The 115,343-nt window shown below is 68.1% G+C and carries 106 protein-coding genes (1 of these 106 cut by a window edge); 45 read left to right on the top strand and 61 right to left on the bottom strand.

Translation table 11 applies throughout. The annotated features are described in order from the left end of the window. Positions 1-80, top strand: partial view of a mycofactocin oligosaccharide methyltransferase MftM gene (mftM, locus tag IEV93_RS10015; protein ID WP_188489260.1) — the end only. 769 nt of this gene lie to the left of the window's left edge; the window shows 80 of its 849 coding nt (coding positions 770-849); its start codon lies beyond the left edge, outside the window; its stop codon occupies positions 78-80. Positions 81-89: 9 nt separating this feature from the next. Here mftM and IEV93_RS10010 read toward each other — a convergent pair whose 3' ends face one another. The 11 genes from IEV93_RS10010 to rpsL form a co-directional block, all read right to left on the bottom strand. After that, positions 90-722: a MadR family response regulator transcription factor gene (locus IEV93_RS10010; RefSeq protein ID WP_188489258.1), complete on the bottom strand. Its 633-nt coding sequence runs from the start codon at positions 720-722 to the stop codon at positions 90-92. After that, on the bottom strand, positions 719-2,062 hold the full coding sequence (locus IEV93_RS10005) for a MadS family sensor histidine kinase (RefSeq protein WP_308691012.1): 1,344 nt from the start codon (positions 2,060-2,062) through the stop codon (positions 719-721). Before IEV93_RS10005 ends, IEV93_RS10010 begins: the two co-directional genes overlap by 4 nt. Before the next feature lies 1 nt (position 2,063). Then, complete coding sequence (locus IEV93_RS10000) at positions 2,064-3,281, bottom strand: iron-containing alcohol dehydrogenase (RefSeq protein WP_188489256.1); 1,218 nt, start codon at positions 3,279-3,281, stop codon at positions 2,064-2,066. Positions 3,282-3,340: 59 nt separating this feature from the next. Beyond that, entirely contained in the window at positions 3,341-4,486 is a 1,146-nt protein-coding gene (gene nicT, locus IEV93_RS09995; RefSeq protein WP_188489253.1) for a Nickel transporter NicT, read from the bottom strand. Continuing rightward, the gene (locus tag IEV93_RS09990; RefSeq protein WP_188489251.1) at positions 4,483-6,012 is read right to left on the bottom strand and encodes a VWA domain-containing protein; all 1,530 of its coding nucleotides are present in this window, start codon (positions 6,010-6,012) and stop codon (positions 4,483-4,485) included. Before IEV93_RS09990 ends, nicT begins: the two co-directional genes overlap by 4 nt. A 4-nt stretch (positions 6,013-6,016) precedes the next feature. After that, positions 6,017-7,240 carry an AAA family ATPase gene (locus IEV93_RS09985; protein ID WP_229705149.1) on the bottom strand — a complete coding sequence of 408 codons (1,224 nt, stop codon included), beginning with the start codon at positions 7,238-7,240 and terminating at the stop codon, positions 6,017-6,019. Positions 7,241-7,387: 147 nt separating this feature from the next. After that, complete coding sequence (mdo, locus tag IEV93_RS09980; RefSeq protein ID WP_188489247.1) at positions 7,388-8,680, bottom strand: NDMA-dependent methanol dehydrogenase; 1,293 nt, start codon at positions 8,678-8,680, stop codon at positions 7,388-7,390. Positions 8,681-8,932: 252 nt separating this feature from the next. Continuing rightward, complete coding sequence (gene tuf / locus IEV93_RS09975; RefSeq protein WP_188489245.1) at positions 8,933-10,123, bottom strand: elongation factor Tu; 1,191 nt, start codon at positions 10,121-10,123, stop codon at positions 8,933-8,935. Positions 10,124-10,242: 119 nt separating this feature from the next. Next, complete coding sequence (gene fusA / locus IEV93_RS09970) at positions 10,243-12,348, bottom strand: elongation factor G (protein WP_188489243.1); 2,106 nt, start codon at positions 12,346-12,348, stop codon at positions 10,243-10,245. A gap of 88 nt (positions 12,349-12,436) precedes the next feature. Beyond that, the gene (rpsG, locus tag IEV93_RS09965) at positions 12,437-12,907 is read right to left on the bottom strand and encodes a 30S ribosomal protein S7 (RefSeq protein WP_188489241.1); all 471 of its coding nucleotides are present in this window, start codon (positions 12,905-12,907) and stop codon (positions 12,437-12,439) included. Further along, positions 12,907-13,281: a 30S ribosomal protein S12 gene (rpsL, locus tag IEV93_RS09960; protein WP_023956148.1), complete on the bottom strand. Its 375-nt coding sequence runs from the start codon at positions 13,279-13,281 to the stop codon at positions 12,907-12,909. The genes rpsG and rpsL overlap by 1 nt, the downstream gene beginning before the upstream one ends. Positions 13,282-13,700: 419 nt before the next feature. On the opposite strand from rpsL, the gene IEV93_RS09955 reads away from it, so the two are divergent. From IEV93_RS09955 to IEV93_RS09920, 8 genes are all read left to right on the top strand, one after another. After that, the gene (locus IEV93_RS09955; protein ID WP_188489239.1) at positions 13,701-14,828 is read left to right on the top strand and encodes a glycosyltransferase; all 1,128 of its coding nucleotides are present in this window, start codon (positions 13,701-13,703) and stop codon (positions 14,826-14,828) included. Positions 14,829-15,266: 438 nt separating this feature from the next. Beyond that, positions 15,267-15,713, top strand: coding sequence for a hypothetical protein (locus tag IEV93_RS22660; RefSeq protein WP_308691007.1), 447 nt, complete (start codon positions 15,267-15,269; stop codon positions 15,711-15,713). Between the two features lie 106 nt (positions 15,714-15,819). After that, positions 15,820-17,460 carry a sigma-54-dependent Fis family transcriptional regulator gene (locus IEV93_RS09945; protein WP_229705009.1) on the top strand — a complete coding sequence of 547 codons (1,641 nt, stop codon included), beginning with the start codon at positions 15,820-15,822 and terminating at the stop codon, positions 17,458-17,460. Positions 17,461-17,560: 100 nt separating this feature from the next. Next, on the top strand, positions 17,561-18,673 hold the full coding sequence (locus IEV93_RS09940; RefSeq protein WP_188489237.1) for an NDMA-dependent alcohol dehydrogenase: 1,113 nt from the start codon (positions 17,561-17,563) through the stop codon (positions 18,671-18,673). 113 nt (positions 18,674-18,786) lie between these two features. After that, positions 18,787-20,583, top strand: coding sequence for an N-acyl-D-amino-acid deacylase family protein (locus IEV93_RS09935; protein ID WP_188489235.1), 1,797 nt, complete (start codon positions 18,787-18,789; stop codon positions 20,581-20,583). Further along, a complete protein-coding gene (locus IEV93_RS09930; protein WP_188489233.1) occupies positions 20,573-21,016 on the top strand; it encodes a nuclear transport factor 2 family protein in 444 nt (147 codons plus the stop codon). Before IEV93_RS09935 ends, IEV93_RS09930 begins: the two co-directional genes overlap by 11 nt. A gap of 18 nt (positions 21,017-21,034) precedes the next feature. Further along, positions 21,035-21,406 carry a DUF427 domain-containing protein gene (locus IEV93_RS09925; RefSeq protein ID WP_188489231.1) on the top strand — a complete coding sequence of 124 codons (372 nt, stop codon included), beginning with the start codon at positions 21,035-21,037 and terminating at the stop codon, positions 21,404-21,406. A 133-nt stretch (positions 21,407-21,539) separates the two neighbouring features. After that, a complete protein-coding gene (locus IEV93_RS09920) occupies positions 21,540-22,481 on the top strand; it encodes a DMT family transporter (protein WP_188489228.1) in 942 nt (313 codons plus the stop codon). 9 nt (positions 22,482-22,490) lie between these two features. Here IEV93_RS09920 and IEV93_RS09915 read toward each other — a convergent pair whose 3' ends face one another. Then, positions 22,491-23,834: an outer membrane protein assembly factor BamB family protein gene (locus IEV93_RS09915; RefSeq protein ID WP_188489226.1), complete on the bottom strand. Its 1,344-nt coding sequence runs from the start codon at positions 23,832-23,834 to the stop codon at positions 22,491-22,493. Between the two features lie 142 nt (positions 23,835-23,976). Between IEV93_RS09915 and IEV93_RS09910 the strand changes: the two genes are divergently transcribed. Further along, positions 23,977-24,744 carry a phytanoyl-CoA dioxygenase family protein gene (locus IEV93_RS09910; protein ID WP_188489223.1) on the top strand — a complete coding sequence of 256 codons (768 nt, stop codon included), beginning with the start codon at positions 23,977-23,979 and terminating at the stop codon, positions 24,742-24,744. A 117-nt stretch (positions 24,745-24,861) separates the two neighbouring features. Here the strand turns inward: IEV93_RS09910 and IEV93_RS09905 are convergent, their stop codons facing one another. The 9 genes from IEV93_RS09905 to IEV93_RS09865 all read right to left on the bottom strand — a co-directional run bounded on the left by IEV93_RS09905 (position 24,862) and on the right by IEV93_RS09865 (position 35,883). Further along, positions 24,862-25,482, bottom strand: coding sequence for a TetR/AcrR family transcriptional regulator (locus tag IEV93_RS09905; protein WP_188490494.1), 621 nt, complete (start codon positions 25,480-25,482; stop codon positions 24,862-24,864). Then, positions 25,482-26,282: an enoyl-CoA hydratase family protein gene (locus IEV93_RS09900; protein WP_188489221.1), complete on the bottom strand. Its 801-nt coding sequence runs from the start codon at positions 26,280-26,282 to the stop codon at positions 25,482-25,484. Before IEV93_RS09900 ends, IEV93_RS09905 begins: the two co-directional genes overlap by 1 nt. A gap of 34 nt (positions 26,283-26,316) precedes the next feature. Then, positions 26,317-27,528 (bottom strand): acyl-CoA dehydrogenase family protein, encoded by a 1,212-nt coding sequence (locus IEV93_RS09895; protein ID WP_188489219.1) that lies wholly within the window; start codon positions 27,526-27,528, stop codon positions 26,317-26,319. Next, positions 27,525-29,564 (bottom strand): ATP-binding protein, encoded by a 2,040-nt coding sequence (locus IEV93_RS09890; RefSeq protein WP_188489217.1) that lies wholly within the window; start codon positions 29,562-29,564, stop codon positions 27,525-27,527. Before IEV93_RS09890 ends, IEV93_RS09895 begins: the two co-directional genes overlap by 4 nt. Before the next feature lie 8 nt (positions 29,565-29,572). Further along, positions 29,573-31,171 (bottom strand): acyl-CoA carboxylase subunit beta, encoded by a 1,599-nt coding sequence (locus tag IEV93_RS09885; protein ID WP_188489215.1) that lies wholly within the window; start codon positions 31,169-31,171, stop codon positions 29,573-29,575. Next, on the bottom strand, positions 31,168-32,328 hold the full coding sequence (locus IEV93_RS09880; RefSeq protein ID WP_188489213.1) for an acyl-CoA dehydrogenase family protein: 1,161 nt from the start codon (positions 32,326-32,328) through the stop codon (positions 31,168-31,170). Before IEV93_RS09880 ends, IEV93_RS09885 begins: the two co-directional genes overlap by 4 nt. Next, complete coding sequence (locus IEV93_RS09875; protein ID WP_188489211.1) at positions 32,329-34,059, bottom strand: acyclic terpene utilization AtuA family protein; 1,731 nt, start codon at positions 34,057-34,059, stop codon at positions 32,329-32,331. After that, the gene (locus tag IEV93_RS09870) at positions 34,056-34,859 is read right to left on the bottom strand and encodes a TIGR03084 family metal-binding protein (protein ID WP_188489209.1); all 804 of its coding nucleotides are present in this window, start codon (positions 34,857-34,859) and stop codon (positions 34,056-34,058) included. The genes IEV93_RS09875 and IEV93_RS09870 overlap by 4 nt, the downstream gene beginning before the upstream one ends. 91 nt (positions 34,860-34,950) lie before the next feature. Next, positions 34,951-35,883 (bottom strand): PaaI family thioesterase, encoded by a 933-nt coding sequence (locus tag IEV93_RS09865; protein WP_188489207.1) that lies wholly within the window; start codon positions 35,881-35,883, stop codon positions 34,951-34,953. A gap of 52 nt (positions 35,884-35,935) precedes the next feature. On the opposite strand from IEV93_RS09865, the gene IEV93_RS09860 reads away from it, so the two are divergent. The 3 genes from IEV93_RS09860 to IEV93_RS09850 all read left to right on the top strand — a co-directional run bounded on the left by IEV93_RS09860 (position 35,936) and on the right by IEV93_RS09850 (position 38,147). Then, a complete protein-coding gene (locus tag IEV93_RS09860; RefSeq protein WP_188489205.1) occupies positions 35,936-36,307 on the top strand; it encodes a hypothetical protein in 372 nt (123 codons plus the stop codon). A 65-nt stretch (positions 36,308-36,372) separates the two neighbouring features. Beyond that, entirely contained in the window at positions 36,373-36,984 is a 612-nt protein-coding gene (locus IEV93_RS09855) for an ABC transporter ATP-binding protein (RefSeq protein ID WP_188489203.1), read from the top strand. After that, positions 36,981-38,147, top strand: coding sequence for a DUF6297 family protein (locus IEV93_RS09850; protein ID WP_188489201.1), 1,167 nt, complete (start codon positions 36,981-36,983; stop codon positions 38,145-38,147). Before IEV93_RS09855 ends, IEV93_RS09850 begins: the two co-directional genes overlap by 4 nt. 50 nt (positions 38,148-38,197) lie before the next feature. On the opposite strand, the gene IEV93_RS09845 is transcribed toward IEV93_RS09850, so the two are convergent. The 10 genes from IEV93_RS09845 to IEV93_RS09800 all read right to left on the bottom strand — a co-directional run bounded on the left by IEV93_RS09845 (position 38,198) and on the right by IEV93_RS09800 (position 47,670). Further along, on the bottom strand, positions 38,198-39,061 hold the full coding sequence (locus IEV93_RS09845; protein WP_229705008.1) for a type IV toxin-antitoxin system AbiEi family antitoxin domain-containing protein: 864 nt from the start codon (positions 39,059-39,061) through the stop codon (positions 38,198-38,200). Between the two features lie 79 nt (positions 39,062-39,140). Continuing rightward, complete coding sequence (locus IEV93_RS09840; protein ID WP_229705007.1) at positions 39,141-40,025, bottom strand: SDR family NAD(P)-dependent oxidoreductase; 885 nt, start codon at positions 40,023-40,025, stop codon at positions 39,141-39,143. Then, positions 40,022-41,635, bottom strand: coding sequence for an AMP-binding protein (locus tag IEV93_RS09835; RefSeq protein ID WP_188489199.1), 1,614 nt, complete (start codon positions 41,633-41,635; stop codon positions 40,022-40,024). Before IEV93_RS09835 ends, IEV93_RS09840 begins: the two co-directional genes overlap by 4 nt. Before the next feature lie 20 nt (positions 41,636-41,655). Beyond that, entirely contained in the window at positions 41,656-42,915 is a 1,260-nt protein-coding gene (locus IEV93_RS09830) for a hypothetical protein (RefSeq protein WP_229705006.1), read from the bottom strand. 12 nt (positions 42,916-42,927) lie between these two features. After that, positions 42,928-43,479: a nuclear transport factor 2 family protein gene (locus tag IEV93_RS09825; protein WP_188489197.1), complete on the bottom strand. Its 552-nt coding sequence runs from the start codon at positions 43,477-43,479 to the stop codon at positions 42,928-42,930. 15 nt (positions 43,480-43,494) lie between these two features. Next, positions 43,495-43,686 (bottom strand): ferredoxin, encoded by a 192-nt coding sequence (locus IEV93_RS09820; RefSeq protein ID WP_188489195.1) that lies wholly within the window; start codon positions 43,684-43,686, stop codon positions 43,495-43,497. Next, positions 43,683-45,029 (bottom strand): cytochrome P450, encoded by a 1,347-nt coding sequence (locus IEV93_RS09815; protein ID WP_188489193.1) that lies wholly within the window; start codon positions 45,027-45,029, stop codon positions 43,683-43,685. The genes IEV93_RS09820 and IEV93_RS09815 overlap by 4 nt, the downstream gene beginning before the upstream one ends. Beyond that, positions 45,026-45,826, bottom strand: coding sequence for an SDR family oxidoreductase (locus IEV93_RS09810; protein WP_188489191.1), 801 nt, complete (start codon positions 45,824-45,826; stop codon positions 45,026-45,028). Before IEV93_RS09810 ends, IEV93_RS09815 begins: the two co-directional genes overlap by 4 nt. Further along, on the bottom strand, positions 45,827-47,038 hold the full coding sequence (locus IEV93_RS09805; protein ID WP_188490490.1) for a cytochrome P450: 1,212 nt from the start codon (positions 47,036-47,038) through the stop codon (positions 45,827-45,829). A 23-nt stretch (positions 47,039-47,061) separates the two neighbouring features. Then, on the bottom strand, positions 47,062-47,670 hold the full coding sequence (locus tag IEV93_RS09800) for a TetR/AcrR family transcriptional regulator (protein ID WP_188489189.1): 609 nt from the start codon (positions 47,668-47,670) through the stop codon (positions 47,062-47,064). A 64-nt stretch (positions 47,671-47,734) separates the two neighbouring features. Between IEV93_RS09800 and IEV93_RS09795 the strand changes: the two genes are divergently transcribed. Genes IEV93_RS09795 through IEV93_RS09770 form a run of 6 tightly spaced genes read left to right on the top strand, consistent with a single transcriptional unit; the run spans position 47,735 to position 53,178 of the window. Next, positions 47,735-49,225, top strand: coding sequence for an aldehyde dehydrogenase (locus tag IEV93_RS09795; protein WP_188489187.1), 1,491 nt, complete (start codon positions 47,735-47,737; stop codon positions 49,223-49,225). A 42-nt stretch (positions 49,226-49,267) separates the two neighbouring features. Then, positions 49,268-49,996 carry an SDR family oxidoreductase gene (locus IEV93_RS09790; RefSeq protein WP_188489185.1) on the top strand — a complete coding sequence of 243 codons (729 nt, stop codon included), beginning with the start codon at positions 49,268-49,270 and terminating at the stop codon, positions 49,994-49,996. Next, positions 49,993-50,898, top strand: a complete 906-nt coding sequence (locus IEV93_RS09785; protein ID WP_188489183.1) for an NAD(P)-dependent oxidoreductase — start codon at positions 49,993-49,995, stop codon at positions 50,896-50,898. The genes IEV93_RS09790 and IEV93_RS09785 overlap by 4 nt, the downstream gene beginning before the upstream one ends. Next, entirely contained in the window at positions 50,895-51,293 is a 399-nt protein-coding gene (locus IEV93_RS09780; protein ID WP_188489181.1) for a carboxymuconolactone decarboxylase family protein, read from the top strand. The genes IEV93_RS09785 and IEV93_RS09780 overlap by 4 nt, the downstream gene beginning before the upstream one ends. Continuing rightward, a complete protein-coding gene (locus tag IEV93_RS09775) occupies positions 51,290-51,928 on the top strand; it encodes a PaaI family thioesterase (RefSeq protein WP_188489179.1) in 639 nt (212 codons plus the stop codon). The genes IEV93_RS09780 and IEV93_RS09775 overlap by 4 nt, the downstream gene beginning before the upstream one ends. Then, positions 51,925-53,178 carry a cytochrome P450 gene (locus IEV93_RS09770; protein ID WP_188489177.1) on the top strand — a complete coding sequence of 418 codons (1,254 nt, stop codon included), beginning with the start codon at positions 51,925-51,927 and terminating at the stop codon, positions 53,176-53,178. The genes IEV93_RS09775 and IEV93_RS09770 overlap by 4 nt, the downstream gene beginning before the upstream one ends. 6 nt (positions 53,179-53,184) lie before the next feature. Here IEV93_RS09770 and IEV93_RS09765 read toward each other — a convergent pair whose 3' ends face one another. Then, positions 53,185-53,457, bottom strand: a complete 273-nt coding sequence (locus tag IEV93_RS09765) for a DUF2277 domain-containing protein (protein WP_188489175.1) — start codon at positions 53,455-53,457, stop codon at positions 53,185-53,187. A 32-nt stretch (positions 53,458-53,489) separates the two neighbouring features. Next, the gene (locus tag IEV93_RS09760; protein WP_188489173.1) at positions 53,490-54,461 is read right to left on the bottom strand and encodes an NADPH:quinone oxidoreductase family protein; all 972 of its coding nucleotides are present in this window, start codon (positions 54,459-54,461) and stop codon (positions 53,490-53,492) included. 61 nt (positions 54,462-54,522) lie between these two features. On the opposite strand from IEV93_RS09760, the gene IEV93_RS09755 reads away from it, so the two are divergent. The 3 genes from IEV93_RS09755 (at position 54,523) to fadD5 (ending at position 57,617) form a co-directional block, all read left to right on the top strand. After that, positions 54,523-55,155: a class I SAM-dependent methyltransferase gene (locus IEV93_RS09755; RefSeq protein WP_188489171.1), complete on the top strand. Its 633-nt coding sequence runs from the start codon at positions 54,523-54,525 to the stop codon at positions 55,153-55,155. 48 nt (positions 55,156-55,203) lie between these two features. Continuing rightward, on the top strand, positions 55,204-55,848 hold the full coding sequence (locus tag IEV93_RS09750; protein WP_229705005.1) for a putative endonuclease domain-containing protein: 645 nt from the start codon (positions 55,204-55,206) through the stop codon (positions 55,846-55,848). Between the two features lie 194 nt (positions 55,849-56,042). Then, positions 56,043-57,617 carry a fatty-acid--CoA ligase FadD5 gene (fadD5, locus tag IEV93_RS09745; protein ID WP_188489169.1) on the top strand — a complete coding sequence of 525 codons (1,575 nt, stop codon included), beginning with the start codon at positions 56,043-56,045 and terminating at the stop codon, positions 57,615-57,617. A gap of 10 nt (positions 57,618-57,627) precedes the next feature. Here fadD5 and IEV93_RS09740 read toward each other — a convergent pair whose 3' ends face one another. The 5 genes from IEV93_RS09740 to IEV93_RS09720 all read right to left on the bottom strand — a co-directional run bounded on the left by IEV93_RS09740 (position 57,628) and on the right by IEV93_RS09720 (position 63,403). Beyond that, a complete protein-coding gene (locus tag IEV93_RS09740) occupies positions 57,628-58,476 on the bottom strand; it encodes an LLM class F420-dependent oxidoreductase (protein ID WP_188489167.1) in 849 nt (282 codons plus the stop codon). A 53-nt stretch (positions 58,477-58,529) separates the two neighbouring features. Then, positions 58,530-59,645: a prenyltransferase/squalene oxidase repeat-containing protein gene (locus tag IEV93_RS09735; protein ID WP_229705004.1), complete on the bottom strand. Its 1,116-nt coding sequence runs from the start codon at positions 59,643-59,645 to the stop codon at positions 58,530-58,532. A gap of 5 nt (positions 59,646-59,650) precedes the next feature. Continuing rightward, entirely contained in the window at positions 59,651-60,364 is a 714-nt protein-coding gene (locus IEV93_RS09730; RefSeq protein WP_188489165.1) for a class I SAM-dependent methyltransferase, read from the bottom strand. Then, on the bottom strand, positions 60,351-61,640 hold the full coding sequence (locus tag IEV93_RS09725) for a glycosyltransferase family 4 protein (protein WP_188489163.1): 1,290 nt from the start codon (positions 61,638-61,640) through the stop codon (positions 60,351-60,353). Before IEV93_RS09725 ends, IEV93_RS09730 begins: the two co-directional genes overlap by 14 nt. Positions 61,641-61,717: 77 nt before the next feature. Then, the gene (locus tag IEV93_RS09720; RefSeq protein WP_188489161.1) at positions 61,718-63,403 is read right to left on the bottom strand and encodes an FAD-dependent oxidoreductase; all 1,686 of its coding nucleotides are present in this window, start codon (positions 63,401-63,403) and stop codon (positions 61,718-61,720) included. A gap of 185 nt (positions 63,404-63,588) precedes the next feature. Here IEV93_RS09720 and IEV93_RS09715 point away from each other — a divergent pair, with 185 nt between their 5' ends. Next, positions 63,589-64,359 carry an acyl-[acyl-carrier-protein] thioesterase gene (locus tag IEV93_RS09715; protein ID WP_188490489.1) on the top strand — a complete coding sequence of 257 codons (771 nt, stop codon included), beginning with the start codon at positions 63,589-63,591 and terminating at the stop codon, positions 64,357-64,359. A gap of 3 nt (positions 64,360-64,362) precedes the next feature. Here the strand turns inward: IEV93_RS09715 and IEV93_RS09710 are convergent, their stop codons facing one another. From IEV93_RS09710 to IEV93_RS09700, 3 genes are read right to left on the bottom strand one after another with little or no spacing between them, the layout of a single operon-like run. Beyond that, on the bottom strand, positions 64,363-64,923 hold the full coding sequence (locus IEV93_RS09710; protein ID WP_188489159.1) for a DUF3558 domain-containing protein: 561 nt from the start codon (positions 64,921-64,923) through the stop codon (positions 64,363-64,365). Next, complete coding sequence (locus tag IEV93_RS09705) at positions 64,920-65,501, bottom strand: DUF3558 domain-containing protein (protein ID WP_188489157.1); 582 nt, start codon at positions 65,499-65,501, stop codon at positions 64,920-64,922. Before IEV93_RS09705 ends, IEV93_RS09710 begins: the two co-directional genes overlap by 4 nt. A gap of 28 nt (positions 65,502-65,529) precedes the next feature. Then, the gene (locus IEV93_RS09700) at positions 65,530-65,922 is read right to left on the bottom strand and encodes an RNA-binding S4 domain-containing protein (RefSeq protein WP_188489155.1); all 393 of its coding nucleotides are present in this window, start codon (positions 65,920-65,922) and stop codon (positions 65,530-65,532) included. 98 nt (positions 65,923-66,020) lie between these two features. Here IEV93_RS09700 and IEV93_RS09695 point away from each other — a divergent pair, with 98 nt between their 5' ends. The 5 genes from IEV93_RS09695 to IEV93_RS09675 all read left to right on the top strand — a co-directional run bounded on the left by IEV93_RS09695 (position 66,021) and on the right by IEV93_RS09675 (position 71,712). Further along, entirely contained in the window at positions 66,021-66,659 is a 639-nt protein-coding gene (locus IEV93_RS09695; RefSeq protein ID WP_229705003.1) for a TetR/AcrR family transcriptional regulator, read from the top strand. Next, entirely contained in the window at positions 66,656-67,915 is a 1,260-nt protein-coding gene (locus IEV93_RS09690; RefSeq protein WP_229705002.1) for an MFS transporter, read from the top strand. Before IEV93_RS09695 ends, IEV93_RS09690 begins: the two co-directional genes overlap by 4 nt. Beyond that, positions 67,912-69,114, top strand: a complete 1,203-nt coding sequence (locus IEV93_RS09685) for an alanine racemase (RefSeq protein WP_188489153.1) — start codon at positions 67,912-67,914, stop codon at positions 69,112-69,114. The genes IEV93_RS09690 and IEV93_RS09685 overlap by 4 nt, the downstream gene beginning before the upstream one ends. Continuing rightward, a complete protein-coding gene (locus IEV93_RS09680) occupies positions 69,111-70,448 on the top strand; it encodes a D-arabinono-1,4-lactone oxidase (RefSeq protein ID WP_188489150.1) in 1,338 nt (445 codons plus the stop codon). Before IEV93_RS09685 ends, IEV93_RS09680 begins: the two co-directional genes overlap by 4 nt. 61 nt (positions 70,449-70,509) lie before the next feature. Then, on the top strand, positions 70,510-71,712 hold the full coding sequence (locus IEV93_RS09675) for an endonuclease/exonuclease/phosphatase family protein (protein WP_229705001.1): 1,203 nt from the start codon (positions 70,510-70,512) through the stop codon (positions 71,710-71,712). Positions 71,713-71,820: 108 nt separating this feature from the next. Here the strand turns inward: IEV93_RS09675 and IEV93_RS09670 are convergent, their stop codons facing one another. The 3 genes from IEV93_RS09670 to IEV93_RS09660 all read right to left on the bottom strand — a co-directional run bounded on the left by IEV93_RS09670 (position 71,821) and on the right by IEV93_RS09660 (position 74,914). After that, entirely contained in the window at positions 71,821-72,156 is a 336-nt protein-coding gene (locus IEV93_RS09670) for a hypothetical protein (protein ID WP_188489148.1), read from the bottom strand. A gap of 94 nt (positions 72,157-72,250) precedes the next feature. After that, positions 72,251-73,645 carry an amino acid permease gene (locus IEV93_RS09665; protein ID WP_188489146.1) on the bottom strand — a complete coding sequence of 465 codons (1,395 nt, stop codon included), beginning with the start codon at positions 73,643-73,645 and terminating at the stop codon, positions 72,251-72,253. A 30-nt stretch (positions 73,646-73,675) separates the two neighbouring features. Then, entirely contained in the window at positions 73,676-74,914 is a 1,239-nt protein-coding gene (locus tag IEV93_RS09660) for a citrate synthase (RefSeq protein WP_188489143.1), read from the bottom strand. A 68-nt stretch (positions 74,915-74,982) separates the two neighbouring features. Here IEV93_RS09660 and IEV93_RS09655 point away from each other — a divergent pair, with 68 nt between their 5' ends. The 5 genes from IEV93_RS09655 (at position 74,983) to IEV93_RS09635 (ending at position 79,713) form a co-directional block, all read left to right on the top strand. Further along, positions 74,983-76,128 carry a citrate/2-methylcitrate synthase gene (locus tag IEV93_RS09655; RefSeq protein WP_188489141.1) on the top strand — a complete coding sequence of 382 codons (1,146 nt, stop codon included), beginning with the start codon at positions 74,983-74,985 and terminating at the stop codon, positions 76,126-76,128. A gap of 22 nt (positions 76,129-76,150) precedes the next feature. Beyond that, a complete protein-coding gene (locus tag IEV93_RS09650) occupies positions 76,151-76,828 on the top strand; it encodes an HAD family hydrolase (RefSeq protein WP_188489139.1) in 678 nt (225 codons plus the stop codon). A 111-nt stretch (positions 76,829-76,939) separates the two neighbouring features. Further along, on the top strand, positions 76,940-78,430 hold the full coding sequence (locus IEV93_RS09645; RefSeq protein WP_188489137.1) for an HNH endonuclease signature motif containing protein: 1,491 nt from the start codon (positions 76,940-76,942) through the stop codon (positions 78,428-78,430). A gap of 22 nt (positions 78,431-78,452) precedes the next feature. After that, entirely contained in the window at positions 78,453-79,175 is a 723-nt protein-coding gene (locus IEV93_RS09640; RefSeq protein WP_229705000.1) for a uracil-DNA glycosylase, read from the top strand. Positions 79,176-79,209: 34 nt separating this feature from the next. Then, entirely contained in the window at positions 79,210-79,713 is a 504-nt protein-coding gene (locus tag IEV93_RS09635) for a MarR family winged helix-turn-helix transcriptional regulator (RefSeq protein ID WP_188489135.1), read from the top strand. A 13-nt stretch (positions 79,714-79,726) separates the two neighbouring features. Here the strand turns inward: IEV93_RS09635 and mmsB are convergent, their stop codons facing one another. The 3 genes from mmsB to IEV93_RS09620 are packed head-to-tail and all read right to left on the bottom strand — an operon-like array spanning position 79,727 to position 83,287. After that, positions 79,727-80,596, bottom strand: coding sequence for a 3-hydroxyisobutyrate dehydrogenase (gene mmsB / locus IEV93_RS09630; RefSeq protein ID WP_188489133.1), 870 nt, complete (start codon positions 80,594-80,596; stop codon positions 79,727-79,729). Then, positions 80,593-81,756, bottom strand: a complete 1,164-nt coding sequence (locus IEV93_RS09625) for an acyl-CoA dehydrogenase family protein (RefSeq protein ID WP_188489130.1) — start codon at positions 81,754-81,756, stop codon at positions 80,593-80,595. The genes mmsB and IEV93_RS09625 overlap by 4 nt, the downstream gene beginning before the upstream one ends. A gap of 10 nt (positions 81,757-81,766) precedes the next feature. After that, a complete protein-coding gene (locus tag IEV93_RS09620) occupies positions 81,767-83,287 on the bottom strand; it encodes a CoA-acylating methylmalonate-semialdehyde dehydrogenase (protein WP_188489128.1) in 1,521 nt (506 codons plus the stop codon). A gap of 96 nt (positions 83,288-83,383) precedes the next feature. On the opposite strand from IEV93_RS09620, the gene IEV93_RS09615 reads away from it, so the two are divergent. Further along, positions 83,384-85,066, top strand: a complete 1,683-nt coding sequence (locus IEV93_RS09615) for an AMP-binding protein (protein ID WP_188489127.1) — start codon at positions 83,384-83,386, stop codon at positions 85,064-85,066. A 6-nt stretch (positions 85,067-85,072) separates the two neighbouring features. Here IEV93_RS09615 and IEV93_RS09610 read toward each other — a convergent pair whose 3' ends face one another. Further along, a complete protein-coding gene (locus tag IEV93_RS09610) occupies positions 85,073-85,249 on the bottom strand; it encodes a DUF5302 domain-containing protein (RefSeq protein WP_188489124.1) in 177 nt (58 codons plus the stop codon). Positions 85,250-85,587: 338 nt separating this feature from the next. On the opposite strand from IEV93_RS09610, the gene IEV93_RS09605 reads away from it, so the two are divergent. The 3 genes from IEV93_RS09605 (at position 85,588) to IEV93_RS09595 (ending at position 89,731) form a co-directional block, all read left to right on the top strand. Beyond that, positions 85,588-86,298 carry a hypothetical protein gene (locus IEV93_RS09605; protein ID WP_188489122.1) on the top strand — a complete coding sequence of 237 codons (711 nt, stop codon included), beginning with the start codon at positions 85,588-85,590 and terminating at the stop codon, positions 86,296-86,298. A 129-nt stretch (positions 86,299-86,427) separates the two neighbouring features. Beyond that, positions 86,428-87,507, top strand: coding sequence for a DUF6777 domain-containing protein (locus IEV93_RS09600; protein ID WP_188489120.1), 1,080 nt, complete (start codon positions 86,428-86,430; stop codon positions 87,505-87,507). 853 nt (positions 87,508-88,360) lie between these two features. Next, a complete protein-coding gene (locus tag IEV93_RS09595) occupies positions 88,361-89,731 on the top strand; it encodes an FAD-binding oxidoreductase (protein ID WP_188489118.1) in 1,371 nt (456 codons plus the stop codon). 17 nt (positions 89,732-89,748) lie between these two features. Here IEV93_RS09595 and IEV93_RS09590 read toward each other — a convergent pair whose 3' ends face one another. The 4 genes from IEV93_RS09590 to IEV93_RS09575 all read right to left on the bottom strand — a co-directional run bounded on the left by IEV93_RS09590 (position 89,749) and on the right by IEV93_RS09575 (position 93,969). Next, positions 89,749-91,152, bottom strand: coding sequence for a dihydrolipoyl dehydrogenase family protein (locus IEV93_RS09590; RefSeq protein WP_188489116.1), 1,404 nt, complete (start codon positions 91,150-91,152; stop codon positions 89,749-89,751). Continuing rightward, on the bottom strand, positions 91,149-92,024 hold the full coding sequence (locus IEV93_RS09585) for a DMT family transporter (RefSeq protein ID WP_188489114.1): 876 nt from the start codon (positions 92,022-92,024) through the stop codon (positions 91,149-91,151). The genes IEV93_RS09590 and IEV93_RS09585 overlap by 4 nt, the downstream gene beginning before the upstream one ends. A gap of 10 nt (positions 92,025-92,034) precedes the next feature. Next, the gene (locus IEV93_RS09580) at positions 92,035-92,922 is read right to left on the bottom strand and encodes a DMT family transporter (RefSeq protein ID WP_188489112.1); all 888 of its coding nucleotides are present in this window, start codon (positions 92,920-92,922) and stop codon (positions 92,035-92,037) included. 84 nt (positions 92,923-93,006) lie between these two features. Further along, positions 93,007-93,969, bottom strand: coding sequence for an esterase/lipase family protein (locus tag IEV93_RS09575; RefSeq protein WP_188489110.1), 963 nt, complete (start codon positions 93,967-93,969; stop codon positions 93,007-93,009). 101 nt (positions 93,970-94,070) lie between these two features. On the opposite strand from IEV93_RS09575, the gene IEV93_RS09570 reads away from it, so the two are divergent. Beyond that, complete coding sequence (locus IEV93_RS09570; RefSeq protein WP_188489108.1) at positions 94,071-94,376, top strand: hypothetical protein; 306 nt, start codon at positions 94,071-94,073, stop codon at positions 94,374-94,376. Between the two features lie 8 nt (positions 94,377-94,384). Further along, the gene (locus IEV93_RS09565) at positions 94,385-94,870 is read left to right on the top strand and encodes a SixA phosphatase family protein (RefSeq protein ID WP_188489107.1); all 486 of its coding nucleotides are present in this window, start codon (positions 94,385-94,387) and stop codon (positions 94,868-94,870) included. A gap of 1 nt (position 94,871) precedes the next feature. On the opposite strand, the gene IEV93_RS09560 is transcribed toward IEV93_RS09565, so the two are convergent. Genes IEV93_RS09560 through map form a run of 4 tightly spaced genes read right to left on the bottom strand, consistent with a single transcriptional unit; the run spans position 94,872 to position 98,774 of the window. Beyond that, positions 94,872-95,804, bottom strand: a complete 933-nt coding sequence (locus IEV93_RS09560) for an NAD(P)/FAD-dependent oxidoreductase (protein WP_188489105.1) — start codon at positions 95,802-95,804, stop codon at positions 94,872-94,874. 10 nt (positions 95,805-95,814) lie between these two features. Further along, complete coding sequence (locus tag IEV93_RS09555) at positions 95,815-96,720, bottom strand: alpha/beta hydrolase family protein (protein WP_188489103.1); 906 nt, start codon at positions 96,718-96,720, stop codon at positions 95,815-95,817. A 1-nt stretch (position 96,721) separates the two neighbouring features. Then, the gene (locus tag IEV93_RS09550; RefSeq protein ID WP_188489101.1) at positions 96,722-97,981 is read right to left on the bottom strand and encodes an alpha/beta hydrolase; all 1,260 of its coding nucleotides are present in this window, start codon (positions 97,979-97,981) and stop codon (positions 96,722-96,724) included. Between the two features lie 10 nt (positions 97,982-97,991). After that, the gene (gene map / locus IEV93_RS09545; protein WP_188489099.1) at positions 97,992-98,774 is read right to left on the bottom strand and encodes a type I methionyl aminopeptidase; all 783 of its coding nucleotides are present in this window, start codon (positions 98,772-98,774) and stop codon (positions 97,992-97,994) included. Positions 98,775-98,874: 100 nt separating this feature from the next. Between map and IEV93_RS09540 the strand changes: the two genes are divergently transcribed. Continuing rightward, positions 98,875-99,147, top strand: coding sequence for a helix-turn-helix domain-containing protein (locus IEV93_RS09540; RefSeq protein WP_188489097.1), 273 nt, complete (start codon positions 98,875-98,877; stop codon positions 99,145-99,147). Next, a complete protein-coding gene (locus IEV93_RS09535) occupies positions 99,105-99,824 on the top strand; it encodes a type 1 glutamine amidotransferase (protein ID WP_188489095.1) in 720 nt (239 codons plus the stop codon). The genes IEV93_RS09540 and IEV93_RS09535 overlap by 43 nt, the downstream gene beginning before the upstream one ends. Before the next feature lie 34 nt (positions 99,825-99,858). Here the strand turns inward: IEV93_RS09535 and IEV93_RS09530 are convergent, their stop codons facing one another. Beyond that, complete coding sequence (locus tag IEV93_RS09530) at positions 99,859-100,728, bottom strand: undecaprenyl-diphosphate phosphatase (protein WP_188489093.1); 870 nt, start codon at positions 100,726-100,728, stop codon at positions 99,859-99,861. Beyond that, entirely contained in the window at positions 100,725-101,900 is a 1,176-nt protein-coding gene (locus IEV93_RS09525) for a DNA polymerase IV (protein ID WP_371873836.1), read from the bottom strand. The genes IEV93_RS09530 and IEV93_RS09525 overlap by 4 nt, the downstream gene beginning before the upstream one ends. 420 nt (positions 101,901-102,320) lie before the next feature. Between IEV93_RS09525 and IEV93_RS09520 the strand changes: the two genes are divergently transcribed. From IEV93_RS09520 to IEV93_RS09505, 4 genes are all read left to right on the top strand, one after another. Continuing rightward, on the top strand, positions 102,321-103,295 hold the full coding sequence (locus IEV93_RS09520; protein WP_188489089.1) for an alpha/beta hydrolase: 975 nt from the start codon (positions 102,321-102,323) through the stop codon (positions 103,293-103,295). A gap of 152 nt (positions 103,296-103,447) precedes the next feature. Beyond that, positions 103,448-103,819, top strand: coding sequence for a VOC family protein (locus tag IEV93_RS09515; protein WP_188490484.1), 372 nt, complete (start codon positions 103,448-103,450; stop codon positions 103,817-103,819). Between the two features lie 28 nt (positions 103,820-103,847). Beyond that, positions 103,848-105,191, top strand: coding sequence for a type I glutamate--ammonia ligase (locus tag IEV93_RS09510; protein ID WP_188489087.1), 1,344 nt, complete (start codon positions 103,848-103,850; stop codon positions 105,189-105,191). Next, the gene (locus tag IEV93_RS09505) at positions 105,184-106,302 is read left to right on the top strand and encodes an amidohydrolase family protein (RefSeq protein ID WP_229704998.1); all 1,119 of its coding nucleotides are present in this window, start codon (positions 105,184-105,186) and stop codon (positions 106,300-106,302) included. The genes IEV93_RS09510 and IEV93_RS09505 overlap by 8 nt, the downstream gene beginning before the upstream one ends. 54 nt (positions 106,303-106,356) lie before the next feature. Here the strand turns inward: IEV93_RS09505 and IEV93_RS09500 are convergent, their stop codons facing one another. The 3 genes from IEV93_RS09500 to rpoB form a co-directional block, all read right to left on the bottom strand. After that, positions 106,357-107,529: an NAD(P)/FAD-dependent oxidoreductase gene (locus IEV93_RS09500; protein WP_188489083.1), complete on the bottom strand. Its 1,173-nt coding sequence runs from the start codon at positions 107,527-107,529 to the stop codon at positions 106,357-106,359. A 228-nt stretch (positions 107,530-107,757) separates the two neighbouring features. Next, on the bottom strand, positions 107,758-111,714 hold the full coding sequence (locus tag IEV93_RS09495) for a DNA-directed RNA polymerase subunit beta' (RefSeq protein WP_188489081.1): 3,957 nt from the start codon (positions 111,712-111,714) through the stop codon (positions 107,758-107,760). A gap of 31 nt (positions 111,715-111,745) precedes the next feature. Further along, a complete protein-coding gene (rpoB, locus tag IEV93_RS09490; RefSeq protein ID WP_188489079.1) occupies positions 111,746-115,234 on the bottom strand; it encodes a DNA-directed RNA polymerase subunit beta in 3,489 nt (1,162 codons plus the stop codon). Positions 115,235-115,343: the final 109 nt, after the last annotated feature.

Genomic DNA, 115,343 nt, shown 5'->3' with positions numbered 1-115,343 from the left:
ACTGCGCCGGTCTCGAACTCGGCCATGAATTTCTCGTCACCGACCACCACGGCGGATGGCTCACGATCGACGTGGGGTGAGCCGGCGGATCAGATGAGGCCGGCCTTGCTGGCCTCGTAGACCGCCTCGGCGCGACGTCGCACGCCCAGCTTGCGCATGATGTTGCTGACGTGGAACTTGGCGGTGGTCGCGGAGATGAACAGTGACGAGCCGATCTGCGCGTTCGACAGCCCGGTCGCGAGGAGTTTCAGCACCTCCAGCTCACGGTCGCTGAGCCGATTGTCGGCCGTCGCGCCGCTGGTCATCGACCGCACCATTGCCGACGCGCTGCGGGAGTCGAAGGCCGACTCACCGCGGGAGACGGCACGGATCGCCCGAACAAGCTCGGTCGTGTCCACGTCCTTGACGACGTAACCGCGCGCACCGGCGTGCACCGCCTCGACCACGAGGCGCTCGTCGAGCGATGTCGTCAGCACCAGCAGACCCATCAGCGGGTGCGACCGGGACAGCTCCGCACAGAGCGCGAGTCCCTCGAAATCCGAACCGGCAGAAAGTTTCAGGTCGATCAGCACGACATCGGGGATGAGGTGCCCGGCGACGACGACCGCCTCCTCCTTCGTCGCGGCCTCGCCGACGATGGTCAGGTCGGGTTCGCGTTCCAGGACCGACCGCAACCCCTCCCGCAGGATGGCGTGGTCGTCGACCAGCGCGATGGTCGTCACGACGCGTCCTCACCGTCGTCGACCTCGGGCCGTGCGGCCGCCAGCGGGATGGTGGCGACGACTCGGACGCCACCGAGACGCGATCGCCGGACCCGGAACTCGCCACCGGCGTCGCCGACCCGATCGGCCATGTTGACCAGTCCACGATGCATACCGCCGAGGTCACCACGGCGCGCGACGCCGAGCACCGAACGCAGCGCGCCGGGCTCACCGCACCCGTCGTCGTCGACAGAGAGGCTCACCTGATGGGTCTCGTAGCGGAGTCGGACCCGGGCGCGGGTCGCCTCGGCGTGCACCGCGGTGTTGAACAGCGCCTCCCCCGCGACCCGCAGCAGGGTGTGGTCGAGGTCGCCGGGCAGCTCGACCGGGGCACCCCCGACATCGACGGTCACGGTCAGCTCACCGGGCATGTGCACCACGCCGAGCTGGGCCAACATGTCCGGCAGTGACGACTTGTGGTGGTCGGCGGAGTGTTCGAGAGCGTAGATGGCCGACCGCAACTGGTCGACGGCCCCGCGCGTCAGGTCCTTTGCGAGATCGAGTCGTTCGCGACGCTCGTCGGCGGGGATGTCGTTGCGGCACACCTCGATCTGCATACCCGCCGACAGCACGGCCTGCGTCACGCTGTCGTGCAGCTCACGGGCGATCCGGTGCCGCTCCTCATCGAGGACCCGATTGCGTTGCGCGGCCCCGAGTTCGCGTTGAGTGGCCTCGAGCTCGGCGTTGCGCGACTCGAGGTCGGCGGCGGTGCGTCGTGCGTGCTCGAGCACCGCCGAGTTCTGCAACGCGACCGCCGTCTGCGACGCCAGGATGCTGACGACCGCGGCGTCGGTGGCGTCGATCGGACGACGCGTCCAGGCGGCGAGCGCCCCGACGTGACCGCCGCGCAGGGCCAGTGGCACACAGACGAATCGGTTCTCGACGACCACCTCGTCCGCGATCCGGGCCCGACGGATGTCGTCCAGCAGGGCGACCACGTCGTCGGGCAGCGGTGGACCCTCGACATCCCCGACCAGATATGGCGTGCCGTCGGGACCGAGGACGAGACACCGCGGACCGGCGTCGACGAAGGTCCCGTCGGCGAGCGCGAACACCGCCCACTGTGCGTCGAGATGCACCCGGGCGGCCTCGACCACCTCACAGATGAGACGTTCGGGCCCGTCGGACGTACGCACCAGCGCGCCGGCGATCAGTCCGAGCGACGACAGTGTCCGCTCCAACCGCGCAGTCGCCCCGCGGTACTGCGGGTAGAACGTGGACTTGCCGGTCCGCAGACCAGTCAGCCGCGTGAGGTCGCTCTCCTCGGCCATCGCCGCGACGAGCTCGTGGACGTCGGCCATCTCAGAGGGCGACCCGGAAGAGCGACTCGGCGTCGGTCAGCGAGACCGGGCGCGGGTTCGTCGCCATGCACGCGTCGCGCAGGGCCGACGCGGCCAGGCGTGGGATGTCGGACTCGCGCACCCCGAGTTGACCCAGGTGGCGGGGCACGCCGACGCGACGGGCCAACGCCTCGACCGCGTCCGCGACGGCGAGCGCCGCCTCGTCGGCCGGGCCGCGCGCCTCGTCGAGTCCGAGACCCAGTGCGATGGTCACGAACGGTGCCGGATCCGCGGCCGCGTTGAAGCGGATGACGTGCGGCAGCAGGACCCCGTTGATCACGCCGTGCGGCAGGTCGAGCAGACCGCCGACCTGATGGCTCAGCGCATGCGCGGCGCCGAGGATCGCGTTGGTGAAGGCCAGTCCGGCGTCCAGGCTCGCCTGTGCCATCACCGAGCGTGCCCCGACGGCCAGCGGGTCGGTGATGCACGCCCCCAGCGACGCCATGACGGTGTTGATCGCGCGGAGTGCGTGATGGTCGGTGAGGGGGTTGTGTGCGCGGGAGACGAACGCCTCGATGCCGTGGGTCAATGCGTCGAGACCGGTTGCGGCACTCAGCCAATCCGGCATCGTGGTGAGCAACCGCGGGTCGATGACGGTGATGTCGGGCACCAGGGCGCGACCGAGGATGGTGACCTTGGTGTCGCGGGTGGTGTCGGTGACGATGCAGAACTGCGACACGTCGGCACCGGTGCCCGCGGTGGTCGGCACCATGACCAGCGGCGGGATCGGGCCGAGGACGCGGTCGACACCTTCATAGTCGAGGATCTGACCACCGACACCGGCGAGGATCGCGATGCCCTTGGCGGCGTCCATCACCGACCCACCACCCAGCGCGACCAGCACGTCACACCCGGCCGCCTGATACACCTCGTGGCCCGCGGCGATCTCATGGTCCTTGGGATTCGGCGTGAGGTCACTCCACACCGTGGGTTCGAGCCCGCAGGCCCGTAGATGTCCCTCGACCTCACGCATCCAGCCGGCCTCGATCAGACCCGGATCGGTCACCAGGAGCGGTCGCAGGCCCCCGAGTCGGATGGCGGCGTGCGCGGCCTCGACCGTCGAGTCGACACCGAAGACGATCTCCGGGGCGTGGAACTTGACCACCCGGCCCTGGCCGGCGAAGGCGCTCGAGACACCGGTCGCCGCCTGCGCATGCACAGCAGCCACCCCGGAACCCATGTGACCCAGCTTACAACCGCGCGCACGCAGTTCACCTGCCCGTTCGGGCAGGTGACGGGTCACGGAGTCGAGGGTGACCGGGCGCTCACCACCCCGGTCTCCAGGGCGTCGAAGCGGTCGTCGACCTTGGCGACCCTGTAGTAGATCAGCGCCCCGATCCACACCACGAAGAACGTCCCGACCACGAACTGACCGACGCGTTCGAGGTTGATCGCCGCGATGACGTCCCAGATTCCGCCGGCGAGGCCGAGCTCGTCGCCGAGCAACGACAGCAACTGCAGGGTGCCGATGACGAACGCCAGGAACACCGACAGCCCGGTCATGGTGATGTTGTAGTAGATCTTGCGGACCGGGGTGACGAACGCCCACCCGTAGGCCTTCGACATGAACACCCCGTCGATGGTGTCCATCGTGGTCATCCCCGCGGCGAAGAGCACCGGCAGCGCGATGATCGCCAGTGGCGGCAGTCCCCCTGCGATGGCCGTGGTGCCTGCGACCGCGAGCAGTCCGACCTGGGTGGCGGTGTCGAAGCCCAACCCGAACAGCAGTCCGAGCGGGTACATCTGCCACGAGTGGTTGATCAGCTTGTCGTAGCGGCCGCGGAACAGCCGGTTCATCAGGCCACGCTTGGCCAGCAGTTCGTCGAGGGAGTCGTCGGAGAACTCACCACGCTTGGCTCGCCGCCACACCTTCACGATGCCGTAGAGCACCATGATGTTCAGTCCGGCGATCAGGTAGAGGAACGTGCCCGAGACGAGGGTGCCGACGATCCCACCCGGCCCGGAGAACGCCTCCTGGAAGGCCGTGGCCTTCGCGGCGACGATCGCGATGGCGCCGACGAACACCAGCACCACCGTCGAGTGGCCCAGGGAGAAGAACAACCCGACGGCCAGGGGTCGCCTACCCTTCTGCAGCAGGAAACGAGTGGTGTCGTCGATCGCGGCGATGTGGTCGGCGTCGAAGGCATGTCGCATCCCGAGCGTGTAGGCCAACAGACCGGCGCCGGCGTAGACCAGCGTCCCGTCCGAACCGGTCAGGTCGTGGATGCGCGGGATCGAGTTGTAGTGGGCGAACAGGCCCCACCCGATCAGGTGCAGCATCACGAGGAACCCGACGATCATCGCCAGCCGCGGGATCTCGTCGCGGGTGAAGCGGCTCAACGGAACCGCGGGATCGTCCTTCTCGGCAAAGGTCGTCGTGGTCATCTTCCTACCTGTTCTTCCGCCAGCGCCTCGGCCGTGCTGGTGAGTCCGGTGAGGTCGCGTACGACGCGAACTCGTTGACAGTATTCGGCGTATTGCGGCAGATCGCAGGACCCGAGGCCCCACGAGTACCGCGGCTCGGGCGTGAGCCAGATCGTTTCGCGGGCACGACGGGTGATCTCGGCGAAGGCCTCGACGTTCGGATCGAGCCCGTTGCTGCGTCCGTCGGCCAGCACCAGCACCGTCGTCCGCCGGCTGACGGCGTTGCCGTGCTCCTCCAGGAACTGGCCGAATGCGGCGCCGTGGTCGGAGTTCGCGTCGACGTCGATGACGTCGCCCCCGAACACCAGACCGAGGGCCTTCTCCACCGAGTGGTCGCTGAACAGGTCGGTCACCTCGGCGAGCTCGGAGACGAACACGAACGTGCGCACCTGACTCACCAGGTCTTGGAGACCGTGCACCAGATGGAGGGTGAAGCGGGCGGTGGCGCGGACCGACAGACTCACGTCGGCCAGCAGCACGAGCCGGGGCTTGTCCTCGCTGCGCGCCACCGTGACCGGTCGGAACGGCACCCCGTCGTAACGCATGTTGTGCCGCATGGTGCGGGACGAGTCGACCCGACCGCGCGCGCCGGCCTTTCGACGATGGGTCAGGGCACCGTGCAGGCTCTGGGTGAGTCGACGCAGGACCTCCTCGAGTTCGGCCCGCTCGTGCTCGCCGACGTGGTCGACGGTGGCGACGGCCTTCTCCTCGTGTCCCTCGATGATCCGGTTGTCCAGTGCCAGCAGCGATTCGAGGTGCTTCTTCAGCGCTGCTGGCAGGTTCTCCAACACGCCGGCCAGTCGCCTGCGCAGATCCGCGGCGTCGTCGGTGACATCGGTCTGAGCGTCGTCGGCCACGTCGTCGAGCCATCCGAAGAGCGCATCCTGCGCGGCAATGGACAGGTCGGCGTCGACGCGTGTCCCGCTCGAGGTGGAGATGTCACCGGGGACCGACGCACCGCGCAGGTGGTCGGTCTCGATCTGGACCCGATTGCCCTCGCCCAGTACCGACACCGCGTCCTGGGAGAACACGATCTCGTCGGTCATCGAGGCCAGGTCTATCTTGTTGGCCTCCTGGTGCAGGTTGTACTGCGTCGCGAGGTCGTCGGGGTCGAAGTACTCGCGGATGTCCGACGGTGCCCCGTGTTCGTGCCCCTGCTGCGGCAGTTGGCCCGGCTCCTCCGACAGCGTGAACTGCTCGAGGGTGCCCTCGTCGGACAGGTCGTCGTGGCTGTGGGTGTGGCCGTGGTCATCCTGCTCCGGCTGCACCCGGACCAGTGCGAAGAAGAGATCGAAGACCTCGTCGAAGATCGCATCGCCCTCGATGTCCTTGACGAGCGCGTTGCGCAACGCCTCCTTCAGGATCGGACGGGCGGTCAGGATGCCCGGCAAGGCCGCCGCGTTCATCGCGTCGATCGTCTCCGGGGTGGAGATTCGCAGCCCGCGGAGACGGAGCAACCGGACGAACCGGTGCAGGCTCTGCTCCACGGTGTCAGTCCCGTCGCTTGGTGGTGGGCCCGGGCTTCTTCGAACCGAACCCTCGGGCGAACGACGAGTTCCGTCCTCCGGCAATCGATGCCTCCGTGCCAGGAGCGGGTGGTGCCATGGCGGGATCGGGCCCGGTCGTGGCGCCGTAGTAGTTGTCGCTGTGGCGACCGGGGGTGTCCTTGGCCGCGCGGATCTCCGAGCCCGACGGTCCGGAGTCCGCGTCGTCATCGTGAGTGTGGCTGTGTCCCGGACCGTGGCTGTGTCCGTGGCCATGATCGTGCCCGTGCTCATGGCTGTGCTCGTCGATGGTGGCGTTGGGATCGATGAGGCGGGCCATCACCGCCGTGGCCTTCGTGACGTCCTTGTCGTACTTCACCACGACCGAGACCGTGTCGTTGAGCAGTTTCGGGGTCAGCTCGATGGCGCCGAGGACGGCCAGTGTCCGGGCCCAGTCGACGGTCTCGGAGATGCTCGGCGACTTGCGCAGGTCGAGATCGCGCAGGCCGCGGACGACATCGACGAGTTGCGCGGCGAGGGACTGCGCGAGTCCGGTGTCCTTCGAGACGACGATCTCGAGTTCGCGTTCGGCCGTCGGATACCCCAGGAAGCTGTGCAGGCAGCGACGTTTCAGCGCCGCGGACAGGTCGCGGGTGTTGTTCGACGTCAGCACCACGTAGGGCCGGATCTTCGCGACGAACGTCCCGATCTCGGGCACCGACACCTGGTTCTCGCCGAGCAGCTCGAGCAGCACCGCCTCGAGGGCCTCGTCGGCGCGGTCCACCTCGTCGATCAGCAACACCACCGGTTCGGGTGATCGGATGGCCTCGAGCAGCGGTCGAGGAGCCAGGAACCGTTCGGAGAAGAAGACGCTCTCCTGCGCCGAGATACGGTCCACGGCCTCACCGAGCGTGTCGGCGTCGGCGACGAGCTGACCGATCTTCTCCTTGAGCACCTGGGTGTAGAGCAGCTGCTTGCCGTAATCCCATTCGTAGAGCGCCTTGGTCTCGTCCTGGCCCTCGTAGCACTGCAGGCGCAGCAGTCGTCGCCCCGTGACCTGCGCGAGCGCCTTGGCCAGCTCCGTCTTGCCGACGCCGGCCGGCCCCTCGAGCAGCACCGGCTTGTCCAATCGGGTCTGCAGGAAGACCGTGGTCGCGAGACGCTCGTCGATGATGTAGCCGGTCTCACCGAACCGTGCGGTGACGTCCTCGACGGAATCGAAGTCGTGCACCGACTCGAGATCGTCTGTGTGAGCGGTTTTCTCGTCGACGGGGGTGACGTTGTCAGGCGACACGAATCGGCCTTCCTCGGTGGTGTGTGCGTGGGGATGGAGCCGGCGCCCCGCCTGCTCGGGCGGGGCGCCGGAGTCGGAGACGGGTCAGCCGATCAGGTCATCGAGGTCGCCGACCATGCAGTGCTCGACCACCGGATAGACCGTGTCGAAGGTGCACTCCTTGAGGTTGCCCGGAGTGCAGGCGTCGCCGAGGACGTGGTTGGTGATGCGGGCGACGTCCTTGTCGTCACCGGAGATCACCTTGGCGTTCTCGTAGTACTTGGTCGGCCCGGTGCCGAGACGATTCTTGCTGTAGCTGTTGGAGTGGACGTCGACGAACCGCTCGACGATGCCGACGTCGCGCAGCAGCTGGATGGCCGACTCGAGCGCGGCGTGCGACGCCCGCTGATCGGACATGCCGTGGGTGTCGATGCCCATGGCGACGGCGATGTCGGCGAACTTCCGGTAGTCGGCGGTCATGTTGAACGCCCACACACGGGGCAGCGCGACAGCGTTGTTGAGGCCGTGGTGGGTGTCGTAGAAGGCGCTGATCGCGTGGCTGATCGAGTGGATGATGCCGAGGCCGCCGGAGTTGAACGCCTGGGCGGCGATGTACTGCGCGTACATCATTCCCTCGCGACCGGGCAGATCCTCACCGTTCCAGGTGGCCGCGCGCAGGTTGTCCACGGTCATCTTGATGGCGTGCAGGGCATTGCCCTTCGACGGCTCGAAGTTGAGACGGGAGACGTAGGGCTCGCTGGCGTGGGCGAGGACGTCGAACCCGCATTGCGCGGTGTAGTCGGTGGGACACGTGTAGTAGAGCACCGGGTCGTCGATGGCCAGCGTGGTCACGCTCGCGTCGTCGAACGCGACGTACTTGTGCGGGTTGTCCGGGTCGGTGGTGGTGTCGGTGATGACATACGCCCACGACGTCTCCGAACCCGTGCCGGCCGTGGTGGACACGGCGATGTGCGGCGGGTTCTTGGGGTTCTCGCTCTTGTTGAAGCCCTCGAACTCGTTGACGTTGCGGCCGTCGTGGGCGACGGCGATGCGGGCGCCCTTGCACGCGTCGTGGCTCGAGCCGCCGCCGATGGAGACGAAGCTGTCGCACTTGGCCTCGGAGTACATCGACACCGCGTCCATGACGTTGTAGTCCTTGGGGTTGGACTCGACCTTGTCGTAGACCACCACCTCGAGACCGTGGTACCGCATCGACTCGACGATGTTGTGCACGGTGTCGGTGCCGCGCAATCCTGACGTCATGACCAGGGTCTTCTTGAACCCGAGCTTGAGGGCCTCGGGACCGATCATCTCGTGGGCCCCGGGACCCATCATCGCGCGGGGGAAGGGATGGAACTCTTTGATGGGGAACGGCTTGAGTAGGTCGTCGACCTGCATGACTTGTCCTTTGCACGACGGGCCCGCGAGTAACGCGGTTGACTCGACCGACGTTAAGGACCGTGACCCGGGCGCTGGGACGTTCCGACGCCGAACTGTCGGCTCCGCTGCGAAGAACTGCCCGATCGGACAGCGACACCCCTGTCCTGCTCCGGCCGAGGTCCTGTCCGACCCGTCCGACGCGAGAACGCCCGACCCCTGGTGGGATCGGGCGTTCTCGTGGTGCGTTCCCGCGCTACGCGCGGGAGGGTGTCACTTGGTGATCTTGGTGACGCGACCGGCACCGACGGTGCGGCCACCCTCACGGATCGCGAAGCGCAGGCCCTCGTCCATGGCGACCGGCTGGATCAGCTTGACGCTCATCTCGGTGTTGTCACCGGGCATGACCATTTCGGTGCCCTCGGGCAGGGTCACGACGCCCGTCACGTCAGTCGTACGGAAGTAGAACTGGGGACGGTAGTTGTTGAAGAACGGGGTGTGGCGACCGCCCTCGTCCTTCGACAGGATGTACGCCTGGCCCTCGAACTCGGTGTGCGGGGTCGTGGTGCCGGGCTTGATGACGACCTGGCCGCGCTCGACGTCCTCACGCTTGAGTCCACGCAGCAGCAGGCCGGCGTTGTCGCCCGCCTCTGCCGAGTCGAGCAGCTTGTGGAACATCTCGATACCGGTGACGGTCGACTTGGTCGACTTCTCCTTGATGCCCACGATCTCGACATCCTCGTTCACGTTGACCGAACCGCGCTCGACACGGCCGGTGACGACGGTGCCACGACCGGTGATCGTGAAGACGTCCTCGACGGGCATGAGGAAGGGCTTCTCGGTCTCGCGGACCGGGTCCGGCACCGAGTCGTCGACGGCCTGCATGAGCTCGGCGATGGCCTCGCCCCACTTCTCGTCACCCTCGAGGGCCTTGAGCGCGGACACCTTGACGACCGGAGCATCCTCGTCGAAGTCCTGGGCGGCCAGCAGTTCGCGGACCTCCATCTCGACGAGCTCGATGATCTCCTCGTCGTCGACCATGTCGGCCTTGTTGAGCGCGACGAGGATGTACGGCACGCCGACCTGGCGGGCGAGCAGCACGTGCTCACGCGTCTGGGGCATCGGGCCGTCGGTGGCGGCGACGACGAGAATCGCACCGTCCATCTGGGCCGCACCGGTGATCATGTTCTTGATGTAGTCGGCGTGACCGGGGGCGTCGACGTGCGCGTAGTGACGCTTCTCGGTCTGGTACTCGACGTGGGAGATGTTGATCGTGATACCACGAGCCTTCTCCTCCGGCGCCTTGTCGATCTGGTCGAACGCGAACGCGGCGTTGAGGTCCGGGTACTTGTCGTGCAGAACCTTGGTGATGGCCGCGGTCAGCGTGGTCTTGCCGTGGTCGACGTGACCGATGGTGCCGATGTTGACGTGCGGCTTGTTCCGCTCGAACTTCGCCTTACCCACTTGATGTCCTCCTGGACTGTCGTTGCGCCTGAGACTTTCTCAGGGGCAAAAAGTTTTGTACTTGCTGTGTGCGTCGCGACGGTTGTCACGACGCGGTGGCGATTGCTCGCCCGTCGCGACTACTCGCCCGTCGCCTTCGCGATGATTTCCTTCGCCACGTTCGCCGGAACCTCAGCGTACGAGTCGAACACCATGGAGTAGTTCGCCCGGCCCTGAGTCCTCGACCGGAGGTCTCCGATGTAGCCGAACATCTCCGACAGCGGGACCTGCGCCTTGACGATACGGGCACCGCTGCGCTCCTCCATGGCCTGGATCTGGCCACGGCGTGAGTTGAGGTCACCGATCACATCGCCCATGTAGTCCTCGGGCGTGATGACCTCGACGGCCATCAACGGTTCGAGGATGACGGGGCCGGCCATGCGGGCGGCCTCCTTCAGTGCCTGCGAACCGGCGATCTTGAACGCCATCTCCGAGGAGTCGACGTCGTGGTACTGGCCATCGAGAAGCGAGAACTTCAGGTTGACCAACGGGTAACCGGCGAGCACTCCGTACTGCATGGCGTCCTGCGCACCGGCATCCACCGACGGGATGTACTCGCGCGGGACACGACCACCGGAGACGGCGTTGACGAACTCGTAGGTCGCGCCGTCCTCGGCGTCGACCAGCGGCTCGAGCTTGACGACGACCTTCGCGAACTGGCCCGATCCACCCGTCTGCTTCTTGTGGGTGAAGTCGTGCTTCTCGACGGTCTTGCGAATCGTCTCGCGGTAGGCCACCTGCGGCTTGCCGACGTTGGCCTCGACCTTGAATTCGCGCTTCATGCGGTCGACCAGGATGTCGAGGTGGAGCTCGCCCATGCCGCCGATGACGGTCTGGCCGGTGTCCTCGTCCAGCTTCACCGAGAAGGTCGGATCCTCTTCGGCGAGCTTCTGGATCGCGGTGCCCAGCTTCTCCTGGTCGGACTTGGTCTTGGGCTCGATCGAGACCTGGATGACCGGGTCCGGGAAGGTCATCGACTCGAGGATCACCTGGTTCTGCGGATCGCAGAGGGTGTCACCCGTGGTGGTGTCCTTGAGGCCGATGACCGCGTAGATGTGACCCGCGGATGCGGTCGCGATCGCGTTCTCCTTGTTGGAGTGCATCTGGAACAGCTTGCCCAGACGCTCCTTCTTGCCCTTGGTCGAGTTGATGACCTGGGCACCGGAGTCGACCTTGCCCGAGTACACCCGGACGTAGGTCAGCTTGCCGAAGAAGGGGTGCGTCGCGATCTTGAACGCGAGCGCCGAGAACGGCTCGTCCGAGGACGGCCGACGCTCGATCAGCTTCTCCTCGTCACCGACGGCGTGGCCGGTGACCGACTCGACGTCCAGCGGGGAGGGGAGGTAGTCGATGACGGCGTCGAGCATGGGCTGAACGCCCTTGTTCTTGAACGCCGAACCGCACAGCACCGGGTAGATCTCGGAGTTCACCGTCATCTTGCGGATGGCGGCCTTGATCTCGTCGATCGTCAGCGGCTCGCCGCCGAAGTGCTTCTCCAGCAGAGCCTCGTCGGACTCGGCGACGGTCTCGAGGAGCTCCTCGCGGTACTGCTCAGCGCTCTCGAGCAGATCCTCGGGGATGTCGATGGTCTCGTAGGACTCACCGAGCTTGGTCTCGCCGCGCCAGACCTTGGCCTTCATCTCGACCAGGTCGACGATGCCCTCGAAGCCACCCTCGGAGCCGATCGGCAGCTGGATGACCAACGGCTTGGCGCCGAGACGGTCCTTGATGGTCTGCACGGTGTAGTAGAAGTCCGCACCGAGCTTGTCCATCTTGTTGACGAAGCAGATACGCGGCACGTCGTACTTGTCGGCCTGTCGCCAGACCTGCTCCGACTGCGGCTCGACACCCTCTTTGCCGTCGAACACCGCGACTGCGCCGTCGAGCACGCGCAGCGACCGCTCGACCTCGACGGTGAAGTCGACGTGACCGGGGGTGTCGATGATGTTGATCTGGTTGTCGTTCCAGAAGCAGGTGGTGGCAGCAGAGGTGATCGTGATGCCACGCTCCTGCTCCTGCTCCATCCAGTCCATGGTGGCTGCGCCGTCATGGACCTCACCGATCTTGTACGAGATACCGGTGTAGAAGAGGATGCGCTCGGTGGTGGTGGTCTTGCCGGCATCGATGTGGGCCATGATGCCGATGTTGCGGACCTTGTTGAGGTCGGTCAGCACGTCCTGTGCCACTTATCTGCCTCGCTTTTTCGCGTAGAGATCTTGGGATTGGTGGACGGTCCGACGGTGACCCGGGTGGATCACCGTCTGACCGCAGCTGTCACCAGCGGTAGTGCGCGAACGCCCGGTTGGCCTCAGCCATCTTGTGGGTGTCCTCACGGCGCTTGACTGCGGCACCGAGACCGTTGCTGGCGTCGAGCAGTTCGTTGGCCAACCGCTCGACCATCGTCTTCTCGCGACGCTGCCGGCTGAACGTGACCAGCCAGCGGAGGGCGAGGGTGTTGGCGCGGTTGGGCTTGACCTCGATGGGCACCTGGTAGGTGGCACCACCGACGCGGCGGCTCTTGACCTCGAGGGCGGGCTTGACGTTGTCGAGCGCGCGCTTGAGCGTGATGACCGGATCGGTACCGGTCTTCTCGCGAGCCTGCTCGAGCGCCTGGTAGACGATGCGCTCGGCGGTCGACTTCTTGCCGTCGAGGAGGATCTTGTTCACCAGCTGGGTGACCAGCGGCGAGCTGTAGACCGGGTCGTTGACGAGGGGGCGCTTCGGGGCGGGTCCTTTACGTGGCATCAGCCCTTCTCCTTCTTCGCGCCGTACTTGCTGCGTCCCTGCTTGCGGGCCTTGACGCCCTGGGTGTCGAGCGAGCCGCGGATGACCTTGTAACGCACACCCGGGAGGTCCTTCACACGACCACCGCGGACGAGCACCATCGAGTGCTCCTGCAGGTTGTGGCCTTCACCGGGGATGTAGGCGGTCACCTCGACCGAGCTGGTGAGGCGCACGCGGGCGACCTTACGCAGAGCGGAGTTCGGCTTCTTGGGGGTTGTCGTGTACACGCGAGTGCACACACCGCGGCGCTGAGGGCTGCCCTTGAGCGCTGCCGTCTTCTGCTTGGCAGGCTTGTCGTGGCGGCCCTTGCGGACCAGCTGGTTGATAGTTGGCACTGAAAGTCAATCCTCTGTGTTGGCGTTCGTGATGTGTCTCTGTGGTTGGTGCTCCGGACAGACATTCGGATCGATGAGATCCGAGGTCTCCACAGATCGCCCCATCAGGCCCGAAAGCGCTGATCAGTCGTTGTTTTGCTCCCCCACAACCGGGCGTGTCGGACACGCTCGCGAGTGGGTTGGCACCTCAGCTCGTCGCATACGCTCGCAGTCAGGGATCCCGACGGCGATTGTGGGCATACGAACTCGCCCGGCAGTTGCCAGGCACCAGCGGTCAACTGTACCGACAGCGCCAGGTGAGGTCAAAAATCCCACGAGGCATCGGCCGGTGTTCAGATGAGCGCCATGTAGAGGTCATCGATTCCCCGCCGTCCGGCGGTCCTGCGCATCGACTAGTTAGTGCCACTAAAGTCGTCCTCGTGGACCTCCTCTTCTCCTCGCTCGCGGCCTACGGCCACACGTTTCCGCTGATCCCGCTGGCGCGCGCCGCCCAGCGGGCAGGTCACCGCGTCCACTGGGCGACCGGCGGCACCATGCACCGCGTGCTGGATGAGCTCGGCTTCGCGACCGAGACGGCGGGCACGTCGATCGCCGACGCCTTCGAGCAGGTGGTCGCGAGCAGCGGGTCGGTGTCGTCCACCGCAGAACTCAAGGCGAACACCGAGGGACACCGGGACCTGGTCGACCGGGCGTTCGGCGAGATCATCCCCCGGTCGTTCGCGACCGACCTCGCGCCGATCCTCGATCGGGTGCGCCCGGACGCGGTGATCGCCGAGGCGGGCAACTTCGGCGCGGTCGATGCGGCGGCCGCGGCCGGGATCCCGGTCGTCGTCCACGGCATCGGGCGCGGCTTCGGGTTCGACCGCGACGTCGCCGACGCACCTTTGCTCGACATCTTCCCGGCGTCGATCCAGGACCCGGCCGTGGTGCGCCGGGTCGGCCGCATCCCACTGCGCCCGACCGCCTTCGCCCCCGACGGTCCGCTCCCTGCCGTCGTCACCGACGACTCCGATCTGCGTCCCCTCGTCTACGTGACACTCGGTACCGAGTTCGGCGACGCCGCGATCCTCGCCGCCGCGGTCACCTCGATCGCGTCGTTGGGTGTGCGGGTGTTGTTGGCGCTCGGGCCGTCGGTGTCGCGCGAGGCGTTGGGCGTCGTCCCCGACGCGGTGCACGTCGCCGACTGGGTCCCGCAGGCGGCCGTACTCCCCCACGCCTCGGCGATCGTCCACCACGGCGGCGCGGGCACGACCCTGGCCGCCCTGGCCGCCGGCCTGCCGCAACTCGTCCTCCCCCAGGGTGCCGACCAGTTCCGCAACGCCGACGCCGTCGTCTCCGGCGGTCTCGGTCGACAGTTAATCGGTGCCCAGACCACGCCACTCGGCATCCGCTCGGCGGTCGAAGAACTACTCGACCCGGCCGCGCTGATCACCCGCGCCTGCGCGGTCATGGTCGACGAGATCGAGGCCATGCCGTCACCGGATGCGGTCGTGGCCGATCTGCCCGCCCTGGTCGGTCGACGCTCGGACGCCGCCTCCTCCGCCTAGCGACCGCCAGGCCGCGTCTCCGCGTCGAACTCACGAACCCGCGTCGTGCCCGGCGCGGATTTGGCTGCTTGGCGCGGATTCACGCACCCATGGCACCGAATCGGCTCCCGCTGCGTCCGAGTGCAGTGAATTCCTTCCCCACCGATCGTCACGGCCTCGTTCACCGCAGCAACGCAGTCCGATGCGGGTACACCGACGCACAGCTCGCCAGGGCCGTGGCCGCGGGCGAACTCGTCCGCGTCACGCGCGGCGTCTTCACCCGCCGCACGGAACGGACACCCGAGCAGACCCACCGCCTGATGGGCATCGCCACCGGGTCACCGGACGGTTCGGTCGTGGTGAGTCATCAGAGCGCGGCGACGCTGCACCGACTCGAGATGCTCCGACCGCAGCATCGGTTTTGCGGGGGCCCTCGCCGTTCTGGACTCAGCGTTGCGAATGGGCGCCGATCGGAGCGTGATGGCGGCGATGCTGCTGATCCCGCGCCGCGGCGTCGGCCAGGCCCGGCGTGCGTTGCACCACGCCGACGGCAACGCCGAGAACCCCGGTGAATCCTGGAGCCGAGCGCAGATGATCGACGCCGGTCTGCCGCCGGCGCGTCTACAACACGAATTTCACTCGGCGACAGGTGAACTGGTCGCACGAACCGATTTCGACTGGGCGGGACTCCTCGTCGGCGAATTCGACGGGATGGTCAGGTACCAGAAGCATCTACGGCCCGGAGAGACACCGTTCGACGCGATGCGTCGCGAGAAGGAACGCGAGGACGCGTTGCGGCGAGCCGGGATCATGGTCATCCGCTGGACCTGGAACGACCTGGAGCGTGGTCGCGTCGTGCCCCTGATCCGCGATTGGCTCCTCAGGTTGCGACTCCTTGCCGTCTGAACCCGCGCCGAACCCAAGAACCCGCGTCATGCCCGACGCGGATTCGTGAGTTGAGCGAGGACTCGTACCCGGGCGCGGATGTCCGAATGAGGTGTAGAACAAATGTGTGGCCCACGACACAGTTGTCGCGACACCGAGCCCGGGCGACTCACCCGCGTTGCGCGACGAGATCGCCCGATCCTGGGAGCGGTCGCGGAGCAGCGGACTGCGCCCGGACGACTCGCTCGAGCGGTTCTCGGTGTCCGACGTGGACCGCCGCAGTCGTCTCCTGGCCGCCGCCGAGCCCGTCCTCGACCGCATGGAGTCGATGCTCGCGCGGACCCGCTACTGCGTCCTGCTCTCCGACCGCGACGCACGCCTGGTCGACCTGCGGTTCGGCTCACACCAGGTACGCGACGCGGTCACCGCCACCGGCACGGTCCTGGGACGGCCCTTCAGCGAGCAGACCTCCGGGACCAACTCGATCGCGACGGTCCACGAACTGCGCGTCCCCGTGTCCGTCCGCGGCGACGAGCACTACATCGAGGCGATGAAGGGGTTCAGCTGTCACGGCCACCCGTTGATCCATCCGGTCACCCGACGTATCGAGGGCGTCCTCGACATCACCTATCTCGTCGACGAGGACAACCCGCTGCTGCGGCCACTGCTCGCGCAGTCGGCCTCCGACATCCAGAGCCGGCTGCTCGAGGAGACCCGCTCGAGTGAGCAGTTGCTGTTCGCCGCGTTCCAACGCAGCAACGCGTCGCGTCGAGGCGCGCCGGTGATCGCGTTGGCCGACGAGATCCTGCTCGAGAACTCCAGCGCCTCGGCGCTCGTAGGCTCCGACGACCACGCCGCGTTGCGAGCGCAGATCGAGGGGTCGTCCCTCCGCGCCGGCGTCATCGAATCGATGACGTTGCGCGCCGGACGCGCGGTGCGCATCCGCTGGGAGCGGCCGCCGGCCGGAGCAGGGGTCGTGCTGGAGATCGATCCGCTGGACGCCCCGACGGTCATCGACACCGCGAACCGTCCACCCACCGCGCGGACGGCGGCCGTGATCGGCGAGCCCGGCACGGGACGGTCCACCGCACTGTCGGAGTGGGCCGCTCGGTTCGACGCCGACACCGACCGGTTCGACGCCGCCGAGCTCGCCGTGGACGACGCACACGCCTGGATGACCCGGGTGTCGACACGGCTGCGTGACGGAGACGCGGTCGTACTCGTCGAGAACGTGCACCTTCTCCCCGATCTGCAGGCGTGCGCATTGCGCGAGGCGATCGCCTCCGCGACGGCACGGGTCGGGCTCTCGTCGAACCCCGTCGACGCCGCCGGCCCCGAGCACCGGCGACTCGTGTCCGGCTGTCGCGATCGCACCGAGTTGGTCCCGCTGCGGTTGCGTCGCCACGAGATCCCGTCGATCGCACGCTCGATGCTCGCCCGACACGGTCTGGACCTGCACTTCTCTCCCGCCGCGATCACCGCGCTCGTGCACCACGACTGGCCCGGCAACCTCGCCGACCTCGCCGACGAGATCAGCGATGTCGTCACTCGCCGCTCGGCGGGGGCGATCACCGACACCGACCTGCTCCGGCCGGGACGGGCGACACCGACGGACTGCACCCGCAATCCGCTCGACACCGCGTTGCACGACGCCATCAGCAACGAGCTGCGCCGCCACGGAGGCAACAAGCGGGCCACCGCCGATCACCTCGGCATCAGCCGGACCACCCTCTACAAGCGCATGCGGGAGCTCCACATCCCCGGCTGAGACGAGAACGTCCAGAATCTGAACACCCCTCATCGGTGATCGCCGTCACAGTGGAGGTACGGCCCGTATGCGGTCGCACCGACCAAGGAGGACTTCACCGATGAAGACCAAGGCAGCAGTTCTGATGGACGTGCACAAGCCGTTCGAGATCATGGAACTCGACCTCGATGCGCCCGGACCAGGCGAGGTGTTGATCAAGTACGTCGCGTCGGGTCTGTGCCATTCGGATCTGCACCTCACCGACGGCGATCTGCCGCCGCGTTTCCCGATGGTCGGCGGACATGAGGGCGCGGGGATCATCGAGGAGGTCGGCGTCGGTGTCACCAAGGTGAAGCCGGGCGATCACGTCGTCTGCAGCTTCATCCCCAACTGCGGCACGTGCCGCTACTGCTCGACCGGTCGCCAGTCGCTGTGCGACGTCGGCGCGACGATCCTCGACGGCTGCATGCCCGACGGGACCTACCGGTTCCACGGCGGCGGCAACGACTTCGGCGGCATGTGCATGCTTGGCACCTTCTCCGAGCGGGCGGTCATCTCGCAGTACTCGGTGGTCAAGGTCGACGAGTGGCTCCCCCTGGACAAGGCGGTCCTCGTGGGGTGCGGCGTCCCCACCGGTTGGGGTTCGGCGGTGTACGCGGGCAACGTGCGCGCCGGCGACACCGTCGTCATCTACGGCATCGGCGGTATCGGCATCAACTCGGTGCAGGGCGCCATCCACGCGGGCGCCAAGTACGTCGTCGTGGTGGATCCCGTGTCGATGAAGCGTGACGCCGCACTGAAGTTCGGCGCCACCCATGGATTCGCCGACGCCGCCGAGGCGCAGGAGAAGATCACCGAGCTCACCTGGGGGCAGGGCGCCGACTGCGCCATCGTGACCGTCGGCACCGTCGACGAGGCGGTCGTGTCGTCGGCGATCGGGGCCGTCGGCAAGGGCGGCACGGTCATCCTGACCGGACTGTCGAGCCCCGAGGCCTTCACGATCCACTGGCCGGGCATCGACATCACGCTGAACGAGAAGACCATCAAGGGCAGCCTGTTCGGGTCGGCCAACCCGCAGTACGACATCGTCCGGCTGCTTCGTCTGTACGACGCCGGTCAGCTCAAGCTCGACGAGTTGGTGACCACGACCTACACGCTCGAGCAGGTCAACGAGGGATACCAGGACCTCCGCGACGGCAAGAACATCCGCGGCGTCATCCTGCACGACAACTGACGCAACCGCGGGGACGCGTGCCCCGGATCGCCACCCTGGGCGGTCCGGGGCACGACCGTTTGTGGACACCTGTCCAGACAGCATTCTTGACACCGGTGCGGATCGGCGGTTCCATGACTGGTGTGACCTACGACACGATCATTCGCAACGGCCGGTGGTTCGACGGAACCGGTGGTCCCTCGGGCATCCGGGACATTGGGATCCGCGACGGCCGGATCGCGTCGGTGAGCACCGGCCCCCTCGACAACTCGGGGTGCGACCGCGTGATCGACGCCGCGGGCAAGTGGGTGCTGCCCGGGATGGTCGACATCCACACCCACTACGACGTGGAGATACTCGCCGGACCGTCGCTGTCGGAATCGTTGCGCCACGGGGTCACCACGATCATGGTGGGGTCGTGTTCGTTGTCGACGATCCACGTCGACGGGACCGACGCGGGCGATCTGTTCGGTCGGGTCGAGGCGATCCCGCGTGAACACGTCATCGACGCGATCGATCGGCACAAGACCTGGTCGAACTGCGAGGACTACATCACCGCGCTCGAGGACCGCCCGCTCGGACCGAACGTCGCGGCCTTCATCGGCCACTCGGACATGCGCGCCGCGACGATGGGCCTCGACCGCGCGACCCGCAAGGGTCAGCGACCCGACGCCCACGAGCAGACCCAGATGGAACGCTGGCTCACCGAGGCACTCGACGCCGGATTCGTCGGCATGTCGTCGCAGCAGTTGTTGTTCGACAAGCTCGACGGCGACATCTGCCGGTCCCGCACCCTGCCCTCGACCTACGCCGGGCCGCGCGAGCTGCGTCGCCTGAAGTCGTTGCTCCGCAACCGCGATCGCGTCCTGCAGTCGGGACCGGACCTGAAGAACCCGCTGAACGTCGCCTCCCAGCTGGCGCAGTCGTTGGGGATCGGTCGGCGTCCACTCAAGACCAGCCTGCTCTCCGCCGCCGACATCAAGGCCAACCCGCAGGCGATCCGGATCATCGGGCCGCTCGCCCGACTCATCAACCGGCTCGGTGGCAACTTCCGCTGGCAGCATCTGCCGGTCCCGTTCGAGGTCTACGCCGACGGCATCGACCTCGTGATCTTCGAGGAATTCGGTTCGGGCGCCGCCGCATTGCACCTCAGCGACGAGATGGCACGCAACGAGTTGCTCCGCGACGAGGGCTACCGACGCCGGTTCCGGAAGGACTACGAGAGCAGGTTCGGGACACGCGTGTGGCATCGCGACTTCTTCGACGCCGAGATCGTCGCGTGCCCGGACCCCGCGGTCATCGGCAAGTCGTTCGGGCAGGTCGGTGTCGATCGTGGTGGAGTCCATCCCGTCGACGCGTTCCTCGACCTCGCCCTCGAACACGGGAAGGCGTTGCGGTGGCGCACCACGATCTCCAACCACCGTCCCGACCTGCTCAAGAAGATGGCCGCCGAGCCGGGCATCCAGATGGGGTTCTCCGACGCCGGGGCGCACCTGCGCAACATGGCGTTCTACAACTTCGGGCTGCGGTTGCTGCGGCATGTGCGTGACGCCGAACTCGCCGGCACCCCGTTCCTGTCGATGGAGCAGGCGGTACACCGACTCAGCGGGGAACTCGCCGACTGGTACCGGATCGACGCAGGCCACCTGCGGGTCGGCGACCGCGCGGATCTGTTCATCCTCGATCCGGAGCGGCTCGACGAGTCGCTGGACGGCTATCACGAGGAGGTGGTCGCGCAGTACGGCGACCTGTCGCGCATGGTCAACCGCAACGACCCCACCGTCGAGGCCGTGTTCGTGGGCGGCGAACCGGTGTTCGTCGACGGCGAGCCGACCGATGTCCTCGGCCACCGTCGGACAGGCCGCTTCCTGCGCGCCGACGCCGCGCCGGCGGCATCCACCTCGACGAAATCGGTGAGCAATGTCGGTTGACGACACGGTCCTTGGCCTGTGGGACGCACTGTCGCAACGGGATTGGGACGCCGTGAAGACCTTCCTGGCGGACGACTGCATCTACATCGACATGCCTGTCGGACCCACCCTGGCCGCCCGGGGACCCGACGACATCGTCAAGCGCCTCAAGGTTGGACTCGAGGCGTTGGCGAAGTACGAGAACCACCCTGGTCTGCTGGTGGGCAACGGTTCCGACGTGATGTTCGAGCATTCCGAGTCATGGGCGTGGACCACCGGCGAGACCGCGGAGTTGCCGTTCGTGTCGGTGCACCGGGTCGTCGACGGGAAGGTGACGCTGTGGAAGGACTACTGGGACTTCAACGCCATCCTCGGCAGCGCGCCGGCGTCCTGGATGGACGATTTCGCAGGGGCGGACGTCTCGTGGGTCTTCGACGCCACCGACCACATCTAGAAAGCCTATGGTCGAGTCATGGCACGCACAGAGCTCACCCCGGGACCTGATCACCCCATCACCGTGACCCCCACCGGACACCGTGTGACGGTGTCGGTCGACGGTGTCACGGTCGCCGAGACCGATGCTGCGTTGACGCTGCAGGAGTCGTCGTATCCCGCGGTTCAGTACATCCCGATCGGCGACGTCGACCCCGCCTCGCTGCAGTCCTCGGACACCACGACCCACTGCCCGTACAAGGGCGACGCGTCGTATTACGACCTGTCCGTCCTCGGGACCACGCAGTCCGACACCGTCTGGGTCTACACCGAGCCCTACGGCGCCGTCGCCGACATCAAGGACCACGTCGCCTTCTACCCCGATCGCGTCGAGATCACCGTCGCCGATTGACCGTCGTCACCTCGGCCCGACCGCGCGACATCGGTGGCGGGAAGGTTCGCCGGGTCCGTGGCGTTGGTGAGGACTGTCGCGGTCCGTTCCGGGGCGTGACCACATCCGTCGACCCAGCCTTCGGGGGACCTCCATGAGTCAGACGGTCATCGTGACCGGCACCGACCGGTCGTCGAGCCCTGCCGGTCGGCGGGACGCCACCTGGTTGATCGCCGTGTCCGCGGCGCTGTGGGGACTCGATGGCCTGTTGCGCAAGCCGCTCGCCTCCGACCTCGCCGCAGGCACGATCGTGCTGTCGGAGCACATCATCCCGATGATCGTGCTCGCCCCCTTCCTGCCGTCCGCGATTCGCGCCTTCATGGGGCTCGGTCTGCGCGACCGGGCCGCGGTGGTGGTCATCGGCGTCGGGTCGTCGGCTGTGGCGACCGCACTGTTCACCCGGGCGTTCACGATCGCCGGGAGCAGCGGCGACTTCATCACCCCGCTCGTCCTGCAGAAATTGCAGCCCGTCCTCGCCATCGCCCTGGCGGTGATGCTCCTCGGCGAACGCCTGCGTCCCCGCTTCGCGCTGTACGTGGTCCCCGCCCTCGCCGGCGCCTGGCTCCTCGCGTTCGCCGACCCGCTGCACCTGAGTGTGTCCGAACTCGAGCCGGCACTGCTCGCGCTCGGCGCCGCCGCTCTCTGGGGGGTCGGCACCGTTCTCGGGCGACTGGTGTCGCCGTCACTGACACCGCGCGACCTGACCACCCTGCGGCTGGGGTTCGGCACGATCGGCGCATTCGGCGTCGTCGGGGTGACCGGCGCGGCGGTACTGCCGACGTGGGGTGACGCGGTGGGTCTCGTCCTGCTGGCCCTCATCCCGGGGTTGCTCGCCCTGACGCTGTACTACCGCGCCCTGCAGTCGACCCCGGCGTCCCGGGCAACGCTGGGCGAACTCGCCTTCCCGGCGACCGCAGCCGTGGTCGGAGTGCTGGTGTTGGGCACGAGCCTGACCTGGTCGCAGTGGACGGGCCTGGCGGTGGTCGCCCTGACGGTCACCGCGATGGGCATCCGCGAGGCCCGCGCCCACCACTGAGCACCCAGGTCAGCGCCACAGGGAGACCGCCTTCGCCGTGGTACGCAGGATGTCGCCGCCGGCGTCTTCCACGGTGACACCGCGCGAGTCGATTCCTGTCGGCAGTCGGATCGTCCACAGGATCTGACCGGTGGTCGCATCCGACGAGTGCATGCCGACATAGTCGGCGAACACGAAGTATCGGCCGTCGGTCAGGCCGCCGGTCATCCAGTAGGCGTCTCGCCACGGTGTTGTCCATTGCCTGCGACCGGAGCGGGAATCGAAACCGACGATCGTCTGGTCGTCAGGTGAGGACACGATCATCGTGGTGCCGACAAACGCAGACACCCCTCCGGAATTCAGAACCGGATCGCGCCAGAGGAACGCCCCGGACTCCGGGTCGTAGACACCGCCGTCAAGCACCGCCGGTGCGAACGGCGCAGACGTCGGAGGTGGGTAGACCATCCACGCCGTGCTCCCCAGCCGCGCAATCGGGACCCCGTTCCGGTCGAGGAGGGACAACCTCTGATGCGCCAAGTCGTCGGCGTGGAACAGTCCTTCACCCGCCGCTCGGACGTCTCCATCGAAGACGAAGCGCTTCCGTCCACTGTCGAGATCGTAGGCGGTGGTGCGATATTGAACCGGGCCGTAGATCGATTCGACGATCGTGAAGGTGTCCGATGCCGGGAGCGTCTCCGCGACATACGAATCATGTCCGGTGACGTCGTACTCTCGACGAAAAGCCGAGTCCGGGTCGTCGACGGTTCCTGCGGTCATAACCACGGATCGGCGATCGATGCCGGTTCGTCGGCCGGTGACATATGCGACGCCGCCTATGACGTCTGCATAGGTCATCAGAAAGTCGGTCGTCGTCTCGCTGCGCACGTGGCCGGTCGCGACATCGATGAACATGACCCTGTCGATGTCCCAGCATGCGATCGTGCCGCGTCTGTAGCTGTCGGAGCACTGTTCGACGTGACCGATACCTCGGCGCCACAGGGGTTTGCCCGTCTGGCGGTCGACCCCGACCAGGGTGGCGGAGTCCACCACGATGCCCCGTCCGTCCTCGGTGTCGTAACGGCCGTACAGCGGGTGCCCCACCGCGGCGACGATCACCTGGTCGCCGGCCCCGACGGCTCCCGTGGTGATCCCTGCACTTTTCATCCCGGAGGGGAAGTTCAGCGGCCGGTCGACGGAATTACCGGCGAGTCGCTCCGTGTTCAGTACCCACTGGAGCTCTGGTCGGACCGCCAGATCCTGCGGGCGCGTCGGAAGCCGATCCTCGGTCGCCGCGACGCCCGCATCATGGTCTGCACCCACCTTCCAGGTGATGGCGGCAGAGGCGATCGCCGCCGCGGCGACCAGAACGATCACAAGCCCACGTTTGCTGTTCACAGATAGGGACGGCACGGGAGGCAACCTATCCCGGGACCATCTGGAAAGTTCGCACAAGGAGCAAACCGCGCGGCGAAAACGGGTTGCCCGGCCCGCGTTCTCGTCCGCACAATTGTCGGCGATGACCCTCACGAGCACAGAGATCGAGACCTTCGTCCGCGATGGATTCGTGGCCGTCCGGGGCGCGGTGGACCGCCCGACGATCGACGAGTGCCGCAGGCAACTGTGGGATCTCGTCTCCGAGGACCCGACCGATCCGAACACCTGGACCGAACCGGTGCGACGGATGGACAGCCCGATCACCCCGGCCTTCACGAGAGCCGCACAGGCGGCCGCGCTCACCGAGGCATACGACCAGCTCGTCGGCCCGGGCCGCTGGCAGCGACGAGTCGAGCTCGGGAATGTCGCGATCCGCTTCCCCGCCGACACCGAGTCGAACGACACCGGATGGCACATCGACGCGAGCTACCTGCCCCCGGACGCGAGTCGCCACTTCGTCAACGTGTCGTCACGGGACCGCGGGTTGCTGATGTTGTTCCTGATCTCCGATGTCTGCGCGGACGACGCGCCGACGCGTCTCAAAGTCGGCTCACACCAGGATGTGCCGCGGTTCCTGGCGCCGTACGGCGACGGCGGGGTCGACATGTTCGAACTGTGCGGCGTGATGGACGCGGCCGGCGCGCTCGACTCACCCGACCGCGGAGAAGCAGTCGCGACCGGCGCGGCGGGTGACGTGTTCCTCTGCCATCCGTTCCTCGTCCACGCCGCCCAGTCGCACCACGGGACGCAGCCACGATTCCTGTCGCAACCAGGTCTGATGCTCACCGATCAGTTCGATCTCGGCAATCCGTGGAGTCCTGTGGAACGCGCCATCGTCGCCTCACTGTGACCGCGACCGCCCACTCGCCGTCCGCAATCGCCCAGTCGGCGTCCGTAACCGCCCACTCGACGTCCCCAGGTGCCCAACTGGCGTCCGTACGTGCGCAACTGGCGGAACTTCACCGGGTCAGTTCAGGGCTGCGGCAAGCACTTCCGACCAGGTCGCGACGACCTGTTTGCGGCGGGCGGAGTCGTCGGAGAGCGTGTCGGCCAGTCCGAGTCCACGCGCCATGTCGAGCGTGGCCTGAACGAGCCGGTGCACGCCCGGATCGTCGGTGTCGCCGGCGATCGCCTGAACGGTCATCCGGTGCGCCGCGCGGGCGAACTTCCGCTCCAGCGGACGGATCAGGTCGCGCAGACCCGGATCCGACGCCGCGGCACTCCACACCTGCAGCGCAGCCTTGAACTGGGTGCCGGTGTAGATGTCGACGGCACGGGTGACCGCGGCCTCCACGCGACCGGGTCCCTCGGGCAGCGTCTCGTACATCACCGACGCGCGGCCGGTCAGTTCGTCGAACGTCTGCTCCAGCGTCGCCGTGATCAGACTCTCGCGGGTGGGGAAATGATGTTGAGCCGCACCACGCGACACCCCCGCACGCTCGGCCACCACCGACACCGTCGACGCCGACCAACCCTCGGTGGCCAGCACGTCGATCGTCGCCGAGATCAACCGCTCCCGTGTGGCGCGCGACCGGTCCTGCTGCGGTTTGCGGACAGGGGTGGCCGGCCGTCCGGAGTCGCGGAACATCACGTCGCCGCCGGTTCGGTCACGGCCCACCGCGGCGGGCGCTTCTCCAGGAACGCAGTCATGCCCTCGCGCGCCTCGTCGGAGGCGAACAGCGCCGCCGACTCGCGGGTCCGGTCCTCGGCGAACCGCTCGAACTCGGCCCGGATCTGCGCGGTGGCGACTTTCTTGGACTCCCGCAGGCCCTGCGGCGAGCCCTTGCCGATCGCGTCCAAGAAGCTGCCCGTGGTCGACGCCAACGACTCGGCGTCGGCCGCGGCGACGGTGATCAGTCCCATCGCCTCGGCCTCGACGGCGCCGAAGCGCTCGCCCGTGACGAAGTAGCGCCCGACCGACCGTGAGGTCATCCGGGACAGCAGCGTCAAGGAGATCACCGACGGCGCCAGACCCAGACGGGCCTCGGTCAGGGCGAAGGTGCTCGCCGGTCCGGCGACGACGATGTCGCAGGCCCCGAGCAGCCCGATGCCGCCGGCCCGGACGTGGCCGTCGACGCGGGCGACCACGGGCCGCGACAGCTCGAGGATCGTCCGCATCACCGTGACCATCGCCTTCGCGCCCGCGGCCGAGGCCTCCTCGGGCGACATGCCCGAGCCCAACGCACCGGCGAGATCGGCACCGGCGCAGAACGTGTTGCCGGTGTGGGTGAGCACGACCGATCGCACCGCGGGGTCGTCACCAGCCGTGGCGAGATGCTCGAGCAGCTGCGCGACGAGGTCGGCCGAGAGCGCGTTGCGATTCGACGGCGAGTCGAGCGTGATCGTCGCGACGCCGGCCGAGGACTCGAGCGTGACCAGGGTTGTCATGGGTGACACCTTGCCACCCGGAAGCCCGGGTCCATCAGTACGACTTGGGCAGACCCAGGCTGGTCTGCGCCACGAAGTTGAGCACCATCTCGCGGCTCACCGGCGCGACCCGGGCCACGCGGCACAGGTTGAGCAGCGGGGCGATCCCGTACTCGCTGGACAGACCGTTGCCACCCATCGACTGCACGGCCTGGTCGACGATCTTCACACACGCCTCGGCGGCGGCGTACTTGCTCATGTTGGCCGGTTCGGCGGCACCCCAGTCGTCGCCCGCGTCGTACATGGTGGCGGCCTTCTGCATCATCAGCTTGGCCATCTCCATCTCGATCTTGCCCTGCGCCAACGGATGTGCGATCGCCTGGTGTGCGCCGATGGGCGTCTTCCAGACGGTGCGGTTCTTGACGTAGTCGACGGCCTTGTCGAGAGCGAAGCGCGCCATGCCGAGGGCCGACGCAGCGGCCATGATCCGCTCCGGGTTCAGCCCGGCGAACAACTGTCCCAACGCCGCGTCGGCCGATCCGACCAGCGCCGTCGACGGCAGGCGCACGTCGTCGAGGAACAGCTGGAACTGCTTCTCCGGGTTGATCAACTCCATGTCGATCTGCTTGTACTCGAAGTTCGGCGTGTCGGTGGGCACGATGAACAGCGCCGGCTTGAGCTTGCCGGTCTTCGCGTCCTCGGTGCGCGCGACGATCAGTACCGCCTGCGCCTGGTCGACACCGGAGATCCAGACCTTGCGGCCGGTCAGCAGCCAGTCGTCGCCGTCCCGCCGGGCAGTGGTGGTGATCTGGTGCGAGTTCGAGCCGGCCTCGGGCTCGGTGATACCGAAGGCCATGGTGACGCTGCCGTCGGACAGACCGGGCAGCCACTGCTGCTTCTGGTCGTCGGTGCCGAAACGGGCGATGATGTTGCCGCAGATGGCCGGTGAGACCACCATCATCAGCAACCCGACACCGTTCGCGGCCAGCTCCTCCATCACGATCGCGAGCTCATAGATACCGGCGCCACCGCCGCCGTACTCCTCGGGGAGGTTCACGCCGAGGAAGCCGAGCTTGCCGGCCTCGGCCCACAGTTCGTCGGTCTTCTTGCCGGTGCGGGCGCACTCCATGAAGTACTGCTGGCCGTACCGCTTGCCCAGTGCGGCGACCGAGGCACGCAGCGCGGCGCGCTCCTCGGTCTCCACAAAAGGATTCACCGGCGTGGGGTCGGCGGTTGCCTCGGTCGGGCGCTCGGTCGTTGCGGTCATGTCGTCTCCTCGGTCGTGCTGTCACTGCTGATGACGGCGAGCACATCGCCCACCGCGAGTTGTTGTCCGGCCACGACGGCCAGTTCGGCCACCACCCCGTCGGCGGGTGCGTGCACCGTGTGTTCCATTTTCATCGCCTCCAGCCACAACAGCGGCTGGCCCTGCGTCACCGCATCGCCGATCTCGACCGCGATGCGGATCACCGACCCCGGCATGGGCGCGAGCAACGACCCGGGCTTGCCGACGGCGGACGGATCGATGAAGCGCGGCACGTCGCGCAGGGTCACCGACGTCGTGTCGGAGTCGACGTAGGTCACCGCCCGGCTCTGTGCGTCGACGTGGCGGGCGACGGCGAACCGTCTGCGGACGCCGTCCACCTCGAGGGTCACCGACGTCGACGACGCGTCCACCAGCGACACCGACGGATCGTCGGGCAGCTCGACGGAGTCACGACCGGCCCGGTAACGCACCGAGATCGCGGTGTCGGCATCGGCGACCGGATCGGACCCGTCCGGCACGAACCGCGAGGTCTGGTACTGCGAGTGCAGGTTCCGCCATCCCGACGGGATCCCGCGCTGCACCGATGCGCGCTCGCGGTTGGTCGCGGCACCGGATGCCGCCGCGGCGACCGCGGCGAGTCGGACCTCGGATGCGTCGGCGAGCGGCCGCGACAGCACCGGCAACCCGATCTCGTCGATGAACCCGGTGTCGGTGTCACCGGAGCGGAACACGCTGTGCCGCAAAATGGTGACGAGCAGGTCGCGGTTGGTGCCGGGTCCGTGGACCGTCGCCCGCGCCAGCGCGCCGGCGAGCATGGCCGCGGCGCGGGTGCGGTCCGGTGCCCAGCTGATGACCTTGGCGAGCATCGGGTCGTAGAACACCGAGATCTCGCTGCCCGCCTCGATCCCGGAGTCGACGCGGATCCCCGGTCGGTCGAGTCGGTCGAACGTCACGTCGGCGGGTAGGTCGATGTCGAAGACCGTGCCCGACTGCGGGGACCAGTTGGCGGCCGGGTCCTCGGCGTAGAGCCGGGCCTCGATGGAGTGGCCGGTGATCGGCGGCGGGGTCTCACCGAGCGGTTCGCCGTCGGCGACCCGGATCTGCCACTCGACGAGGTCGAGCCCCGTGGTGGCCTCGGTGACCGGATGTTCCACCTGCAGACGGGTGTTCATCTCCAGGAAGTAGAAGCGACCGGAGCCGTCGGCGAGGAACTCCACCGTGCCCGCGCCGACGTAGCCGATGGCCGACGTCGCCGTGCGCGCCGCGTCGAAAAGGCGGTCGCGGAAGTCACCACCGATGCGCTCGACGAGCGGTGCGGGTGCCTCCTCGATGATCTTCTGGTGCCGTCGCTGAATGGAGCATTCCCGCTCCCCCACCGTCCACACACGGCCGTGCCGATCGGCGAGCACCTGCACCTCGATGTGGTGTCCGCGTTCGACATACGGCTCGCAGAACACCGTCGGGTCACCGAAGGCGGACTCGGCCTCGCGGGCCGCGGCCGTGACCTCGCCCGCGAGGTCGGCGATGTCGCGGACGATGCGCATGCCGCGTCCGCCACCACCGGCCGAAGCCTTGATGAGCACCGGCAGGTCGGAGGCGGTCAGGGTGGCCGGGTCGAGGTCGCCGAGAATCGGCACGCCCGAGCCGGACATGATCGCCTTGGCGTTGACCTTCGACCCCATCGAGGTGATCGACGACGGCGGCGGACCGATCCACGCGATGCCGGCGTCGATCACCGACTGCGCGAAAGCGGCGTTCTCGGAGAGGAATCCGTATCCGGGGTGGATCGCGTCGGCGCCGGCTGACTTCGCGGCGGCGATGATGGCGTCGGCGTCGAGGTAGGTCGCAGCCGACGTCTCGCCGGGGAGCCGGACCGCGCGGTCGGCCGCCGCGACGTGGGGGGCGTGCGCGTCGGGGTCGGAGAAGACCGCGACGGTGGACAGACCCATCCGCTCACAGGTCGCGAACACGCGTCGGGCGATCTCGCCGCGGTTGGCGACGAGGACCGAGGTGATCGACGAATCGTTGTTGCTCACAGTGTTGTTCACATCCGGAAGACGCCGAAGTTGGAGGTTCCCTCGACCGGCGCGGTGTCGATCGCCGAGAGGGTGATGCCCAGGACGGTGCGGGTGTCGCGGGGGTCGATGACCCCGTCGTCGTAGAGCATGCCGGACAGGAACGCAGGCAGCGACTGTTCCTCGATCTGCGCCTCGATCACGGCGCGCATCCCGCGGTCGGCCTCTTCGTCGACGGTCCCACCGCGGGCCTCGGTGGCCGCGCGTGAGACCAGCGAGATGACACCGGACAGTTGCGCCGCACCCATGACGGCCGACTTCGCGCTGGGCCACGCGAACAGGAACCGCGGGTTGAACGCACGACCGCACATCCCGTAGTGGCCGGCGCCGTAGCTGGCGCCGATCAGCAGGGAGATGTGCGGGACAGTCGAGTTCGACACGGCGTTGATCATCATCGACCCGTGCTTGATGATGCCGTTCTGCTCGTACTCCTTGCCGACCATGTAGCCGGTGGTGTTGTGCAGGAACAACAACGGGGTGTTGCTGCGGTTGGCGAGCTGGATGAACTGCGTGGCCTTCTGCGACTCGGCGGAGAACAGGACGCCCTGAGCGTTGGCCAGGATGCCCACCGGGTAGCCGTGGACGCGGGCCCAGCCGGTGCACAGCGACGACCCGTACTCGGCCTTGAACTCGTCGAAGTCGCTGTCGTCGACGATCCGGGCGATGACCTCGCGTGGGTCGAACGGGATCTTCAGGTCGCCGGGGACGATGCCGATGAGTTCGTCGGTGTCGTACCGGGGTTCGATCGGCGCGGCCAGCGGGCCGGGACCGACCTTGCGGTGGTTGAGGCGGGCGACGATACGACGCCCGATGCGGATTGCGTCCTGCTCGTCACGCGCGTAGTAGTCGGCCAGACCGGACTGCCGGGCGTGCATCAACGCGCCACCCAACGACTCGTCGTCGCTCTCCTCGCCGGTGGCCATCTTGACCAGCGGCGGGCCGCCGAGGAACACCTTGGACTGGTTCTCGATCATCACGGTGTGATCGGACATGCCGGGGACGTAGGCGCCGCCCGCGGTCGAGTTACCGAAGACCAGAGCGATGGTGGGGATCCCGGCGGCGGAGAGCTGGGTGATGTCGCGGAACATCCGACCACCCGGGATGAAGACGTCCTTTTGCGTGGGCAGGTCGGCGCCACCGGACTCCACCAGTGAGATGCACGGGAGACGGTTCTCCATCGCGATCTCGTTGGCGCGGAACCCCTTGCGCAGGGTCCACGGGTTGGACGTTCCGCCACGCACGGTGGGGTCGTTGGCGACGATCATGCACTCGACGCCCTCGACCACGCCGATACCGATGATCATCGACGCACCGACCTGGAAGTCCGAGCCGTACGCGGCGAGCGGACACAGTTCGAGGAAGGCGCTGTCGGCGTCGATCAGCAACTCGATGCGCTCACGGGCCAGGAGCTTGCCGCGCTCATGGTGACGGGCGACCTTCTTCTCGCCGCCGCCGGCGAGCGCCTTGGTGAACTCGGCGTCGAGCCCGGCCAACTTCTCCTGCATCGTCTGCGCCGCGTCGACGAACTCCGGCGCGGATCGGTCGATCACCGATCGCAGCGCCGTCACGCCTGATACCCCAGGCGTTTTGCCGCCAGACCGGTGAGGATCTCGGTGGTGCCGCCGCCGATGCCCAGGATGCGCATGTCGCGGTACTGGCGTTCGATCTCCGACTCGGCCATGTAGCCCAGCCCGCCGAACAGCTGCACGGCCTTGTTCGCGACCCACTCACCTGCCTCGACGGAGGTGTTCTTGGCGAAGCAGACCTCGGCGATGAGGTCGTCGGAGCTGGAGACCTTCCGGTCGACGACGGCACGGGTGTACGTCCGTGCGACATCGATGCGGCGAGCCATCTCGGTCACGCTGTCCTGCACGGACTGCCGGGCGATGAGCGGCTTGCCGAAGGTCTCCCGGGTGCGCACCCACTCGAGGGTGAGGTCGAGGCAGCGTTGCGCGCTGGCGTAGGCCTGGGTGGCGAGACCGGCGCGCTCGGTGACGAAGCCGGCCGCGATCTGTGCGAAGCCGGTGTTCTCGGCGCCGACGAGGTTGCCGACCGGCACGCGAGCGTCGACGAAGCTCAGTTCCGCGGTGTCCGAACAGCGCCAGCCCATCTTGTCGAGTTTACGACTGACCGAGAAGCCCGGGGTGTCGGTGTCCACGACGAGCAGGGACACCCCACCGGCACCCGGTCCGCCGGTCCGTACGGCGGTGACGATGAAGTCGGCCCGGACCGCGGAGGTGATGTAGGTCTTGGCCCCGTTGACGACGTAGTGGGCGCCGTCGCGGACCGCCGACGTCGTGAGGTGGCCGACGTCGCTGCCGCCGCCGGGCTCGGTGATCGCCAGGCTGCCGATCTTCTCGCCCGCGAGCGTGGGACGCACCCACCGGTCGATCTGGTCGGCGTCGCCCGCGGCCACGAGGTGTGGCAGGGCGATGCCGTGGGTGAACAGCGATGCGTAGATTCCACCGGCGGCACCACGTTCGTGCAGCACCTCGCCTGCGATGGTGGCGTCGATCAGGTCGCCGCCGGATCCCCCCACCGCCTCGGGGAATCCGAGTCCGAGCAGGCCCAGCTTGGAGGCCTCTCGATGCAGTTCGCGCGGGATGAGTCCTTCACGCTCCCACTCCGCCTGATGCGGCAGGATGTGCCGCTCGACGAATCCACTGACCGTGCTGCGCAGTTCGCGCCGCTCCGGGGTGTTCCACGCGGGTGTGGCAAGACTCATTCAGATGACCTCGAATCGATCGGGGATGTCGACCACGCGGGCGCGTAGCCATTCGCCGAGACCCTTGCCCTGCGGGTCGAAGCGGACGTTGTCGGCCACGCCGCGGCCGAGGATGGCCTCGATCACGAAGTTGACCGCCAGCAGATTGGGGAAACGATGACGCGTGACGGTGAGGTCGGCGGTCTCGGGCAGCAGCTGCGCGAGCAGGTCGACGGTGAGGATCTCGTCGAGCCATTCGAAATGCTCCGGATCCCGAACCCACACACCGATGTTGGCGCTGCCGCCCTTGTCGCCGCTGCGTGCACCGGCGATCAGGCCGAGCGGTGCCGGGCTGGTGGGGCCCCAGTCGCGCGCCGGGCGCGGTGCCTCGTCGAGAAGGGGCGCGAGCGGTCCGCGGACCGGGCTCGGAGGGATCTGGGTGACCGTGCCGTCGGGCAGGGTCACGCGGTGCTCGACGGTGTCGGCGGCGACGTACCCCGGCTCGAACACCCCGTACGGACTGCCCTTGCCCGGAGGTGCCGTCATGCTGAATCCGGGGTAGCTGGCCAGCGCCAACTCCACGGCGGCCGAGGAGAACTCACGACCGACGGTGTCGGCGTCGCGGCTCTTGCCGACGCAGCGCAACAGTGCCGAGGACTGGGCCTCGGTGGCCCCGTCGGCGCGGTCGGTGCGTGAGAGCTCCCAGGTGAGTTGTTCGGGCTTGGTCGCCAGCGAGGACTCGAACTGCTCGGTGACCAGGCGGGCCTTCTCCTCGACGTCGAGGCCGGTGAGGATCATCGTGACCTCGTTGCGGAACCCGGCGAGGGTGTTGAGCGAGACCTTGACCGACTCCGGCGGGATCTCACCGCGCACACCACTGATCAGCACGCGGTCGGTGCCCTGCTGCGACAACTCGACGGTGTCGAGGCGCGTGGTGACGTCGGGTCCGAGGTAGCGGGGACCGGTGATCTCGTAGAGCAGTTGCGCGGTGACCGTGCCCACCGTGACGGCGCCGCCGGTCGCGCGGTGCTTGGTGATGACCGAGCTGCCGTCGGCCGCGATCTCCGCGATGGGGAACCCCGGGCGGGACAGGTCACCGATCTCGGTGAAGAACGCATAGTTGCCGCCGGTGGCCTGGGTGCCGCACTCGATGACGTGGCCGGCGACCACGGCTCCGGCGAGCTGGTCGAGATCCTCGGGCTGCCAGTCGAAGTGGTGTGCGGCGGGGCCGACGGCGAGTGAGGCGTCGGTGATCCGGCCGGTGACGACGACGTCCGCGCCGGCGTCGAGGGCGGCCTTGATGCCGAACGCGCCGAGGTAGGCGTTCGCGGTCAGCGGCTCGCCGAGTCCGAGCTCGGGTGCGCGGGAGATGAGGTCGTCACCGTCGACGTAGGCGATGGAGACCTCGACGCCGAGCTCGGCGGCCAGCTCGGTGAGCTTGTCCGCCAATCCCTTCGGGTTCAGGCCACCGGCATTGGTGACGATGCGGACCTTGCGCTCGACTGCGATGGTCAGGCATTCGCGCATCTGGCGGACGAAGGTCGACGCGTATCCCCGTGCGGGGTCGCGGAGTCGGTCGCGGCCCAGGATGAGCATGGTCAGCTCGGCGAGGTAGTCGCCGGTGAGATAGTCCAGATCGCCTCCCTCGAGCATCTCGCGCATGGCGGAGAAGCGGTCGCCGTAGAAGCCGGAGGCGTTGCCGACGCGGACGCAGGGAGCGGTGCCGGGTACGACGGGGACAGCGGTGGTCATGCGGTACTCATCTCGGTCGATCGGGGCGCGCGGCCCGGTCCGGGCGGTCCGGCGAAACACTGTGCGATGCGGATCCATTGCGCGGCGTCGTCGCCGCGCACGGACAGGTCGAGGTCGGCGGGCGCGCGACGTTGCGTCACCAGTCGGCAGAAGTCGACGGCCGGTCCGCTCACGCGGTCGGTGGCGTCGTCGGGTCCCCAGGTCCACAGCGATCCGTCGGGTGCGGTCAGTTCGACGCGGAACTCGGCGGTCGGTGGGGTGGCACCGTTGACGATGTAGGCGAAGTCGCGGGTGCGGACACCGATGTGTGCGACGGCGCGGATGCGGGAGGTCGGCTCGACGGTGACGCCGAGGGTGTCGGCGACGTCGAGTCCGTGGGCCCAGAGCTCCATGATGCGGGCGGTGGCCATCGACGCCGCCGACATCGGCGGGCCGAACCAACTCAGTTTGGTCCCGGACGGGACGGCAACGAGTGCGGTCGCCAGCTCGGCACGGTTGGTTCGCCACGTGGCGAGGATGTCGCCCGGAGCGTCGGCGGCGGCGAGCTCGGCGGCGGTGTCGACGAAGCCTGCGGGGTCGGCGGCGCCCGTGGTGAGGACGTCGGCGAACGCGTCGGGGTCGGCCGCGGACAGGGTGGCGACCCGGTCGGTCCAGGACAGGTGCCCGATCTGGTGGGCGATGGTCCAGCCGACCGCGGGCGTGAGTGTGCGCCAGGTGTCGTCGTCGAGGTCGGCGACCAGGGCGTCGAGCGACTCCCCCTCGGCAACCATGTCGGCAACCAGGGACTCCACAGCGGTCATGGCACACAGCGTCACAGGTGTGCCAATAAAAAGCAAGCACGCATGCTTGTTTTGACAGCACACCCACAGGTTCTCTTCGATGCCGCTCGAATCAGCCGAAGGTGAGGTCTGCGGTGGCGCGGGCGAGCAACGTGCCGTCGGCCTGGGCGAGCACAGCCGAGACCGACCCGAGCCGCCGACCGACGCGTTCGGTGCGGGTGGTGACGACGAGCTCCCCCGCGTCCACCGGCGGCGACCGGAAGAAGTTCACCGCGAAGTCGATCATGGTGTAGTTCTGGCCCGCGGCGGTGTGCTGTTGACCGGCGAGCGAGCACGCCTGAGCGGTGATCGCGGCGATCACGCCGCCGTGCATCGTGCCCAGCGGGTTGGCCATCCACGACTGCGGCGAACACACGACCGTCGGCCCGTCGGCCCCGGCGTGCGCCGTCAACGACAGCAGCTCGGCCAGCGGCCCACTCGAGAGTCGTTCCCCGACGATCGCGTCCACGATCTGGCGTCCCGTCAGGGCGGGGTCGATGCGGGGCGGCAGATCGGTGTCGGTGCCCATGGTGTCCGGGACGGTCGCACGCTCCCCGGCACCGGTGTCGGAGGCGTCGCGGCCGCGGGCGAGCAACTCCGGGTCGAACGTGCGCGCGGTTCGGGCGTTGCGGACCAACACCGAGGCGTACAGCTCGTCGGCCAGACCGGTCACGTCGACGGTGGTCAGACCGAACATGTCGTGACGGTCGCGCAACGTGGCCGTCGCGGTGAGCAGTCCCTGTGCGGGCACGCGGTCGCCGGTGGTCGCGAAGGCCAGGCGCGCCTGGACGACGCCGAACTCGGGCCCGGTACGGACGACGAACGGGCCGCCACCGACGGTGTCGACGAGAACCGCGTAGGCGCTGAGCTCGATGCGACCCCGGTGATCGGTGACCGCAGGCCCCATCCGCTGCTGCAGCGTCGCGGTCGGCTCGCTCGCGGCGGGTCCACCGACCCCGAAGGCGGTCAAGGCGTTGCCGTCAATCACCCGGCTGGTCGATGTCATGGCTAAACTCCTATCGCAAACAGGCGGTCAACAGCGATCCGGGAGGTGGCGAATGAGGGCGAGAACACAGTCGGTCGCACATCTGCCTGCGACCTCGACGATCGCGACCGCCGTGCTGACCGCGGCCTGGTGGCTCACGCTGATCGGCCTCACCGAGCCGGCGGCACCCCACGCCGGAGCGGCTGTGATCTCGGCCGCGCTCGGCGTCGCCGTCGTCTCCGTGGCCGCACACCCACACGTCCGTGCCGCCCTCACGCGGTGGGTCCGCGATCGCGTGTCCCCTACGCGGCAGGGTCTCCCGCCCGACGTCGCCCACAGATGGCGCGTCGTCGCATGTTCGGTGTCCGAACCACGGGCCTTTGACGTCGCACTGCTCCAGATGTCGCTTCCGCGCGCACCGGGCGGGGATCCGACCACCGCCTGAACTCGGCTTTCGCTGCGGCAGGCGGTTCTTCGTGACCCCGCCCGCCACACACCGGAAGTCCACTCATGCTCTCCATCGATCATCTCTGCCTGTCCACTGACGACAGCGACCTCATCACCGACCTGACGTTGCAGCTCCCTCCCGGCGAGTGCCTCGCCGTGGTCGGCCCGAACGGCTCGGGAAAGTCCACCCTGCTGCGAGCCATCGCCGGATTGCGCCGACCCGATTCCGGGGAGATCCGAGTCGGCGGGATCATCGCCGACGACAGCGATCCTGCGTTCCGCGCGGCCGTCTCGGTCGAACTCGGCGATGACGCCACCTTCGCCGAACTGACCGTCCTCGAACACCTACGTCTCATCACCGCCGCGCACGATGTCGACACCGAGATCGCCGCGGTCGCTCTCGACGGTTCCGGGATCGGCGATCTGGCCGACCGATTCCCACATACGTTGTCGACCGGGCAACGCCAGCGGTTCTCGATGTGCGCCGCGTGGATTCGGCCCGCCGACCTGGTCGTCATCGACGAACCCGAGGCCGGCCTCGATGTGGCCGGACGTGACTGGGTCGCGCAACGGATCCGCCGTTCGACCGCAGATGCCAGGTCCGTGGTGTTCGCGACCCACAGCCCCGAACTCGTGTCGCGAGGCGCCGATCAGACGGTGACGGTGGGGCGATGAGGGTCGACACCGACAACCTTCCCGGAGTGGTCATGACGGTTGCCGTGGTCGGCGGGCTGGGGTGGTATCTCCTGCAGCCCGAGCGCGTGTCCGGTGTCGTGGGCGTCGAACCGGGGCTGGGTTCGACGACCCCGGTTCTCGTCGGGTGGACCGTCGCGTCGTGCACGCTGATCGTCGGCACCGCGCTGTGGTGGTGGGGGCCGATTCGGCTCTCGCGTGCGCAGGCGGTGTGGCACCTGTCCGGCCCCGCCGATCGCGGGCCGGTGCTGCGTGCGCAGCGGTTACGCGCCTCGATGTCCGCGCTCATGGGTTGCCTCGCCGTCGCGGTGGTGGCGTCGATCCTGGACTGGTCGAGCGCACCGGCGCTGCTCGGTGCGGGCCTCGTGTCCGCCGCAGCGCTGATGACCGCGGCCAGTTGGCGTCAACATCGTTCCAGCGATGCTCTTTTCGAGCACACCGACCGTAGGGCCCGCCGGTCGGTGGAGCGACTGCATCGTGATGTCGTCGCTCCGGACGACGGCTTCATCGGGGCTGCACGCCTGGCGGTGGTGACGATGGATCTCGGATGGCTGAGCACAGCTCGTGTGGTGCGGTGGGAGCTCGGAAACACCCGGTCCCGCAGTCGCGTCCTCCCGCTGGGGCGTGCCCGCGCCTGTCTGAGCGCCGATCTCACCCGCCTACGACGCCGCCCCGGCGATCTCATCGTGTTCGCGGTGGTCGTCGCCGTCGGACTCGCGATGTCACAGACGCTCTACCTGACCTCGATCGCGCCCGCGGTGGCTGCCGTGCTGGCTTATCGAGCGGGGTGTGCCATGGCCGGCGGGTTACGCCGGCTCACCGAGGAGCCCGCACTGCGTCGCGCGCTCGGCGGCTCGCGCGTCGAGATCACCGCGGTGCACAGCGTCGTCCCCGTCGTCGCGGTCCTGCTGTGGTGCGGTGTCGCGTCGCTCACCTGGCACCTGTCCGCGGTCGCGCTGGTGGTGGTCACCATCGGGTCGGCCGTCGCGGTCGTACGCCGCGCAACCCGACCCGATCTGCCCTTCGACGCACCCGTCTACGTCACCGGCCAGGGTGGGGCCGTCCAACCGCTGTTGCTGCTCGCGATGGCCCGCGGTCCCGCGGCCGTGGTGCTCACCGGATTGGTCGCGACGCTCATCGGATGAGGCTGGCGCATTGATCGGTAGCAGTTTGTGTCGGTAGGCGACACGAACTGCTACCGATTGCGGGCGAGCGCGGAGCGGATCTGCGACACCACGTACTGCGGACGCTGGGTGAGATCGGCCCACGTGAATCGCAGGATGGTCCAGCCGTTGGCGACGAGGATGTTCTGTCGAGTCCGATCGTGTTGGAACGCAAGCGCGTCCGAGTGGAATGCCATTCCGTCGATCTCCACCAGCACCCTGTCCGTGTCGAAGACGATGTCGACGGGGAAGCCGCAGACCTCCCGGTTTGCGACCCACCCGCCGATCGCGGCGCGTCGCAGCAACCCTACGAGGAGTCGCTCCGCCTCTGAACGCGCTCCCGAGTGTGCTCGGCGCAGCATGTCACCGGTGACCTTCGAACCACGACGACCCGGATACCGAGCGTGGGCGGCGAGCAGCTGCTCGAGAGACACCCGCCCGCGCAGCAACGCCGAGTCGAGGACGCCCATCCCGGTGACCGCGGCGGTGTCGAGCACGGTGAGCGGGACACCGGTCATCAGCAGATCCGAGCGTTCGACGACATCCACGACGTCCAGATCACGGTGGACGACCGTCACAGCCGTGACCGCACCCCCGTGACGGCCGCGCCGGGCGGTCACCGTGACCACCGTCGGGGGTTCGTCGACGAGCCGATGCCACCACGCGGCCGACGTACCGGACAGCGCAGCGTGCGAACCCACCGACCAGCAGGCAGCTCGCAGACGTGCGCGCGTCGAGACCTCGCGATCGGCCACGAAGTAGACCCCTCGACCCACCCGCCGCCACTCCCCTGCCGCGACCCTGCGCTGCACCGCTGACCGGTTCAACCCCACCGACTCGGCCTGACCGAGGGTGATGACGCCGTCATGGGACGCGAGCAGTTCTCGAAGGATCACGGCTATCGGACGCAGTCCGTCCAGCCGCGGTTCCGATGCGTCTTCGGTAGCAGTTTGTGTCGGTCAGCGACACGAACTGCTACGGATTGCGCCTGACAGCGAAAGCCGCGTCGATGTCGTCGAGGGTGTACGGCGGGGTGTCGACGTGGTCGCGGTAGGCGATCAGGGACAGCTCGGGATCGGCGTAGCGACCGATGAAGTTGCCTGCCGCGCTGAACACCGACCCGGTGATGTCGGCGGCGAGGTCGGAGACGAGATAGGCGTAGATCGCAGCGACGTGGTCGACCGATCCCGGATCGGCTGCGGCGGCGTGCATCCCGGGGTCGAGCACACCACGATCACGCAGACCGTCGATGTGGGCCTGATACTCGTCGCCGGTCGACAGCCGGGTCTTCGCCCCGGGCATCACCACGTTCACGCGGACCCCGCTCGGCCGCAACTCGGCGGCGACGGCCAGGGCGAGGGCGTTGACACCACCCTTGGCCGCCGGATATCCGGTCCCGCCGAAGACGCCCAGCGACGCAGCCGAACCCGTCAGGACGATCGCCCCCGACCCCTGCGCCACGAACACCTCTGCGGCCGCGCGTGCCACCTCGAACGCACTCGTCAGGTGAGCGTCGATCTGGGCCGCGAACTCCTCGGAGTCGATGGTCAGGATGGTCGATCCGCCGGGTTCGGCGACCCCGGCGCAGTTGATGGCGGCGTCGAGCCGCCCGAAGTCCTCGCGCGCGGCATCGACCATGGCGTAGGCGATCCCGGGGGTGGCCAACGACCCGAGCACCCCGGCAGCCCGACCTCCCGCGGCGACGACCTCGGCAACCGCGGCGTCGAGCACGTCGGCATCCCGACCGTTCAGCACGACGGCGGCGCCCTCGGCCGCCAGTCGGTGCGCCACCGCGAGACCGATCCCGCGGCTCGAACCGCCGATCAGAGCGACCTTCCCGGACAGCGGGAGTCCGCTCACAGGTGGGACCGCGCCGCGTCCCGCACGTGGGCCGGATCCGAGGACGCCGCAATCGACTTGGCCCAGCCGTAGTCCGGCTTGCCGCTGGGGGTGCGCGTGACCGCATCGACCACCCAGTAGGTGCGCGGCACCTTGTACCCGGCCAACCGGGTCCGCAGGTGGGCCTCGATCGCTTCGAAATCCGGTACCCCGGTCACCGCGACCACGGCCGCGACCCCCTGCCCGAACCGCTCGTCGGCAACGGCGATGACGATGGCGTCGACCACGGCGGGATGCGACTTCAGCTCGCCCTCGACCTCTTCGACGAAGACCTTCTCACCGCCGGTGTTCACCACCTGCGAGCCCCGGCCGAGCAGGGTGATCGCACCGTCGGGTTCGCGCCGGGCGCGGTCGCCGCTCACGACCATCCGGACGCCCTCGTGCTCGCGGAAGATGGTCGCCGACTTCGCCTCGTCCTTGTAGTAGCCGATGGGCAGGTAGCCGGTCTTCGCGAACCACCCCTCCCCCGGCCCGGTCAGTGGCGCACCGTCGTCGTCGATCACCGTCGCCCCGCGACCGGCCGGGACCCGGGGACCGCCGGCGTGGTCGGCGGTGGCGAACGAGGTGTCGGCGGCCGAGTACACCCGGATACCGCCGAATCCCGTCTCCGACGACCCGATCGAGTCGCTGATCGCCACCGTCGGGGCGAGTCCGAGCAGGCGGGCCTTGAGGGCCGGGGAGAACAGTGCCGCACCCGAACTCACGGCCAGCAGGCTGGACACGTCGACCGCCCGACCGGCCGCGACGCGTCCTTCGAGTTCGTCGATCAGCGGACGGCCCATCGCATCCCCGGTGATCACCATGATCGCCGGACGGCAGGTCTCGACGACCTCCCAGACACGGCCGGCGTCGAACCGGGGCTCGAATATGACGGTGTTGCCGGAGAACAGCGCACCCAGCGTCGGCATGAGCCCGGACACGTGGATCAGCGGCGGCAACATGAGAAACCGCATGGGGTCGGCACTCTCACCCGCACGGGCCGATTGTGCGTACTCGTCGGCCATCAGTTCCCCGGAGTAGAAATCGATGCCGCCTCCGAGGACCCGCCACATGTCGGCCTGTCGCCACATCACACCCTTGGGCGCCCCGGTCGTACCGCCGGTGTACATCAGGAAGAGGTCGTCGTCGGCGCGTGCCTCGAAGTCCCGCTCGGACGAACACCCCGCCAAGGTCTCCTCGAACCGCTCGTCGACGACGATCACCGGGTGCTCGGTCGCGGCGCGCGCGGCGTCGGCGTATCGGGGCTGGGTCAGCACGGCGACGACATCGGCGTCGTCGTACACGTAGACCAGTTCGTCGCGCACGTATCGGTAGTTCACGTTGACCGGCACGGCCCGGAGCTTGAACGCCGCGAGGAACCCCGCCAGGGTGTCGACGGCGTTGTGCATGTGGATGGCCACATGAGATCCGCCGCGGACCCCATGGTCGATCAGCAGGTGCGCCACGCGATTCGACCGGTCCTCGAGTTCGGTGTAGGTGAACTCGGTGCCGGACTCACCGTCGACGACCGCCACCCGATCGGGCACGGCGTCGACGGCGTGCTCGAACAGGTCGGCCAGGTTCTGTGCCACGACAACGCTCCTCGGGGAGATCAGACGGGTGAGATGGACAGCGGTATCACCGAGTTGGGGATACCACGATCAGCGAAGGAGAAGGTGGAGCCGCCGCTGAAGCGGACGATCGCGACCTCCTTGCGTTCTCGCTGCTCGGCACCCCATGCGATGTCGACGGTCAGGAAACCGTCGGCGACGCGGGCGCCGGAGATCACCCAGTGCGGGTTCACCGCGGTCGCGATCGCCTGGATGGGGAGCACGTTGTCGGGATCGAGGTAGGACACCCAGCTCTCGTCGGCGACCGCGTCACTGCCCTGCGGGATCCGTACCGACACCACCGCGTCCGATCCCTCACCCTCGGAGATGACCTCGAGACCGACGTACTGCTCCGGCCCGAGCGCGGGGTGCAGCGACAGCACCCGGGCCAGACCCGCGGCGTCGTCGGCGATCCCGAGCGCGGCGGTGATCCGCTCGGCGGTCAGACCCGCGATGCCGGTCATCGCCTTGATCACCAGCTGCGCGGCGTGCTCGGGTGTCGTGCGACGCAGCGCGGCGCCGCGGAACCCCATCACCAGCAACTGATGTTGGATCGCCACCTCCTCGGCGGTCCGCACCAGGGTGCTGCGCGCCCAGTCGCGGAACTGTAGATCGTCGAGCAGGTCACCGGAGTAGTCGTTCCACCCCTTCTCGGAGTGATCGATCGGCGACAGGGCGATGTCGGCGGCAGCCGTGGCGAACATCGAGTGGGTGTAGTCGGGCAACTCGAGTTCGTCGCGATCGGGCTCGATGGTCACCAGCCATTCGCAGTGCGGGGTGCGGTTCTCCGGGCGGCGGGGCGGCCGGTGGACCGGCCGGATCCGGGCACGGCGGTTGGTCGCGATGGCGGTCGCGTCGAACGTCGGGTCCTCGATGTCGTGACACATGGCGGTCACGTAGTCCTCACCCATCGGCTCCACGTCCATCAGGGCGCCACAGTGGTCGAGCACGAAGCTCCCGTGGTACTCGTCGGTCACCGAATAGCGGAAGTCCATGAATTGCGGTGGGGCCCCGATGTCGAGCTGCAGGCACTTGAACATGTCCACCACACCGTCCCCGTCGACGCCCATCGCACGGCGCATCCGGGCGGTGTAGACCGGGCTCGCGGCCATCCACTCCTCGATGGCGACCTGGGCCATCACGTCACGACCGAAGTCGCCGATGATGTGCGCCATCGCGCTGCGATCGATCAGCTGACCCGCCAGCAACAGCTCGGGCACGAGCACCGACAGCTCTTCCTGCGACAGTTCGGAATACGACACGTCAGGCAGTCCTCACCACATCGGTACGGGGGTCTTGCCGAGCGGGTACCAGCCCGGCAGCCGCTCGGTGGCGTTGGCGACGCGGTTCATGCGCGCGCTCATGCCGTCGGTGAGAACACCGTCGGTGATCATCTCCATGAACAGGGCGACGACGTTGCCGTAGTCGAAGAAGTCGCGCTGCCAGCGGAACTGGAAGTCGCCGCCGTACTTGAACCAGCTGCCCTGGATGCCCTCGAGGGCGTAGCGGGTGCCGTCGGCGCGGGTGGCGTCGAACACCTGTTTCCACAGGCCGAGCATGTCGCCGGTCTTCTCGTCGATCACCCACGACTGGTACGGGTAGGTCCATCCGTCGAGTCCGTCCATCTCGTAACCGATGGCGAAGTCACGGATCTCGTCCCGACCGACGGCCATGAAGTCGTCCTTGGGACCGTAGTTCCATCCGTAGGTGGCGTCGGGTGTGTAGAACTCTGCGAGGTTGCGCCAGTCGCCGGCCTTCTCGCCGTCGACGTTGGCCTGGAGCCAGCGCTCCACCATCTCGTCGAGTTCTGATCGATCAAAAGCCATGGGAGAAAGACCTTTCTAATCTTCGATGATGCGCAGAGCCTGCGTGGGGCAGTACTGGACGGCGCGCTCGACGTCGTCCCGATCGCTGTCGGCGGGACGGTCCTGTCGCAGCTCGACGTGGTCGCGGAACGCCTCGAACACCTCGGGCGCCTCCATCTCGCAGACCCCGTGTCCTTGACAGAGGTCCAGATCGATCTCGATCCTCACTGCGTCCGCCTCCGATACGTGACCCGGCACGGCTGCTGGAGCTGCACCACCATCTTCGAGTGATCGTTGCGATAGGACTCCGAGGGCTGCGCCATCTCGAACTCGTAGTTCTGTAACAGCACCGAGAAGATCGCCTTGAGCTGCATGATGGCGAATTGCGCACCCACACAACGGTGCCGACCGGCACCGAACGGGATCCAGGTCCACCGGTTGGCGATGTCTTCCTGACGAGGCTTCTGGTAGCGCTCGGGGTCGAAGTCGTCCGGTGACGGGAAGTCCTCGGGCAGACGGTTGGAGATGGCGGGCGACACCGCGATCGACTGCCCGGCCGCGATCTCGACACCCTCGATGTGGATGTCGTTCTGCACCACCCGCATGAGGATGATCAGCGGGGGGTGCAGGCGCAGCGCCTCTTTCAGCGCGGCCTCCACCTTCGGCATCTGCCGGGTGTGGGCGAACGTGTACTCGGGTCGCTCGCCTGCGGGGGTGTCACCGTAGATCTCGTCGAGCTCGGAGACCACCTGCGCCATGTAGTCGGGATGACGGAGTAGCTCGATCAGCGTCCACGCGGCGGTGCCCGAGGTGGTGTGGTGGCCCGCGAACATCATCGAGATGAACATGCCGGTGATGGTGTTGGAGTCGAAACCCACCGACACCAGCACGTCCATCAGGTCGCGATCTTCCTTGCTCTCGGGAGGGTTCGCGATCCGATCGTTCATCACCCCCTGGATGAACTCCTGCAGCTCTTTTCGTGACTCGTCGCGTTTGCGGAAGCTCTCGATGTCGGCGTTGTAGTCGACGTAGGCGATGGGGTCGGTGCCCTTCTCCAGGTCGTGGAAGAGGTGGGCGATGTGACCGTTCAACTGCTCGCGGAACTTCCGCCCGATGAGGCAGGCCGAGGAGGTGTAGAGCGTCAGTTCGGCGAAGAACTCCAACAGGTCGATCTCGCCCTCGTCGCCCCAGTCGGCGATGATGCGCTCGACCTCGTTGGGGATGGTGATGGCGTGCTGCTTCATGTGCTGCGCCTTGAGCGCCGAGTTGTGGATGGCCTGCGACCGCTCCTCGGGACTCGCGTCGAACACGACACCCTCACCGAAGATCGGCGTCATGAACGGGTAGGCCGCGGCCTGATCGAGGTCCTCCTCCGGCGCCCGGAAGAACTCCTCGTTCGCGGTGGCCCCGGTGACCAGGACCACCTCGCGGTCGGCAAGCTGGAAGGTGCCGACGTCGCCGCACTCCTCGCGGATCCGCCAGAACAGGCCGATCGGGTCGGACGCCAGTTCGTCGAGATGGCCGTGTTCGCCCTCGCCGCCGGATACGCGTGCGGGTTTGGTCAGGGTCATTCGGTGTCTCCTTGTTGGGGCTTCTCGGCAATCGGCGCCTCGGCCTCGACCTCGACCAGGCGCATGTGCGAGCCGCGCGGCATCGTCACGATGGTGGTGATGGCGGTCGCGAGATGGACCGGCTTGAGGAAGAACCCGTGGCGGGCGAACCCGAAGGTCACCCAGTCGTTCAGCATGGCCGCGGCGGTCTCGGCGTCGAAGTTCGTGCCCATCCCCGTCATGGTCTGGCCGGGGCGGACGAGGCTAGCGCGCACGCCGGTGCCCTCGAGCTCCTGACGGGCCACCAGGGCCAGCGCCTCGACACCGGCCTTGGCCGCCGCGTATGCGCCCATGTGGGGCCGCGGGTCGGCGGCGACGTCGGAGCTGATGAACACGAAATCCCCGCGGCGCCGGTCGATCATCTCGGGGACGACACGGCGATAGAGACGCTGTGCACCCAGCAGATGGATGGTGACCTGGTTCGCGAACTCCTCGTCGGACATCTCGAACGTACGGCCCGGCCAGAGATCGCCTGCGCCGGACACGACGACCTCGAGCGCTCCCAGTTCCGCCTCGGCCTTGGTGATGCACTCGTCGATCGAGGCGGCGTCGGTGATGTCGAGCGGCACCGCGATCGCCTCCCCACCTGCAGCGATGATCTTCTCGACGAACTCCTGCGATTTCTCGACGCGACGGGCGCCGAGGGCGACAGGATGCCCTGCGGCAGCGAGCATCACGCCGGTGGCGGCACCGATACCGGACGATCCTCCCGCGATGAGGACCGGCCGTCGTTCGGGGTGTCCCGGATAGCGCGGCATCTAACGGGCCGTCACGGTCATCGGGAGGTTCGCGAACCCACGGACGTTGACCGAGTGAACACGTACCGCGCGATCGAGGTCCAGCTCTATCGCCGAGGCCGACCGCACGATCTCCGCGAGCGCGACGTTGGCCTCCAACCGTGCGAGGTGGGCACCGAGGCAGAAGTGCGTTCCCAGACCGAAACTCGTCAGAGCCTGCGAGCTGTCCCGGCCGATCTGATACGAGTCAGGGTCGTCGAACACCTCGTCGTCGCGGTTGGCCGACCCCAGCAGCAGCAGCACGCGTTGCCCCGCCGGGATCGTGTACCCGCCGTACTCCACATCCTCCAGAACACGGCGGAGCACGATCTGCGTCGAGTTGTCGTACCGCAGTGTCTCCTCGGTCCACGCCGGGGTCACCTCGGGATCGGCGAACACCTTCGCGAACTCGTCGGGGTTGACGTATCCCCAGTAGATCGCGTTCGCGAGGAGCTTGGTGGTGGTCTCGTTGCCGGCGACGATCATCAGGATCAGGAATCCGATGATCTCGTCGGAGGTCAGCCGCGTCGGCTCACCGGTCGCCTCGTCGACGATCTCGGCGTCGATCAGGACCGAGACCATGTCGGTCCCCGGGTTCTTGCGACGATCCTCGATCAGGTCCGAGTAGTACTGCGCCAGCGCGAAGTACGCATCCACCGCCGCCGGCGGGACGTCGTAGACCCCTTCGTCGCGATGGATCAGGTCGTCGGACAGCTGCCGCAGCCGCGCCCGGTCGGCCTGGGGTACCACCAGCAGTTCCGACACCACGTCCATGGGCAGCAACCCGGCGAAGTCCGAGACGTAGTCGAACTCCCCCTTCTCGAGGCACTCGTCCCAGTGCTGGTGGGTCAGGGCGGTGATGCGCTCGGTGAGCTGGTTGACCCGGTTCGGGGTGAATCCCTTCGACACCAGCTTGCGGATGCGCATGTGCTTCGGATCGTCCAGCGCCAGAAAGGACATCGACAGGTGCGCGTCCGGTCCGTAGGCCGCGGGGTCCATCGAGACACCCCAGCTGTTCGACAGTCGCGGTGTGTCCCGGAACGCCGCCCGGACGTCGGCGTGCTTGGAAAACGCCCAGAAGTTCTTCTCCGCGTTGTAGTACACCGGGGCCTCGTCACGCAGACGGGCGTAGGTGGGATAGGGGTCCTCGTGGAAGGCGTAGTCGTACGGGTCGAACGGGACCCGGCTCTCCATCCCGGCGGTGTCGGTGCCCACGGTCACGACAGATCCTCCAGCAGTAGCTTCGCGGCGTCACCCAGCCGGTCGGCCATGTCGGAGTACGACCCGTAGCCCATACCAGCACGCACCAGCGCGCCGGAGTAGAGCATCTCGAGCAGTTCGATCCGGCGGTCGTCGGAGTCCATCGGCACGCCCAGGGCAGTCGCCAGACGTTCCCGGATGAAGCCGCCGACCCGCAGACGCAGGTGCTCGACGTCGGGGTCGGTGCCGAGCAGGGCAACCGTCACCGCGCCGGCGAGCTGATCCTCACCGGCGACCACGAGCGCGACGTGGCGCAGCACGTCCGCCGCACGCGCCGCAGGGGGCGACGACGGGTCCGGCTCGGGCACCGAGTTCACCAGCATGCGCCAGAACAGCTCGGCCACGATGTGGTTCTTCGAGCTGAAGTAGGTGTAGGCGGTCGCAGGTGCGACGCCGGCGCGTTTGGCCACCGAGCGGATCGTCATCCCCTCGAAACCGTCCTCGCCCAACACCTCCCGCGCCGCCTCGGTGAGCTTGGCGACGGTCTCGGCCTGCTGATTCGTCAGCCGCCGACGCGTGGACTCATGGAACGTGGGACCGGATTCACCGAATGCGGGGGTGGACATGACGGTCACGCTACATTAGCTTTGAACGCGAGTCCAGACACGTGTCCAGATCGGAGTTCGATTCATGGTCCAGCCCGAGGTCGAGGTACGGAAGCTCCATCCGACGGTGAGTTCGGACCTCCTGATCGACGGGGAGCTGCGGCCCGGATCCGGCGGTACCTTCGAGATCGTCAACCCGGCGACCGAGCAGGTCATCGGCCTGGCCGCCGACGGCACGGCCGACGACATGGACGCTGCCATCGCCGCCGCGCGAACGGCTTTCGACACCACCTCGTGGTCACGCGACCACGCGTTCCGGGCGCGGTGCCTGCGTCAGCTGCGAGATGCGTTGCAGGGCCACATCGAGGAACTGCGCGAGATCACCATCGCCGAGGTCGGGGCACCCGCGTTCCTCACCACGGGGCCGCAACTGGAGGGGCCGATCGCCGACCTCGGGTACTGCGCCGATCTCGCCGAGAACTTCGCGTGGGAGACCGATCTCGGTCGCGCCGAACCCATGGGCATCCCGAACCAGCGGATCATCAAGCGGGAGGCCGTCGGGGTCGTCGGCGCGATCACCCCGTGGAACTTCCCGCACCAGATCAACTTCGCGAAGATCGGACCCGCACTGGCGGCCGGGTGCACAGTCGTGTTGAAGCCCGCCCCCGACACCCCGTGGTGCGCGGCACTGGTGGGCACGGTCATCGCCACCGAGACCGACATCCCTGCCGGCGTCATCAACATCGTCACCTCCAGCGACCACGCCGTCGGCGCACTCCTGTCGTCGGACCCCCGTGTCGACATCGTCTCGTTCACCGGTTCCACCGCCACCGGCAAGGCCGTGATGACCGCCGCCGCAGCCAGTCTCAAGAAGGTCTTCCTGGAACTGGGCGGCAAGTCGGCGTTCATCGTCCTCGACGACGCCGACCTGAAGGCGGCGTGCTCGATGGCCGGTTTCAGCGTCGTGACCCATGCCGGGCAGGGCTGCGCCATCACCACCCGGTTGCTGGTCCCCCGCGAGCGCTACGACGACGCCATCCGCTACACCCGGAAATCCATGGCGGGCCTCGAGGCGGGCGACCCGACCGACCCGGGCACCATCTGCGGACCGGTGATCTCGGCGGTGCAGCGCGATCGCGTGGAGTCCTACATCGCACTGGCGAAGGAGGAGGGCGGCACCGTCGAGATCGGCGGTGGCCGACCGGAGAAGCATCCGAAGGGCTTCTTCGTCGAACCCACCCTCATCTCCGGTCTCGACAACTCCGCGCGCGCGGCGCAGGAGGAGATCTTCGGCCCCGTGCTCGTGATCATCCCGCACGACGGCGACGACGACGCGATCGTCATCGCCAACGACTCCCCCTACGGCCTGTCCGGCGCGGTGTGGGGCACCGACCCCGACCGGATCGCCCACGTCGTGGACGGCGTCCGCACCGGGACCATGAGCGTCAACGGCGGCATCTGGTACGGGGCGGACGTCCCCTTCGGCGGCTACAAGCAGTCCGGCATCGGACGTGAGATGGGCGCGCTCGGCTTCGAGGAATACCTCGAGACCAAAGCTGTCGCCACCCCGGCCTGACCGGCCGCCCACCGTGAACACCCCTGCAGAGAAGAGTAATTCATGAGGTTCGAAGGAAAGACCGCCATCGTCACCGGAGCCGCGGGCGGCATCGGCGAGGGCTACGCACGCGCACTGGCCGCCGAGGGGGCCAAGGTCGTCATCGCCGATCTGTCCGACGAGGCGGGTGAGAAGGTCGCCGCCGACCTCGGTGGGCTCTACGTGCACACCGACGTCGCCGACGAGGAGTCCGCGAAAGCCCTGGCGCAGGCCACTCTCGACGAGTACGGCCAGATCGACTACCTGGTCAACAACGCCGCGATCTACGGCGGCATGCAACTCGACTTCCTCATCACCGTCCCGTGGGACTACTACAAGAAGTTCATGAGCGTGAACCTCGACGGGGCACTCAACGTGACCCGCGCCGTCTACGGCCACATGAAGCCGGGGAGCGCCATCGTCAACCAGTCCTCCACCGCGGCATGGCTCTACAGCGGCTTCTACGGTCTGGCCAAGGTCGGGATCAACGGCCTCACCCAGCAGCTCGCGACCGAGCTCGGCGGTTCCGGTATCCGCGTGAACGCGATCGCGCCCGGTCCCATCGACACCGAGGCCACCCGCTCCACCACACCGGGCAAGATGGTCGCCGACATCGTCAAGAAGCTGCCGCTCTCGCGGATGGGCACCCCGAAGGATCTCGAGGGCACCTGCCTGTTCCTGCTCTCCGACGAGGCCTCGTGGATCACCGGGCAGATCTTCAACGTCGATGGCGGACAGATCATCCGGTCATGACCACCGCGAGCACCGACACCTTTCCGATCGGGTTCATCGGCCTGGGGAACATGGGTGCGCCCATCGCCCAGCGGTTCGTCGCATGGCCGGGCGGCCTCGTGGTCTGCGATGCCCGACCCGAGGCGACGGAGAAGGTGGTCGCCGCGGGCGCCACCGCCGTGGCGACGGCCGCCGAGGTCGCAGCGACCGCGCGCGTCATCTCGATCACCGTGCTCGACGATGCGCAGGTCCGGTCGGTGATCACCGGTCCCGGCGGCATTCTCGAGACCGCCTCGGCCGGAACCGTGATCGCCGTGCACTCCACCATCGCGCCGGGTACGGCGATCGACCTCGCCGAGATCTGCGCCGCACAGGATGTCGCCCTCGTCGACGCACCGGTCTCCGGCGGCGCCCCCGGCGCGGAGCAGGGCCGGCTCGCCATCATGGTCGGCGGTCCCCGTGCCGCTTACGAGAAGGTCAAGCCGGTGTTCGCGCTCGCGTCGGACATGACCATCCACGCCGGTGACGTCGGCGCGGGTACGCGGATGAAGCTGGCGCGCAACCTTCTCCACTTCATCTCGTTCACCGCGACCACCGAGGCCGCCCGGCTCGCCGAGGCCGCGGGCATCGACATCGTCAAGCTCGGCAAGGTCGTGCGCCACACCGACGCGATCACCGGCGGCGCCGGCGCGATCATGCTGCGCGACACCACCGCACCCATCGACACCGACGACTTCTGGCACTCGGTGTTCACCCACGTGCGCGGCCTCGGCGAGAAGGACGTCGCTCTCGCGCTGGATCTCGCCGAGGAACTCGACGTCGATCTCCCCCTCGGCCGCATCGCGCTGAGGAGACTCGGCGATGGACTCGGTGTCGGACCGGGCGAGATCGCGACCCACCACCAGAACGGAGTCACCCGATGACCGCACCGAACGAACAGCCCCCGTCCGAGCAGCCCCAGTCCGAGCAGCGACGTAAGGGCCTGGCCAAGATGGCCGAGGTGTACGGCTTCGACCTGTCCGACGGGCCCGGCGACTACTTCGCCCACACCGCCGATCACCTGTTCGGCGATGTGTGGACCCGGGAGGGACTCACGGTCCGCGACCGGCGTCTGCTGCTGCTCGGCGCACTCGCCGCGTCCGGCCTCGACGACGTCGCCGAGATCCAGGCCGGTGCCGCGTTGGGCAACGGCGAGCTGGAACCCGATCAGCTCCGCGAGATCGCGTTGTTCCTCTGCTACTACATCGGGTGGCCGCTCGGCACGAAGCTCAACTTCACCTTCGGCAAGGTCATCGGCAACTTCGAGAAGAATCGTTGAGGCAGTTCGTCTTCGAGGACATCACGTCCGAGGAGGTCGCCCGTCGGACGGGTCTCTACACACCGCTGACCAACTCGGTACGCGAACTCCTCGACGCCACAATCCGCACCGAGGTCGATCCCGACACCATCCGCGCGGCCGGTGAGCTGATCGATCGGGCCACCGCGATGCTGCGGTCGACGCAGAGCGACGGCCCGCACGGGGTGCGATACACCGCCGACGGCACCGGGATGCCCTGGGGCAACCCCGCCATCGGGATCCGCAACGCGATCGCACCGCCGATGGTGGTGACGCATGAGGGCGACCATCGCCGCGTCGCCGACGTCGTCCTGGGCGCGGCCTACGAGGGGCCACCCGGACTCGTCCACGGCGGCATCTGCGCGTTGCTGCTCGATCACATCCTGGGTGAGGCCGCGAGCGCCATGACCGGGACCCTGACACTGCGCTACCAGCGCGCCACACCGCTCGGCGCCGTACACCTCGAAGCCGACGTGGTCGCGACCGCAGGCCGGAAGCTGACCGTGCGGGGATCGATGTCGGACTCCGACGGCATCACGGTGACCGCCGAGGGCATCTTCATCGTGCCCAGAAGAGTCGCGCCCACAGGACCAGACGACCGGGAAGGACCCCGATGACCACCGAACTCCCCACCCGCTGTCCGTTCGGGGCCGGCTGGGATCTGACCGATCCCGCGCTGCTCGAGAACGGGATGCCGCACCACGAGTTCGCCCGGATGCGCGAGACCAAGCGCATCTTCTGGATCGATCAGGATCCCGAGGTCGGTCCGTTCCGCGACAACGGCTACTGGGTCGCCACCCGGCACGAGGACATCCGGGCCATCTCGAAGAACTCGACCGACTGGTCGAGCAACACCCAGGGCGCGGTGATGCGACTCCCGGACATGATGACCCCTGAACTGCTCGAGTACACCAAGGCGATGCTGATCAACCACGATCCGCCCGAGCACACCCGGATGCGCAAGGTCGTGTCGCGGCTGTTCACCCCGCGCGCGGTCAACTCGCTGCACGACATCCTCGATGCGCGTGCGAGAGAGATCGTCTCCGCCGCGATCGCCAAAGGTCCCGGCAACTTCGTCGACGACGTCGCGGTGGATCTGCCACTGTCGGCGATCGCCGACCTCATCGGGGTACCGGCCGCGGACCGGGAGAAGTTGTTCACCTGGACCAACGCCGTGATGAACACCGACGACCCCGACTACGGCGACATCGACGCCGCCGAGGCCAACGCCGCGCTGCTCGGATACGCCTACGCGATGGCCGAGGACCGCCGGAAGAACCCGGCCGAGGACATCATCACCACCCTGGTCAACGCCGACGTCGACGGCGAGGCGCTCGACGAGGCCGAGTTCGGCTTCTTCGTCATCCTGATCGCCGTGGCCGGCAACGAGACCACCCGTAACGCGATCACCCACGGCATGAACGCATTTCTCGACCACCCCGAGCAGTGGGAGCTGTTCAAACGGATGCGCCCCGCCACCGCCGCCGACGAGGTGATCCGGTGGGCGACCCCGGTGCACTGCTTCCAGCGGACCGCGATCAACGACGTGGTCCTCGGTGACGTCACCGTCCGCGCGGGCGAGCGGGTGGGGATGTTCTACAGCTCCGCCAATTTCGACGACGAGGTGTTCGAGAACCCGAGGACGTTCGACATCACGCGGAACCCCAACCCGCACCTGGCGTTCGGTGGCAGCGGGGCGCACTACTGCGTCGGGGCCAACCTGGCCCGAATGGAGGTCGACATCATGTTCAACGCCATCGCCGACCTCGCGCCCGACATCACCAAGCTCGCCGACCCCACCCGACTGCGGTCCGGCTGGATCAACGGGGTGAAGGATCTCGAGGTCAGCTACGGCGCCGCGCGCTGAGTCCCGTCAGCGCGCCCGAGCAGCGATCCGGGCCTGCACCTCGGGTCGGCGCAGTGGAGGGACGGTGCGCGGCGGCTGCCGTCGCGCCGGCAGCGCCTCGAGCAGCGTGGTGGTCGCCGCGGTCACGGCCGCCACCGCGGCCTCGAACGCCTCGACGTTGGCGGGCGACGTCTTCGCCACACCGCTGACCTTGCGTACGTACTGACGCGACGCCGCCTCGATCTCGACCGACGTGGCCGGCGGCTCGAGGCCCCGCAGCTCGGTGATGTTGCGACACATGACGACTCCTCGCAGTGGTCGAGACCCGGGGGTCAGTCGGCGATGTGGATGACCGCCTTGCCCAGGATCTTGCCGTTCTCCAGATCCGACAGTGCCTGCGGCAGATCAGCGAGCGGATAGGTGACGTTGACCGGCGGGCGCATACCCGCGGAGATCATCGCCGTCAGCTCGGTGTGCAGCTCGCCGGGTACCGCCGGATGCGTCCGAATGTACTCACCCCAGGCCGCCCCGACCACGGAGATGTTGCGGAACAGGACGCGGTTGAGCTTCACGGACGGGATGCCGCCCGCCGCGAACCCGATGACGACGAACCGGCCGTCGGGCGCCACCTGACGCAGCGCCTCGTCGAACACCTCCCCGCCGACCGGGTCGATCAGCACGTCCACGCCCAGGCCGCCGGTCAGCTCCTTGAGCCGGTCACCCCAGCCGTCGGTGAGGGCGACGACCTCGTCGGCCCCGACCTCCCGCAGCATGTCGTCGGCACCCGTGCGGTGCACGATCGCGATGACCCGCGCGCCCAGGGCCTTCGCGACCGCGATGGTCGCGACACCGACGCCGCCGGCACTACCGAGGACACCGACCGTCTCCCCCGCACGCAGGTTCGCACGGAGCTGCAGCGCGAAGATCGCGGTCTGGAAGTTGATGCCCATCGCGGCGCCCTCGTCGAAGCTCAGTCCGTCGGGGATTGGAAGCAGCTGCTCGGGCGCGGCGACGACCTTCTCGGCGAAACCACCGACCACCGACATGACCAGAACCCGATCACCGGCGGAGTAGCCGGATCCCTCCGGTGCCGACGTGACGACACCCGCGACCTCGGTGCCGGGTGTGAACGGCGTCGGCAGACGCAGTTGGTACTTCCCCTGGCTCATCAGCAGGTCGGGGAAACACACCCCGCAGGACTTGACGTCCACGGCGACCTGCCCCTGCGCGGGGGTGGGGTCGTCGACATCGGTCAGGGTCAGCCCGCTGGGCCCGGTCTCTTCGGTGAGAATCTGCGCCTTCATGACCGTCACACTAACGGCAGTCCTCGTCGAGGTCAGGCGACCCGCCTTATAGGATCGCCCGATGGACCAGACCCAGCTCGACGCGGCCCACGACGCCCCCGGATTCATGCCCGAAGACGAGGCGCTCGCGCTGAATCAGGTTGCCGGACAGTATCTGTCGAAGTCCGATTCGGTCGGCATCGGTGTCGAGATCGGGACGTACTGCGGAAAGTCCACCGTGTACCTCGGGGCCGCCGCCCAACCACTCGGCGCCACCGTCGTCACCGTCGACCACCACCGCGGGTCCGAGGAGCACCAGCCGGGCTGGGAGTACCACGACACCGCCCTCGTCGACCCGCACACCGGCACCCTCGACACCTCGGCCCGGTTCCGTCGGACCATCTACGACGCGGGCCTCGAGGACACGGTCATCGGCATGCTGGCCCGCTCGACGGATGCGGCCAAGGTGTGGGGCCGGCCTGCGGATTTCGTGTTCATCGACGGCGGACACAGCAGCGAGGCGGCCGACAACGACCTGGGCGGCTGGGCGCCCTGGGTGCGCGTCGGTGGGGCGCTGCTGATCCACGACGTGTTCCCTGATCCCGCCGACGGCGGTCGGCCGCCGTTCGAGATCTACCAGAAAGCCCTCGCCTCGGGCGACTTCACCGAGGTCGCGGCACACGGGTCGCTCCGGGTTCTGGAACGCACCCGCTGAGACCACCTCCTCCGACTCGGGGCCACGGAGTCGCAGATCCGCCGCGCGGTGCGTGTCGGGGACCTCGTCCGACTCCGCCCGGGTTGGTACGCCCGGTCCGACGCGGACCCGACCGTGGTCACGGCCGTACGTGCCGGCGGGGTGCTCGGCTGCGTCTCGGCGCAGCGTGCCCACGGCGCCTGGATCGCCCCGGGTAACGGCGGCGTCCATGTGCGGGGCAGCAGGACTCTGCGCACGTCGATGGCGCATGGCTGCCGCGGTGACGGAACGCCGCCGCCCACCCGCACAGCCGTCGACCCGGTCGACGTCGCGCTCGGGTGCGCCCTGCGCTGCATAACCGACGAACACTGGATCGCGGCCTGCGATTCGGTGCTGGAGTCCGGTCTCGCGCACGGCGCCGACATCGCATCCTGCCTCGGCCCTCGCGGGAAGAAGTTGCTGTCGAAGTGCGACGGCAACTCTCAGTCGGGAACGGAATCGCTGGTGCGAGTGCGACTTCGTGCGCTGAACTTCGCCGTCGTGGTGCAGCCGCGCATCGCCGGGGTCGGAAAGGTCGATCTGCGCGTCGGGAAGCTGCTCATCGAGTGCGACAGCAAGATGCACCACACCAGCCTGGAGGACTACCAGAACGACCGGCACCGCGACCGAGCCGCCCTGGGTGCGGGGATGGCTGAAGATCCGACTCACCTATGACGACGTGGTCTACGGATGGCAGGAGTCGCTGGAAGCGATCCGGGGCGTGACCCTGCCCGAGCGGCACCGCATCCGCGACGGAGATCGTCCGTCCTGAGCGCCACCTCCGGCATAGTGCCGGAGGCGGCCGCGTGAGCGGCAGATCTTCGTCGAACCAGACATCGACCCACCGGTTCCGCAGTAGCGTCGGCGGCATGGATGATCCGTTCCCCCGGCACCTCGAACCCCTGGTCTCCCAACGACACACCTGGGTCAACCAGGTGCGGATGCATGCGATCATGAGACCGGACGAGCCGGCGCTGCGTTTCCTGGGAACCGCCACGACATGGCGTGAACTGGACCGACGGATAAGTCGCCTGGCCGCGGCGTTGGACGCGCGCGGGGTGTCCATGGGCGACCGCGTCCTGGTGCTCACCCTCAACCGTCCGGAGTTCTTCGAGACGGTCCTCGCACTCAACGCACTCGGCGCCATCGCGGTGCCGGTGAACTTCCGGATGGCCCCGCCCGAGGTGGCCCACCTCGTCACCGACACCGGCGCCCGCGCGATCGTCCACGAATCCGTCTTCGATCCCGTCGTCGCCGCGGTCGGCGAGCTGCCGGGCGGTGCGACCGAGCTGCGTGTCCGCATCGGCGGTGCCGACGGGGACGCGCTCGACTACGACGCACTCGTCGCCGAGGATCGCGACCTCCCGCCCATCGATGTGCCGGAGACCTCGCCGGCGGTGATCATGTACACCTCGGGCACCACCGGTGCGCCCAAGGGCGCGGTGCTCACCCACATCAACCTGCAGGCGCAGGCCTATCACAACCTCGTGGCACCGGGAGTCGTCGATCACGAGGCCGTCGCCGCGGTAGCGGTGCCCGTCTTCCACATCGCCGCGCTGGGCGTCATCTCCTCGTGCCTGCTCGACGGTGTGTGCACGATCATCCTGCCGATCGGTCAGTTCGACCCGGCGGCGACGCTCGATGTCATCGAGTCCGAGCGGATCACCACGATGTTCATGGTGCCCGCACAGTGGCAGCTCGTGATCGCCGAACAGCGTTCCCGTCCGCGCGATCTCGCCCTGCGGTTCCTGTGGTGGGGTGCCGCTCCCGCCTCACAGACGCTGCTGGCGGCGATGGCCGACACCTTCCCGGAGGCCACCATCTGCGCGGTCTTCGGCCAGACGGAGATGTCACCGGTCACCTGCACGCTCACCGGCGAGGACACCCACCGCAAGATCGGTTCGGTCGGACGGGTGATCCGGACCATGGCCGCCCGGATCGTCGATCCCGACATGAACGACGTCGCACCGGGCGAGGTCGGCGAGATCGTTTACCGCGGACCGAATCTCATGAGCGGCTACTGGAACCGACCGGACGCGACCGCGGATGCCTTCGCGGGCGGCTGGTTCCACTCGGGCGACCTCGTCCGCGCCGACGACGAGGGCTTCGTCTACGTCGTCGACCGGGCCAAGGACATGATCATCTCCGGTGGCGAGAACATCTACTGCGTCGAGGTCGAGAACGCGGTGGCCGCGCACCCGTCGGTACGCGAGGTCGCCGTGATCGGCCGTCCGGACGAGAAATGGGGTGAGGTGGTCGTCGCCGTCGTGGCCACCACCGCCGACGCCGAGGCGCCCACCGTGGCGCAGCTCCGAAAGTTTCTCGACGGGCGGCTGGCGCGCTACAAGCACCCCACCGAGGTCGTGATCGTCGACGAGCTCCCGCGCAATGCGGCCGGCAAGGTGTCCAAACCCCATGTGCGAAAGGCGACAGCTACCCCGTGATCGATGAGCGCTACGCCAGCCCGAGCTGACCCGCCCGCTTCGCCAGGTAACCGCGGGCCTTGTCGATGTCGTCGTCCGGGACGCCGTAGAGCACCAGGGTGACGCCGAGACCCTCCCAGCGCGCGAGCTTCTCGGGGTCGGGCCTGCCGTCGAGTGCGACGATCTGCGGTGCGCCCTCACGACCGTGCTCGGCCCAAATCTTCTGCAGCAGACGAATCGAGTCGTCGATCTCGGTGTCGGCAGGGGTGGTGAGCCAGCCGTCGGCGTTCTTGGCGATCCAGGTGAAGTTCTTCTCGGTGGCGCCCGCGCCGACGATCACCGGGACACCGGGCTGCTGGGTGGTCTTGGGCCACGCCCACGACGGACCGAAGTTCACGAACTCGCCGTCGTAGGACGCCTCCTCCTCCGACCACAGGGCCCGCATCGACTCCAGGTACTCCCGCAGCATGGTCCGGCGTCGCTTCGGCGGGACCTTGTGGTCACCGAGTTCGTCGAGGTTCCAGCCGAACCCGACGCCGAGGGTCACCCGCCCGTCGGACAGATGGTCCAGCGTCGCGATCTGCTTCGCCAGCGTCAACGGATCGGACTGCACCGGCAACGCAACGGCGGTGCCGAGTCGGATCCGCGTGGTGACCGCGGCTGCGGCGCTCAGCGACACCCACGGGTCGAGGGTGCGCATGTAGCGGTCATCCGGCAGCGAGGAATCCCCGGTCTGCGGGTGCGCCGCGTCGCGACGGGTGGGGATGTGACTGTGCTCGGGGACGAAGTACGCGGCGAATCCCGCCTCCTCCACCAGCGGCGCCAGCACCGCGGGACGCAGTCCCCGATCGCTCGTGAACTGCACGATTCCGTAATCCATCGCCTGCCGACCTCCGCTGCCACACCAGGCAAGACGCCTGACTGGACACCAGTCTAGGCATTTGTGCAGTCGCAGGAAAGACCCGGTACCTCCGATGCAGGCACGGTGACGTCGACCAGCGGGTCCGCGTCTCGGAAGATGCCGTTCGCGTCGCTGGTCCGGCTGAGTGCATCCGCGGCCAGGACGACCGCGGCGGAGGTCCAGCAGCTCTTCTCCACCGGCCACCGCTTGCCGTCGGAGAAGACGAGCCCGGTCCAGTAGGACCCGTCCGGGTCACGGAGATGCTGCATGTCGGCGAACAGCCGCGTGGCGTCGGCGTCGTCGCCCAGGCAGTTCATGGCCAGCACGAGCTCACACGTCTCGGCACCGGTGACCCAGGGGCGGTGATCGACGCACCGGATACCCAGATCGGCGACGACGAACTCGTCCCACCGTCGGGCGATCAGTTCCTGGCCCGCGCGGCCGCGTACCGCCCCGCCGAGCACCGGGTAGTACCAGTCCATCGAGTGGTCCGACGGTGGGGCGAACCGGTCGGTGTGGGCGCGCAGCGCATGACCGAGCCGCAGTTGCGCATGCCGCCAGGCGGGTGCGGGCTGCTTCATCTCGTCGGCGATCGCGACGGCGCAACCGAGCGCCTGATGGATGCTGGCACTTCCGGTCAGCATCGCCGCGTCGAAGACGCCGCCGTCGGACGGGTCGTACGCCACGCCCGAGGTGGGTAGCGGATACTTACCGCCCCAACGGATCTGACCACCCGGAGCCTGGAATCGCACCACCAGCTCGACGGCCGACCACACGGTCGGCCACATGCGTCGGAGAAAACGGGTGTCGCCGGTGATCAGGTAGTGGTGCCAGACCCCCACCGCGAGATAGGCACAGAAGTTCGCGTCGGTGTTGGCGTCGGCGACGGTACCCACGACGGTGCGGATCGCCCACGAACCGTCGGGACGCTGTGTGCGACGGGACCATTCGTAGGCCGCCTCGGCCTCCGGGAAACGCCCGGTGACCGACAACGCCATCGCCGATTCGACGTGATCCCACGGATCGGTCTGACCGCCGGGGAACCAGGGCATCGCGCCCGTGGGTTCCTGCATCGCCGCGATCGCGGCACCGGTCTTGTCGCACTGGTCCTCGGTCAGCACGCCCGGGACATGCGGCAACCGCCTCACGCGTCTCAGGCGGGCTTGCGCAGGTAGAGCACCACGGACTTGCCCACCAACGGGTTCAGCGCCCGCTCGGTGAGCCGCGTGGCGGCGGGAGCACTCATCATGTCCCACACCAGCAGCTTGTGGTACGCCTTGACCAGCGGGTTGTCGTTGTTCTCCACGCCCACAGCACATTTGATCCACCAGTACGGTGCGTGCAGTGCATGGCGGTGATCGGTCCCGACCACCTCGAGACCCGCCGCGGAGACCTTCGCCGCGAGTTCGCTGGCCTTGTAGATCCGCACGTGCCCACCCTCGTTGGCGTGGTACTGGTCGGAGAACGCCCAGCAGACCCGCTCCGGCCAGTACCGCGGCACGGTCACCGCGGCGTGACCGCCGGGCGCGAGCACGCGGGCCATCTCGGCGATGGCCTCGGTGTCGGACGGGATGTGCTCGAGGATCTCCGACATCAGCACGACGTCGAATGCGTTGTCCGCGTACGGGAGATGCAGTGCGTCGCCGACCTCGGTGCGCGCCTTGGCCGATGCGGGCACCTGTTCCTCGGCCATCATGGCGTCGAACATCTCCGAGACCTCGGCCATGTCCGAGTCGGACTGGTCGAAGGCGATGACATCGGCTCCGCGACGGAACATCTCGTAGGAATGCCGTCCCTGACCCGCGCCGATGTCTATCGCCTTGGTCCCGGCGTTCACCCCGAGACGGTCGAAATCAACGGTCAGCACGGATATCTCCTTCGTGGTTCGAGCTCTTCGAGTTCGAGCTCTGCTCATTCAACACGTGTTCGTAGTGGGCCGCCGTCTTCACCGCGACCGCCGACCAGCTGAAGCGCGACTCGACGCGAGCCCGCCCACCGGCCCCCAGCCGGGCCCGCAGGTCGGCATCGTCGAGCACGCGACCGATGGCGGCGGCGAGTGCGTCAGAGTCCATCGGCGGCACCAGCAGCGCGGCCTCGCCGTCGGGGCCCGCGACCTCGGGAATCGCGCCCGCGGTCGTCGCGACGAGCGCGTTGCCACAGCTCATCGCCTCGATGACCGGCAGCGAGAAACCCTCGTACAGCGACGGGACGCACGACACCTCGGCCGACGCGATCAGCTCACCGAGCTCGTCGTCGGACAGCCCGGAGACGACCTCGACACGGTCGGCGATCGCGAGCTCGTCGATGAGTTTCGCGCTGGGGCCCTCGGGATTGAGCTTCGACACGAGGACGAGGTGCACGGGCCGTTCCGCGCTGAGCTTCGCGATCGCCTCGAGCAGATACGACACCCCCTTGAGCGGGGCGTCGGCGCTGGCCACGCACACGACGCGGCCGGACACCCGCTCGGCCGACGGCCGGAACACCTCGGTGTCGACGCCGAGCGGGATGGTCTCGATGCGGCCGGCGGGGATGTCGAACGCCTTGCGGATGTCGACCTCGCTGCTGCGTGAGACGGTCAGGATCTCCGGGATCCGCCGCGCGACCTTGCCCTGCATGCGGGAGAAACCGTGCCAGCGGATCGCGGTCAGCTTGCGCCAGCCCTTGGCCGCCTTCACCGCGAGCGTGCGGTCGCGGGTGATCGGGTGGTGGATCGTCGTGATCACCGGCATGCCGCGCCGCTGGATTGCCAGCAGGCCGTAGCCCAGGCTCTGGTTGTCGTGGACGACGTCGAAGTCATCGGCGCGATCCTTGAGGATCCGCGCCATCCGCAGACTGAAGGTCAGCGGTTCCGGGAACCCCGCGGTCCACATGGTCAGCACCTCGAGCACGTCGATCCAGTCGCGGATCTCGCGCGGGCGCGGGGTGCGGAAGGGGTTCGGCTCGCCGTACAGATCGAGGCTGGGCACCTTCGTCAGACGCACACCGGCATCGAGCGACTCCTGGTCCAGATCCGGGTACGGCTGCCCGGAGAACACCTCGACATCGTGGCCGAGCAACGCGAGTTCGCGGGCGAGATGGCGCACGTAGACGCCCTGCCCACCGCAGTGGGGTTTGCTCCGGTACGACAGCAGCGCGATCCGCACCCGATACCTCTTCTGTGGTTGGTCGGCTCCGGCGTGGAGACGATGACGTCGGTGAACTCGCGCTACCGCTACCGAACTCAGCCGGCTGCGGCGCCCTCGAGTTCGTGGATGCGGACGAGCTTGACCCGCCGGCGCCCGGCTTCCTTGCCCGCGGACTTCTCGGTGGCGTCGATGCTCTTCCAGCCCGAGGCGTCGATGCGGTTGGCACCGCGGCCGGCGATCAGATCGGCGACCTTCTCCCGCGACGAGGTCGGCTCGGCCAGACTCCCGGCGATGAAGTCCGCGAGCACCGCGTGGGCGGTCTCCTGACCGTCGAGCCGGTTCATCCCGATACCGCCGGTGGCGCCGCGCTTGATCCATCCGGTCACGTAGACGCCGGAGACGGTGTCCCCGTCCGGCGCGGTCAGCACCCGGCCGTCGGCGTTGGGCACGACGCCGTGACTCTCGTCGAACGGCAGGTCGGTGACGGGCACGCCGCGATAGCCGATGGCGCGCATGACGATCGAGGTCTCGATGTCGAAGGTCTCCTCGGTGGGCGCGACGGCGACGCGCTCGCCGGGGACGAGTTCGTTGCGGACGCAGGTCAGCTTCGACACCGCCCCGGCCTCACCCTCGGACCCGTCGGTGCTGAGCTCCAGCGGCGACACCAGGAAGCGGAAGACCACGCGCTTGGGGGCGCCGGTGTCTCCGCGTTCGGCGAACTCGCGGGCGATGCGGATCTTGGTCGCGATCGTCGAGTCCAGCGAGTCGCTCTCCAGGGCCTCCTCGCTGGCTGCGTCGAGGGTGAGTTCCGCGTCGTCGATGATGACGTCGACGTCGGGCAGATCGCCCATCGCCAGGAACTCGGCGTTGGTGTAGGCCGCCTGCGCGATGCCGCGGCGCCCCAGCAGGACGACCTCGGTGACCTGACTCGACCGCAGACGCTCGATCGCGTGATCGGCGATGTCGGTGCGGGCGAGGGCGTCGGGATCGCTCAGCAGGATCCGCGCGCAGTCGAGGGCGACGTTGCCGTTGCCGACGATCACCGCGCGCGACGACGACAGGTCGAAGTCGAGGTCGGCGTAGTCGGGATGGCCGTTGTACCAGGCGACGAACTCCGTCGCCGGGATCGAGCCGGGGAGGTCCTCGCCGGGGATGCCCAGGCGCTTGTCGGTCGAGGCGCCGACGGCGTAGACGACGGCCGAGTAGTGCTCGAGCAGCTCGTCGTGGGTGACGTGGGTGCCGACCTCGACGTTGAGGAAGTACTCGAAGGTCTTCTTGTTGGCCGTCGCCGCGAACTGCTTCTCCACACCCTTCGTCGACGGGTGATCCGGCGCGACGCCCGCGCGGACGAGCCCGTACGGGGTGGGCAGGCGGTCGAACATGTCGACGCGGACCGCGGAGTGGCGCACGAGTTCCTCGGCCGCATAGAACGCGGCCGGACCGGCGCCGACGATCGCGACGTGCAGCGTCTTGCCCTGCGGCAGTGGCGGCTGCTTGCGCGGCGGCACCAGACCACCGGAGACGTCGTGGTCGTTGTAGTAGTCGGCGTTGATCTGGAGGTACCGCTCACCCTTGTCGTCGAGCTGGTCGTCGGGGAAGATCGCCTCGACCGGGCACTCGTCGATGCACGCACCGCAGTCGATACAGGTGTCGGGATCGATGTAGAGCATCTCCGCGGTGCGGAACTCGGGCTCGTCGGGCGTGGGGTGAATGCAGTTCACCGGGCAGACGCTGATGCAACTCGCGTCGTTACAGCACGGCTGGGTGATCACGTGCGCCATAAGGCAGTTACCTCGGAGGACTCGAACGATCCACTGGGTGGAACGTGTTCTATTTATGTGCGTTTTCTTCACTCTAACCACGCCCGGGAAGAGTTCCCAAGTCCCGTGAGCGTCATCGTGAAGCCTATGCTGCCGGGGTCGAAAGGATTCACTTGCCCGAGGACCCCTACCCGTTCGATCCCCCGATGCAACCGCGGCTGTCGAAGGCGCAGTTCTTCGAGACGAGCTATCGGGTGCGCACCGACGACGTCGACCAGGAGATGCGGGTGCGCCTCGACGGCACCGCGCGGTACCTGCAGGACATCGCCAACGACAACATCGAGGCGACCGACTTCCACGACTCCGATCCGTTCTGGATCGTCCGTCGCACGGTCATCGACGTGATCGAACCGATCAGCTGGCCGGCGACGGTGACGCTGCAGCGGTGGTGCGGTGCGCTGTCCACGCGGTGGACGAACATGCGGGTGCGGGTCACGGCCGAGCACGAGACGAACCGGTTCAACCCGCAGATGCGGCCGCCGGGTCTGATCGAGACCGAGGCCTTCTGGATCAACGTCAACGACAAGGGCATGCCGTCGCGCATCACCGACGAGGCCTTCGGGATGCTCGCCGCGATGACCGACGAGCACCGGCTGCGGTGGAAGACGATGAACCCCGAGCCCGCGCCGGAGCCCGGCGAGACCGATCGCGTCCACGTGCTTCGCAGCACCGACTTCGATCCGTTCAAGCACCTCAACAACGCCGCCTACTGGGAGGCGGTCGAGGACGAACTCCTCGACCACACCGACCTGACGGCCGGTCCGCACCGGGCGATCATCGAATACCTGCGTCCGATCACCCCTGGCGCGCAGATGACGATCCGTCGGCGCCGCGACGGCGACCGGTTGTCGATGTGGATGATCGTCGACGATCAGACCGCCGCGACGATCACGATCACGAAGGCCGAGTCCGACTGAGAACTACTGCCCGCCGCTCAGCACCAGCTCCATGAGCTTGGTCGGGGCGGCGCAGGGGTCGCCGGACGCGCCGGTCGCGCGGGGTTCGACCCACCAGGTGTAGACGCCCCGCGCGGGTGAGTTCGCGGTGACGCCGCAGGCCGCGGGCCGCCGCGGGTCGCGCTGGGTGAACGCCGCGGTGCTGGAGATGCGGACGTTCTCGGTCGTGTAGCCGAGCTTGCGCGCGACGTCCTTCTCCGCACGTTGGTTTCCGGACTCGAACCAGTTGAAGGTCACGCCCGTGGTCACGGCGCCGGAGACGACCCACCGGCAGATCGCGCCGTTGAAACTGGACTGCGCGGCCTCGCCCCCGACCGCCTTCGCGATCTGGTCGGTGGTCAGCAGGCTGCACTCGAGCAGCAGCTTGTCGAATTGATCGGTGTCGACATTGCCGTCGGACGACCCGGACTGTGCGCCCCCGCCGAGCGGGACGGCCTCGCCGTCGACCGATCGGCTGCAGCTGCTGAGGACGAGCGCGAGCACCGCCACGAGGACGGCCAGCGCGACCGAAACCCGGCGGATCACTTCGCACGCTCGATCGTCGTGGTGGACAGCTTCTTGGCGGCGTCACACACCTGCTCGATGGAGCGATCGGACTCGCCGGACGCGGTGACTCCGTAGCTCACCGACCACTCGAAGAAGTCGGACCCGAAGGCGATGCCGATCTCGCAGATCCCCGGCGAGGACGCGATAAAGCCGGTGTGGCCGTCGATGGTGAGGTCGGTGGTCGATTCCCGCGACAGCTGCTCGGTGGCCCGCTCACGTCCGATCGGGCTCCCCCGGTACCAGTTGAAGGAGAACTGCGGACCGAGCTGGTCGGCGCTGGTGACCCACTCGCAACCCGACGAGTTGTTGGTGACGTTGGTCAGCCCCTGGGTGTCGACGATCTGGGAGACCTCGGCGGTGCTGATGCCACCGCACTCGCCGAAGAACGGTCCCGAGCCGGCCGCGGAGGCGGTGGTCGGGGTGCCTGAACCGCTGTCGTCGCCGGAGTCGGAGCAGCCGGCGAGCAGGAGGACGAGGACGGCGAGCAGCGCGATGACACCCGCCGCGGTGCGCGGCGTCGGAGTCGGTGCGTGTCTGCCGGGTGCGAGTCCGTCCACAGGCGCAAGTGTAGGGCGCGGTGACGGGTCAGAGGTCCCGTCCGCCGGGGATGTCGCGTCCGTGCAGGCGGTCGGTCTCACGCCGTTCACGTTTGGTGGGTCGGCCGGCGCCCCGGTCGCGGACCGGGATCGAGGCGATGACCTCGCGCGGGGGCGGTGGTGGACTCCGATCGATCATGGCCTCGGCGGCGACGGGTGGTCCGACCCGCTTGGAGAGCACCCGCGCGACCTCGACGATCCGCTCACGACCGGCGACGCGCAGCCGTACCTCGTCACCGACCGCGACGTGTTGCGCGGGTTTGGCCGGGGTCCCGTTCACCCGGACGTGCCCGGCCCGGCAGGCCGACGCCGCCGCCGAGCGGGTCTTGGTCAGACGCACCGCCCAGATCCAGCTGTCGACGCGGGTGCTGGGTTCCGACATCGGACCAGGATAGTTTCCCCGACGAGATCGCCGATCACTCGCGGACTGCGGCGGGGTGGGCTACCGTCAGGCCAGCGAGTGGGTCATCTGACCCACTTTTGATCCGTGAGGGGCCCACCATCACCCGCATACCCGTCGACGAACGCCGCAGCCGCCTGGTGGCCGCTGCGTTCCGCGTCGTCGCACAGGACGGTGTCGAGGCGGCCACGACCCGAAAGATCTGCGCCGCGGCCGGGGTCTCGCTGGCGAGCTTCCACTACGTCTTCGAGTCGCGGGACGCCCTGCTCGAGGCCCTCGTGGTCGCGGGCCTGACGAGCGAGGACACCGCGGTGCACGCGGTCCTGGGCGCGCCCACACCCGACGGTGCCGGGCCAGCGGACATCGAGGGCGTGCTGCGCGGTGGCCTGCTCGGTTACCTCGACAGCGTCGTGGCCGACCCCGCGCGCGAACAGGCGCTGCTGGCGCTCGCGCACTACGCGCGGCGCACCCCGGGACTGGACTCGTTCGCGGCGCAGATGTACACGCGCTACTACGACCTCGCTGCGCAGGCGCTCGGCGCGGCGGCGGAGGTGACGGGGGTTCGCTGGCGGACCGCACCCCGGACACTGGCCCCACTCGTGGTGGCCTCGACCGACGGACTGACCCTGGCCTACCTCACGACCGGCGACCTCGTCGTCGCACGCCAGATCGTCGACGCCTGCGTCGCGATGCTGCTCACCCACATCGAGGCGGCGTGACCGCGGCACCGACCGTCCGGGCGCGGGTGAGCACCCGCTGGATCGCCCTGTTCGCCCTCGCCTGGCTGGGCATCTGGATGGCGCAGTTGACGCCGTTCCAGCTGAGCCTGCCGAGCCAGATCAACGACCGCCTCGGCATCGGCGACACCGTCAGCGACGACAACTGGCGACACAGCGTGACGACGTTCGGTGTGGTCTCTGGGATCTCGGCCGTCTTCGCGCTGGTCGCGTTCCCGCTCACCGGCTCGCTGTCGGACCGGACGACCGGGCGCTTCGGCCGGCGGCGGCCCTGGATCCTCGGCGGCGTCGTGGTGTTCGCCGTGGCCCTGGTCGTGCTGGGTACCCGGACCGGACTGGTCGGCATCACCATCTGGTGGTGTGTGGCGATCACCGGCTTCAGTGCCGCGTCGGCGGCGCTCACCGCGCTGATCGGCGACCGCGTACCGGTGACGCAGCGGGGTGTGGTGTCGAGTTGGGTGTCGGCACCGCAGGCCATCGGGGTCATCCTCGGGATCGGACTGATCGCCGCCCTCGGGTTGTCCACCGGCTCCGGCTATCTGGTGATCGCGGGACTGCTCGTCGTCTGCGTGGTGCCGTTCGTGGCGACCGTGGACGACCCGCCGCACACCGCCCGCCGGCACGGACGTCTCACCGCCGCCGCGGTGGTCGGTGAGCTGTGGATCTCGCCGCGGGCGCATCCCGACTTCGGGTGGACGCTGGGTGGGCGGGTGCTGGTGAACCTCGGCAACGCGCTCGGCACCTCGCTGCTCCTCTACTACCTGCAGTTCGGGCTGCGGGTGTCGGACGCGAACGCGGATCTGTTGCTGCTCACCGGCATCTACATGGTCTTCGTGATCACCGCGGCCATCGGATCAGGGCTCGCCAGCGACCGCCTCGGGCGACGCAAACCGTTCGTCCTGGCCGCGGGCGCACTGCAGGGCGTGGCCGCGCTCGTCATCGCGGTGGCCGCATCTGTGCCCACCACCATGGTCGCGGCCGCCCTGCTCGGCGCCGGCTTCGGCAGCTTCCTCGGCGTCGATCAGGCCCTGGCCACCCAGGTACTCCCCGACCCCGAACACACCGGAAAGGATCTCGGCATCATGAACATCGCCATGGCCGTCCCGCAGGCTCTCGGCCCCCTGCTCGGCGCGGCCACCGTCGCCGTCACGGGCGGCTTCACCGCCCTGTTCACCGTCTCCGCACTCCTCGGCATCGCCGGTGGACTGTCGGTCCTGCGCGTGCGGTCGGTCCGATGAGCTGGGCATCGATCGACCGCGCCACCGCTGACCTCGACGGTCCGGTCGTCGTCCTGGACCGGTCCGCGCTGGAGGCCAACATCGCCGACCTGCGCCGCCGCGCGGCCGGGGTCCCGATCCGGGTGGCGTCCAAGTCGATCCGGGTGCGCTCGGTGATCGACGACATCCTCCGGCGCGACGGCTTCGCGGGCGTGTTGGCCTACGACATCGACGAGGCGATCTGGCTCGCGACCGCGTCGGGAATCACCGACGTCCTGATGGGCTACCCCACCGCGCGCCGCGCCTCGATCGCCGCAGTGGCGGCCGACGACGTCGCGGCCGCCCGGGTGACCCTGCTGGTCGATTCCGTCGACCACCTCGACCTGATCGACGCGGCCGCCCCACCAGGGCGACGCAACCCGGTGCGCGTCGCCATCGACCTCGACGCGTCGTTGCGCGCACCCGGCCTCGGGCATGTCGGCGTCCTGCGCTCGCCCGTCCACACCGTCGCGGAGGCGACCGCGCTGGCCCGGGCGATCGTCGATCGGCCGGGGGTCGACCTCGTGGGCGTCATGTCGTACGAGGCGCAGGTGGCCGGGGTCGGCGACGCGATCGGCGGCGGATGGCGCAGCGGAGCACCGCTGCGCAACAGGATGATCCGGATGATGCAGTCCGCGTCGATGACAGAACTGCGCCGTCGACGTGGCGCCGCGATTGCCGCGATCCGACAGATCGCCGACCTCGAGTTCGTCAACGGCGGCGGCACCGGCTCACTCGAGGCCACCGCCGCCGACAACTCGGTCACCGACATCGCCGCGGGCAGTGGGTTCTTCGGTGGGCACCTGTTCGACAACTACTCGCGCTTCCATCCCTCCCCGGCGCTGGCGTTCGGCCTACAGGTGGTGCGCCGACCCACCCCCGGCGTCGTGACGTGCCACGGCGGCGGATGGATCGCGTCCGGCCCGCCTGCGCCCGACCGGCTGCCGCGGCCGGTGTGGCCCGAAGGCCTGGCCTACGAGCCGCGCGAGGCCGCGGGCGAGGTCCAGACACCGCTGCGCGGGGCAGCCGCAGATCAGTTGGCGATCGGCGACCGGGTCTGGTTCCGGCACACCAAATCCGGTGAGACGAGCGAGCACGCAGCCGAGATCGTCATCGTCGACGACGGCACCGTCGTCGACTCCGTACCGACCTACCGAGGTGAGGGAAAGTGTTTTCTGTGAGCAGTGTTCGAGGCACCGACCGCCGCGCCGGCGACAGCCGCCGGTGGGAGAACTGGGGTCGCACCCAGTCCGTCGTGCCGCGGGAGGTCATCGCGGTCGGAGACGCCGACGACGTGGTCGCCGCGGTCCGACGGGCACGGTCGCAGGCGGTCACGGTCAAGGCGGTCGGCTCGGGTCACAGCTTCACCGGTATCGCGGTGGCGCCGGACATTCAGATCGACACCAGCGCCATGACCGGTCTCGTGCACGCGGATCCGGCACTTCGACGGGTGACCGTCCGCGCCGGCACCCGACTGCACGAGATGCCCGCGATCCTCGAACCGTTGGGACTCGCGATGCCCAACCTCGGCGACATCGACCGGCAGAGCATCTCCGGCGCGACCTCCACCGGAACCCACGGCACCGGTCGGAATTTCGGCGGACTGGCGACGCAGATCGTCGGGGTGCGGATGGTGACGGGAACCGGCGAGGTGCTCACGGTCACCGACTCCGACCGCGCCACCCTCGAGGCCACCGCGCTGGGACTCGGCGCGCTGGGAATCCTCACCGAGATCACCCTCGCGTGCGTGCCCGCGTTCGCGATCGAGGCCACCGAACGCGCGATGTCGGTGGACGACGCGATCGCCGGGTTCCTGGATGCCGTCGCAACCCACGACCACCACGAGTTCTACTGGTTCCCGCACACTGACGTCGCGTTGAGCAAGACCAACCGCAGACTGCCCGCCGACACGCCCACCACCGGCCCCGGCCGACTGCGCCGGGTGATCGACGACGAGATCCTCAGCAACGGCATCTTCGGCGCGATGTGCGCGGCGGGTGCCCGATTCCCCTCGGTGACAGCACCGTTGGCGCGCGTCGCCGGCGCTGCCCTGTCGTCGCGACAGATGGTCGAGGCGTCACACGAGGCGTTCGTGTCCGCGCGACGCGTCCGGTTCCGCGAGATGGAGTACGCGATCCCGCTGGCCGAGGTCCCCGACGCGATCGGCGAGATCCGCAGGCTGATCGCCGACCGCGGGCATCGCGTGTCGTTCCCCATCGAGGTGCGCGCCGCCGCGGCCGACGAGCTGATGTTGTCGACGGCGTCCGGACAGACCACCGGCTACATCGCCGTACACCGCTATCACGGCGACCGACCCGACAGCTATTTCACCGACATCGAGGAGATCTTGTTCCGCAGGGGTGGTCGGCCGCACTGGGCCAAGATGCACACCCGCACCGCCGACAATCTGCGGACGGTGTACCCGCGTTTCGACGAGTTCCTCGCGTTGCGTGACGTTCTCGACCCCGACCGCGTGTTCGCGAACGACTACCTGACCACCGTGCTGGGGCGGTGATCACCACGGAGTTCACCACCGTGTGGCCCGTCGTTCGCCGAGGGCCCCTACTCTGCCGGGAATGCGTCTGCGACACCTGTCCGTCCTGCTCGTCGCGCTCGGTTGCGCACTGTCGTCGATGAGCGTTCCCGGTGCGTCCGCGGCACCCGGGTTCGGCTCGTCGGGCGGGAACCCGACGGTCCGCGTCGCGACGTTCAACGCGAGCCTGAACCGGCCGAGCGCCGGGGCGTTGCTCACCGACCTGCGCTCCGGAGTCGATCCCCAGGCGCGGACCATCGCGCAGATCGTGCAGATCAACCGCCCGGACATCCTGCTGCTCAACGAGTTCGACTACTACCCCGATCAAGCGGCGGCGAAGCTCTTCGAGCAGAACTACCTGGCACGATCGCAGCGTGGGGCCGCGCCGATCGACTATCCGTACATGTTCACCGCCCCGGTCAACACCGGCGTCCCGACCGGTCGGGACCTCAACGGCGACGGCCGGTCCGACGGTCCCGACGACGCCTACGGCTTCGGTGCGTTCCCGGGTCAGTACGGGATGGTGGTGCTGTCGAAGTACCCGATCGACACCGCGCGGGTACGCACCTTCCAGAACTTCCTCTGGAAGGACCAGCCGGGCAACCTCATCCCCCGCGACTACTACGGCGGAAGCGCCGACATCCTGCGACTGTCGAGCAAGTCGCACTGGGACCTGCCGATCACCATCGGACGTCGCACCGTGCACCTGCTCGCGTCACATCCGACGCCGCCGAGTTTCGACGGCCCGGAGGACCGCAACGGTCGACGGAACCACGACGAGATCCGACTCTCGGCCGACTACATCGCGGGCGGATCGCGCGCCGACTACATCTACGACGACTCCGGACGACGCGGCGGACTCGCGCCCGGGTCGTCGTTCGTGATGCTCGGCGATCAGAACAGCGACCCCGCCGACGGCGGTCCGCCCGGACCCGGGGTCGGGGCGATCAACCAGGTGCTTGCACTGCCCCGCGTGCGCGACACCCTGCCGACATCCAGGGGCGCGGTCGCCGACAGCGCGACGGCGGGGCAGACCGGCCATCGGACACCGTCGAAGTACTTCACCGCCGACTTCTCCAAGCCGGTGCCCGGCAACCTGCGGGTGGACTACGTCCTACCGTCGCGGGATCTACCGGTCACCGGGGCCCAGGTCTTCTGGCCCGCTCCCGGCGAACCCGGTCATGAGCTCCTGCCGCCGACCACCAGCAGCGATCACCGACTGGTCTGGGTGGATCTGCGCCCCTGACCCGCGCGTTGGGCCGACATGCCCCCGTGTTGGGCCGTTGTGCTCCCGTGTTGGGCCGTTGTGCTCCCGTGTTGGGCCGTTGTTCCCCTGCTTCGGGGGACCTTGTCGTCACCGATCGGCGAATGCCGCGACGAACGCACGGGGCTCATCCACAGTGACGTCGATGAAATCCACCAGGGCGCCGCGTACCTCGACATCGATCAGACCAATTCGAATGGTCGTGTCAGCGTGGCCGAGCACGGCCGCCCGTTCGTCGGCGTCGACTTTCAGTCCCGACAATCCGGTTCTCGCGGTGCGGGACGGCGTCACCGACTCGATTCGCTCGATCGGAATCGTGATGCCCTCGAAGATACTGTTGCGCAACAGCAGATCGTCACCGCAGATCTCGTGCGGCATCGTGCGGAACGACGCGAGAATACCGAGAATCCAGCACAGCGCGTACACGTGTACGGCGGCCGCCAGGATCGGCCGTCAGGCCTCAGGCTCCGACGCCATCGAGCGAGGGAATTCCACACCCGCCCCTCGACCGCGAGGTACTTCACTTGCCGGCGTGCACCGCGCGGCGCCGGTTCGTGAGCACGAAGTATCCGATCGTCACACCGGCGAACCACACGGCTCCGACCACGACGGCGATGCGACCGGACTCGCTGAAGAACAGCAGCACGATCACCATCGCGAAGAAGGCGAGGGCGATCGCGGTGGTGAACGGTGCACCGGGAAGGCGGTAGTCCGACGCGGGCAACGCCCCGGCGGCCACACGTCTGCGATAGATGAAATGACTGACCAGGATCGAGCTCCACACGAAGATGATCCCGACCGTGGACACCGAGGTGATGTAGGCGAACGCGTGCGCGGGGTCGATGATGTTGACGATCACGCCGAGCACCATGACGCCCGCCGACAGCACGATCCCGGCGACCGGCACGTGGCGCGACGACAGCGTCGTGAGTTTCTTCGGGGCGTCACCGCGTTGGGACAGGCTGCGAAGCATGCGGCCGGTGGAGTAGATGCCGGAGTTGCACGACGACAGGGCCGCGGTCAGCAGGATGAAGTTGACGATGCCCGCCGCGCCCGGGATGCCGATGTAGGCGAACACCTCGACGAACGGGCTGTTGCCCTCGGAGTAGTTACGCCACCCGCGCACCGACAGGATGACGATCAGTGCGCCCACGTAGAACAGTCCGATGCGGAACGGCAGGGTGTTGATGGCCTTGCGCAGGGTCACCTTGGGGTCGGCCGCCTCGCCGGCGGTCACGCCCACCAGTTCGACACCCACGTAGGCGAACACGACGATCTGCAGGCTCAGGAGCGCGGAGTTGAAGCCCGTCGCGAAGAAGCCGCCGTCGCCGTAGAGGTTGGTCAGCGAGGGGCCGGCGTCGGGGCCGATACCGGCGATGGGGAGCAACACCAGGGTGCCGATGAGGATCATGCCGATGATGGCGACGACCTTGATCATCGAGAACCAGAACTCGGCCTCGCCGAACACCTTGACCGAGATCAGGTTCGCGGTGAAGAGCACCAGCAGCACCACCAGCGCGGTGACCCAGACCGGGATCGACGGGAACCAGTAGTTGATGTACTTGCCCGCGACGGTGATCTCGGCCATGCACGTGGTGGTCCACACCGCCCAGTAGGTCCACCCGTTGGTGAACCCGAGGTACTTGCCGAGGAACTCGTCGGCGTACTCGGAGATCGATCCCGCGACCGGTCGGTAGATCAGCAGCTCGCCGAGCGCTCGCATCACGACGAAGATGGCGAGTCCGGCGACCAGGTACGCCAGGATCAGGGCGGGTCCGGCCTGCTCGATGGCACCGCCCGCACCGTAGAAGAGTCCGGTGCCGATCGCACCGCCGATCGCGATCATCTGCACTGTTCGTGCCGACAGCCCGCGCTGGTATCCGTCCTCGACGACGTCGGTGGTCTCAGAAGTCATTGCGCGAGACTAACGCCGTGGTGACTCGGGTCACCTCGCGGGTCGTACGCCGGTGTAAACACCCTCGGGTCGGTACCGCAGCCGCGGCTCGCGGTACTCCTCGATCGCGTGCGCGACCCACCCGGCGATGCGGGCGACGGCGAAGATCGTCGCGCAGGCATCGGGGATCATGCGATAGCGCAGCGCGAACGCGGCCAACGCGAGGTCGGAGTTCACGAAGCCCGCACCGGAGCCGCTGACCCCGGTGCGCACGGCCTCGACCGCGGCGAGCACGTCCCGGCGCCCGCCGTCTCGGACGAGCCCGTCTATCAACGCCTCGGCCCTCGGATCACGATGTCGGTAGACGATGTGGCCGCATCCGGGTGGTCTGTGCCCGTCTCGGAGATACTCCGACACGGCGTGATCGGGTCCCGCCGGGTCGGCGAGGACCGACGACAGGAAGTCGTAGGCCACCGTGGTCGCGCCCCCGTGCAGCGGGCCGTCGAATGCGCCCAGGCCGGCCGAGATCACCGCGTAGATGCTGCCGCGTGCGCTCGCTGCCACCCTGGCCGCGACGGTGCCTGCCGCCAGATCGTGGTCGGCGAGGAGCACCATCGCCGCGTTCAGCAGTGTCACCCGCTGCGTGGTCGGAGCCATCGGGGACAGACGGGGCCACAAACGAGCCGCCATGGATGACCCGCGCCGCGGGAACTCACTCACGACCGGGAGCACCTTAAGGATCGCGTTGAGGGTGCACATCGCCTTGTAGGCGACGGCGTCACTCGCGATCATCCCGCGGTGTCGGTCGGCGGCGCCCATGTGATCGACCACCAGCCGGATGATGTCGACGCCGCGGGCGGGTGTCGGGGAGACGGGTGGGACCGGCATGCCCCACCGGTGGTCGCTCCCGGCGATCGTGCCCCACAGCATCTCGGCGACATCCTCGAAGTCGGTCGAGAACGCGAGTTCCGTTGCGTCGCGGCCTCGATAGTAGAGCCGGTCACCTTCGATCAAAGTGAGCTCGGTGTGGATGCGTTCGACGATCCCGGCGGGTGGACGACGTTCGGTCCGGCGCCCGAACGCCTCGACCTCACCGACGGCGAACAGGCTTCCGCGGATCCCCGCTATGCGCACGCTGTTCAGCTGCCCACGGCTGACGTAGGCGTACACCGACTCCGGCTTGACCCCGAGAACCCGCGCCACCTGGGCGGTGGTCAGGAAGTCACGCCCATCATGGCGCAGCGCTCTCGGCCACCGATGCGGGTGTCGCGATGTTGATCCGATCAACATTGACTCCTCTCACCTCACCGTCGAATGTAGGCCGAAAGGCAATGCACCACAGCGAATCGAGGCACACCATGTCCGTCATCGAGGCCGACCCCGGATTGTCGAACGTGTCGGTGGCCCACACCGAGATCGGCGATGTCCGCGGCGAGGAGGGTTTCTACCAGTACCGACAGTTCTCGGCGATCGATCTCGCGCGTCATCGGACGTTCGAGGAGGTGTGGTTCCTGTTCGTGCACGGCCGTCTTCCCGACACCGTCGAGTTGGCGGAGTTCACCGCGCAGGTCCGGTCCCTGCGGGCCGTCGACGACGAGCTGATGGCCGTGATCCGGTTGGTGGCGGCGACCGGCACCGATCACCGCTCGCTCATCGACCTGCGGACCGTGCTGTCGTCGCTCGGCCAGCTCGAGGGGATGTCACCGCTGTGGGACAGCGACGAGTCGACGCGCGCCGGCCATGCGTTGCGCGTCAGCGCGGTCACCCCCACGATTCTCGCTGCACTGCATCGACTCTCGCACGGCGAGGAGCCGGTGTCGGCACGCGACGACCTCGACACCGCGGCACACTGGTTGTACTCGATCACCGGCGACGTCCCCGCGCCCGAGCACGCCCGCGCCGTCGAGCAGTACCTGATCGCGACGATCGACCACGGGTTCAACGCGTCCACCTTCACCGCCCGCGTCATCGCGTCGAGTGGCGCAGATCTGGTGTCGGCGATCTGCGGCGCGATCGGGGCGTTCTCGGGCCCGTTGCACGGTGGGGCGCCGGACAGGGCACTGGACGCACTCGACGAGATCGTCGCCGCAGGCGGCACCGAGGCTGCCGGCGGATGGGCGCGCGAGCAACTCGCCTCGGGCCAACGCATCATGGGGTTCGGGCACGCCGTCTATCGGACCGTCGATCCGCGATCGGAGTTGCTGCGCGAGATCGCGATCGGACTCGGCGGCGGTCTGGTGGATCTCGCCGTCGATGTCGAACGCGAGGTCGTGGCGGTCCTCGAGCAGGCCCACCCCGATCGGCCGCTGTATGCGAACGTCGAGTTCTACGCCGGAGTGGTGATGGACCGATGCGGCATTCCGCGAGAGATGTTCACCCCCACGTTCACCGTGAGCCGGGTCGTCGGATGGTGCAGCAACGTCATCGAACAGGCACAGAGTCGACGGATAATCCGGCCCCGCGCGCGGTACGTGGGGCCTGAAGTCGTTGAATTGGTGAGATGACCTGAGCGCCTATCCTCTCGGCATGGGACTGCCACAGCGACTCAGCGCGATCGTGTTCGATTGCGACGGTCTACTTCTGGACACCGAGACGTGCTGGTCACGCGCAGAGGCCGCGTTGTTCGCCGACAACGGATTCGGATTCGGACCCACCGAGAAGGATCTGCTCATCGGGCGCTCGGTGCCGGCGGCGTGCGAAAACATGGCCCGCTATTTCGGTCGGCCCGACGACGGCGCGAAACTGGCAGCCGACCTCCTCGCTCGCGTCGAGTCGGAGCTCGCCCGCGGCGTGGATCCCATGCCCGGAGCCCGTGATCTGCTCGACGCCCTGGGTGGCCGCGTCCCGATCGCAGTGGCAACCAACAGCCCCCGCGCGATGCTCACGGCAGCGTTGGGGTCGTCGGGTTTCGATCGGTACTTCGAGACCTCGGTCACCGCCGACGAGGTCGATCACCCCAAGCCGCACCCGGAGCTCTATCTCGTGGCGTTCGCCACGCTGGGCGCCGATCCGACTGGTGGTGTTGCACTCGAGGACTCAGCCACCGGCGTTGCTGCCGCGAAAGCATCAGGCGCATTTCTGATCACTGTGCCGTCGCAGCCGGGCAAGACCCTGGGCGGGGACTTCGTGACGACATCCCTGGCGGATCCTGAGATCGTGACGTGGGCGTCGAATGTGGAGGCCACCCAAGGCCACCCACCCTGACGACCGGAGGTCACCGGCCACACGCCGAAATTGCTGTGGCCGAGACGGAACCGTCCTTGACGACACTGCGTCTAACACTTCGTACAGGTGAGACGAGCGACGGAGGTGACCGTGAGCGCAGGACTGCTGGATCTGGATGCGGCGATCGCCGTCGACGTCTCGCGCCCGGCGGATGAGGTCATCGAACTCATCGCCCACTGCGCGTCCACCATCGCCGCCGCGCAGTACCGGATGATGCACCTGGTCAATCGGCTTCACGACGTGCGCACCGACGACTGGGTCGAGGACATGGCCGAGCGGTTCGCCGACGATCCCGCGACGCAGTTGACCCCCAACGGGACCGAGCAGACCATCGCGGAGATCGGCGCGGTCACGAACGTGCCGGTCGGGACGGCGCGCGCCACAGTGCAGACGGCGCTGCGGATGCACTCCCGGATGCCGTTCACCGGGCAGGTGCTGGGGACCGGGCGGATCAGCATGAGCGACCTCCGCCTCATCCTCGATGGCACCGCGGGACTCTTCGATGATGCCCAGTGCGACCAACTCGACCGTCGACTCGCCGCCGAGCTGTCGGCACGCCCGCCGATGTCTCGAGCGCGACTGCGCGCCCTCGTGGATTTCCTGATCAGCCAGATCGACCCGGAGGCGTTGCGCCGGCGCCGCGAGCGCGCCGAGCAGGACCGTTCGATGGACATCAGGCCGGATCGGTTCAATCCCGGTATGTCGCGGGTGTCCGGCTCGCTGGCCGCCGCCGACGCCGCGATCGTCAACGCCCGACTGACCGACATGGCTCGGTCGGTCTGCAGCGCCGACCCGCGGACCATGAGTCAGCGACGCGCCGATGCCCAGGTTGTTCTCGCAGCAACCGGGCTGGGTCCCGACGCGATCCTGCCGTGCCGCTGCCCGCAGTGCACCAAGCCCGCCGAGAAATCGCTCGAAGCGCCGGCCGCCGCCGCCACGGAGGACGCCGCCGCACCTGCCGGGCACGCGTCCGCGTCGTCGGTCGTGAACGTCCATGTCGTGGTGAATCTGTCGACGCTCGTGGGTCTCGACGAGCAGCCGGGATACCTAGACGGCCACGGCGTTCTCGATGCCGACGCCATCCGTCGTCTGCTGGCAGCGGCGAAGATCAGCATGATCAACCCCGCTGATCCCTCGGTCGGCGAGCATCGATACCGACCGGGGTCGTCGCTCGACGCCCTCTGCCGCGCCCGTGGCCTGTGCTGCGATTTCCCGGGGTGCACCGCGCCGGCGTGGCGGGGCGACCTCGACCACACGAATCGTTTCGACCGGCGCCACCCCCGGGCCGGTGGCGCGACGGTCGGCGAGAACCTGAAACCCCTGTGTCGGTTTCACCATCGGATCAAGACCTTCACCGGCTGGCGTGACTTCCAGGGCGAGTTCGGCGAGATCGTGTTCGAGTCGCCAACCGGACACCGGTTCCTCGGCAACGCGTTCAGCGGCGCCGACCTGTTCCCGTCGCTACGCCTGCCGTCACGACGGGCCCGCCCGCCCACGACCGCAGACGAGCGGCAACGCGAACGCATCCTCGCCGAACGCGAGGCGCACGAGGCCTGGGCGAATCAGCCGCCACCGTTCTGAGGTCCGGGCGTAGCGTCGAATCGTGACGCCCGCCCCTGACCTCGCGACCCTCGACGCAGCGATCTGCGAGTGCCGGGCTTGTCCGAGGCTGGTCGAGTGGCGGGAGAAGGTCGCCCGCGAGAAGCGTCGCGCCTACGCCGACGAGACCTACTGGGGGCGTCCCGTTCCAGGTATCGGTCCCGCCGATGCGTCGCTGCTCATCATCGGCCTGGCGCCGGCTGCGCACGGCGCCAACCGCACCGGGCGGATGTTCACCGGTGACCGCAGCGGCGACGTCCTCTTCGCGGCGCTGCACGCCGTCGGACTCGCCAATCAACCCACGTCGGTCTCCGCCGACGACGGTCTCGAACTGCGCGGCACCCGCATCACCGCACCGGTGCACTGCGCTCCCCCGGAGAACAAACCGACACCGGCCGAACGCGACGAGTGCTCGCACTGGCTACAGCGCGAACTCATCCTCCTCGCACCGACCGTCACGGCGGTGATGTCCCTCGGCGGATTCGGGTGGCAGGCCGCGCTCAACGCACTGGAGACGCACGGCCGCGCGATCCCCCGGCCCCGACCGAAGTTCGGTCACGGCGTGCACGTCGACCTCCCCATGAGCGACCACAGCGACATCGACGCACCGCCGATACGGCTGTTCGGCTGCTATCACGTGAGCCAGCAGAACACCTTCACCGGTCGATTGACCCCCGCAATGCTCGAGGCGGTACTGACCGAAGCGTCCGACTTCGCCGGGTTGTGATGATCCACAAACCCGAGTCGGTGACAATAGAGAGATGCCGTCCGAGAGCCCCGGGTTCGACCCGATCGCGAAGGCGCGCGACAACTGGGAGGACGCGGGCTGGGGCGAGGTGGCCGACGGGATGGTCGCGGTCACCTCGGTGATGCGCGCACACCAGATCCTGCTGGCCCGCGTCGAGGCGGCACTACGCCCCTTCGACCTGAGCTTCTCGCGGTTCGAGCTACTCCGACTGCTGGCGTTCAGCCGCACCGGGTCGCTCCCGATCACCAAGGCGAGCGTTCGTCTGCAGGTGCACGTCACGAGCGTCACGCACGCGATCCGACGCCTGGAGTCCGCCGGCCTCGTCACCCGCGTGCCCCACCCGACCGACGGGCGCACGACGCTGGTCGAGATCACCTCGATCGGCCGGTCGACGGTCCAGGAGGCGACCGTCACCCTCAACCGCGCCGTGTTCGCCGACATCGGCATCCCACCGGAGCAGGCCCGTGCCCTCGTGGAGACAATCGAGACGCTGCGCCGCAACGCCGGAGATTTCTGACGGGACCGCGGTTCTAGCGCAGGGTCTCGATGATCGCGCTGAAGTCCTTGGCCCCGTTGTCGGCGGCGAAGGCGCGGTACAACTCAGCCGCGTGCGAGCCCAGAGGGGCGATGGCGCCGGTGGATTCGACCGCGGCCATGGCCAGGCCGAGGTCCTTGTTCATCAACGCGGTGGCGAACCCCGGCGTGAAGTCGTTGTTCGCCGGCGACGTCGGCAGCGGGCCGGGGACCGGGCAGTTGGTGCTGACCGCCCAGCAGTTCCCGGTCGCGCCGGTGATGACGTCGAACAGCGACTGCGCCGACAGACCCAGCTTCTCGGCCAGGACGAACGCCTCGCCGATCGCGATCTGCTGCACGGCGAGCACCATGTTGTTGCAGACCTTGGCCGCCTGCCCGCTCCCCGGCCCACCGCAGTGGATGACCTTGCCCGCCATCGGTTCCAACGCCGGCCGCACCGCGGCGAACGCGTCGTCGACGCCGCCGACCATGAACGCCAGGGTTCCCGCGGTCGCCCCCTTGACGCCACCCGATACCGGCGCGTCGACCTGCGCGAACCCGAACTTCGCGGCCAGGGCGTTCATGTCCCGTGCGTCGTCCACGGAGATGGTGGAGCTGTCGATGAAGACCGCACCGTCCTGGGCGACGGGGAGGATCTCCGCGTACGCCGCGCGGACCAGCGCGCCGCTGGGCAGCATCGTGATCACTACCTCGGCGCGCTCGACGGCCTGAATCGCCGTCTCGGCGACGAGCACTCCGGTCGCAGCGGCAGCGTCTGCGGCGGCGGGGACGGGGTCGTATCCGGCGACTGTGTGGCCGGCGGCGACGAGGTTGGCCGCCATCGGGCCGCCCATGTTGCCCAGTCCGAGGAACCCGATCGTTGTCATCTCACGCCTTTCGCCAACGCGCGGCCCACGACCACACGCATGATCTCGTTGGTGCCCTCCAGGATCCGGTTCACCCGCAGGTCGCGCACGATCTTCTCCAGCCCGTAGTCGTGCAGATACCCGTAGCCGCCGTGCAGCTGCAACGCCTGGTCGGCGATCGCGTGGCAGTGGTCGGTGACGAAGCGCTTCGCCATCGCGCACAACGTCACCTTGTCCGGATCGTCGGTGTCGAGAGCGGCCGCGGCCCGTAACAGCAGACCGCGGGACGCCTCCAGATCGGTCGCCATGTCGGCGAGCGCGAACCGGATGGTGGGCTCGTCGATCAGCTTGCCGCCGAACGCCTCCCGCTCGTCGAGATAGCGCAGCGAACGGTCGAGCGCCTCCTGCGCACCACCCAGCGAACACGCCGCGATGTTCAGTCGACCGCCGTTGAGGCCGTTCATCGCGATGCGGAATCCGGTGCCCACGGCATCGGGTCCGCCCACGAGGTTCGCGGCGGGCACCCGCACACCGTCGAAGATCACCTGCGCGGTGGGCTGGGCATGCCACCCCATCTTGCGCTCCTGCGCCCCGAACGACAGCCCCGGCGTGCCGTTCTCGACGATGAACGTCGAGATACCGCCGGCACCGTCGGAACCGGTTCGCGCCATGACGATGTAGACGTCGGATGTACCTGCGCCGGAAATGAACTGCTTCACCCCGGTGAGGACGTACTCGTCACCGTCGGCGACGGCACGCGTGCTCAGCGCTGCGGCATCCGACCCCGCCGCCGGTTCGGTGAGGCAGTAGCTTGCGATCAACTCCATCGACGCCATCCGCGGAACCCACTGCGCCCGTTGCTCGTCGGTGCCGTAGCAGTCGACCATCCAGGTCGCCATGTTGTGGATCGACAGGAACGCCGCCGTCGTCGGATCGGCCGCGGCCAACGCGGTGAAGATCCGGACCCCGTCGACCCGGGAGAGCCCGCTGCCACCGAACTGCTCGTCGCAGTAGATGGCGCCCATCCCGAGTCCGGCCGCCTCACGCAGCTCGTCGACCGGGAAGTGCTTGGCCTCATCCCATTCCAGGGCGAACGGCGCTATCCGTTTGGCCGCGAACGCGGCCGCGGTGTCGACGATGACACGCTCGTCGTCGGTCAGCCGCTCATCGAGAATGGTCATCTGCAAGTCATCACTGCATCGTCGGGATGGAGAACTCGGCGCCGTCCTTGATCCCGGACGGCCAGCGGGTAGTGATCGTCTTGACCTTGGTGTAGAACTGGATCGCCGCGGGACCGTGCTGGTTGAGGTCGCCGAATCCGGACCGCTTCCAGCCGCCGAAGGTGTGGTACGCCACCGGAACCGGGATCGGGACGTTGACGCCGATCATCCCGACCTGGACGCGGGCGCAGAAGTCCCGCGCCGCGTCACCGTCCTGGGTGAAGATCGCGACGCCGTTGCCGTACTGGTGATCCGACGCCAACGCGAGGGCCTCTTCGTAGTCGTTCGCCCGCACGATGCACAGGACCGGACCGAAGATCTCGTCGGTGTAGATCGACATGTCCCGGGTGACGTGATCGAACAGGGAGGGGCCGATGAAGTAGCCGCCCTCGAGCGCTGCGTCGCCGAACGTGAGGTCGTCGCTCGCGCGGTCACGTCCGTCGATGACGAGGTCGGCACCGGAATCGACACCCTGGCCGATGTAGTCACGCACCCGCTCGAGCGCCGCGGCACTCACCAGCGGGCCGTAGTCTGCCTTCGGATCCAGACTGTGTCCGACCCGCAGAGCGTTGACGCGGTCGATCAGCCTGTCGCGCAACCGCTGTGCGGTCTGCTCTCCGACGGGCACCGCGACACTGATGGCCATGCACCGCTCGCCGGCGCTGCCGTAGCCCGCCCCGATCAACGCGTCGACGGCCTGGTCGAGATCGGCGTCGGGGAGGATGATCATGTGGTTCTTCGCACCACCGAAGCACTGCGAACGCTTCCCGTGCGCGGCGGCGGTGGCGTAGATGTACTGCGCGATGTCCGACGAGCCGACGAAGCCCAGCGCCTGCACATCCGGGTGCTCGAGGAGCGCGTCGACGGCGACCTTGTCACCCTGCACCACCTGGAACACCCCGGCGGGCAGCCCGGCCTCGAGGAACAACTCGGCCAGACGCAGCGGCACCGACGGATCGCGCTCGCTCGGCTTGAGAATGAAGGCGTTTCCACAGGCGAGCGCCGGGCCCGCCTTCCACAGCGGGATCATCGCCGGGAAGTTGAAGGGGGTGATCCCCGCGACCACGCCCAGCGGCTGGCGCACCGAGTGCACGTCGATCCCGGTGCCCGCTCCCTCGGTGAACTCGCCCTTGAGCAGGTGCGGGATACCGATGGCGAACTCGATGACCTCGACACCACGCTGGATGTCACCGCGGGCGTCGGCCACGGTCTTGCCGTGCTCGATCGACAGCAGCTCGGCCAGCTCGTCGGCGTTCTGGTTCACCAGATCGACGAAGCGCATCATCACCCGCGCACGTCGCTGCGGGTTCCAGGCACCCCAGATCTGCTGCGCCGCGACCGACGACGCGACCACGTCGTTCACCTCGTCGACCGACGCCAACGGCACCGTCGCCTGCACCTCACCGGTGGACGGGTTCATCACGTCGGCGCTGCGGCCGGACGTCCCGGGACGGCGCAGGCCGTCGACGAAGTGCGGAATCTCTGTGGTCATGGTGTACCCCAAACTCGACGATTAGTGGTGGCCGTCACGCTATAGTTGCATATCCTAGCTTCCGCATTCACCGATGACCACCACGAAGAGGATCCGATGACCGGCGCAGACACGGCGACCGCACAGTTCCGAGCCGCACGGGACCTGTTGTTGACCCATTCCGACGACTACGACGCCGCCGTCGCACAGTTCACATGGCCCGATCTCGACGAGTGGAACTGGGCTCGGGACTGGTTCGACGTGGTGGCGGCCGGGAACAACGCCCCGGCGCTGTGGATCGTCGAGGAGGACGGCAGCGAGACGCAGGTCAGCTACGCCGCGATGAGCGCGCGGTCCGACCAGGTCGCCGGGTGGCTGCGTGACACCGGTATCGCGCCCGGGGACCGGATCCTGCTCATGCTGGCCAACCAGGTCGAGTTGTGGGAGGTGATGCTCGCGGCGATGAAGCTGGGCGCGGTGGTCATCCCGGCGACCACCCTGCTGGCCGAGGCCGACATCGCCGATCGCATCGATCGCGGTGGCGTCTCCCACGTGATCGCGCGGAGCGAGTTGGCTGCGTCGTTCGACGCGGTGGGTGCCGACCACACCCGCATCGCCGTCGGCGAACCGGTGTCGGGATGGACCGACTACGCCGATTCGCATGCGGCCGAGACGGACTTCGCCGCAACGCACCCGACACGCGCCGACGACACCCTGCTGCTCTACTTCACCTCCGGCACCACCTCGAAGCCGAAGCTGGTCGAGCACACGCACGCGTCGTACCCGGTGGGCCATCTGTCGACGATGTACTGGATCGGCCTGCGTCCCGGCGACATCCACCTCAACGTCTCGTCGCCGGGGTGGGCCAAGCACGCGTGGTCGAACGTGTTCGCACCGTGGAATGCGCAGGCGTGCGTGTTCATCTACAACTACACCCGGTTCGACGCCGCGGCGTTGATGGCGCAGATGCAGCGGTGCGGCGTGACGAGCTTCTGCGCCCCGCCGACCGTGTGGCGCATGCTCATCCAGAGTGACCTCGGGCTCTTGACCACCCCGCCGCGGGTGGCCGTCGGCGCCGGCGAGCCGTTGAACCCCGAGGTGATCGAGCGGGTACGGGCACAGTGGGGTGTGACCATCCGGGACGGCTTCGGTCAGACCGAGACCACCGTGCAGATCGCGAACTCCCCCGGTCAGCCACTGAAGTCCGGGTCGATGGGCCGACCGTGTCCGGGCTACGTCATCGAGCTGGTCGACCCGGCCACCGGCGAGGCGGGTGTCACCGAGGGGGAGATCTGCATCGACCTCGCGCACCGCCCCCTGGGCCTCATGACCGGGTATCACGGGGACGCCGAGAAGACCGCCACGGCGATGGCGGGCGGCTACTACCACTCCGGCGACGTCGGCAGCCGTGACGAGGACGGCTACATCACCTACGTCGGCCGCACCGACGACGTGTTCAAGTCCAGCGACTACCGAATCAGCCCGTTCGAGTTGGAATCGGTTCTACTGGAACATGATGCGGTGGTCGAGGCCGCGGTGGTCCCGGCCCCCGACGAGCTGCGCCTGTCGGTCCCGAAGGCCTACATCGTGCTGGCACCGGGCTGGGATGCGTCACCGGAGACCGCCCGCGCGATCTTCGAACACAGCCGGACGCACCTGGCCGGCTACAAGCGCGTACGCCGGATCGCGTTCGCGGAACTGCCCAAGACCATCAGCGGCAAGATCCGGCGGGTGGAACTGCGCAACGCGCCGGTCACCGACACCGAGTTCCGCGAGGAGGATCTGACGCAGCGTGCGTGAGAACCGCTAGACGCTCTTGCGGCGGAACTGCTGCTGGTGGGACTTGTTGCCGCGGGACCCGGCGGCCTTCGAGCCGGCGTCGAGGTGCTCCTCGCTCAGATGGTTCGCTTTCTTCTTGCGCTCCAACGCCTCTCGGAACGCCTTGCGCTGATCGGACTCTCCTGCGTCGGGTTCATGGGACATGGGCTCATCGTAGGCCTCTCCGTGACCGTGTCATCCCATTTTTCCGCAGCGGTCGTATCGCAGGAGTGCGGCGACCCTGTCAGCCATTGGGACGACATCGTTCGCGCGGGTCCAACAGCTAGGTTCAGCTCACCGTGCCGAACCGACGTGGAGACCGGATGCCTTTCCAGAAGTACCTGTCGCGGTCGGCTGGGACCGTGGCGTTCTGCATCCTCCTAGTGAGCTGTTCGACCACGCCCACGCCCGGTGGGGATGAGCCCCTCGCCCCGCCGACCCCGTTCGTTAGCGTTTCTCCCACCGCGTCGCCACCAACCCGACCGAGTCCCCGGCTCGATCCGTTGACCACGGGTTTCGCCGACCTCGTTCGCACGATTCCTGCCCAGGTGGGAATCGTGGTCGTCGCAGGTGAGCGCAGCCGAACCTTCGGTTCAGCAGTTCCCGGGCCCGCGTGGTCCACGATCAAGGCTCCGTTGGCGATCGCCGCGATACGTCACGGTGGCGTGGACGGTACCGATCTGACCCCAACCGTCGAAGCCGCAATCAGCAACTCCGACAACGCATCAGCCGAGGACCTCTGGGCGTCGCTGGGCTCCGCCAAGTCTGCCGCAAGACAAGTTCAGGCGGTACTGGCCGAGACCGGCGACTACGACACCATCGTGCAATCGGGGCGCGTGCGGGCGGGCTTCACCCCGTTCGGACAGACCAGATGGTCGTTGCGTGACCAGGCGCGCTTCGCTTGGCGCCTCCCTTGCCTCCCGGACGCGAGTCCTGTTGTAGCTGCAATGCGATCGATCACAGCGTCACAAAAGTGGGGCCTCGCGTCGCTCGATCAGAGTGCCTCGAAAGGCGGGTGGGGGCCGGACACCAACGGCTCTTACCTGGTTCGACAATTCGGCATCGTGAAGGGCGTCCGAGGAACGACCGGCGTGGCCCTGGTCGCCGCGCCGAAGGACGGGACGTTCGCCTCCGGTGTTAATGCGATCGAGGCCTTGGCGACCTGGGTCGCGACGCACCAAGCACAATTGCCACAGGCGACGTGCGAGCAATGACGAACCCGTGGTTCAAACGGCCGATGGTGGCGCCACGCAGCCGAGATTAGCGTCATGAGCATGTCTTTCGCGGCTCCCGACTTCTCTGCGCCACCGCCGGAACCACCCCGACGAAGGTCGGCAGCTCCCGTGATCGTCTCTGCCCTGGCTGTCGGTCTCGCGATCGGGGTCCTCGTTGCCGGCGCAGGAATTCCGCTGGGCTGGTACCGATCCCCCGGACCGTCGCCGACAATGCTCACCGCAGTAACCCCCGGCCCGGAAGCATTCGGGGCGAACTTCGCCTCCGCCGCACCGCCATCATCAGAGGTGCTCGCGCGTCTGCGCGCAACGACGCCGCAGCCACTGGTCCGCGGCGCAGTCGACGGCAGCGGCCGCGGGTTGTACGGCGGATCATTGGACAACTCGACATGCAACGCAGATGGCGTACTCGCTTTCCTGCAGAACGATCCGGCCAAGCGATCCGCCTGGCTCGCGGCGGTGGGGGTTTCCGAAGCGAACCTCGAAAGCTATCTGACCGGTCTGACCTCGGTCATCCTCTTGAACGACACCTGGGTGACCAACCACGGTTACCGCAACGGCAGCGCCAACCCGTTCCAGTCTGTTCTTCAGGCGGGCACCGCCGTGCTCGTAGATCAGCAAGGTGTTCCCCGAGTTCGATGTGCGTGCGGGAATCCGTTGACCGAGGCCGAACCCCGCCTCGCCGATCCCGCGGGTGCACGACGCCCATGGGACGGTTACGACGACTCATCGGTCACCCGGGTGAACCCCGGACAGCGGTTCGACACCATCAGGATGGTGGACATCGCCACCGGTTCACTGGTCGAGCGGGGCATCGGAATCGGCCGTGCAGGCCGGGTACAGGTGTCATTGATCTGGAGCACTGACGCGGACCTCGACGTGCATGTCATCGATCCGCAGGGGTTTGAGATCTACTTCGAGCGGAAAGTCGCGCCCAGCGGCGGTCAGCTCGATCTGGACACGATCCCGCAACAGGGATTCACGGCTCAACACATAGAGAACATCTACTGGGACACGCAGGCCCCGGCGGGCCGCTATACCGCGTTCATTCGGGACTTCAATTCCTATGACACCGCAGCCAGCCCGTATCAAATGAAGATATTTGTCGGAGGCGCACTGGTACGTGATCAGTCCGGAGCCCTGGTCGATGGGCAAGACGGCGCGACTGAACAGTTCTCGGTGAACGGATGAGTGCATGACGGACCCCGAACGCGGTGGCCTCGAAGATTCGGTGCCGGTTTCATTGGTGAAAGCACAACCGCAACGACCCGACGCTACTTCCTCACCACTGCCGACCGAGCAGATCAACACGCAGGCATACAGTTCGTCACCACCGACTGGGCCTCTCCCGGGTCTGGGATACCCCCACGGACAGTTCGCAGGTCCGCAGGATGGGCTCCCGATTCATCCGGGTTCACGCGAACCTGCGACTCCCCCGAACACGACCGCGGTCGTTGCCATGGTCCTTGCCGTACTCACGGGTCCGGTCTCGATCCCGTTCGCACATGTGGCACGGAACCAGGTCGCGGCGACCGGGCAGCGGGGCCGGCCTCTCGCGGCAGCAGCTCTAGGAATCGGATACGGATGGCTGGGTGCGCTTCTGGGGCTCGGGCTCGGATTCGTACTGCTCTTGCAGTTCGCCGGGGAAGAGGGATACCAACCCATCAGCCGAACAGTCGGCGCGGCGGAAACCGTCACATCGACGGCAGCTGCGGCTCCACCTGCGGCGGCCGGCGCCGCCCCAGGGGTGCGAACATCACCGCCACCAGGCGCAACTCCTTGTCCTCGCCTCTCTGCCAACGCGGGTGGCTACAACCAATCGGGAACCGGCACGGCGGTGACCTCCTGCGAATTCTCTGAGGCCGTGCGCGTTGCCTATGGCAACTCGGGTCCGCCGGCGGCTCGGCGCGAAGTGAACGCATTCAGCACGGTGACCCGGCAGCCGTACGTGATGACATGCAGTCCAGAGAGCGATTACGTGGTGTGTAGAGGCGGTGTGGACGCAGTCGCGATCATCTGGGCCGCGTCGTCGTAGCCTGGTGTGATGGCCGACACCCTCACCCTCGACGGACTGATCGCGGTCCTGCCCGCCGACACCGTCGTCACCGACCCGGACATCATCGCGGGTTACCGGCAGGACCGTGCTCTCGACCCCGAAGCGGGTCTGCCGATGGCGGTCGTCCGTGCACGGAGCACCGCCGACGTGGTCGCGGCGGTCCGGTGGTGTGCAGCGAACCGGGTACCGATCATCCCCCGCGGGGCGGGCACCGGACTGTCCGGCGGGTCGGGTGGTGTCGTCGGCGCCATCACCATCTCCACCGAACGCATGCGCGAGATCGAGATCGACCCGGTGATGCGCGTGGCCGTGGTCCAGCCCGGACTGCTCAACGCCGAGGTGAAATCCGCTGTGAAACAACACGGTCTCTGGTACCCGCCGGACCCGTCGTCGTTCGAGATCTGCTCCATCGGCGGTAACGCGGCGACGAACGCCGGTGGCCTGTGTTGCGTGAAGTACGGCGTCACCACCGATTACGTCCTGGGCATGCAGGTGGTCCTCGCCGACGGCCGGGCGATCAGGCTGGGCGGCCCGCGTCTGAAGGACTCCGCGGGTCTGTCGTTGACCAAGTTGTTCGTCGGCAGCGAGGGCACGCTGGGGATCATCACCGAGCTGACCCTGCGACTGCTCCCGCCCCAACCCCCGGCGTCGACGGTGGTCGCGAGCTTCGCCTCGGTGCACCATGCGACCGAGGCGGTCCTGGCGATCACCGATCAGATCCGTCCGGCGATGCTGGAGTTCATGGACGCCGTCGCGATCAACGCGGTCGAGGACCACCTCAAGATGGGTCTCGACCGGACCGCGGGCGCGATGCTGGTCGCGCAGAGCGACGCCCCGGGCGCGGCCGCCGCCGACGAGATCGCCATCATCACAGCCGCTTTCGAGGCCAACGAGGCGTCCGAGGTGTTCTCCACAGACGACGTCGCCGAGGGCGAGGCCTTCACCGTCGCACGCCGCATGGCCATCCCTGCGGTGGAGAAGCTGGGGTCGCTGCTGCTCGAGGACGTCGGCGTGCCGCTGCCCAGCCTGCCCGCTCTCGTCGACGGGATCGCGGCGATCGCACAGCGGCGCGACGTGATGATCTCGGTCATCGCGCACGCGGGCGACGGCAACACCCACCCGCTGATCGTGTTCGACCCCACCGACACCGAGCAGGCCGCGCGGGCGGACCTCGCGTTCGGTGAGGTCATGGACCTCGCCATCGGACTCGGCGGCACCATCACCGGCGAACACGGTGTCGGTCGGCTGAAGAAGGCGTGGCTGCCCGATCAGGTGGGCGAGGACGTGATGGACGTGTCACGTCGCATCAAGGACGCCCTCGACCCCGACCACCTGCTCAACCCCGGCACCATGTTCTGACACCGGCCCACGCCGAGTCAGTAACCGAAGTACTTCTCCAGCAGGCGAAGCCAGATCTCGCTGCCCGTCGGATACGACGGGACGGCGTGCCAGAGATCGTCGACGGTCACCTTCCCGACGATGGCGATGGTGGCGGCGTGGATCAGCTCGCCGGTCTCCGGTCCGACGAACGTCGCCCCGAGCAGCGTCCGGGTGTCGTCGTCGATGACCAACTGCGCCGTACCGGTCGCGTCGTCGCGCAGCAGCCCGATCCCCGACGCGGCGGTGATCGGTTGGCTCACCACCGTCGTCCGCAAGCCCTTCTCGTCGGCCTCCTTGGCCGTGAGCCCGGTACTGCCGACCTGTGGGTCGGTGAACACGGCCTGCGGCACCGGGACGTCGTCGCGCGCCTGCGGCGGCGTCCGGCCCTCGGCGCGCGCGCTGATCTGCTGTCCGACGAGCCTGGCCTGGTACTTGCCCCAGTGGGTGAGCATCGGGCCGAACGAGACGTCGCCGACCGCGTACAGCCAGTCGTGCCCGCCGGGGTCCGGCGCCGACAACGTCGACGGGTCGTCGATGCCGACGGTGTCGAGGCCGAGGCCGTCGACGGCGGGCTTGCGGCCCGCGGCGACGAGGATCTCCGCGGCGGTCAACGGTTCGCCGTCGACGGTGACGGTGACCGGTCCGCCGTGGGAGACACCGATCCCGGCATCATCGGCGTTCTCGCGGGTCGGGGCGGTGATCGACACCCCGGTCCGCACGTCCACGCCTGCCTTCTTCAGCCCTTCGACGACGGCCTCGCCCACGAAATCGTCCAGGGTCCCGAGGACCTTTCCGCGCACCGCCATGGTGACCTTCGACCCCAGCGCGGCCAGCCACGTCGCCGCCTCACACGCGACCACACCGCCACCGACGACGATGATCGACTCCGGGACCTCGCGGATCCCGGTCGCGTCTCGTGAGGTCCACGGCGCGAGGTCGGTGTACGGGCCCGGCACCGTGGCGGTGCTGCCGGTCCCGAGGATGACGGCCAGACGCGCGGTCACGGTGCGCTCGGTGCCGTCGTTCGTGACCACCACGGTCTTGTCCCCGTCGAGCCGGCCGCGGCCGCTGATGACGTCGATGTCGATGCCTTCGGCCCAGGTGCGTTGTCCCGCATCGGAGTAGTCGGACGTCCAGGTGTCGCGTCGGGCGAGCAGCTTGGCGGTGTCGATCCCGTCCGCGACGTCCACGCCGTCGAGGTTGCGCGCCGTGGCGGCGATCTCGATCGGACGCAGCAGGGCCTTGCTGGGCATACACGCCCAGTAGGAGCACTCACCGCCGAGGAGCTCGGCCTCGATGATGGCGGCGGTGCGATCCGATCCGGCGATGGCGAACTGGGCCGCCACCTCGCCGGCGGGTCCGCCGCCGATGACGATGACGTCGTATGTGTCTGTGGTCATCGGTCCACAGTGCTACCGATGGCGCTCTGTGTCACGCCCGGTTTGACCTCGGGTCGCTGATCACCACGCACGGCCGACATCCGCGCCAGCGTGATCACCGCGCGAACCATCACCAGGAGGGCGATGGCCATGACCGCGGTCTGCCACCAACCGACCGCGACCGACTCCCCCAGCAACGCGACGCCAAGCGCCATCGACACCGCCGGCTCCATCACCGTCATCGCGGGGAACGACGTCTGCAGGTCGCCGGCGACGAAACCACGTTGCTGTGCCACGACGCCGCCCACCGCGACCACGACGAACAGGTAGACCTCGGGCCGCGTCGTCATGTTGATCGGGTCGTTGATCGCCTGGTAGATCACGGCCTTGACCAGCAGGGCGCTGATGCCGAAGAGCGTTCCGGCGACCAGACCGTAGAGCAACGCCTGATAGTGCGGGCTGGACCTCTCGGCCGCGACGATCAGGATCGCCACCAGCGTGATGAGCACGACGATGGTGCCGGCGATCAACACGTGATCGGCCTTGCGCTCGACCTCGTGCGGGTCGGCGACGAGCAGGAAGATCGCGACGCAGGCAACCAACACCCCACCCCACGCCCACTCGACGCGACTCGGATGCCGGTGGTCGAGCCACGCCTCGAGCGGGAGCGCGAACAACACGGCGAGCACCACGAGCGGCTGCACCAGCAGGATCGATCCGAGGCCCAACGCGGCGGCCTGCAGCCCGAATCCGCACAGCGCGACCGCGGCGCCGACGCACCAACCGACGGTGATCCCACCGCCGGAGCACGATTCACGCTGTCGGAGAACGGTTCCACCGGCGATGAACGCGGCAGCGAACATCGCGAGCAACGCCGGGAGCCAGGTGTGCACGGGTTCCAGGCTAGTGCGCGTGATCGCGCTTGGAGTGGACAGAGGCAGTGGTGGCGCCGACGAGCTCGGGCGGTTTGTCGAACTCCGTCTCCCGGGCGGCGGCGTGTTGGGCGAGCACGAGCACGGCGTAGAACATCTGCACGAGAACGGCGGCGACCACGATGCCCTCGAACCAGTCGACCTGGGCCCGCTCACCGAGCAGCAGGACACCGAGGGCCATCGCCACCGCCGGTTCCATCACCGTCATCGCGGGGAACGACGTCTGCAGATCGTGGGCGGCGAACGCCAGCTGCTGCGCGTAGACCGACGCCGCGGCGACGCACAGGATCAGATACAGCTCCGGGTGCAGCAGGGGTTCGTAGATCTTGTCACCGATCTGGGTGACCACGCCCTTGAGCAGGAACGACTGCACACCGGTGAGCAGGCCGGACGCCGACCCGAACAGCAGGGCGCGATAGTGCGACGACACCCGCCGCGCGAACACGACCAGGCCGACGAGCACGACGACGACCACCACGATCGTCCCGGCCAACACCGCCGGTTCGACCTGGTGCTTGCCCGGCTGCGGCATGGTGATCAGCACGAACGCGGCGATGCAGAGGGTGAGGACGATGCCCCACTTCCACTCCTGGAAGTTGAGGCGCCGATGGTCGAGGTAGGCCTCGAGCGGCAGGGCGAACAGCACCGACAAGACGATCAGCGGCTGCACCAGCAGCAGGGTCCCCATGCCGAGGGCGACGGCCTGCAGGGCGAAGCCGATCGCGGCGAGCGCCACGCCGTACCACCAGCGCCGGGTGATGCCACCGGTCGCCGTCGACGAACGCTGACGCACCAGCGTCCCGACCGCTACGAAGAGCGCCGAGACGAGTGCGAGGCTCGCGGGCAGGAACAGGTGCACCGAGCCGAGAGTACTTGTCCTACCGCCGTCCGGCGCTGCTCACGGGCACGCGTGTGCAAAGTCTTAACGAACCCACACCGACCCTCACCCGACGATGGGCAGCACCGGCAGACAGGGCACCGGGCGGGGACGTGCCGGGTCCAGCGCGTTGAGCACGAACACCGCGGCCCGGCGCGACGCCGCGATGGACAGGTGATCGGAGTGGTCCTGCGAACAACCACGTTGGACAACGACATTGGTCACGTTGTCGCCGGGTCGGCCGGGCACCTGACCCGACGTGTACGGCACCACGAACTCGTCACCGGTGGTCGAGATGTTGGTGTAGGTGATCCCGGGCACATACGGGCTGCCGCCCGCGTTCACCGCGGCCAGCAGGTCGGACCCGGTCTGCATCTGTCCGCAGGCACTGCACAAGGGCAAACCGGTCTCGGTGATGCCGAGGCGACGCAGCGTGGGGGTGAACGACGCGACCGCCCTGCCCCCCGAGCCCTCCCACAGGGGCGCGATCGAGACGTACTTGTCGATCGTCCGCGCGCCGTCGAGTCGCCGCGCGTAGTAGGCGGGCATCAGCGTGCCCTGCGAGTGGCCGACGATGTCCACTCTGCTCGCCCCGGTCGCGCGGAGAACCCCGGCGACGAAGGTCTTCAGTTGCGCGGCGCTCGTCTCGATCCGTCCCATGCCGCCGATCTGGTTGAACGGCGCCGGCGCACCCGGCAGCGCCCCGTAGGTGAGCGCGAACACGCAGTACCCGTTGTTCTTCAGCAGCGGCACGTAGGTACCCCAGTTGGTCTGCGCCGACCCGCCGGTCCCGTGCGTCAGCACCACCGGGTTCGGGTGGTCGGCACTCGGGCGGCACCGATAGTCGTTGGATCCGGCCAGGGAGCCGTAGGGATGCGCGAGGGCGGGACCGATACCGGAGAAGAAGCTGTACGAGACCGGCAGTGGCGCGGCGTGGGCCGACGGGGCGAAGGCGACGCCGGCGACCACGGCCGCGGCGAGCGCAACCGCTCTGAGCAGGAACGAACGCGACGAGGCTCGGTGTGACATGGCCGCAACCTAGCACTTGCTTGGTTAAGCGGTCTGTCGATTGCCGACACCCCGGGTGCGGTTCCCACGCGGTGTCGGTGCCCGCGCCTACCGTGAAGGACATGTCCGGTCGATCGTCTGCGCTCACGCGCGAGTTGGAGCAGCTGCTGACGCTGACCCGGGCCGACATCGATCGCGCGCATGCCGATGCCCGGGCCCGCGCGCAGCTCGTCGAGTTCTGCGTCGACGAGGAGATCGAGCTGCGCGAGGAGGCCGAGAGCGCGTACGCGCGGGGCGACGAGGAGCACGCACTGCACTGCGCGCAGGAGGCGTCGGCATGGCGACACACCGCGCGGATCCTGCGCAGCGCCGATCGTGACGCGGCCGCGGGCCGGGCGCCGACGGGGCAGTCCGCTCGACTGGCATGATCGGCCCCATGGCGGGCACCTTGATCTTGATGCGGCACGGCAAGTCCGGCTACCCCGACGGCGTGGCCGACCACGAACGCCCACTCGCCGAGCGGGGGATCCGGGAGGCCGAGCTGGCCGGCGAGTGGATGGCCCGCGACGGACTCGAGGTCGACGCCGTGATCTGCTCGACCGCCACCCGAACCCGGCAGACGCTGCAGCGCACCGGGATCGATGCCGATTCGGTGACCTACGTCGACGCCGTCTACGGCGGGACGCCCGACGACGTGTTCGAGGCGATCCGCGCGCATGTCGGCGAGGACGCCCAGACCGTGCTCGTCGTCGGCCACGAGCCGGGAATGCCCGCGACCGCGCTCACCCTCGACCCGGACTCCGACATCGACGAGTTCCCGACTTCCGCCTACGCGGTACTGACCGTCGAGGCGGACTGGGATCAGATCGGCGTCTCGGCCGAGGACACGGCCACCCTCGAGGGGTTGTTCATCCCGCGCTGAGTCAGCTGCGGGCGGCGATGATCGCGGCCGCGAGGTCGGTACCCGATCGCCAGGCACTCTCGACGCGCGGCGACCCCTGCGGACACCACTGGTCGCCGGCGAACCCCACGAGTCGGCCGTCGACCGTCGTCAGATGGCAGCTCACATCGTGTTGATCCGACGGTTTGGCGAAGGTCCATCGGTGCGCGTGCGTCCAGATCGGCGCGTCGACGCCGAGTATCCCGGTGACCGCCTCGACCACGACCGGCACGACCGAATCGGGGTCGTCGAGGTGCTGCGTCGCACGATCCCCCGTCGTGTGGACGACGAGAACCGGAGCGCCGTCCCCGCGCCGAGCCCCGTCGTCGGCGACGAAGGCGATGTCGGGGTGGTCGTTGACGAACGCCGCGTCGACGAACGGCAGATCGGCCAAGGTGGTTGTACGGGAGTCGAATCCGCACACCACCGCGATGACCGCCTCGTACCCGACGGGATCGGGGACCGAGGTGATGCGGGCGGCCTGCGGGTCGGGCATCGCGATGACCACGTCACCGTCGGAGAGGTCGGCGACGTCGAGCGTCGTGACGTCGATGTCGCCCAGTACGTCGCGCACGAGTGATCGCAGACCACCGGGCGTCGCCCAGCGCATCGGGCCGGTCGAGGTCCGGGAGGAACCGTCGGCGCCCAGGACCCCGAAGGTGTCGGTCCACTCGCGCGCCAGTCCGGCGCCCTGCCAGCGACGCACGACGGCGTCGAAACCGTCGTCGCGAACGGTGAAGTAACCGGCTCCGACGTCCACGCGTCGATCGTGGAGTTCCGGTGAGGCCATTCGACCGCCCGGGGCACGACCGCGGTCGACGACGCGGACCGCCACGTCGGCGTCGGCCAACGCCGCCGCGCACGCCGCCCCCGCCATACCGGCTCCGACGATGGTCACGGGCTGATCTGTGCTCACCCGTTCGACCCTACGGACTCGACCACACCACCAGATCCGGCCAAGGGTTCTCGCCGTCGTCGAGCCAGCGCAGCGACATCCGCCAGAAGTCGTCGCGGTGCCGGCTGTGGAACAGCCCGAAGTGACCGATCGAGCCGTGGCCCAACGCGGCGGGCGGGATCATCACCTGGATCCGCGGTGCGTCGGGAAGGTAGTCCAGGGGGCGGCGCAGGGCGGAGACGGTTCCGTAGTCGTCGTCTGTTGTGGCCACCGCGAGGATCGATGCGTCGATGGCGGCGGCCGTGGCCCGCACGCCGGGTCGCTCGCGACGGGGGTAGTTGTCCTCCATCCGACGACGACGCCGGGCGCATTCGAACGCGACACCGCGGGGTACGTCCTCCATCCAGCCCAGTCGCTTGGCCGGGAGATATCCGTACAGCGCCGCGAGCGTCGGGGTCGCCACCTTCCACCGCCAGAAAAAGCGGCGTCGGACCGACGGCGCCCAGTCGCGCCAGTAGTTGTACTGACCCCCGACCGTGAGCATCCGGGTGATCTCGACCGAGCGGGCCGCCCACAGCGGGACGACGCCGCCGACACTGTGTCCCACGACCGCGATCTCGGCGTCCGGCCACTGCGAGCGCACGTGCGCGACGACGGCGTCGAAGTCGAGACGCCCCCAGTCCTGCCACCGACATCGCATGTCGCGCAGATGTTCCGGTCGCGACGCGCCGATGCCGCGGTAGTCGAAGGTGATGGCGTGGAAACCGTTCTCCTCGAGGAACGCGGCGTAGCGGTGGTAGTACGTCGCCGGCACGCCGGTCGCAGCGGTCACGATCACCACCCGCAGCGGGCCCTCGTCGGGAGGCTCGGGTGTCCACCGGTGCCCACCGAGGACGAACCCGTCGGCGCACTCGATGCTGATCGGCGTGCCGCCCATCTCAGGCACGGACCGCGAGTTCGGGCAGGCCGACGATGACGACGGCGAAGTTGTAGCCCGACATCCGCAGCGTCTCGTCGGCGCCGGTGCCGAACGTGCGCGGGTAGTCGGCGTGCCGGGGTGCACCCTCGCGATGGCGACCGTCCGGGCTGGTGCCGGCCGCGGCGGACAGTGCGACGAAACGGTCGTCGTAGGGGTCGCCGCCGAAGTAGCCGAGTTCGGCGATGCGGTCCTGCGCGCCCTTCATCACGTAGACGTGGCCGTCGGCGAGGCCGTAGTCGGAGGCCTGGCGGAAGCGCTGCGGCGACCACGTCGGCGACAGCCCAGGCGAGCCGTAGAAGACCACGTCGTCGACCAGCTCACCGCCGTTGCGCCCCAACGCCAGTGAGGTCACCAGGGATCCGTAGGAGTGTCCGAGAGCGGTGATGTGTGGGGCGGCGATGTGCGGGGTGTCGACCCCGGCCGCGGCGCGCAGCCCCCGGTAGAACTCGCTCAACCGCGGCGCCGCCCGGACCGCGACGCGGGACGTGCCGAGCTCACCGATCCCGACGAGTCGGGACAACCGATTCGGCCCGGTGAGGTTCGGTGGCACGTACCCGAGCCAGGCGACGTTCGCGACGACCTGTCGGTCGCGGCCGTCGCCGGCGCGACGCAGCTCCGCGACACAGACCTTCGTCAGCTCCTCGGCCTGCCTGCGCATCCCGTCCAGGGACCCGCTCACCGTCGACCCCAGACCCGGCGTGGTCACCGAGATGTGCGTCGCCGCATCGGGATCGCCGATGGCGATCGCGGCCAGACCACGCTTGGCGCGGCGGACGTCGAGCAGGAGCAGGAAGAGGTGTTCGTGGGTTATCTGCTTCTCGATCACCTCGAGGTCGCGCAGCTTCTGATCGACGTACCAGCCGTTCTCGTCGGCCGAGGAGAACAGCTTCCGGATCCTCTGGTGCCACCAGGCCGGCAGTCGGGAGGACTCGAGCCTGCGGGTGAGCCGATCCCGTTGCGCCTGCAGTACGGCGCGCTCGGCCGGGATGCGGTTGCGGTTGGCCGCGTCACGCGCCACGGCCGCGATGCCGTCGACTCCCCCGATCCACTCCGGGTGGTCAGCGACGATGCTCGCCCGCGCGGTCTCGTCGAGGTCACGCCAGTACCGCGCCACCCCCTCGACACCGCCGGTGACCGGTGGCGGCGCGAGATCGGTGCCCACCGCGGCGACCCGTGTGGCCGCTCGGCGCAGGGCCGCCTGCATGCTCGCGACGTTCACACGGACCAGGCTATCGACCCGATGCGGTGGTCAGCGCGGTCAGCACCCGCGCGTCGCCGTCGGTGACGGCGATGGTGTGTTCGGTGTGCGCGCCACGCGAGCCGTCGGCCGAGCGAACCGTCCAGCCGTCGTCGTCGAACACCACGCGATCGGTGGTGGCCACGACCCAGGGCTCCAGCGCCAGGGTCATCCCCGGTTTCAGCGGGATGCCACGACGAGGTCGGCCGTCGTTGGGGACCGAGGGCGACTCGTGCATCGTGCGGCCGATCCCGTGTCCACCGAACTCGTCGTTGACGCGATATCCGCGTGCGCGGAGTTCGGCTCCCATCGCCGCCGACACGTCGCCGAGCCGGTTGCCCGGACGCGCGGTGGCGATGCCCGCCTCGAGGGCCATTCGCGTGGCCTCGATCATCGCGAGGTCCTCCTCGCGCGCGGTTCCGACCACGACGCTGCGGGCCGAGTCGGCGACCCACCCGTCGACGGACACCGCGAGGTCCACGCTGAGCAGGTCACCGTCGCGCAGCTCGTAGGCGTGCGGCAGTCCGTGCAGCACGGCGTCGTTGACCGAGAGACAGACGGTGTTGCGGAACGGACCGCGTCCGAAGTCCGGGGAATAGTCCCAGTAGCAGGACTCCGCACCGCGGTCGGCGATCATGCCGCGCACGATCAATTCGAGGTCACGCAGGTCGACACCGACCTCGGCCGCGGTGATCACCGCGTCGATGGCCTGCGCCACGAACGTCCCGGCGACCGCCATGGCGTCGACCTCCGACGGCGATTTCAGTTCGATCATGTCCGTGTCCACTCCGCTCGTGATCCAGCCTGCGCTGTGCCGGTATTTTTATACCGGTATAGAAATACCAGAACGGCTCGGATTCGGCTAATCTGGGCCGATGGTCCGCACACCTCTCACGCCCGAACAGATCGCCGCCGGCCGACGACTCGGCGCACACCTGCGTGCGGCCCGCGGCGACCGTCCCCTCGACGAGATCGCCCGTGCGGCATCGATGTCCGCGGAGACGCTGCGCAAGATCGAGTCGGGGAGGTTGTTCACCCCGGCGTTCGGCTCGGTCGTGGCCCTGAGCGTCGCGTTGGGGATCGACGTCCAGGAGCTGGCCGACGCGTGGCTGTCGGCCGCCGGGTCGGCCATCGCACCCGCGTCGTGACGACGGCCCTGTTCCTCGCGCACGAGGACGATCGGTCGCGCGGGCGTGCGGAGGCGGGCAGCCTGGCTGTCGCCGCCCGGGCCCGCGGTTTCGAGGTCGTCGTCGCGCACCCGTCCGACGACCTCCCGCGTCCGGAGACAGTCGATTTCGTGACCGTGCTGGGGTCCGCGCATGCCGCCGACGACGACACCCTGCCGTGGCTGGCGCCGGAACGGGCCTACGTCGCCGAGACGCTCGCCGCAGGCACCCCGGTCCTCGGGGTCTGCTTCGGCGGGCAGGTGCTCAGCCGCGTGCTGGGTGGGGTCGTCGACCGGTCGCCACATCCGGAGATCGGGTTCGTCTCGGTCGACTCGAGCTGCGACTTCATAGACTCGGGGCCGTGGATGCAGTGGCATTTCGACCACTTCACCGTCCCTCCCGGCGCGACGATGGTCGCCGACAACGCCGCCAACGCGCAGGCGTTCGTCTCCGGTCGGAACCTGGGCCTGCAGTTCCACCCCGAGATCACCGCGGGGTCGTTCGCGGCCTGGCGACTGGGCTGGACCCCGGAGTCGGAGGTCGAGGTCGCGCGCGATTTCGACATCGACGTCGACGCGCTGGCCCGTCGGATCACCACCGACGCCGCCGATCTCGAACGCCGCTGCGCCCGACTGCTGGACGGATTCCTCGCGCTCTGACCCGCCGAGCGTGCTCTGACCACCCGCGGGTCGTTCAGGCGAACAGGGCGATGCTGATCCCACCCGCGACGAGGCAGTACGCGACGAACGGGTAGAGCGTCCGGGTGCGAAAGAAGCGCGCCAGGAACGCGACCGCGGCGAACGCGGCCACGAACGCGGAGACAGAACCGACGACCACCTGCCCGCCGATCCCGCTGCCCTCGGGCCCGAACAGTTCCGGGATCTTGAGCACCCCGGCGGCGAGGATCACCGGCGTCGCGAGCAGGAACGCGAACTTCGCGGAGTGCTCGTGATCGAGACCGCGCAGGATGCCACCGGAGATGGTCGCGCCCGACCGCGAGATGCCCGGCAGCAGCGCGAAGATCTGGAAGCTGCCGATCACCGCGGCGTCGGACGAGCTCAGCGAGGAGATGTCGCCCTGCTCCCGTCGCCGCACGACCTGGCGTCTGCGCAGCGTCTCGGCGGCGAGCAGCACCAGTCCGTTGACGAACAGGAAGATCGCGGCGATCAACGGGGTGGCGAACACCTCGCGGAGGGGTTTCTCCGCGACGAGTCCCACGATCCCGACCGGGATGGTGGCGATGATGATGAGCCAGGCCAGTTTTCCGTCCGCGGTGTCGATGCGACGGGTGCGCAGCGTGCCGACGAACCCTCCGACGATCGCGACCCAGTCACGCCAGTAGTAGACGATGAGCGCGAGGGCGGTCGCGACGTGCAACGCGACCAGGAACGCGAGAAACGGTGTGTGGCCGCTGCTGTCGGACTCGGTGACCAACCGCCCCCAGCTGCCACCGATCCAGGCGGGCACGATCAACGAGTGCCCGAGACTCGACACCGGGAACAACTCGGTGACCCCCTGCAGGAGTCCCATGACCACCGATTGGGTGTACGTCAGATCGCTCACGCGTCATTGTGACCCGTCCGGTCGAGGTCGACGACGCCGGGGTCGGAGGTGTCCGAAAGGGCCGAATCATCGTCCGATACCGGCGATTCGGTGTCCGGTACGGGCGATCCGGGGTCCAGGAATTCGAGTCGGACACCGAGTAGCCGTACCGGTCGGTCGAGCTCGAACCGGTCGAGCAACGCGTGCACGGGCGGCTCGATGACGGCGAGGTCGGTGGTGGGCGCGGCCAACTTCTTCGACTTGGTCCGTGTGAAGAACGTCGAGGTGCGCACGGTGACCGCGACCCGGAACACGACACGCTGTTCGTCGAGGATCTGTCGGTGCAGATCCGCGGTCAGGTCGGTGAGGCGGTCGTGCATCTCGACGACGTCGGTGAGGTCGGTGGGAAAGGTGTGCACCTTCGAATGCGACTTGGCCACATAGGGTTCGACGGTGATGGTCGAGTCGCCACCGCCCCGGGACAGCACGTAGAGCCAGTTGCCCTGGTGTGGACCGAAGATGCCGATCAGCTCGTCACGGGGAGTGGCGACGAGGTCGGCCACGGTGGCGACCCCGTGCGCGGCCAGCTTGTCGGCCGTCTTCGGGCCCACACTCCACAGCTCTCGGCACCCGAGTTCCCCCATCACCGACATCCAGTTGTCGTCGGTCAGCGTGCAGATGCGGTCGCCGGCAGGGGGCAGCTTCTTGGCGAAGTTGGTGGCCATCTTGGCGCGCTGCTTGTTGTCGCTGATCCCCACCGAACTGCGCAGACCGGTCTCGTCGGCGATGCGGGCGCGGATGGCGGCGGCGAGGGCGTGCGGGTCGTCGGTGTCGGTGCCGACGTACGCCTCGTCCCAGCCCCAGACCTCCACCGGGTGCCCCAGGTCGCGCAGCGCGCCCATGACGCGCTCGGAGGCCGCGTCGTAGGTCGCGTGGTCGGTGGGCAGATAGACCGCGTCGGGCATCTTGCGATGCGCACTGCGCATGGGCATGCCGGCGCGCACGCCCACCGCCCGCGCCTCGTACGACGCACAGGTGACGACGGTCCGCATCTGCTCCGGGTCGCCGCTGCCGCCGACGATCACCGGGACCCCCACCAACTCGGGTGCGCGTTGCCGTTCCACCGACACCTGGAACTGATCGAGGTCGACGTGCAGGATCCACCGACACCGTCGGGCAGCGGGCGCGGTCACGGCGGCCTCCGATCGTGGGCTCACGGGTGGATTGGATCCACTATGACGACAATCACCCGCCGGTGTGCGTGTCGCGGCTCCTCTGCCCTCCCGTCGGGTGCGGGTCGATCCCCGTCCGCGGACCCCGGCGCCGTCAGTACCGGGTACCCGATGCGGGCGAAGCACCGCTTCACCGGCGACATGACCGGTTCCGATCACCGGAACCCAACATCTCGGTGTCACTCCGGCATCGATCACACCTCCGACGGGTCCCCGCCCGCCCCGTGTGCGAGGCTGGCCCGAGTTGATCACGAGGAGGACTCGTGAAACGTTCCAGGAATGGCGTCCGATAACCATTTGGTAACGCCATCGTTTATCCTCCTTCAGACCGAACCTCTCGTGCCCTCGTCGGGGGCCTGGCTAGTGAATGTGGTGCATCAGATGTTCTCTCTCCGCCGTTCGAACGGGGGCGCTCGCGCTCTCGTGTCGATCGTCCTCAGCGTCGCCGCGGCCACCGCGCTGGTCACGGTCGGCACCGGATCCGCCAACGCGTGGGGCCCGGTACCCGCGCCGACGTTCAAGTCGGAGCGCATCAACGGCTACGGCATGCCCGACCCGGTGGTCCGCAGTTGGGCGTCGACGACGACGAACCCGAAGACGGCCCCGACCATCATCTTCCTCGACGGCCTGCGTGCGACGCCGAAGATCAACGGCTGGGAGAGCGAGACCAACGTCGCGTACCTCAGCCGTCGTGGCTACAACGTCGTCATGCCGGTCGGTGGCCAGTCGAGCTTCTACGCCAACTGGGACCGTCCGAGCATCAGCGCAGGCCAGAACTCGGCCTACCGCTGGGACAGCGTCCTGCAGAACAGCCTCCCCGACTACCTGAACAAGCGCGGGTTCTCCAAGAACCGCACCCTGGTCGGGCTGTCGATGGCCGCGAGCCCCGCGATCATGCTGGCGACGCGTCGCCCCGATCTCTACTCCCGCGCGGTGTCGATGTCCGGGTTCCCGCACCTCACCGCCCCCGGCATGCAGACGATGCTGCGCGCGGCCGCCTACGACTCCGGTCGCTACAACCTCAACGACATGTGGGGCATCTTCCCCAACGTCAAGGCCTTCCAGAACGACCCCTGGCTGAACGTCGGCGCGATGCGCGGTCGTCACCTCTGGGTCTACGCCGCGGCCGGCGTGTGGAACGGTCTGCCGCCGAACATCGCCACCTTCGGCACCGGACTGTCCGGCTCGGCGCTCGAGATCGTCTCGATGGAACAGTCGCAGACCTTCTCGCTGCTGGCCCGCGCCGCGGGTGCCAATGTGCGCACCAGCTTCTTCCCCGTCGGTATCCACGCCTGGAAGTTCTGGCAGGACGAGGTCTACCGCATCGACAAGGCCGGCTGGTTCCGCAACGGCTAGGCACCACCACCACCACGACCGACGCCCGGATCTTCTCCGCACAGGAGAATGTCCGGGCGTTCGTCGTATCGCGGACAGCCGATGTCCGTATTGGGTGGAATCGTCATGGCGGTACACCCCCTACGACGAAAGGCACCCCGATGGCCGACACCCTGGACATGACCCTCGAGCTCGTGATGATCCCCGTCAGCGACGTCGATCGCGCCAAGGAGTTCTACACCCGCGTCGGGTTCAACCCCGACCACGACAGCGTCGTCGACGCGAACACCCGCTTCGTGCAGATGACGCCACCGGGTTCGAACGCCTCGATCGCGTTCGGCCGCGGGATCGTCGACGGCGAACCGGGCTCGATCAAGGGCCTCCTGGTGTGCGTGTCCGACATCGAGGCCGCACGCGCGCACCTGCTCGACCAGGGGATCGAGGTGAGCGAGGTCGACGTGCAGCCCTGGGGGCACTTCGTCTACTTCGCCGATCCGGACGGCAACGCGTGGTCGGTGCAATACCTGCCGTATCGGTACGCGTGACCGCATCGGCGAGGGCAGACTGTCCCGTATGGCAATCATCCACTCGGACGTCCTCGGCCACCTGCACAGCGGCGGCGTCGAGGTCCTGATCGGCACGGTCGTCAACCCGGCCGGCCTGATCCACGCCAAGACCGTCGACGTCTCCCGTGTCGCGGAGTTCGGTCGAATCGGCCTCGGCGTCTCCCCGGTGTGGCACGCGTTCACCATCGACAAGTCCGGCATCGCCTACTCGGACAAGTTCGGCGCGGTGGGTGATCAGCGGATCCGCATCGACCTCGACGCCATCCGGATCCTGGGTGACGGTGTCGCCTGGGCGCCGGCGAACTTCTACGACCAGGACTCCGAGCCGGTCGCGGCGTGCTCGCGGGGCACGTTGGGCCGCATCGAGAGTCGGCTCGCGGCCATGGGCATCACCGCTCTGGTGGGACACGAACTCGAGTTCGTCCTCGTCGACCCGGCGGGCGAGGCGCTGCCGACCACCATGTGGGCGCAGTACGGACTGGCCGGGGTGCTCGAGCACGAGGGCTTCGTCCGCGAGGTCCTGACCGCGGCCCGCACGGCCGGCATCGGACTCGAACAGCTCCATCCCGAGTACGGCGGCAACCAGTTCGAGGTCTCGCTCGCACCGCTGGCGCCCGTCGCGGCGGCGGACCAGATGGTCGCCGCACGCACGGTCATCGGCCGGGTCGCCCGCCGGTTCGACATGCGGGCCTGCTTCTCGCCCAAGCCGTTCGCCGACGGTGTCGGGAACGGTGCACACCAACACCTCTCGCTCAGCGGACCGGACGGACCGTTGCTCGCAGGCGGTTCGGCGGCCCGCGGGATGACGGCGGCGGGCGCATCGGCGGTGGCCGGCGTGGTGGCCGGACTCCCGGACATCCAGGCGGTGCTGTGCGGATCGATCGTGTCGGGGTTGCGGATGCAGCCCGGGTTCTGGGCCGGGGCGTACGCGTGCTGGGGGACCGAGAACCGAGAGGCGGCAGTTCGTTTCGTTCTCGGCGGGCCCGCCAATCCGCACGGCGCGAACGTGGAGGTCAAGATCGTCGACCCGTCGGCCAACGCCTATCTGGCCACCGCGGCGATCCTGGGGATGGCGGCCGACGGCATCGAGCGGGAGCTGCCGCTGCCGCCGGAGACGCTGGTGGACCCGGCGTCGCAGACCGAGTCCGACCGCACCGCGGCGGGCACCGTGCTGCTGCCGACCGATCAGGCCGGTGTCGTCGACGCGTTGGACCGATCGGCCGCCGCCCGTGCCGCTCTCGGCGACGACGCGGTCGATGCCGTGGTCGCCGTCCGCCGCTACGAGCAGACGTTCTCCGCGTTGCCGCCCGGTGACATCGCCGACACCTTCCGGATGGCCTGGAGTGTCTGAGCTGGGCGACCACGTCGAATCGGCGGTGCTGATCGACCATCACGTCCACGGTTGTTGGGCACCGGATGTCGATGTCCCCGCGGGCGATCGGATCCGTTTCGAGAGCGCGCTGAACGAGGCCGACACCGATCCGGTGACCGCGGTCGGCGACGGGTTCGATTCACAGGTCGGGTTCGCCGTGCGAGCGCACTGCGCTCCGCTGCTCGACCTCGAACGCCACGTCGGGGCCGATCGGTACCTCGCCCGACGAACCGAGCTCGGTGAGGCCGAGGTGTCACGCCGGTTCCTGCGGGCCGCCGGGGTCTCGGATTGGCTGGTGGACACGGGGTTCGCCGACGGTCTCGTCGACACCGGAGAGCTGACGGCGACCTCCGGCGGGTCGACGCACGAGGTGGTCCGGCTCGAGGAGGTCGCCGAGCAGGCCGCAGCCGCACCCGGCGACTACGCGGCGGCCTTCGACGAGATCCTCGCCGAGCGGGCCGCGGGGGCGGTCGCGACCAAGTCCGTGCTGGCCTATCGGGGCGGGTTCGCAGGCGACCTCGGCGACCCACCACCGGCGCTGGTCGACATCGCGGCGCAACGGTGGCGCGACGCAGGCGGCACCCGACTGACCGACCGGATCCTGCTGCGGTTCGGGCTGCACCGGGCCCTGCGGCTGGGCAAGCCGTTGCAGTTCCACGTCGGCTTCGGCGACCGCGACTGCGATCTACACGCCGCGAACCCGTTGCTGCTCAACGACTTCCTGACCGACTCCGGTGACACGCCGATCATGTTGCTGCACTGCTACCCGTACGAGCGCGAGGCCGGTTACCTCGCACAGGCTCATCCGAACGTCTATCTCGACGGCGGGCTGAGCATCACCCATCTGGGCGCGCAGGCCACCCCGTTCGTGGGCCGGCTCCTCGAGTTGGCGCCGTTCCGCAAGATCCTCTACTCCTCCGACGGCGCCGGACCCGCCGAGTTCCACCACCTCGGCGCACGGCTGTGGCGGACCGGGATGACCCGCGTCCTCGACGGCTTCGTCGCCGACGGGGAGTGGAGCGCCGCCGACGCGAAGCACGTGGTCGACCTCATCGCGAGCGAGAACGCCAGGCGCGTCTACCGCCTCTAGCGAGTTGGGCTCTCGTTGCGCCGCGCTGGGCCATCGTTGCGCCGTGTGGGGCCGTCAGATCGGTGCGGGCTTGCCCTCTTCGATGAGGCTCGTCGCCGCCTCGTAGTCGTCGTCGCGGTCGAGGGTCAGTGCGCCCACCGTCACCCCCTCGGCGTCGAGGTACCAGATGGTGAACGACTCCCCCGGGCCGCCGGTGCCGTGGTCGGAGTGGTGCGTGCGGTCGTACCCGTCGCCCCACGCGGCGTACTTCACGGTGCGGTCGCCGATGGTCGTCCAGAACCCGGGCACCGAGTCCCACTGCGCGCGAACGCCCGCCGCGGCGGTGCCCGCGACCGAGCCCTGGTCGTCGGCGTCCTGCCAGTGCTCGGTCGGGATGTGACGGCCGGCGGTGTCGTTGAACGCGGTGACGACGTCACCGGCCGCGAAGATGTCGGGGGCCGAGGTGCGCATCGAGGAGTCCACGACGATGCGTCCGTCGTCGAGTGTGATGCCGGCGTCGCCGGCCAATGCAGAGTTAGGGGTGATGCCGACGGCCGCCACGACGAGGTCGACGTCGATGGTGACCCCGGAGTCGAGCCGGACGGAGCCGTTCGAGACCGACTCGACCTGTGCCCCGGCGGAGTAGCGGACGCCTGCCTGTTCGAGGAGTGCCGCGAAGTGGGATCCCGCATCGGAGCCGAGACGGCTGCTCTGCGGCGACGGCTCGGGGGCGACGACGGTGGTGGAGACGCCGCGCGAGGCCAGCGACGCCGCGGCCTCACACCCGATGAATCCGGCACCGATGACGACCGCGGAACTCGCGCCGGCGGCCGCATCCCGCAGCGCCACCGCGTCGGCGAGTGAGCGCAGGAGCAGCGCGGTGTCGCCACCGGGGACCGGGAGCGGTGACGGGGAGGCCCCGGTCGCGATGACGAGGTGTCGGTAGCTGAAGTCGGAGCCGTCGGCGGCCGTCACGCTGTGGCCCTCGGGGTCCAGCGAGGTGATCTCCGTGCCGGTGAGGACCGCGATGTCGTGTTCGTCGAACCACTCCTGCGGCTGCAGGTCGATCTCGTCGGGTCCGGACTCCCCCTGCAGCAGATCTTTGCTCAGCGGTGGTCGCATATAGGGAGCGTGGTCATCTGCGGTGACGAGCAGGACGCGGCCTTTGCCGTCGTTGTCGCGATATCCCTGTGCCGCCGACACCGCGGCCGGTCCGGAACCGATGATGAGCAGATCTGTCTCGCGCATGCGTGACTCCTCGATCGAGACGCCACCCTGCTTCACGTCGACTGTGGTACCCCATCGACCGTACACACGTGGCCGTGACCGCCCACTCGTCGTCCGTATCCGCCCAGTCGACGGGTGTACGTGCCCAACTGGCGGGTGTACGTGCCCAACTGGCGGGTGTAGGTGCCCAACTGGGGAAAGCGGAACGGCCCCCACCCGAAGGTGAGGGCCGTTCTGCAGAAGGAACTTCTAGCGGTAGTCGCTCGAGAAGCCGTAGTCGTCCAGCGGCACCGCAGCACCGGCGGGAGCACCGAAGGTGCCGTCCGGGCTGTAGTAGGTGTCGTCGTACGACGGCACCGCGTAGGCCGCGGCACGTGCCTCTTCGGTCGGCTGCACCGTGATGTTCCGATACCGGTTGATGCCGGTTCCGGCCGGGATCAGCTTTCCGATGATCACGTTCTCCTTGAGGCCCACCAGCTTGTCGCTGCGGCTGTTGATGGCCGCATCGGTGAGCACGCGGGTGGTCTCCTGGAAGGAGGCCGCCGACAGCCACGACTCGGTCGCCAACGACGCCTTGGTGATACCCATGAGGACCGGACGTCCCGCCGCGGGCTCGTTGCCCTCGGCCACGACGCGACGGTTGGCCGCCTCGAACTCGGCGCGCTCGGTGAGCGAACCGGGCAGGAACTCGGTGGCACCGGAGTCGATGATCGTCACGCGACGCAGCATCTGACGAACGATCGTCTCGATGTGCTTGTCGTGGATCGACACACCCTGGCTCCGGTAGACCTCCTGGACCTCGTTGACCAGGTGGATCTGCACCTGACGGGGACCCATCACGCGCAGGACCTCGTGCGGATCGGCAGCACCTTCCATGAGCTGCTGGCCGACCTCGACGTGATCACCGTCGGTGAGCAGACGCTCACTGCCGTCCTCGTGCTTGAACACACGCAGACGCTGACGCTTGGAGATCTTGTCGTAGACAACCTCTTCCGAGCCGTCGTCGGGGGTGATCGTCATCTTGTAGAAGCGATCGTCGTCCTCGAGACGGATGCGACCCGAGACCTCGGCGATGGGCGCCTTGCCCTTGGGCACGCGGGCCTCGAACAGCTCCTGGACACGCGGCAGACCACCGGTGATGTCGTCGCCGACACCACCCTGGTGGAACGTACGCATGGTCAGCTGGGTACCGGGCTCACCGATCGACTGGGCGGCGATGATGCCGACCGCCTCGCCGATGTCGACGAGCTTGCCGGTCGCCATCGAGCGGCCGTAACACGTTGCGCAGACACCGGTTCCGGTGGTGCAGGTGAGCACGGAGCGCACCTTCACCTGGGTGATGCCTGCGGCCAGCAGGGCCTCGATCGCCGGATCGCCCAGGTCACGCCCGCGCTCGATGATCACGTTGCCGCTCTCGTCGAGTGCATCGGTCGCCAGGGTGCGGGCGTACGTGGAGGTCTCCACGTGCGCGTCGCGGATCAGCGAGCCGTCGGCCTGCTTCTCGGCGATCGTGGTGTTGATGCCGCGCTCGGTGCCACAGTCGGTTTCCCGGACGATGACGTCCTGCGACACGTCCACCAGACGACGGGTCAGGTAGCCCGAGTCGGCGGTACGAAGCGCCGTGTCGGCCAGACCCTTACGAGCACCGTGCGTGTTGATGAAGTACTCGGCAACCGTCAGACCCTCACGGAAGGAGGACTTGATGGGACGCGGGATGAACTCACCCTTCGGGTTCGTCACCAGGCCCTTCATGCCCGCCAGCGAGCGGATCTGGGTCATGTTGCCCGCAGCACCGGACTTCACGATCATCGGGATCGGGTTGTCGTCGGGGTAGTGCGCCTCCATGGCCGCACCGACCTCTTCGGTCGCCTGCTTCCAGATCTCGACCAGGGCGTCACGACGCTCGTCGGAGGTCAGTGCGCCACGGGCGTACTTCTTCTCCAGACCGTCGGCACGCGCCTCGAAGCCGTCGAGGATCTCCTGCTTGTTCGGCGGGACCAGGACGTCGGTCATCGAGATGGTGACACCCGAGCGGGTGGCCCAGTAGAAGCCGACATCCTTGAGCTTGTCGACGGTCTGAGCCACGACGATCATCGGGTAGCGCTCGGCGAGATCGTTGATGATCACGGCCTGACGCTTCTTCGGCATCTGCTCGTTGACGAACGGGTACTCCTTGGGGAGCAGCTCGTTGAACATGACGCGACCCAGCGTGGTCTCCGCGATCCATGGCTGTCCGAACTTCCAGGCACCGTCGAACTGCGCGGCCTCGATGTCGGCGGGCGGACGCTGATCGTCCAGGCGCACCTTGATGGGTGCCTGCACGCTCAGCGCACCGCGGTCGAGAGCCATGATGGCCTCGGCCGGGTTCGAGTAGACGCCACGCTCGATGTCGTCACCGGTCGAGCCGACGAGGGCGCCGACCGCTTCCGGCTTGAGCGTCGTCAGGTGGAACAGACCCGTGACCATGTCCAGACGCGGCATGGCCAGCGGACGACCCGACGCCGGCGACAGGATGTTGTTCGAGGACAGCATCAGGATGCGGGCCTCGGCCTGCGCCTCGGCGGACAGCGGCAGGTGGACTGCCATCTGGTCGCCGTCGAAGTCGGCGTTGAACGCCTCACACACCAGCGGGTGCAGCTGGATGGCCTTGCCCTCCACGAGCTGCGGTTCGAACGCCTGGATGCCCAGGCGGTGCAGCGTCGGCGCACGGTTCAACAGAACCGGGTGCTCGGCGATGACCTCTTCGAGGACGTCCCACACGGCCGGGCGCTGACGCTCGACCATCCGCTTGGCGGACTTGATGTTCTGCGCCTGGTTCAGATCGACCAGTCGCTTCATCACGAACGGCTTGAACAGCTCGAGAGCCATCAGCTTGGGCAGACCACACTGGTGCAGCTTGAGCTGCGGGCCGACGACGATGACCGAACGGCCCGAGTAGTCGACGCGCTTGCCGAGCAGGTTCTGACGGAAACGACCCTGCTTGCCCTTGAGTAGATCGCTCAACGACTTCAACGGGCGGTTACCCGGTCCGGTGACCGGACGGCCACGACGGCCGTTGTCGAACAGTGCGTCGACCGACTCCTGCAGCATCCGCTTCTCGTTGTTGACGATGATCTCGGGCGCACCCAGATCGATCAGTCGCTTGAGGCGGTTGTTGCGGTTGATCACGCGGCGGTACAGATCGTTGAGGTCCGAGGTGGCGAAGCGACCACCGTCGAGCTGGACCATCGGGCGCAGCTCCGGCGGGATCACCGGAACGGCGTCGAGGACCATGCCCAGCGGGGAGTTGCCCGACATCTGGAACGCGGCGACGACCTTGAGACGCTTGAGCGCGCGGAGCTTCTTCTGCCCCTTGCCACTGCGGATCGTCTCGCGGAGGATCTCGGCCTCGGCGCCGATGTCGAAGGTCTCGAGGAGACGCTTGATCGCCTCGGCACCCATCGCACCGGTGAAGTACTCGCCGTAGCGGTCGATCAGCTCACGGTAGAGCCGCTCGTCGATGATCATGTCCTTCACCGCGAGCTTGGTGAACTTGTCCCAGATCTCCTCGAGGTCGTCGAGGGCACGCTGCGCGGTGTCACGGATCTTGCGCATCTCGCGCTCTCCGCCGTCCTTCACCTTGCGGCGGGCATCGGCCTTCGCGCCTTCGCGCTCCAGCTCGGCCAGATCCTCTTCGAGCTTCTTGGCGCGCTCCTCGAGGTCGGAGTCGCGGGTGTCGGCGACACCCTTCTTCTCGACCTCCATCTCGGCCTGCAGCGTCGAGAGCTCGTTGTGACGGAGCTCGTCGTCGACCGCGGTGATGACATACGCGGCGAAGTAGATGATCTTCTCGAGATCCTTCGGCGCGAGGTCGAGCAGGTAACCCAAGCGCGACGGAACGCCCTTGAAGTACCAGATGTGGGTGACCGGGGCGGCCAGCTCGATGTGACCCATCCGCTCACGACGCACCTTGGCGCGCGTGACCTCCACGCCGCAGCGCTCGCAGATGATGCCCTTGAAGCGGACACGCTTGTACTTACCGCAGTAGCACTCCCAGTCGCGGGTCGGCCCGAAGATCTTCTCGCAGAACAGGCCGTCCTTCTCGGGCTTGAGCGTGCGGTAGTTGATCGTCTCGGGCTTCTTGACCTCGCCGAATGACCACTTGTGGATGTCGTCCGCGGTGGCCAGACCGATCTTCAGTTCGTCGAAAAAGTTGACGTCGAGCAAGTTGTAACCTTCCTAGCTCTTATCAGGGAAATCAGTTGGCGAGATCGTCGACTGTGGCGGACTCGTTGCGGGACAGGTTGATACCGAGGTTGGCCGCTGCGCGCTCCAGGTCCTCGTCATCGCCGTCACGCATCTCGATCGCCGCGCCGTCACTGGAGAGCACCTCGACGTTCAGGCAGAGCGACTGAAGTTCCTTCAGCAGCACCTTGAACGACTCCGGGATACCCGGCTCGGGGATGTTCTCGCCCTTGACGATCGCCTCGTAGACCTTGACGCGACCGACCACGTCGTCGGACTTGATCGTCAGCAGCTCCTGCAGCGTGTACGCCGCACCGTAGGCCTGCATGGCCCAGCACTCCATCTCACCGAAGCGCTGGCCACCGAACTGGGCCTTACCGCCGAGCGGCTGCTGGGTGATCATCGAGTACGGACCCGTGGAACGAGCGTGGATCTTGTCGTCCACCAGGTGGTGCAGCTTGATGATGTACATGTAGCCGACCGACACGGGGAACGGGAACGGCTCGCCGGAGCGACCGTCGAACAGCGTCGCCTTGCCGTCGCCGTTGACCATCACCTCGCCGTCACGGTTGGGCAGCGTCGAGGACAGCAGTCCGGTCAGCTCCGCATCCGTGGCGCCGTCGAACACCGGGGTGGCGGTGTTGGTGTCGGGTCCCGCCGAGAGCATGTCCTCGGGCAGTTTCGACGCCCACTCCGGAGTGCCCTGCGCGACGTCGATGTTCCAGCCGGTCTTGGCGATCCACCCGAGGTGGGTCTCCAGGATCTGGCCGATGTTCATACGACGCGGCACACCGTGCGTGTTCAGGATGATGTCGACCGGGGTGCCGTCGGGCATGAACGGCATGTCCTCGGCGGGGAGGATCTTGCCGATGACGCCCTTGTTGCCGTGCCGGCCGGCGAGCTTGTCGCCGTCCTGGATCTTGCGCTTCTGCGCCACGTACACACGCACCAGCTCGTTGACACCGGGGGGCAGGTCGTCGTCGTCATCGCGCGAGAACACGCGGATGCCGATGACCTTGCCGGTCTCACCGTGCGGCACCTTGAGCGAGGTGTCGCGGACCTCACGGGCCTTCTCACCGAAGATGGCACGCAGCAGACGCTCTTCCGGGGTCAGCTCGGTCTCGCCCTTGGGCGTGACCTTGCCGACCAGGATGTCGCCGTCGCGGACCTCGGCACCGATTCGGATGATGCCGCGCTCGTCGAGATCGGCGAGCACCTCGTCGGAGACGTTCGGGATGTCCCGGGTGATCTCCTCGGCACCGAGCTTGGTGTCGCGGGCATCGATCTCGTGCTCCTCGATGTGGATCGAGGTGAGGACGTCCTCCTCCACGAGGCGCTGCGACAGGATGATCGCGTCCTCGTAGTTGTGGCCCTCCCACGGCATGATCGCCACGAGCAGGTTCTTGCCCAGTGCCATCTCACCGTCGTCGGTGCAGGGGCCGTCGGCCAGGACCTGTCCGACCTCGACACGCTGTCCCTCGTCCACGATCGGACGCTGGTTGGCGCAGGTGCCGTGGTTCGAGCGGGCGAACTTGCGCATCCGGAACGTGTCCCGGGTGCCGTCGTCGGCCATCACGGTGATGTAGTCCGCGGAGACCTCCTCGACCACGCCGGCCTTCGCCGACAGGATCACGTCACCCGCGTCGATGGCGGCACGCAGCTCCATGCCGGTACCGACCAGCGGGGCCTCGTTGCGCACCAGCGGCACGGCCTGACGCTGCATGTTCGCACCCATCAGGGCGCGGTTCGCGTCGTCGTGCTCGAGGAACGGGATCATGGCCGTGGCCACCGACACCATCTGGCGCGGCGAGACGTCCATGTAGTCGACGCCCGTCGGTCCGACGAACTCGACCTCGCCACCCTTCTTACGGACGAGGATGCGCTCCTCGGTGAAACGCAGGTCGTCGTCGAGGATGGCGTTGGCCTGGGCCTTGACGTACCGGTCCTCCTCGTCGGCGGTCAGGTAGTCCACCTGGTCGGTGACCTGGCCGTCGATGACCTTGCGGTACGGGGTCTCGATGAAGCCGAACGGGTTGACCCGCGCGTAGACCGACAGCGACCCGATCAGGCCGATGTTCGGGCCCTCCGGGGTCTCGATCGGGCACATGCGGCCGTAGTGGCTGGGGTGCACGTCGCGCACCTCGAGGCCGGCACGCTCACGGGACAGACCACCGGGGCCCAGCGCCGACAGGCGGCGCTTGTGGGTGAGACCCGACAGCGGGTTGTTCTGGTCCATGAACTGCGACAGCTGGGAGGTTCCGAAGAACTCCTTGATCGCGGCCACGACGGGACGGATGTTGATCAGGGTCTGCGGCGTGATCGCCTCGACGTCCTGGGTCGTCATCCGCTCACGGACCACACGCTCCATGCGGGACAGGCCCACGCGGATCTGGTTCTGGATGAGCTCGCCCACGGTGCGCAGACGACGGTTGCCGAAGTGGTCGATGTCGTCGACCTCGACGGGAACCTCGACGCCGCCGGGGACGGTCATCGTCGCCGACACGTTCGTCTCCGACTCGTGCAGGCGGACGAGGTACTCCACCGTCGCGACGATGTCCTCCTCGGTCAGCACCGACGAACCCGTCATGGGGTTCGCGGCCAGACCGAGCTTCTTGTTGAACTTGTAGCGACCGACGCGCGCGAGGTCGTAGCGCTTCTCCTTGAAGAACAGGTTCTCCAGCAGGGTCTGCGCCGACTCCTTCGTCGGGGGCTCGCCCGGACGCAGCTTGCGGTAGACCTCGAGGAGCGCCTCGTCGGTGCCCGCGGTGTTGTCCTTCTCCAGCGTCGACATCATGATCTCGGAGAAACCGAAGCGCTCGGTGATCTGCTCGGTGCTCCAGCCCAGGGCCTTGAGGAGCACGGTGACCGACTGGCGACGCTTGCGGTCGATGCGGACACCGACGGTGTCGCGCTTGTCGATGTCGAACTCGAGCCATGCGCCACGACCCGGGATGACCTTCACGCTGTGCAGGGTCTTCTCGGTGGTCTTGTCGATGTTGGAGTCGAAGTACACACCGGGGCTGCGGACCAGCTGGCTCACGACGACACGCTCGGTGCCGTTGATGATGAAGCTGCCCTTGTCGGTCATGATCGGGAAGTCGCCCATGAAGACGGTCTGCGACTTGATCTCACCGGTGTTGTTGTTGATGAACTCGGCGGTGACGAACAGCGGCGCCGCGTACGTCATGTCCTTGTCCTTGCACTCCTCGACGGAGGCCTTGACCTCGTCGAAGCGCGGATCGGAGAACGACAGCGACATGGAGCCGGAGAAGTCCTCGATCGGGGAGAGCTCGGCGAGGATGTCGTCGAGGCCTCCGCTGGGGTTCTCTTCACCACGCGCGAGCGCGCGGGCGTGCCACTCCGGAGATCCGACGAGCCACTGGAACGACTCGAGCTGCACGTCGAGCAGTCCGGGTACTTCGAGAGGCTCGCTGAGCTTTGCGAACGATGCACGGCGCGGAGCGCCGGGAATGGTTGATGTGGACTGGCGGGAGACTGCCAAGATGCGTCCTTCCAACACGAAATCTTCTTGTGTGCCGACTTCTTTTGAAAACCGGCGAGCTATGTGCCAACAGGGTGGCCTTATAGGTGGGGCGCTGATCCGACTGAGG

The sequence above is a fragment of the Williamsia phyllosphaerae genome (assembly GCF_014635305.1).
Classification (GTDB): domain Bacteria; phylum Actinomycetota; class Actinomycetes; order Mycobacteriales; family Mycobacteriaceae; genus Williamsia_A; species Williamsia_A phyllosphaerae.
The sequence above is the reverse complement of the archived record's forward strand: the minus strand, read 5'-3'. Positions and strand labels throughout refer to the sequence as shown.

Bases quoted from the DNA above. Each gene is read 5' to 3' on its own strand.
- IEV93_RS09570 (WP_188489108.1), top strand. From the start codon at position 94,071: ATGTCCGGTCGATCGTCTGCGCTCACGCGCGAGTTGGAGCAGCTGCTG.
- IEV93_RS09770 (WP_188489177.1), top strand. From the start codon at position 51,925: ATGACCACCGAACTCCCCACCCGCTGTCCGTTCGGGGCCGGCTGGGAT.
- IEV93_RS09590 (WP_188489116.1), bottom strand. From the start codon at position 91,152: ATGACCACAGACACATACGACGTCATCGTCATCGGCGGCGGACCCGCC.
- IEV93_RS09910 (WP_188489223.1), top strand. From the start codon at position 23,977: ATGACCCTCACGAGCACAGAGATCGAGACCTTCGTCCGCGATGGATTC.
- IEV93_RS09825 (WP_188489197.1), bottom strand. From the start codon at position 43,479: ATGGCTTTTGATCGATCAGAACTCGACGAGATGGTGGAGCGCTGGCTC.
- IEV93_RS09575 (WP_188489110.1), bottom strand. From the start codon at position 93,969: ATGTCACACCGAGCCTCGTCGCGTTCGTTCCTGCTCAGAGCGGTTGCG.
- IEV93_RS09780 (WP_188489181.1), top strand. From the start codon at position 50,895: ATGACCGCACCGAACGAACAGCCCCCGTCCGAGCAGCCCCAGTCCGAG.
- IEV93_RS09755 (WP_188489171.1), top strand. From the start codon at position 54,523: ATGGACCAGACCCAGCTCGACGCGGCCCACGACGCCCCCGGATTCATG.
- IEV93_RS09650 (WP_188489139.1), top strand. From the start codon at position 76,151: ATGGGACTGCCACAGCGACTCAGCGCGATCGTGTTCGATTGCGACGGT.
- IEV93_RS09875 (WP_188489211.1), bottom strand. From the start codon at position 34,059: ATGACCACCGCTGTCCCCGTCGTACCCGGCACCGCTCCCTGCGTCCGC.
- IEV93_RS09540 (WP_188489097.1), top strand. From the start codon at position 98,875: ATGGTCCGCACACCTCTCACGCCCGAACAGATCGCCGCCGGCCGACGA.
- IEV93_RS09810 (WP_188489191.1), bottom strand. From the start codon at position 45,826: ATGCCGCGCTATCCGGGACACCCCGAACGACGGCCGGTCCTCATCGCG.
- IEV93_RS09760 (WP_188489173.1), bottom strand. From the start codon at position 54,461: ATGAAGGCGCAGATTCTCACCGAAGAGACCGGGCCCAGCGGGCTGACC.
- IEV93_RS09855 (WP_188489203.1), top strand. From the start codon at position 36,373: ATGCTCTCCATCGATCATCTCTGCCTGTCCACTGACGACAGCGACCTC.
- IEV93_RS09765 (WP_188489175.1), bottom strand. From the start codon at position 53,457: ATGTGTCGCAACATCACCGAGCTGCGGGGCCTCGAGCCGCCGGCCACG.
- IEV93_RS09740 (WP_188489167.1), bottom strand. From the start codon at position 58,476: ATGGATTACGGAATCGTGCAGTTCACGAGCGATCGGGGACTGCGTCCC.
- IEV93_RS09785 (WP_188489183.1), top strand. From the start codon at position 49,993: ATGACCACCGCGAGCACCGACACCTTTCCGATCGGGTTCATCGGCCTG.
- map (WP_188489099.1), bottom strand. From the start codon at position 98,774: ATGATCGAACTGAAATCGCCGTCGGAGGTCGACGCCATGGCGGTCGCC.
- IEV93_RS09635 (WP_188489135.1), top strand. From the start codon at position 79,210: ATGCCGTCCGAGAGCCCCGGGTTCGACCCGATCGCGAAGGCGCGCGAC.
- IEV93_RS09510 (WP_188489087.1), top strand. From the start codon at position 103,848: ATGGCAATCATCCACTCGGACGTCCTCGGCCACCTGCACAGCGGCGGC.
- IEV93_RS10000 (WP_188489256.1), bottom strand. From the start codon at position 3,281: ATGGGTTCCGGGGTGGCTGCTGTGCATGCGCAGGCGGCGACCGGTGTC.
- IEV93_RS09870 (WP_188489209.1), bottom strand. From the start codon at position 34,859: ATGACCGCTGTGGAGTCCCTGGTTGCCGACATGGTTGCCGAGGGGGAG.
- IEV93_RS09720 (WP_188489161.1), bottom strand. From the start codon at position 63,403: ATGGCGCACGTGATCACCCAGCCGTGCTGTAACGACGCGAGTTGCATC.
- IEV93_RS09860 (WP_188489205.1), top strand. From the start codon at position 35,936: ATGAGGGCGAGAACACAGTCGGTCGCACATCTGCCTGCGACCTCGACG.
- IEV93_RS09665 (WP_188489146.1), bottom strand. From the start codon at position 73,645: ATGACTTCTGAGACCACCGACGTCGTCGAGGACGGATACCAGCGCGGG.
- IEV93_RS22660 (WP_308691007.1), top strand. From the start codon at position 15,267: ATGGGCGCCGATCGGAGCGTGATGGCGGCGATGCTGCTGATCCCGCGC.
- IEV93_RS09565 (WP_188489107.1), top strand. From the start codon at position 94,385: ATGGCGGGCACCTTGATCTTGATGCGGCACGGCAAGTCCGGCTACCCC.
- IEV93_RS09865 (WP_188489207.1), bottom strand. From the start codon at position 35,883: ATGACATCGACCAGCCGGGTGATTGACGGCAACGCCTTGACCGCCTTC.
- rpsG (WP_188489241.1), bottom strand. From the start codon at position 12,907: ATGCCACGTAAAGGACCCGCCCCGAAGCGCCCCCTCGTCAACGACCCG.
- IEV93_RS09615 (WP_188489127.1), top strand. From the start codon at position 83,384: ATGACCGGCGCAGACACGGCGACCGCACAGTTCCGAGCCGCACGGGAC.
- IEV93_RS09685 (WP_188489153.1), top strand. From the start codon at position 67,912: ATGAGCTGGGCATCGATCGACCGCGCCACCGCTGACCTCGACGGTCCG.
- IEV93_RS09715 (WP_188490489.1), top strand. From the start codon at position 63,589: ATGCAACCGCGGCTGTCGAAGGCGCAGTTCTTCGAGACGAGCTATCGG.
- IEV93_RS09520 (WP_188489089.1), top strand. From the start codon at position 102,321: ATGTTCTCTCTCCGCCGTTCGAACGGGGGCGCTCGCGCTCTCGTGTCG.
- nicT (WP_188489253.1), bottom strand. From the start codon at position 4,486: ATGACCACGACGACCTTTGCCGAGAAGGACGATCCCGCGGTTCCGTTG.
- IEV93_RS09930 (WP_188489233.1), top strand. From the start codon at position 20,573: ATGTCGGTTGACGACACGGTCCTTGGCCTGTGGGACGCACTGTCGCAA.
- IEV93_RS09895 (WP_188489219.1), bottom strand. From the start codon at position 27,528: ATGACCGCAACGACCGAGCGCCCGACCGAGGCAACCGCCGACCCCACG.
- IEV93_RS09655 (WP_188489141.1), top strand. From the start codon at position 74,983: ATGTCCGTCATCGAGGCCGACCCCGGATTGTCGAACGTGTCGGTGGCC.
- IEV93_RS09920 (WP_188489228.1), top strand. From the start codon at position 21,540: ATGAGTCAGACGGTCATCGTGACCGGCACCGACCGGTCGTCGAGCCCT.
- IEV93_RS10005 (WP_308691012.1), bottom strand. From the start codon at position 2,062: ATGGCCGACGTCCACGAGCTCGTCGCGGCGATGGCCGAGGAGAGCGAC.
- IEV93_RS09905 (WP_188490494.1), bottom strand. From the start codon at position 25,482: ATGTTCCGCGACTCCGGACGGCCGGCCACCCCTGTCCGCAAACCGCAG.
- IEV93_RS09900 (WP_188489221.1), bottom strand. From the start codon at position 26,282: ATGACAACCCTGGTCACGCTCGAGTCCTCGGCCGGCGTCGCGACGATC.
- IEV93_RS09610 (WP_188489124.1), bottom strand. From the start codon at position 85,249: ATGTCCCATGAACCCGACGCAGGAGAGTCCGATCAGCGCAAGGCGTTC.
- IEV93_RS09880 (WP_188489213.1), bottom strand. From the start codon at position 32,328: ATGAGTCTTGCCACACCCGCGTGGAACACCCCGGAGCGGCGCGAACTG.
- IEV93_RS09935 (WP_188489235.1), top strand. From the start codon at position 18,787: ATGACTGGTGTGACCTACGACACGATCATTCGCAACGGCCGGTGGTTC.
- IEV93_RS09800 (WP_188489189.1), bottom strand. From the start codon at position 47,670: ATGTCCACCCCCGCATTCGGTGAATCCGGTCCCACGTTCCATGAGTCC.
- IEV93_RS09660 (WP_188489143.1), bottom strand. From the start codon at position 74,914: ATGTTGATCGGATCAACATCGCGACACCCGCATCGGTGGCCGAGAGCG.
- IEV93_RS09795 (WP_188489187.1), top strand. From the start codon at position 47,735: ATGGTCCAGCCCGAGGTCGAGGTACGGAAGCTCCATCCGACGGTGAGT.
- mdo (WP_188489247.1), bottom strand. From the start codon at position 8,680: ATGCAGGTCGACGACCTACTCAAGCCGTTCCCCATCAAAGAGTTCCAT.
- IEV93_RS09620 (WP_188489128.1), bottom strand. From the start codon at position 83,287: ATGACCACAGAGATTCCGCACTTCGTCGACGGCCTGCGCCGTCCCGGG.
- IEV93_RS09925 (WP_188489231.1), top strand. From the start codon at position 21,035: ATGGCACGCACAGAGCTCACCCCGGGACCTGATCACCCCATCACCGTG.
- IEV93_RS09790 (WP_188489185.1), top strand. From the start codon at position 49,268: ATGAGGTTCGAAGGAAAGACCGCCATCGTCACCGGAGCCGCGGGCGGC.
- IEV93_RS09700 (WP_188489155.1), bottom strand. From the start codon at position 65,922: ATGTCGGAACCCAGCACCCGCGTCGACAGCTGGATCTGGGCGGTGCGT.
- fadD5 (WP_188489169.1), top strand. From the start codon at position 56,043: ATGGATGATCCGTTCCCCCGGCACCTCGAACCCCTGGTCTCCCAACGA.
- IEV93_RS09805 (WP_188490490.1), bottom strand. From the start codon at position 47,038: ATGGAGAGCCGGGTCCCGTTCGACCCGTACGACTACGCCTTCCACGAG.
- IEV93_RS09555 (WP_188489103.1), bottom strand. From the start codon at position 96,720: ATGGGCGGCACGCCGATCAGCATCGAGTGCGCCGACGGGTTCGTCCTC.
- IEV93_RS09940 (WP_188489237.1), top strand. From the start codon at position 17,561: ATGAAGACCAAGGCAGCAGTTCTGATGGACGTGCACAAGCCGTTCGAG.
- IEV93_RS09500 (WP_188489083.1), bottom strand. From the start codon at position 107,529: ATGCGCGAGACAGATCTGCTCATCATCGGTTCCGGACCGGCCGCGGTG.
- IEV93_RS09625 (WP_188489130.1), bottom strand. From the start codon at position 81,756: ATGACCATTCTCGATGAGCGGCTGACCGACGACGAGCGTGTCATCGTC.
- mmsB (WP_188489133.1), bottom strand. From the start codon at position 80,596: ATGACAACGATCGGGTTCCTCGGACTGGGCAACATGGGCGGCCCGATG.
- IEV93_RS09815 (WP_188489193.1), bottom strand. From the start codon at position 45,029: ATGACCCTGACCAAACCCGCACGCGTATCCGGCGGCGAGGGCGAACAC.
- IEV93_RS09595 (WP_188489118.1), top strand. From the start codon at position 88,361: ATGGCCGACACCCTCACCCTCGACGGACTGATCGCGGTCCTGCCCGCC.
- IEV93_RS09850 (WP_188489201.1), top strand. From the start codon at position 36,981: ATGAGGGTCGACACCGACAACCTTCCCGGAGTGGTCATGACGGTTGCC.
- IEV93_RS09675 (WP_229705001.1), top strand. From the start codon at position 70,510: ATGCGTCTGCGACACCTGTCCGTCCTGCTCGTCGCGCTCGGTTGCGCA.